Below are 115343 nucleotides of genomic sequence, written 5' to 3'. Positions count from 1 at the left end.
ACGGCGCCGCCGCGGCGGCGTCGCCGAGCAGCTCGGCGGCGGTGAACGCCTGGCCCTTGGCCTGGAAGATGCGCCCGTCCTGGATCGGGCCGAGCTGGCTGATGCGGCCGTCGGCCGGCATCAGCAGCGCCTGCGGGTCGGGATCGGCGACGCGCGCGCCCGGCTGCAGTGCGCGGGTGAAGAACGCATTGAAGGTCGGATAGGCGCGCGGATCGGGTTCGGCGGCCTCGGCCAGGTTCACCCCGAAGCGGCGCACCACGGTGTCGATCAGCCATTGCTTCAGCCCCGGCCGCGGCGAGTAGGCCAGGCGCCGCGCCAGCGAGGACAGCAGCCGGTGCGGCAGCACGTAGGTCAGCGTGGTCAGCAGGCTCATGGCGCGGTCGCCTTGGTCAGCGCCTGCAGGTCGGCGGCGATCGCCGCCGGCTCGAACGGCGGGCGGATCAGCCCGGCCTGGCGGCCCTGCGGATCGAGCACGGCGATCGCGGCGGAGTGGTCCATGCTGTAGTCGTTGGAATTCTCCTGGAAATGCTTGCCGGGCACCTTCTGGAACACGAAGCCCAGCGCGGTGGCGAAACGCTCCAGCTCCGGCACGTCGGCGGTGGCGGCCAGGGTGTCCTTGTGGAAGCCGTGGGCGTAGGCGCCCAGCCGCGCCGGGGTGTCGCGCTCGGGATCGACCGAGACGAACAGCACCCGCGGGCGCAGCGTCTCCGGGATCGATTCCCACTGTTTCTGCGCGCGGGCCAGGTCGGCCAGGGTGGTCGGGCACACGTCCGGGCAGGCGGTGAAGCCCAGGAACACCAGCGTCCAGTGGCCCTTCAGCTCGCCGGGGACCAGTGGCGTGCCATCGGACTGGCGCAGATGGAAGTCGGGCAGGGCGCGCGGCTGCGGGTACAGGCGCACGCTGCGGGTCTCGGGCCACGCCGAAGCGCTGCCGCCGAAGTACTTCTGGGCCAGCAGCAGGCCCAGGCCGGCGGCCAGGGCGACCACCAGGACGATGCCGAAGTTGCGGTTGAACATACTGATTTCCCTTGCAACGAACGCTCATGATAGCGGCCAGGCCTCTATAATCGGGGGCCGAATTGCCTTGCCTGTTGCCATGACTGCCGACGCGGCCGCCGAACTCCACACGATCATCGACCTGATCCGCTACGGCACCAGCCGTTTCAATGCCGCCGAACTGAGCTTCGGCCACAGCTACGACAACGCCCTGGACGAAGCCACGCAACTGGTGCTGCACGCGCTGCACCTGCCGCACGACCTGGGCCCGGCCTACGGCGGCGCGCGCGTGACCACGCCGGAGAAGGCGCAGGTGCTGGCGCTGTTCGAGCGCCGCATCGCCGAGCGCATCCCCGCCGCCTACCTGACCGGCGAGGCCTGGTTCGCCGGGCTCAGCTTCAAGAGCGACGCGCGCGCGCTGGTGCCGCGCTCGCCGATCGCCGAGCTGATCGAAGCCGGCTTCGAGCCATGGCTGGCCGGGCGCGAGGTCGAGCGCGCGCTGGACCTGTGCACCGGTTCGGGCTGCATCGCAATCGCGATGGGGCACTACAACCCGAACTGGCAGGTGGACGCGGTCGACATCAGCGACGACGCGCTGGCCCTGGCCGCGGAGAACAAGGCGCGGCTGCTGGCCGACAACGTCGAGCTGGTCAAGTCCGACCTGTTCGCCGGGCTGGATGGCCGCCGCTACGAACTGATCGTGACCAACCCGCCCTACGTCACCCACGCCGAGACCGACGCGCTGCCGCCCGAATACGCGCACGAGCCGGAACTGGGCCTGCGCGCCGGCGACGACGGCCTGGACCTGGCGCTGAAGATCCTGCGCGACGCGCCGGCGCACCTGAGCGAGGACGGCCTGCTGATCTGCGAAGTCGGCGAATCCGAGCGTGCGCTGGTGCAGCTGCTGCCGGAAGTGGATTTCGCCTGGGTCGAGTTCAAGGTCGGGCAGATGGGCATCTTCGCGGTGGAAGCCAGCGAGCTGGTCGCGCACCACGCGCGCATCGCCGAACTGGCCGCGGGCCGGTGAGCCGGCGGCCATGAGCGCGAACAGCTTCGGCACCCTGCTGACCGTCACCACCTTCGGCGAATCGCACGGGCCGGCGATCGGCTGCGTGATCGACGGTTGCCCGCCGGGGCTGGAGCTCGACGCCAGCGAGTTCGCCCACGACCTGCAGCGCCGCGCCACCGGCAAGAGCCGCCACACCTCGGCGCGGCGCGAGGCCGACGAGGTCGAGATCCTGTCAGGGGTCTACGAGGGCCGCACCACCGGCACTCCGATCGGCCTGCTGATCCGCAACACCGACCAGCGCAGCAAGGACTACACCGACATCGCCCGCCAGTTCCGCCCGGGCCATGCCGACTACAGCTACTGGCAAAAGTACGGCATCCGCGACCCGCGCGGCGGCGGCCGCTCCTCGGCGCGCGAGACCACGATGCGCGTGGCCGCCGGCGTGGTCGCCAAGAAGTGGCTGGCGCAACGCTACGGCGTGCGCGTGCGCGGCTACCTGTCGCAGCTCGGGCCGCTGCTGCCGCAGGGCTTCGCCTGGGATGCGGTGGAAGACAACGCGTTCTTCTGGCCGCACGCGGCGCAGGTGCCGGAGCTGGAAAGCTACATGGACGCGCTGCGCAAGTCCGGCGATTCGATCGGCGCGCGGGTCACCGTGGTCGCCGACGGCGTGCCGCCGGGCTGGGGCGAGCCGATCTACGGCAAGCTCGACGGCGAACTGGCCGCGGCGCTGATGAGCATCAACGCGGTCAAGGGCGTGGAGATCGGCGACGGCTTCGCCACGGTGACCCAGAAGGGCACCGAGCACCGCGACCTGATCGCGCCGGACGGCTTCCAGTCCAACCACGCCGGTGGCGTGCTCGGCGGCATCGCCACCGGCCAGCCGATCGTCGCCTCGCTGGCGTTCAAGCCCACCTCCAGCCTGCGCCTGCCCGGCGCCACGGTGGACGTGGACGGGCAGGCGGTGGACGTCATCACCACCGGCCGCCACGACCCCTGCGTCGGCATCCGCGCCACCCCGATCGCCGAGGCGATGATGGCGCTGGTGCTGATGGACCAGGCGCTGCGCCATCGCGCGCAGTGCGGCGACGTCGGCAGCATCACCCCGCGCATCCCCGGCGGTGGCGATGGCTGAGTCGCGGCCACGGGTGTGGGTCAGCCAGCCGCTGTTCGACGATGTCGTCGCACGGCTCGGCGAACATTGCGTGCTGACCACCACCGCGGACGTGACCCGCTATTCGCCGCAGGACCTGGCCGCCGCGCTGGCGCCGCTGGACGGCGCGCTGGTGACCCTCAACGAGCGCATCGGCGCGGCCGAGATCGCCGCCGCGCCGCGGCTGCGCGCCATCGCCAACGTCGGCGTCGGCTACAACAACCTGGACCTGGACGCGCTCAGCGCAGCCGGCATCGTCGCCAGCAACACGCCCGACGTGCTCACCGAGACCACCGCCGACCTCGGCTTCGCCCTGCTGATGGCCGCGGCGCGGCGCATCACCGAGTCCGAGCGCTGGCTGCGCGAGGGGCAGTGGCGGCAGTGGTCGTTCCAGACCATGCTCGGCGCCGACGTGCACGGCAGCACCCTGGGCATCCTCGGCATGGGCCGCATCGGCCAGGCCATCGCGCGCCGCGCCGCCGGCTTCTCGATGCGCGTGCTGTACCACAACCGCAGCCGCCTGCCGGCCGAGGTGGAGCGTGCGCACGCGGCCGGCTATGTCGGTTTCGACGAACTGCTGGCGCGCGCCGATCACCTGCTGCTGGTGCTGCCGTATTCTGCGCAGTCGCACCACATCCTCGATGCCGCGGCGCTGGCGCGGATGAAGCCGACCGCGACCGTGGTGAACATCGCCCGCGGCGGCCTGATCGACGAACTGGCGCTGGCCGACGCGCTCGCGCACGGGCGCCTGGCCGCGGCCGGGCTGGACGTGTACGAAGGCGAGCCGGCGGTGCGCCCGGAACTGCTGGCGCTGCGCAACGTGGTGCTGACCCCGCACATCGGCAGCGCCAGCGCCGCGACCCGCCGCGCGATGGTGGCGCTGGCGGTGGACAACCTGCTGGCCGCGCTGGGCATCGGCGCCGACGCCGGGCGTCCGCCGAATGCATTGAACCTGGACGCGATCGCGGCTGCCGGCAACGGCGGCGGCATTGGCGCGGGCAAAAAACGATAGGGAACCTCCGGCGACCCGAGTGGCGCGCTCGGGAGGTTCCCCGAATCCAGCTGGCAGTGCGGCTGTTCCCCCTTTCTCCTACCCGATCGAACCATCTCCCATGAGCAACGAATCCCGTCGTTTCAACGTCGCCGTCGTCGGCGCCACCGGCGCTGTCGGCGAAACCATGCTGGCCATCCTCGCCGAACGCGATTTCCCCATCGCCACCCTGTACCCGCTGGCCTCCGAGCGCTCCGCCGGCGGCCAGGTCGAGTTCAAGGGCCAGAAGGTCACCGTGCTCGACCTGGCCACCTTCGACCCCACCGGCGTGGACATCGCGCTGTTCTCCGCCGGCGGCGGCATCTCCAAGGAATACGCGCCGAAGTTCGCCGCCGCCGGCGCGGTGGTGATCGACAACTCCTCGGCGTTCCGCTACGACGACGACGTGCCGCTGGTGGTGTCGGAAGTGAACCCGGACGCGCTCAAGCAGCGTCCGCGCGGCATCGTCGCCAATCCCAACTGCTCGACCATGCAGATGCTGGTGGCGCTGGCGCCGCTGCACCGCGAGTTCAACATCGAGCGGATCAACGTGGCCACCTACCAGTCGGTGTCCGGCGGCGGGCGGTCGGCATTGGAGGAACTGGGCAAGCAGACCGGCCAGCTGCTCAACTTCCAGGAGATCGACCCGCAGCGCTTCCCGGTGCAGATCGCCTTCAACCTGATCCCGCACATCGACGATTTCCTCGAGAACGGCTTCACCAAGGAAGAAATGAAGCTGGTCTGGGAGACGCGCAAGATCCTCGGCGACGACAACATCCAGGTGAATCCGACCGCGGTGCGCGTGCCGGTGTTCTATGGCCATTCCGAGGCGGTGGCGATCGAGACCACCCGCAAGGTGACGGTGGAGCAGGCGCGCGCGCTGCTGGCCGCCGCGCCGGGCGTGGAAGTGGTGGACGAGCGCAAGGCCGGCGGCTATCCGACCCCGGTCACCCATGCCTCCGGCAACGACGCGGTCTACGTCGGCCGCATCCGCGAGGACATCTCGCATCCGCGCGGCCTCAACCTGTGGATCGTCTCCGACAACATCCGCAAGGGCGCCGCCCTCAACGCGGTGCAGCTGGCCGAACTGGTGGCGCAGGAAGGCTGAGCACGCGTTCCCCTCTCCCCCGGGAGAGGGGCAGGGTGAGGGTACGGAGCGCAGCCCTCGCGATGCTCGACAGAACGCGTGATACCCGTTCCCTCATCCGCTACTTCGGGTCACCTTCCCCGAAAAGGGGCCATGGTCCCAGTGGCAGCAGGGGAGTGCCCGAGCGCGCTGCACAACGAGCGAAACCAAGACTCCCCCCTCTCCCCTCGGGAGAGGGGCAGGGGTGAGGGTACGGAGCGCAGCCCTCGCGATGCTCGACAGAACGCGTGATACCCGTTCCCTCATCCGCTACTTCGGGTCACCTTCCCCGAAAAGGGGGCCATGGTCCCAGTGGCAGCAGGGGAGTGCCCGAGCGCGCTGCACAACGAGCGAAACCAAGACTCCCCTCTCCCCTCGGGAGAGGGGCAGGGGTGAGGGTACGGAGCGCAGCCCTCGCGATGCTCGACAAGTGGTCGAACGCCACATTCCCAAAGGCAACGGCTATATTGCACGCCATGACACCAAGGGCAGGGGCGTAATGCGCCTACAACCACGTATTTTCCATCGTCTGCGCCGCCATGCTGCGTCTGCATCCGGCCTGGGCCGCGCCTGGCGTGCGGCATGCGCGCTGCTGCTGCTGGCCTGCAGCCAGGCCGCACTGGCGCTGGGGCTGGGCGACATCCGCGTGCTGTCCAAACCCGGCCAGCCGTTCCTGGCCGAGATCCCGGTGATCTCCAACGAGCCCGGCGAACTGGAGAACGCGCGCGTGGCGCTGGCCTCGCCGGCGACCTTCGCCCGGGTCGGGCTGGAGCGCCCGGACGGCCTGGTCGGCGACCTGCAGTTCCGTTTCGGCCAGACCAACCAGGGCCGCGCGGTGATCCGGGTCAGCAGCCGGATGCCGGTCGAGGTGCCGTCGCTGAGCTTCCTGATCGAGGTCGATTGGGGCAAGGGCCGGCTGATCCGCGAATATTCGGCCTTGATGGACGCGCCCAACACCGCTGCCGCGATCGACGCGCCGGCGATCGATGCGCCGGCCGCCGCGGTGCCGTCCGACCGCATCGCCCGCAGCGAGCCGTTGCCGCCGCAGTCGCCGGCGCCGGTCGTCGGTACGCCGGCCGCGCCTCCCGCGCGGCCGACCGCACCCGCCGCGCCGGCGCGCAGCGCGCCAGCGCCGGCGGCGGCGCCCGGCGATGCGCTGGCGCCGGTGCAACGCGGGCAGACCCTGTCGCAGATCGCCGGACAGCTGGCGCGCGGCAGCGGCAGTTCGCTGGACCAGACCATGCTCGCGCTGCTGCGCGCCAATCCGGATGCCTTCATCCGCGGCAACGTCAACCTGCTCAAGCAGGGCGCGGTGTTGCGCACGCCGCGGCAGGAAGAGCTGGCCAGCATCGATGCCGCCGCCGCCACCGCCATCGTCCGCGAACAGGCCGCGCAATGGCGCCAGGCGCGTGCCCCGGTGCCGCAACCGGCGCAGGCGCAGCAAGCCGAGACGACGGCGCCGGCGGCCGCCAAGCCGGCCGCGGCGGCGAGCGCCGCCGCGGCGCCGGGCGCACGCCTGGAAATCGCGCCGGCGGTGCCGGCGCAGCGCGACAAGGCAGGAACCAAGTCCGGCACCGGTGCCGGCGACGAGGGAGACATGGTGGCGACTCAACAATTGCAGCAGGCGCGCGAAGACCTCGCGGCACGCGATGCCGAGGTCCAGGAATTGCGCTCGCGGGTCGAGCAGCTGGAAAAGCTCAAGGCCCAGCAGCAGCAACTGATCGCGCTGAAGGACAGCGACCTGGCCGCGGCGCAGAAGCGCCTGGCGCAGGCCGGGCAGACCCAGGCTCCGGCGCAGCCCGCGCCGGCGGCGTCCAACGGCTGGCCGCTGTGGCTGTGGGGCGGACTGGCGTTGCTGGTGCTGGGCGTCGGCGCGTTGCTGCTGTCGCGCCGCCGCAAGCCCTCGCCGTTGCCGCCGTTGCCGCGGCACGACTACGACACGGCGGCGCTGGCCGCGGCGGTGCCGGTGGTGGCGCATCGCGACGTGGATGCCCCGGACCTGCCGCCGCTGGACGAGCGCGCGCACGACGTGGCCGAAGACGAGACGTACGCAGAGCAGGCTTACCAGGAGCAGGCGTTCGAGCGCGAACTGGCCGGGCATGCGCCGCATCGCGACGACGCGGACGACGTGCCGGCAGCGGAGCATCCGCACTTCGCATCGCGCCCCGAGGCCGAGGCCGAGGTTGCGTCCGCGGCGCAGACGCCGATCGACGCCGACGCGCCATGGCGGCAGCCGCCGCCGGTGCTGGCGCCGACCCCGGTCGCGCCAGCGGTTGCGGCACGCCACGAGCCGACCTGGCACCAGGACGATGCGCCGGCCGCCGCCGAACCGGTCGCCGAACCGGAGCCGACCCATCCGCCGATCGGCCGCGAGCGCCTGGAGCTGGCGGTGGCCTACATGGACCTGGGCGACAACGAAACCGCGCGGACCCTGCTGACCGAAGTGGCGGCCGGTGGCGATCCGGCCTCGCGTGCCGAGGCCGTGCAGTTGCTGGGACGCCTGGGCTGAGACGCGCGGGCGGCGTGCGGCGGCTTCGCTGTCGCCGCCCTGCCTCGACAGGGAATGCGACGATGCGCGAACACACCTTCGACCCTGCCGCCGCGCCGATGCGCCGCCAGGCCGCGGCTGGCCTGATGCGTGCCGCCGGGGTTGCCGGCCGCCAGGCCTGCTTGGCGTTGCCGCGGCCGCCCGCGGCCGCCGGCCGTCGCGCGGCGCGGCGGGTCCGCGCAAGCCGTCGCGCACGGCGCTGGCCGCTCGCGCCCGCGTTGCGCGTCGTGTCGGAGTAGGGCGCGATGCGTTACGCGTTGGGGGTGGAATACGACGGCAGCGAATTCCAGGGCTGGCAGCAGCTCGGCGAATCCGGCGGGCCGAGCGTGCAGGCCACGCTGCAGGCGGCGCTGTCGTCGGTGGCCGATACGCCGGTGAGCGTGGTCTGCGCCGGCCGCACCGACGCCGGCGTGCACGGCGAGTGCCAGGTGGTGCATTTCGATTGCGACGCCCCGCGCGCGCCGCGCGGCTGGATGCTCGGCGCCACCGCACGGCTGCCGGCCTCGGTGTGCGTGCGCTGGTGCGTGCCGGCCGCGGACGATTTCCATGCGCGCTTCTCCGCGCGCGCGCGGCGCTACCGCTACCGCCTGCTCAACCGCCAGGTGCGCCCGGCGCTGTACCGGCAGACGCTGAGCTGGGAACGGCGGCCGCTGCAGGCCGAGGCGATGCATGCCGCGGCGCAGGCGCTGCTGGGCGAGCAGGATTTCAGCGCGTTCCGCAGCATCCAGTGCCAGGCGCTGCATGCGCGGCGCGAGCTGCAGTCGATCGCGGTGACCCGGATCGGCGAGGTCGTCGAGGTCCAGGTCCAGGCCAATGCATTCCTTCATCACATGGTGCGCAATATCGTAGGCTCCTTAATCATGGTAGGAACAGGCGACAAGCCGGTTTCCTGGATCGGCGAACTGCTCGCTGGGCGCGACCGCAGTGTCGCAGGCCCGACCGCGCCGCCGCAGGGACTGGTCTTCGTCGGTCCCCTCTACCCCGACATCTGGAAGCTACCGGCCGAGGTCACCCTATGAATCGCACCCTGTATCGCACCCGCATCAAGTTCTGCGGCATGACCCGCGCCGGCGACATCCGCCTGGCGGGCGAACTTGGGGTGGATTCGGTGGGGTTCGTGTTCGCCCACGGCAGCCCGCGGCGGGTGGCCCCGGCCGAAGCCCGCGCGATGCGCCAGGCCGCCTCGCCGATGGTGGACGTGGTCGCGCTGTTCCGCGACAACCCCAAGGACGAGGTGCGCGAAGTGCTGCGCACGGTGCGGCCGACCCTGCTGCAGTTCCATGGCGACGAGGACGACGGCTTCTGCCGCGGCTTCAACCTGCCGTACCTGAAGGCGGTGCCGATGGGCGGCAGCGACGTCAACGCGCGCACCCTGCAGCTGCAGTACCCGAACGCGGCCGGCTTCCTGTTCGACAGCCACGCCCCGGGCGAGAGCGGCGGCTCGGGCAAGACCTTCGACTGGACGCGCCTGCCCACCGGCCTGCACCGGCCGTTCCTGCTCGCCGGCGGCATCACCTCCGACAACGTGTTCGACGCGATCATCGCCACCTTGCCGTGGGGCGTGGACGTGTCCAGCGGCATCGAGAGCCAGCCCGGCATCAAGGACGGGCACAAGATGCGCAAGTTCGTCGAGGAAGTGCGCCGCGCCGACTGCCACGAGCTGAACACCAACTGCTGAGCGGAGCCGCTTGGACTCCTGGATCAGCGAAGTGCGTTGGGCGCTGGAACTTTTTTCTCGGTTGCCTGCAAGCGGCGGGTGTTTGCAGGCTGCAGGAGCCGTTCCAGCTGCGACGCTTTGCCAGCTGCAGCCCGGTGGCGGCTGACGCTGTTCCTACTGTTCGCGTAGAGCTTGGGCGCTGCGAAGTGCGGCGCGAGTTGGAATGGTTTCCCCGTTGTTTGCACGTTCGTGCACGCGACGCCATGTCAATCAACAGCGCTGCAGTCCATCACTCGATGCCGCTTGCCGCACTACGACGACTCGGTCGCATCGGCATGTGCCGTCACGTCAGCGGCTTCGGCTCCTTGCGAAGCCGCACTGTCTGCGTGGCGCGCGCGGTGCGGCGTGGCGACATGCGCAGGTTTTGACTTGATTTTCCGTGGCGTGCACCGTTCTCGACGTTCAAGCGGTTCAAGGGCGCCGGGCCGCGTCGTTGGTAAAGCGCGGAGAGGCAGGAGTGCGCGGATCATCGCAACTGCGTGCGCAGCCACGCCGCCAGCGCGACGATGCGCGGATCCTCACGTCCGCTTGGTTCGCACAGCGCCCATTGCCCGCCGGTGTCGGCGAAGCCCCACGGCGCCAGCAGGCGTCCGCTGGCCAGGTCGTCGGCGACCAGCGGCTGCGGCGCGATCGCCACGCCGATGCCGGCCAGCGCGGCTTCGAGCAGGTAGTACAGGTGTTCGAAGCCGGTGCCGTAGCGCAGCGCGGCCGGGTCCACGCCATGCGCCTGCGCCCAGGTCGGCCATGCCTGCGGGCGCGAGGCGGTATGCAGCAGGGGCTGCTGCAGCAGCGCCGACGGCGCGCCCGCCGCCAATGCCTGCGCCTGCGGCAGGGCCGGGCTGAGCACCGGGCCGATCCGCTCCGGCGCCAGCACGTGCACCTGCCAGCCGTCCGGCCACGGCGCCCGGCCGAGCAGCAGCGCGGCGTCCAGGCCGTCCAGGTCGGCGCCGAACTCGCCTTCGTGCGCGGACAGGTGCAGGGTCAGCGCAGGCAGGTCGCGCTGCAGCGCCTGCAGCCGCGGAATCATCCAGCGCGCCAGGATGCTGCCCGGGCAGCCCAGCACCAGCGCGCTCGGCCGCGCCGGGCGGCGCAGCTCCGCCACCGCGTCCTGCAGTTGGGCGAAGGCGCCGCCGGCCGCCTCGCGCAGCCGCTCGCCGGCCGCGGTCGGGCGGATGCCGCGGCCCTCGCGCTGCAGCAGCGCCAGCCCCAGCTCCTCCTCCAGCAGCCGGATCTGGCGGCTGACCGCGCCATGGGTGACGTGCAGTTCGGCCGCCGCACGGCCGACGCTGCGCAGCCGCGCGGCGGCCTCGAATGCGCGCAAGGCGTTCAGCGAGGGCAGGCGGCGCAGGCTGGACATGTGAGATTTCCTGACGGGTCTGTGCAGACTTTATCGGTTTTTGCCGGGCGACGCGTGCGCTAAAGTGCGCACCTGTCCTGCTGCCTGCGATCGCCATGTCCTCCGTCCCCATCAGCGACTTCCACGCCTATCCCGACGCCAGCGGCCACTTCGGCCGCTACGGCGGCCGCTTCGTCGCCGAGACCCTGATCGGGCCGCTGCAGGAGCTGGCCGCGGCCTACGACGCCGCGCGCCAGGACCCGGCCTTCATCGCCGAATACGACAAGGACCTGAAGCACTACGTCGGCCGGCCCAGCCCGATCTACCACGCCGAGCGGCTCAGCCGCGAGGTCGGCGGCGCGCAGATCCTGCTCAAGCGCGAGGACCTGAACCACACCGGCGCGCACAAGATCAACAACACCATCGGCCAGGCGCTGCTGGCCAGCCGCATGGGCAAGACCCGCATCATCGCCGAGACCGGCGCCGGCCAGCACGGCGTGGCCAGCGCCACGGTGGCCGCGCGGCTGGGCCTGGAATGCGTGGTGTACATGGGCGCCACCGACATCGAGCGGCAGAAGATCAACGTCTACCGGATGCAGCTGCTCGGCGCCAGGGTGGTGCCGGTGACCTCCGGCTCGGCCACGCTCAAGGACGCGCTGAACGAGGCGATGCGCGACTGGGTGACCAACGTGCGCGACACCTTCTACATCATCGGCACCGTCGCCGGCCCGGATCCGTATCCGCGCATGGTGCGCGACTTCAACGCCATCGTCGGCCGCGAGGCGCGCGCGCAGATGCTCGAGGACTACGGCCGCCTGCCGGACGCGATCAGCGCCTGCGTCGGCGGCGGCAGCAACGCGATCGGCCTGTTCCATGCCTTCCTCAACGATCCCGCGGTGAAGATCTACGGCGCCGAAGCCGCCGGCGACGGCATCGCCACCGGCCGCCACGCCGCCTCGATCGCCGCCGGCCGCCCGGGCGTGCTGCACGGCAACCGCACCTACGTGATCTGCGACGACGACGGCCAGATCATCGAGACCCATTCGGTCTCCGCCGGCCTGGACTACCCGGGCGTCGGCCCCGAGCACGCGTTCCTGTCCGACAGCGGCCGCGCGGTCTACCAGGGCATCACCGACGACGAGGCGCTGGCCGCGTTCCACCTGCTGGCGCATACCGAGGGCATCCTCGCCGCGCTGGAATCCAGCCATGCGGTGGCGCAGTCGATCAAGCTGGCGCGCGAGTTGCCCAAGGACGCGCTGGTGCTGTGCAACCTGTCCGGCCGCGGCGACAAGGACGTGCACACCATCGCCGCGCGCGAAGGCATGGTGCTGTGACAGCGCGCGGCATGCGCAGGCTCGGCGGCGGCATCGCGCTGCTGTGCGCGTCTGCGCTGGCGTCTGCGGCGGGGGCGGCGGCGCCGGCACCGGCGCTGGATCGCAGCGGCGCGGTGCGGATCGGCCAGCGCTTCGCCGAACTGGCGCCGCGCGCGGCCTGGCAGCGCGACAACGGCGGCCCGATCGAGAGCTGCGACTACGTGCACGCCGGCTTGCTGCCTGCGGACGTGGCGATGATGGTGCTGGACGGCCGCGTCGCCCGCTTCGACGTCACCGACGCCGGACCGGCCGGACCGTTCGGCATCCGCATCGGCGACAGCGAGGCCACCGCGCGTGCGCGCCTGCCCGCCGGCTACCGCGTCGAGCCGCACCACTACGGCGGTCCCGACGACCACTATCTGACTTGGCGCGACCCGCAAGGCGGGCTCGCGGTTCGCTACGAAACCGGAGAAGGCACCGTGACATCGATGTACTGGGGAAGCTGGGACGCCGTGCAACTGGTCGAGGGCTGCGCATGAGCCGCGCCTCGGACCGCATCGCCGCGCGCTTCGACGCGCTGCGCCAGGCCGGGCGCAAGGCGCTGATCCCGTTCGTCACCGCCGGCGATCCGTCGCTGGAGGCCACCGTGCCGGCGATGCATGCGCTGGTCGAGGCCGGCGCCGACGTGATCGAGCTCGGCGTGCCGTTCTCCGACCCGATGGCCGACGGCCCCACCATCCAGCGCAGCTCCGAGCGCGCGCTGGCGCGCGGCGCCGGCCTGGCCTACGTGCTGGAGACGGTCAGCGCGTTCCGCCGCGACGATGCGGCCACGCCGGTGGTGCTGATGGGCTACCTCAACCCGGTCGAGATCCACGGCACCGCGCGCTTCGCCGAGGAGGCGGTGGCCGCCGGCGTGGACGGCGTGCTGCTGGTCGACCTGCCGCCGGAAGAGTCGGCCGAGACCCTGGCGATCTTCGGCGCGGCCGGCCTGGACCTGATCGTGCTGGCCTCGCCGACCACCAGCGACGCCCGCATCGGCCTGTTGTGCGATGCGGCACGCGGCTACCTGTACTACGTCAGCTTCGCCGGCGTGACCGGCGCCGATCATCTGGACACCCGCGCCGCCGGTGACCGCCTGCGCCAGCTGCGCGCGCGCTGCGCGGTGCCGGTGGTGGCCGGGTTCGGGATCAAGGACGCGGCCAGCGCCAAGGCCATGGCGGTGGACGCCGACGGCGTGGTGGTCGGCAGCGCGCTGGTCGCGGCGCTGGCCGAGGCGGCGACCCTGGAGGCGGTGCGCGAACGCGCGCTGGCCTTCCTGGCGCCGCTGCGCCAGGCGCTGGACCAGGCCTGAGGGGCCGTATTCCGTCGGCGCTTGGCGCTATCCGGCGGCAGGGGTGGCAAGCGCCTGCGGCAGGGGCTCGGTTGCGGGATTTCTTGGGCCGAGCGCGCAGGCCGCGAGGCCTCGGCCGCTGCCCCGGTTCCGCGCCCCGGCCCGTGCCACGACCTGCGCCAATGGTGCGGGCTTCAGGGCATGCGTACCCTCTCGCCCCGACCGGAGCCGGGAAGCGTCGCGCCGCTTGCCGCGCGATGCGGTTGCGCGCTGGCAGGCCGGGATGTTGCGGTGCGGCAACGGGCGTGCGCCGCGGCCCGCATGACCTCGTTGCGGCGCGATATCTAGCGGCGCGCTAGACTGTCGCCCCTTGGCGGCCCGGTGGGCCGCGCGACTGGATCGTCATTCCGCATGAGTTGGCTCAGCAAATTGATGCCCTCCGGCATCCGCACCGATAGCACGCCCAGCAAGAAGCGCAGCGTTCCCGAAGGCCTGTGGGAGAAGTGCCCCAACTGCAGCGCCGTGCTGTACCGGCCGGAGCTGGAGGAGAACCTGGAGGTGTGCCCGAAGTGCGGCCACCACATGGCGATCCGCGCGCGCGCGCGGCTGGCGGCGCTGTTTGATCCGGACACCACGCCGACCGAGATCGGTGCGCGCCTGGGTCCGACCGACGCGCTGAAGTTCAAGGACCAGAAGAAGTACAGCGAGCGCATCAAGATCTCGCAGAAGAGCACCGGCGAGTACGACGCGCTGATCGCGATGCAGGGCCTGCTCAAGGCGCAGCCGCTGGTCGCCGCCTCGTTCGACTTCGCCTTCATGGGCGGCTCGATGGGTTCGGTGGTCGGCGAGCGTTTCGCGCTGGCCGCGGAGACCGCGCTGCAGATCGGCGCGCCGTTCGTGTGCTTCTCCGCCAGCGGCGGCGCGCGCATGCAGGAAGGCCTGTTCTCGCTGATGCAGATGGCCAAGACCTCGGCCGCGCTCGGGCGCCTGCGCGAGGCCGGCCTGCCGTACGTGTCGGTGCTGACCCATCCGACCACCGGCGGCGTCTCGGCCAGCTTCGCCATGCTCGGCGACATCAACATCGCCGAGCCGCACGCGCTGATCGGCTTCGCCGGCCCGCGGGTGATCGAGCAGACCGTGCGCGAGACCCTGCCGGAAGGCTTCCAGCGCTCGGAGTTCCTGCTCGAGCACGGCGCCATCGACCAGATCTGCGACCGCCGCGAACTGCGCGACCGCCTGTCCGAACTGCTGGCGATGATGATGCGGCAGCCGGCGCCGGCGAAGACCGAGGTAGTGGCGTGAAGGCCGGGAGTCGGGAATCGGGATTCGGGAATCGCGGTCCCGCGCGCGTGATGCATTGCGCGGCAAGCGCGCATATCCCGCGATCCCTGCACGCCTCCGGCTTCGACCGATTCCCGATTCCCGAATCCCGATTCCCCGCCGCATGAGCACGCGCAAGTACTTCGGCACCGACGGCATCCGCGGCCGGGTCGGGCAGGGCGCCATTTCCGCCGATTTCGTGATGCGCCTGGGCAATGCGCTGGGCCGCGTGCTCGGTGCCGGCGCCGCCGGCAATGCGCGGCCGACGGTGGTGATCGGCAAGGACACGCGCATCTCCGGCTACATGTTCGAATCGGCGCTGGAGGCCGGGCTGGTCGCCGCCGGGGTCGACGTGCAGCTGCTCGGGCCGATGCCGACCCCGGCGGTGGCGTTCCTGACCCGCACGCTCGGCGCCGACGCCGGCATCGTGATCAGCGCCTCGCACAATCCGCATTACGACAACGGCATCAAGTTCTTCTCTGCCGAAGGCGAGAAGCTCGACGACGCCACCGAAAGCGCGATCGAGGCCGCGCTCGACGCGCCGTTCGCCACGGTGGACTCCGAGCGCCTGGGCAAGGCGATGCGCGCGCGCGACGCGATCGGCCGCTACATCGAGTTCTGCAAGGCCAGCGTGCCGCGCGGCTTCGACCTGCGCGGGCTGAAGGTGGTGCTGGACTGCGCGCACGGCGCGACCTACCACATCGCGCCGCTGCTGTTCCGCGAGCTGGGCGCCGAGGTGATCGCGATCGGCGCCGCGCCGGACGGGCTCAACATCAATGCCGGGGTCGGCTCGATGCACATCGACAACCTGGCCAGCAACGTGCGCAGCCATGGCGCGCAGTTGGGCATCGCCTTCGACGGCGACGGCGACCGCGTGCTGATGGCCGACGACCAGGGCAACCCGGTCGACGGCGACGACCTGCTGTACGTGCTGGCCCGCGGCTGGCAGGCCAGCGGGCGCCTGCGCGGGCCGGTGGTCGGCACGCTGATGACCAACTACGGGCTGGAACAGGCCCTGGCCGCGCTGCAGTTGCCGTTCCTGCGGGTCAAGGTCGGCGACCGCTACGTGCACCAGGCGCTGGTCGAGCACGGCGGCGTGCTCGGCGGCGAGACCTCCGGGCACATGCTGTGCCTGGACCGCGCCACCACCGGCGACGCCATCGTCAGCGCGCTGCAGGTGCTGGAGGTGCTCAAGCGTTCCCGGCAAAGCCTGCGCCAGGCGTTGCAGGGCCTGCGCAAGGTGCCGCAGCAGACCGTCAACGTGCGCCTGCAGCAAGGCGCGCGCCCGGCCGAGGCGGCCAGCGTGCAGGCCGCGCTGGCCGCGGCGCAGGCGGCGGTGCAGGGCCGCGGGCGCGCGTTCCTGCGCCCGTCCGGCACCGAGCCGGTGCTGCGGGTCACGGTCGAGGCCGACGACGCCGCGCTGATGCGCGACACGCTGGAAAAACTCGCCGAGGCGGTCCGTGACGCGGCGTGAGTCGCTCGCCATCGGCATCGTGGTGGTCATCGCCAAGGCGGTCACCTTCTACCTGCTGTACCGCCTGCTGATCTGATCGCGGCGTCTTTCCCTTTCACGACTACGGTTCCCGCCATGACTGCGCGCATCCCGACCCTGGACATCAACCGCTTCATCCATCCCTCCAGTGCCAGCGACCGCGACGCCTTCGTCGCCGAACTGGGCGCGGCCTATCGCGAATGGGGCTTCGCCGGCATCCGCAACCACGGCATCGCGCAGGCGCAGATCGATGCGGCCTACGGCGTGTTCAAGGCGTTCTTCGCGCTGCCCGAGGAGGTCAAGCGCAAGTACCACGTGCCCGGCAGCGGCGGCGCGCGCGGCTACACCGCGTTCGGCGTGGAAACCGCCAAGGACTCCAGGCACTTCGACCTGAAGGAGTTCTGGCACATCGGCCGCGAGATCGCCGACGACTCCAAGTACCGCGAGGTGATGCCGCCGAACCTGTGGCCCAGCGAAGTGCCGGGCTTTCGCGAGCACGGCTACGGCCTGTACCAGGCGCTGGACCAGCTCGGCGCGCGCGTGCTGGCGGCGCTGGCGCTGCACATCGGCCTGCCCGAGCACTATTTCGCCGACAAGACCGATTCGGGCAATTCGATCCTGCGCCCGATCCACTACCCGCCGATCACCGCCGACGACATCCCCAACGTGCGCGCCGGCGCGCACGAGGACATCAACCTGATCACCCTGCTGGTCGGCGCCAGCGCCGCCGGCCTGGAAGTGAAGTCCAAGCAGGGCGAGTGGGTGCCGTTCACCTCCGACGCCGACACCATCGTGGTCAACATCGGCGACATGCTGCAGCGGCTGACCAACCACGTGTATCCCTCGACCACCCACCGCGTGGTCAACCCGCCCGGTGAGCAGGCGCGGCAGCCGCGCTACTCGGTGCCGTTCTTCCTGCACCCGAACCCGGATTTCCTGATCGACGTGCTGCCTTCGTGCGTCAGCGCCGACCACCCCAGTCGCTATCCCGAGCCGATCACCGCGCAGGGCTATCTGGAAGAGCGCTTGCGCGAGATCAAGCTGAAGTAGTCGGGATTCGGGAGTCGGGAGTCGCGCCAGCGCGCGCCGCGCCAGCTGAAGCCGGTTAAGCCCGGGACGGGGCGCTGGCCTCAAGCGCGTGCCTGCCCCGGCCGATACCGTGTGCGGGTCGCCTGCGGTGCGCCGCCGGGAGCGTCCGGGCGGCGCGGCCGCGGGCCTGCAGCGAGGATGCGATGACAAGGCAGACGGGATTGGCCAGGCGCCGCGCCGGCGGCCGTTGGCGCGCGCTGGCGCTGGCATTGGCTGCGCTGCTGCCGGCCGTGGTCGCGGCCGCGCCGGTCACCGTGGTCGTGGCCGATGCGGCCGGTCCGCTGTCCGATGCCGTGGTCAGCCTGCACCCGGCCGCCGCTGCCGCGCCGCGCCAGGTCGCGGCGACGGTGGCGAACGCGGCGACGATGGACCAGGTCGATTCGCAGTTCGTGCCCGCGGTGCTGGCGGTGCAGGCAGGAACCTGGGTGCGCTTCCCCAACAGCGACCAGATCCGCCACCAGGTCTATTCGTTTTCCCCGGCCAAGCGCTTCGAGTTGCCGCTGTACCAGGGCAGCGCCGCCAAGCCGGTGCGGTTCGAGCAGCCGGGCCTGGTGACCGTGGGCTGCAACATCCACGATTGGATGCTCGGCTACGTGATGGTGCTGGACACGCCGTACTTCGCCGTCACCGGTGCCGATGCGCAGGTGCGGCTGGAGGTGCCGCCCGGCGCCTACGAACTGCGCGTCTGGCATCCGCGTCTGCTCGGCGCCGGCTACGCGCAGCCGCTGACCGTGGCGCGCGAACCGCTGCGGCAGCGGGTGCTGCTGGCCACGCATGGCCCGGCGCCGGCCGCGCCGGTGGATCCGCGCATCCGCGCGCTGCAGGACAAGTTCCGCCGCGCCTCGCCGGCGCCGGCGCGATGAAGCCGCTGCGGCTGCAGACGCGGATCGCCGCGCTGCTGGTGCTGCTGGTACTGGCGGCGCAGGCCTTGACCTTCCTCGCCGTGCACGTGGCGACCCAGCGCAGCGTCGCCGCGCAACTGGACGACGAACTGCGCACCGGCGAGCGGGTCTGGCAGGGCATCGACCAGCGCCACGACGAGCAGCTGCTGCAGTCCGCGTCGGTGCTCGCCGACGACTTCGGCTTCCGCGCCGCGGTGACCAGCGGCGACATCCCGACCATGGCCTCGGCGCTGCGCAACCACGCCGCGCGCGTGCGCGCGCCGAGCGCCTTGCTGCTGTCGGCCGACGGCCAGTTCCTGGCCGGGCTGTCGGAACTGCCGCAGGCGCAGCAACTGCGCCAGGTGCAGCCGCTGCTGCGGCAGGCGCAGCGCAACGGCAGCGCGGTCGGCATCGTGGTGCTGGACGATCGCATCGTGCGCCTGGCGCTGGTCCAGGTGCTGGCGCCGCAACGGGTGGGCTGGGTGGCGATCGGCGGCGAATCCGGTGGCGACCTGGGCCAGGATTTCCACAACGCCACCGGCCTGGACGCGACGTTCTTCACCGCGCAGGGCACGCCCAGGGTGCTGGCCTCGACGCTGGATCCGCAGCGCGCCGGCCAGTTCCAGCAGCAGCTGCGGCGCGCGCCGCTGGCGCCGGCCGCCGCGCAGGCGGTGTCGCTGGGGCAGGCGCGCTACCTGGTGCGGGTGCGGCCGGCGTCCGACGACGGCCGCGTCGCGGTCGCCCTGCAGGCCTCGCTGGACCGCGCCGATGCGCCCTACCGCCTGTTGAAGCTGCGCATCCTGATCCTGGCCGGCGTGGCCACGCTGGCCGCGCTGGTGGTGGCGATCCTGCTGGCGCGCGGGGTCAGCCGCCCGGTCGCGCAACTGGTCGCGGCGACGCGGCGCATCCAGCAGGGCGACTACCACGCGCTGTTGCCGGTGCACGCGGCGGCGGAACTGGCCGAGCTGGCCGACAGCTTCGACACCATGCAGCGCCGCATCGCCCGCCGCGAGCAGGACATCCTGCACCAGGCGCGCCACGACGCGTTGACCGGATTGCCCAACCGCACCGCGCTGCTGGAGCACCTGCAGACGGTGGTCGACGCCAGCCTCGCCCAGGACGGTGTGGCGGCGGTGCTGGTGCTGGACCTGGAGCGCTTCAAGGAGCTCAACGACAGCCTGGGCCACGACTTCGCCGACCAGGTGCTGGTGGAGACCGGGCATCGGCTGGCCGCGGCGGTGCAGGCGCCGGACCGGGTCGGCCGGCTCGGCAGCGACGAATTCATGGTGGTGCTCGCGCACAGCGACGCGGCCACGGTGGTGGCCTACGCCGCCGGCCTGCTGGCGCAGCTGCGGCGGCCGCTGAGCCTGCCGCAGGCGCGGATCCTGGCCGATGCCAGCATCGGCATCGCGCTGATTCCCGAGCACGGCGCCGACCCCGACACTTTGCTGCGCCGCGCCGACATCGCCCGCCAGCAGGCGCGGCAACTGGGCAGCGGCGCCTGCGTCTATCGCGCCGGGCAGGACGAGCAGCACCTGCGCCGCTTGCGCCTGACCGGCGATCTGCGCCAGGCGGTCGCGCGGCAGGAGATGTCGCTGCGTTTCCAGCCCAAGATCTGCCTGAGCCGCGACCGGGTCGAACAGGTCGAAGCCTTGCTGCGCTGGCAGCATCCGCTGCTCGGGCCGATCGGCCCGGACGAATTCATCCCGCTGGCCGAGCATTCGGGGATGATCCACCAGCTCACCCAGTTCGTGCTCGACGAGGCGATGCGCAGCCAGGCGCACTGGCGCTCGCAGGGCCTGGAGCTGGGCCTTGCGGTCAACCTGTCGGCGCTGGACCTCACCGATGCGGGCCTGCCCGGATTCGTCAGCGGCTGCCTGGCACGGCATGGCCTGCCGGCGCAGGGCTTGACCCTGGAACTGACCGAAAGCGCGCTGATGCGCGATGTCGAGCATGCGCTGCACATGCTGCAGCAGCTGTGCCGCTGCGGCGTACGCCTGTCGATCGACGACTTCGGCACCGGCTATTCGTCGCTGGCGCAGCTCAAGCGCATGCCGGTGCAGGAACTGAAGATCGACAAGAGTTTCGTGATGCAACTGGCCGAAGACAGCGACGACGCGGTGATCGTGCGCAGCACCATCGACCTGGGCCACCACATGGGGCTGCGGGTGGTCGCCGAAGGCGTGGAGCATGCGGCCGCGGCCGCCTTGCTGCGCGGCTACGGCTGCGACATGGCGCAAGGCTATCTGTACTCGCCGCCGCTCGATGCGCAGGCGCTGCTGGCCTGGTGCGCGCGGCAGCCGCAGGCGTCTCCGGGGCGCGACGTCGCCAGCGCCGCGGAGCCGCTGCGATGACACGGGGAGCGCGCGGCGCGCGCGCGGCGCTGGCCGCGGCGCTGTTGCTGCCGGGGCTGGCCTGGGCCGGGCAGGGGCGGCTGCTGGCCACCGGCGGTGCGTCCAGCGTCGAGGGCAGCGGTGGCGGCGGCATCGTGCCGTGGGCGGCCTTGTCCGGCTACGGCACCCGCGACCAGAACGGCGCGGTGTTGTTCGCCACCCACCTGGACAGCGGCGGCTACCGCCTGGACGTGCAGGGCGCGGCCGCGACCGTGGGCAACCGCCTGGAACTGTCGCTGGCGCGCCAGCGCCTGGACCTGGGCACGCTGCAGCAGCGCCTGGCGCTGCCGTGGAATGCGTTGGGCCAGGACGTGTTCGGCGCCAAGCTGCGCGTGGGCGGCGACCTGGTCTACGGCAGGGCGCCGCAGGTCGCGCTCGGCGTGCAGTACAAGCGGCTGCGCGACGGCACCTTGCCGCTGGCGATCGGCGCGCGCGACGACCACGGCACCGACGCCTACCTCAGCGCCGCCAAGCTGTGGCTGGACGCGGCCGGCGGCTACCAGTTGCTGGTCAACGGCACCGTGCGCGCGACCCGCGCCAACCAGGCCGGCCTGCTCGGCTTCGGCGGCGATCGCCGCAACGCCTACCGGCTGGTCGCCGAGGCCAGCGTGGCGGTGGTGCTGGATCCGTCGTGGGCGCTGGGCCTGGAATACCGGCAGAAGCCGGACAACCTCGGCTTCGCCCGCGAGCAGGCCTGGGCCGATGCGTTCGTGGCATGGTTCCCGAACAAGCATGTCTCCCTGGTCGGCGCGTGGGCCGAACTCGGCGACGTGGCGACGCTGCGCGATCAGCGCGGCCCCTATCTCTCCTTGCAGGTGGCGTTCTGATCATGACTTGGCCGATGCGCATGGCGCTCTCGATCCTGCTGGCGGCGACCGTCGTGGCGGGGGCGCTCGGCGGTTGCGCCAGCGCGCCGCCGGCGCAGCGCACGCTGTATGCCGAGTTGGGCGGGCAGCCCGGCATCGAGGCCTTGATCGAGACGCTGCTGTCGCGCATCGCCGACGACCCGCGCATCGTGCAGCACTTCGCCCGGGTCAACATCGTGATGCTGGACCAGCGCCTGGTGCAGAAGTTCTGCCACCTCAGCGACGGTCCCTGCGCGGATACGGCCAAGCCGATGAAGCAGGCGCACCAGCATCTGCCGATCCACGAAGCCGACTTCAATGCGCTGGTGGAGGATCTGATCTGGGCGATGGACCGGCGCGGCATCCCGCGCCGCACCCAGAACCGGCTGCTGGCACGGCTAGCGCCGCTGCAGGGCGAGATCGTCAACCAGTAGCCCGGGCGCAGGGCGCTGCGGCTGGCCGCACGCGCCAGCGGCGCGCGAGCGGTGAAAACGTGCTGGCCGCGCGCTCAGTCCAGCGGCCGGATCCGCTGCGAGCCGCGCCGCATCAGCCGCAACAGCAGCGCGTTCGGCAGCAGCGCGACCAGGCCCAGCAGCGCGCGGTAGAACGCGCCGGGCACCACCCGCACGCGGCCGTGCTCGGCGCCGTCGATGCCGGCGCGGGCGACCGCATCGGCCTGCAGCCAGGCCCAGCGCGGCAGCTTGTCCATCTGTTCGCGGGTGCCGGTCACGTCGTGGAATTCGGACCAGGTGAAGCCCGGGCACAGCGCGCAGACCTTCACCCCGCGGTCGGCGTTCTCCAGCGCCAGCGATTCGCTGAAGCGCAGCATGAAGCTCTTCGCCGCCGCGTACAGGGTCTGCCCGTCGGCGCCGGGCACCAGCGCGGCGAACGAGGCCACGTTGAGGATGCGGCCGTGGCCGCTGGCGCGCAGCGCCGGCAGCAGGCGCCAGGTCAGTTCGCAGACCGCGCCGACCATCACCTGCAGGAACGCGGCATGCGTGGCCCAGTCGCTGTCGGGAAAGCGCCCGGGCACGCCGTAGCCGGCGTTGTTGACCAGGATCCGCACCGCCAGGCCGCGCCGTTCCAGTTCGGCTACCAGCGCGGCCGGCGCCGCCGGGTCGGCCAGGTCGGCGACCACGATCTGCACCGGCACCTGCGCGCGCAGTTCCTCGGCCAGCGCCTGCAGCAGCGCCTCGCGCCGCGCGCTGAGGATCAGCGGCACGCCGCGGCGCGCGTATTCGCGGGCGATCTCGCGGCCGATGCCGCTGGAGGCGCCGGTGATCAGGGCATGGCCGGAGGGGTGGGGCATGGCGGTCTCGCAGGCGATCGGTCACGGCGGGGGAGGGCGGCGGACCCGGCGGCGGTGCCGGCGCTCACCGTGCATGGGCTATCCTTTCGGCACTTTTCGCCGGAGAACGCGCCGATGCGACGCAAGATCGTAGCCGGAAACTGGAAGCTGCATGGCAACCGCGATTTCGCCAGCGCCTTGATGCGCGACGTGGCCGCCGGCCTGCCGGCGCAGGGCGTGGAGGTGGTGATCCTGCCGCCGCTGCCGTACCTGGGCGACCTGATCGAGGACTTCGACTGCCCGGCGCTGCGTTTCGGCGCGCAGGACGTGAGCAGCAACGAGAAGGGCGCCTACACCGGCGAGGTGTCGGCGGCGATGCTGGTCGATGTCGGCGCCCACTACGGCCTGGTCGGGCATTCGGAGCGGCGCCAGTACCACCACGAGAGCAGCGAGCTGGTCGCGCGCAAGTTCGCCGCGGCGCTGCATGCCGGGCTGGTTCCGATCCTGTGCGTGGGCGAGACCCTGGAGCAGCGCGAGGCCGGCCAGACTGAATCGGTCATCGCCGCGCAGCTGGCGCCGGTGCTGGCGCTGGCCGGCGCGCCGGGCTTCGCCAAGGCCGTGGTCGCCTACGAGCCGGTCTGGGCGATCGGCACCGGGCGTACCGCCAGCCCGGCCCAGGCGCAGGCGGTGCACGCCTTCATCCGTGGCGAAGTGGCGGCCCACGATGCTAGAATCGCTGATTCGCTGCCGCTCCTGTATGGGGGCAGCGTCAAGCCCGACAACGCCGCCGAGCTGTTCGCGCAGCCGGATGTGGATGGCGGGCTGGTCGGCGGCGCTTCGCTGGTCGCCGAGGAATTCCTGGCCATCGCGCGAGCGGCGGCCGCCCGTTAACCGAACGGTCGCCGCGCTGGCGGCCGCTCGCACCTCAAGTCGTACTGTCCGGACGGATTTCGAAATGCTGATGGTCATCCTCAATGTGGTCTACGTGCTGGTGGCGATCGCGATGATCGCGCTGATCCTGATGCAGCGCGGTTCCGGCGCGGCGGCGGGTTCGGGCTTCGGCGCGGGCGCGTCCGGCACCGTGTTCGGATCGCGCGGCGCGTCCAACTTCCTGTCCAAGTCGACCAAGTGGCTGGCGGTGGTGTTCTTCGGCATCAGCCTGTTCATGGCCTGGTATGCCGGCCATAGCGCGCGCCCGGCGGCGGAAGCCAATCTCGGCGTGATGTCGCAGGCCGCCAACCCGGCGCCGGCCGCCCCGGCCGGTGAGCTGCAGATCCCGCAGGCGCCGTCGTCGGCCGCCCCGGCCGCTGCCGTGCCTGCCGCCGCGACGCCCGCGCAGCAGGCGCCGGAAAATGCACAACAAAAGTCGCCTGCCCCATCGCAGAAAGACTGAAGACGGTTACAATATGTTGCGCGGCGGGATGCCGCGCGCGATACGCAAGCCCAGGTGGCGGAATTGGTAGACGCACTACCTTGAGGTGGTAGCGACTTAGGTCGTAGGGGTTCGAGTCCCCTCTTGGGCACCATTGTTTGGCTACGGTTTCTGCGCAGGAACGTCATGTCCCTGCTGGAAAATCGTCTATCCCATGCCTGCGCGGCACGCGCGCGGGCACAGGCAAGAGAGAATTGCGAGTGCTGGCCGAATATTTGCCGACCCTACTGTTTCTGATCGTGGCCACCGGAATCGGCGTCGCGCTGATGCTGGTGGGACGGTTCCTCGGTCCCCGGCGTCCCGACCTGAAGAAGCTCTCGCCCTACGAGTGCGGCTTCGAGGCCTTCGAGGACGCGCGCATGAAGTTCGACGTGCGCTACTACCTGATCGCGATCCAGTTCATCGTCTTCGATCTGGAAATCATCTTCATCGTGCCGTGGACGCAGGTGTTCATGGACCTGGGCGCTCGCTCCCTGGTCACCATGGGCCTGTTCGTCGGCATGCTGTTCCTCGGTTTTATCTACGTGTGGAAGAAGGGAGCGCTGGAATGGGAGTGATTCAGACCCTGGATCGCCTGATGACCAACCCGATCCCGGAAGGGCGGGTGGACGACATCCTGCGTCCCGAAGGCGAGAACCCGTTGCTCGAGAAGGGCTACGTGACCACCAGCGTCGATGCGCTGCTGAACTGGGCGCGCACCGGCTCGATGTGGCCGATGACCTTCGGCCTGGCCTGCTGCGCGGTGGAGATGATGCACGCCGGCGCCGCGCGCCTGGACCTGGACCGCTACGGCGTGGTGTTCCGCCCGTCGCCGCGCCAGTCCGACGTGATGATCGTCGCCGGCACCCTGGTCAACAAGATGGCCCCGGCGCTGCGCAAGGTCTACGACCAGATGCCGGACCCGAAGTGGGTGATCTCGATGGGCAGCTGCGCCAACGGCGGCGGCTACTACCATTATTCGTATTCGGTGGTGCGCGGTTGCGACCGCATCGTGCCGGTGGACATCTACGTCCCGGGCTGCCCGCCGACCGCCGAAGCGCTGGTCTACGGCATCTTGCAGCTGCAGAAGAAGATCTGGCGAACCCAGACCATCGCGCGCTGATTCCTCTTACTTCTTAAGAGCACGCCAAGCCCCCATGGCAGAGCAAGCATCTTCCTTTAGCGACCGACTCGGCGCCCGTTTTCCGGGCAGCCGGCTGTTCGTGGTCCTCCCGCGTGGCGAAGTCACCCTGGAAGTGCCGGCCGACGCCTGGCACGCCACCTGCCTGGCGCTGCGCGACGAGTTCGGTTTCGAGCAATTGTCCGACCTGTGCGGCGTGGACTACCTGGGCTACGGCAGCGACGAGTGGGATACCGCCGACGTGTCGTCGCAGGGCTTCAGCCGTGGCGTCGAAGGCAAGGGCATGGGCCGCTTCGCCTGGGGCGAGTTCCCCAGCGGCGAGGCCGCCGGCGAGATCCAGCCGTTGCCGGTGCCGCTGCAGCGCTACGCGGTGCTCGCGCAACTGATTTCCTACCGCCACAACCAGCGCCTGCGCGTGCGCTGCTACGCGCCCAACGAAGACCTGCCGGTGGTGGCCTCGGTCACCGACATCTGGCCGGGCGCGAACTGGTTCGAGCGCGAGGCGTTCGACCTGTTCGGCGTGGTCTTCGCCGGCCATCCGGACCTGCGCCGCATCCTCACCGACTACGGCTTCGTCGGCCATCCGTTCCGCAAGGACTTCCCGCTGATCGGCAACGTCGAAGTGCGCTACGACGAAGAGCGGCAGCGCGTGGTGTACGAGCCGGTGACCTCGGTCGAGCCGCGCGTCGGCGTGCCGCGCGTGATCCGCGACGACGCGCGCTACCAGACCGCCGCGGGCGAAGCACAGAAGGAGCCCGCCAAGTGAGCGAGTACCACCAGGCGCACGACGCGTTCGCCAGCAACCCCGCCGAAGCCAGGCAGGAGATCCGCAACTACACCATGAACTTCGGCCCGCAGCATCCGGCCGCGCATGGCGTGCTGCGCCTGATCCTGGAAATGGACGGCGAGACCGTGGTCCGCGCCGATCCGCACATCGGCCTGCTGCACCGCGGGACCGAGAAGCTGGCCGAATCCAAGCCGTTCAACCAGTCGATCGGCTACATGGACCGCCTCGACTACGTGTCGATGATGTGCAACGAGCACGCCTACGTGCGCGCGATCGAGACCCTGATGGGGATCGAGGCGCCGGAGCGCGCGCAGTACATCCGCACCATGTTCGACGAGATCACCCGCATCCTCAACCACCTGATGTGGGTCGGCTCCAACGGCCTGGACCTGGGCGCGATGGCGGTGATGCTGTATGCGTTCCGCGAGCGCGAGGAGCTGATGGACTGCTACGAGGCGGTCTCCGGCGCGCGCATGCACGCGACCTACTACCGGCCCGGCGGCGTCTACCGCGACCTGCCGGACCGCATGCCCAAGTACAAGGAATCGCGCTGGCACAAGGGCAATGCGCTGAAGCGGCTCAACGCCGCGCGCGAGGGCTCGCTGCTCGACTTCCTGGAAGACTTCACCACCACCTTCCCGGGCCGGGTCGACGAGTACGAGACCCTGCTCACCGACAACCGCATCTGGAAGCAGCGCACCGTCGGCATCGGCGTGGTCACGCCGGAACAGGCCTATGGCTGGAGCATGACCGGGGTGATGCTGCGCGGCTCGGGCATCGAGTGGGACCTGCGCAAGAAGCAGCCCTACGCCAAGTACGACGCGGTCGATTTCGACATCCCGGTCGGCACCAACGGCGACTGCTACGACCGCTACCTGGTGCGCGTGGCCGAGATGCGCGAATCCAACCGCATCATCCAGCAGTGCGTGAAGTGGCTGAAGGCCAACCCCGGCCCGGTGATGGTCGAGAACTTCAAGGTCGCCCCGCCCAAGCGCGCGGAGATGAAGGACGACATGGAAGCGTTGATCCATCACTTCAAGCTGTTCAGCGAAGGCTATTGCGTGCCGGCCGGCGAGACCTACTGCGCGGTCGAGGCGCCGAAGGGCGAGTTCGGCTGCTACCTGGCCTCCGACGGCGCCAACAAGCCGTTCCGCGTGCACCTGCGCGCGCCCGGCTTCGCCCATCTGTCCTCGATGGACGCGATCGTGCGCGGGCACATGCTGGCCGACGTGGTGGCGATGATTGGTACCTATGATCTGGTGTTTGGTGAGGTGGATCGATGAAGCCGGGACTCGGGACTCGGGACTCGGGACTCGCCAACAGCGGGTTCGCAGCTTCCTTTTCGGTAAACACGGTTGTTCTTTTCCATGGTCCGGGCATCGGCGGACGCGGGCTCTTGCGAGTCCCGAGTCCCGAGTCCCGAGTCCCGGAGTTTCACGCATGAAAGCCACAGGTAATTTCGAAGCGGCGCGCGACGTCGATCCGATGGTGGTGCTGAGCGAGAAGACGCGCGCGCACATCGATCACTGGCTGGCCAAGTTCCCGCCGGACCGCAAGCGTTCGGCGGTGCTGCAGGGCCTGCACGCCGCGCAGGAGCAGAACCAGGGCTGGCTGACCGACGAGTTGATCGCCGGCGTGGCCAAGTACCTGGAGCTGCCGCCGGTGTGGGCCTACGAGGTCGCCAGCTTCTACTCGATGTTCGAGACCGAGAAGGTCGGCCGCAACAACGTCGCCTTCTGCACCAACATCAGCTGCTGGCTCAACGGCGCCGAGGACCTGGTCGCGCATGCGGAGAAGAAGCTCGGCTGCAAGCTGGGCCAGTCCACCGCCGACGGCCGCGTCTACCTCAAGCGCGAAGAGGAATGCCTGGCCGGCTGCGCCGGCGCGCCGATGATGGTGATCAACGGCCACTATCACGAGCACCTGACCAAGGACAAGGTCGACGCGCTGCTGGACGGGTTGGAGTAACGGCAATGGCACAGCATCCCCACGCTCCCACCGGCCCGGTCGGCCCCGCGCCGCTGCCGCACCAGGTGGTGTACACCACGCTGCACTACGACACCCCGTGGTCGTACGAGAGCTACCTGAAGACCGGTGGCTACGCCGCGCTGCGCAAGATCCTCGAAGAGAAGATCGCGCCGGAGCAGGTCATCGAGATGGTCAAGCAGTCGAACCTGCGCGGCCGCGGCGGCGCCGGCTTCCCGACCGGTCTGAAGTGGTCGTTCATGCCCAAGGGCGCGCCGCAGAAGTACATCCTGTGCAACTCGGACGAGTCCGAGCCGGGCACCTGCAAGGACCGCGACATCCTGCGCTACAACCCGCATTCGGTGGTGGAGGGCATGGCCATCGCCTGCTACGCCACCGGCAGCACGGTGGGCTACAACTACTTGCGCGGCGAGTTCCACCACGAGCCGTTCGAGCACTTCGAGCAGGCCCTGGCCGATGCCTACAGCAACGGCTGGCTGGGCAAGAACGTGCTCGGCAGCGGCGTGGACATCGACATCTACGGCGCGCTGGGCGCCGGCGCCTACATCTGCGGCGAAGAGACCGCGCTGATGGAATCGCTGGAAGGCAAGAAGGGCCAGCCGCGCTACAAGCCGCCGTTCCCGGCCAACTTCGGCCTGTACGGCAAGCCCTCGACGATCAACAACACCGAGACCTACGCCTCGGTGCCGGCGATCATCCGCAACGGCCCGGAATGGTTCCTGGGCCTGAGCAAGACCAAGAACGGCGGGCCGAAGATCTTCTCGGTGTCCGGCTGCGTGCAGAAGGGCGGCAACTTCGAGGTGCCGCTGGGCACCACCTTCGACGAACTGCTGGAGATGGCCGGCGGCCTCAAGCCGGGCCGCACGCTGAAGGGCGCGGTCCCGGGCGGCGTGTCGATGCCGGTGCTCAAGGCCGAGCAGCTCAAGGGCCTGCAGATGGACTACGACACCCTGCGTGCGCTGGGCACCGGCCTGGGCTCGGGCGCCATCGTGGTGCTCGACGACAGCGTGTGCTGCGTCAAGTTCGCCTGCCGCATCTCGCAGTTCTTCCACAAGGAATCCTGCGGCCAGTGCACCCCGTGCCGCGAAGGCACCGGCTGGATGCACCGCGTGCTCGAGCGCATCGTCGCCGGCAAGGCCACGATGGAAGACCTGCACCAGCTGAAGACGGTGGCCGGCCAGATCGAGGGCCACACCATCTGCGCGTTCGGCGAAGCGGCGGCATGGCCCATCCAGGGCTTCCTGCGCCAGTTCTGGGACGAATTCGAGTACTACATCGTCAACGGTCATTCGATGGTTGACGGCAAGAAGGTGGAGGCAGCCGCCGCATGAGCGCGCAACCCAACAATCCTGGCGTGACCCCGGCCGTGGTGCCGGAGGGACACGTGACCGTCGAGATCGACGGCCAGTCCCTGGTCGTGCCGAAGGGCTCGATGATCATCCAGGCCGCCGACAAGGCCGGGATCCCGATCCCGCGCTTCTGCTACCACGAGAAGCTGCCGATCGCGGCCAACTGCCGCATGTGCCTGGTCGACGTGGAGAAGTCGCCGAAGCCGTCGCCCGCCTGCGCGACGCCGGTGATGGACGGCATGAAGGTCACCACGCGCAGCGAGAAGGCGCTGAAGTACCAGCGCAGCGTGATGGAGTTCCTGCTGATCAACCACCCGCTGGACTGCCCGATCTGCGACCAGGGCGGCGAGTGCGAACTGCAGGACGTCTCGCTGGGCTACGGCCGTTCGGTCAGCCGCTTCAACGAGCGCAAGCGCGTGGTGGCGGACGAGGACATCGGTCCGCTGGTGGCCACCGAGATGACCCGCTGCATCCAGTGCACGCGCTGCGTGCGCTTCACCGCGGACATCGCCGGCACCTACGAGCTGGGCGGCATGTACCGCGGCGAGAACCTGCAGATCGGCACCTACGACGGCAAGCCGCTGACCACCGAGCTGTCGGGCAACGTCATCGACGTGTGCCCGGTCGGCGCGCTGACCAACAAGGTGTTCCAGTTCCGCGCGCGTCCGTGGGAGCTGACCGCGCGCGAATCGCTCGGCTACCACGATGCGATGGGCTCCAACCTGTTCCTGCACGTGCGCCGCGGCGAAGTGCTGCGCACCGTGCCGCGCGACAACGAGGCGGTCAACGAGTGCTGGCTGTCCGACCGCGACCGCTATTCGCACCAGGGCCTGTACGCCGCCGACCGCGCCACGCGGCCGCTGCGCAAGATCGACGGCCAGTGGCAGGAAGTGTCCTGGGCCGACGGCCTGGCCGCCGCCGCGCAGATCCTGGGCGACAACCGCGGCGATGCGCTGGGCGTGCTCGCGCACCCGGCCACCTCCAACGAGGAAGGCGCCTTGCTGGCGCGCCTGGCCGACGGCCTGGGCAGCGGCAACCTGGACCACCGCATCGGCAACCGCGATTTCTCCGACGCCGCCGTGGCCGAGCCGTTCGCGGTGCCGCTGGCGCAGATCGAGCAGGCCGACGTGATCGTGGTGCTGGGCAGCAACCTGCGGCATGAGCTGCCGCTGCTGCACGCCCGCATCCGCAAGGCGCGGATGCAGCGCCAGGCGCGCGTGTACTCGATCAATCCGGTCGATTTCGATTTCGCCTTCGACCAGGCGGGCAAGCAGATCGTGGCCCCGTCCGGTTTCGCCGCCGCGCTCGCCGATGCGGCGCTGCGCGAAGCGGTGCAGGGCGCGGCCGGGCGTGCGGTGCTGATCGTCGGCGCGCTGGTCGAGAACCATCCGCAGGCCGCCGCGCTGCGCGCCGCCGCGCGCGACTTCGCCGCCGCCACCGGCGCGGCGCTGTGCCGCGTGCCGCAGGGCGCCAATGCGCTCGGCCTGACCCGGCTGGGCGTGCTGCCGAGCGCGCGCGACGTGGCCGGCATGTTCGCCGAGCCGCGCAGCGCCTACCTGCTGTACGGCATCGAGCCGGGCCTGGACTTCGCCGACGCCGGCGCCGCGCGCGCCGCGCTGGGTGCGGCCAAGGTGGTGGCGTTCAGCCACTTCGCCTGCGCCTCCACCCGCGACGTCGCCGATGTGATCCTGCCGATCGGCGCGCTGCCGGAGATCGACGCGACGTTGACCAACCTGGACGGCGTCGAGCAGCTCGCGCGTGCCGCCGGCAAGCTGCCGGACCAGGCGCGCGAAGGCTGGCGCGTGCTGCGTGCGCTCGGCGGCGAATTGCAGCTGGCCGGCTTCGACTTCACCGACCTGGCCGGCCTGCGCGCCGGCGTGCAGCCGCGCAGCGTGAGCCTGCGCGGTTCGGCGCAGGCCGCCGCGGCCGGCGAGGGCATCGAAGTGGCGGCGACGCCGGCGATCTACCGCACCGATGCGGTGGTGCGCCGCGCGACCGCGCTGCAGTCGCATCCGCTCAACGACGCGCCGGCGATCCGCCTGCATCCCGAGCATGCCGCGCAACTGGGCGTGGCCGCCGGGCAGGTGGTCAAGGTCGGCAACGCCGTCGGCAACGCGACGCTGCCGGTGGTGCTGGATCCGCGGGTCGCGGCAGGGGTGGCCTGGATCGAATCCGGCCATGGTGCGACGGCGCCGATCGGTGCCGGCCGGGTAACGGTGGTGGCTGCATGAACGAGATGCTGTTGAACGTGGTCGATCCGCTGCACCAGTGGTTCGTCGGCCTGGGCGCGATCGGCGTGGTCCTGTGGATCGTGCTGAAGATCCTGCTGATCGCCATGCCGGTGATCATCTCGGTGGCGTTCTACGTGGTCTGGGAGCGCAAGCTGATCGGCTGGATGCACGTGCGCCACGGGCCGATGTACGTGGGCATGGGCATCTTCCAGGCCTTCGCCGACGTGTTCAAGCTGCTGTTCAAGGAGATCATCCAGCCCAGCAGCTCGCACAAGGCGATGTTCGTGATCGCGCCGCTGATCACCCTGGCGCCGGCGTTCGCGGCCTGGGCGGTGGTGCCGTTCGACGCCAAGCTGGTGCTGTCCAACGCCAACGCCGGCCTGCTGTACCTGCTGGCGATGACCTCGCTGGGCGTGTACGGCATCATCCTGGCCGGCTGGGCGTCCAACTCCAAGTACGCGTTCCTGGGCGCGATGCGCTCGGCCGCGCAGGTGGTCAGCTACGAGATCGCGATGGGCTTCGCCCTGGTCGGGGTCATGATCGCCGCCGGCAGCCTCAACCTGAGCACGATCGTCGCGGCGCAGGCCGGCAACTCCGGCTTCTTCGACTGGTTCCTGGTGCCGCTGTTCCCGCTGTTCATCGTGTACTGGGTGTCCGGCGTGGCCGAGACCAACCGCGCGCCGTTCGACGTGGTCGAGGGCGAGTCGGAAATCGTCGCCGGGCACATGGTCGAGTATTCGGGCGGCGCGTTCGCGCTGTTCTTCCTGGCCGAATACGCCAACATGATCCTGGTCAGCTTCCTGGTCTCGATCTTCTTCCTGGGCGGCTGGCTGAGCCCGATCCAGGGCTGGGTCAGCGCGGACGTCTCGCCGTGGCTCAACTGGATCTGGACCGGCGGCTGGCCGTGGCTGCTGATGAAGGTGTTGTTCTTCGCCAGCGCCTACATCTGGTTCCGCGCCAGCTTCCCGCGCTACCGCTACGACCAGATCATGCGCCTGGGCTGGAAGGTGTTCATCCCGCTGACGATCGTGTGGATCGCGGTGACGGCATTGATGGTGTTCTACGGCGTGATCCACAAGGGCGTGTAAGCGATGAATAAAGTCACCCATTACTTCAAGAGCCTGCTGCTGCTGGAGCTGCTCGGCGGCCTGTGGCTGACCCTGAAGTACACGTTCCGTCCCAAGTACACCGTGCTGTACCCGATGGAGAAGTTCCCGCAGTCGGTGCGCTTCCGCGGCCTGCACGCGCTGCGCCGCTATCCCAACGGCGAGGAGCGCTGCATCGCCTGCAAGCTGTGCGAGGCGGTGTGCCCGGCGCTGGCGATCACCATCGATTCGGCCAAGCGCGAGGACGGCACCCGCCGCACCACGCGCTACGACATCGACCTGTTCAAGTGCATCTACTGCGGTTTCTGCGAGGAAAGCTGTCCGGTGGACTCGATCGTGGAGACCCACGTGCTCGAGTACCACTTCGAGAACCGCGGCGAGAACATCGTCACCAAGCCGCAGCTGCTGGCGATCGGAGACCGGCTCGAGGCCGAGATCGCCGAGCGCCGCGCCGCCGACGCCGCCTTCCGCTGAGGTCCCGAAATGGATTGGGTAAATATCGCTTTCTGGATCTTCGCCACCATCGCCGCGGTCTCCGCCGGCGCGGTGATCAGCGTGCGCAACTCCGTGTATGCGGTGCTGTGCCTGATCCTGACCTTCTTCTCCATCGCCTGCGTGTGGCTGCTGGTGGGCGCCGAGTTCCTCGGCGTGACCCTGGTGCTGGTCTATGTCGGCGCGGTGATGGTGCTGTTCCTGTTCGTGGTGATGATGCTCGACATCGATACCGCGCGGCTGCGCCAGGGCTGGGTGCGCTACCTGCCGGTCGGGCTGGTGGTGGCGGTGGCGATGCTGGTGCAGATGGTCACCCTGATCGGGGTCAAGGCGCGGACCGCCACCCCGTTCCCGGCCGACAACGCCGCCGCGCAGGCCGCCGACACCTCCAACATCACCTGGCTGGCCAAGACCCTGTTCACCCAGTTCCTGCTGCCGTTCGAGTTCGCCGCGATCATCCTGACCGTGGCGGTGGTGGCGGCGGTGATGCTGACCCTGCGCAAGCGCACCGGCATCAAGACCCAGAACCCCGGCGACCAGGCCCGGGTCAAGGCCGGCGACCGCCTGCGCATCGTCAAGATGGACGCCGAGCAGCCCACGCTCCACACCCCGGCCCCGGCACCGCAGGAGGGCCAGCCATGATCACCCTAGGTCACCTGCTGGCGCTCGGCGCGGTGCTGTTCTGCATCAGCATGGCCGGCATCTTCCTCAACCGCAAAAACGTCATCGTGCTGCTGATGTCGATCGAGCTGATGCTGCTGTCGGTCAACATCAACTTCGTGGCGTTCTCGCGCGAGCTCGGCGACGCCGCCGGTCAGCTGTTCGTGTTCTTCATCCTGACCGTGGCCGCGGCCGAGGCCGCCATCGGCCTCGCGATCCTGGTGACGCTGTTCCGTACCCGCCACACGATCAACGTGGCCGAAGTCGATTCGCTGAAGGGCTGACCCGTAGATGGAAATCACTCTCTCCAAGAGTCTGCTGATCGCGGTGGTGCTTGCGCCGCTGCTCGGCAGCATCATCGCCGGCCTGTTCGGCCGCCAGGTCGGCCGCAAGGGCGCCCAGCTCGTCACCATCCTCGGCGTGGCGGTCAGCTGCGCGCTGTCGTGCTGGACCCTGTACCAGCTGGTCGGGCAGGGCGCGGCGCCGTTCAACCAGAACGTCTACACCTTCTTCGAGGTCGGCCACTATTCGGCCCACGTCGGCTTCATGGTCGACCGGCTGACCGCGATGATGATGGTGGTGGTGACCTTCGTGTCGCTGCTGGTGCACGTCTACACCATCGGCTACATGGCCGACGATCCGGGCTACCAGCGCTTCTTCAGCTACATCTCGCTGTTCACCTTCTCGATGCTGAGCCTGGTGATGAGCAACAACTTCCTGCAGCTGTTCTTCGGCTGGGAAGCGGTGGGCCTGGTGTCGTACCTGCTGATCGGCTTCTGGTTCAAGCGCCCGAGCGCGGTGTTCGCCAACATGAAGGCGTTCCTGGTCAACCGCGTCGGCGACTTCGGCTTCATCCTCGGCATCGCCGGCGTGCTGCTGTGGTTCGGCACGCTGGACTATTCCACCGTGTTCGCCAACGCCACCGCCGTGCTCGGCAGCGAGGCGGCCGGCGGCCTGGCCCAGGTGCAGCTGTTCCAGGGCCATCCGTGGAACGTGTCGACCATCATCTGCATCTGCCTGTTCATCGGCGCGATGGGCAAGTCGGCGCAGGTGCCGCTGCACGTGTGGCTGCCCGACTCGATGGAAGGCCCGACCCCGATCTCGGCGCTGATCCATGCCGCGACCATGGTCACCGCCGGCATCTTCATGGTGGCGCGCATGTCGCCGCTGTTCGAGCTGTCGCAGACCGCGCTGGACTTCGTGCTGTTCGTCGGCGCCACCACCGCGTTCTTCACCGGCCTGATCGGCATCGTGCAGAACGACATCAAGCGCGTGGTCGCCTATTCGACGCTGTCGCAGCTGGGCTACATGACCGTGGCGCTGGGCGTGTCGGCGTACTCGGCGGCGGTGTTCCACCTGATGACCCACGCCTTCTTCAAGGCGCTGCTGTTCCTGGCCGCCGGCTCGGTGATCATCGGCATGCACCACGAGCAGGACATGCGCAAGATGGGCGGCCTGCGCAAGTACATGCCGGTCACCTACTGGACCAGCGTGATCGGCACCCTGGCGCTGGTCGGCACCCCGTTCTTCGCCGGCTTCTACTCCAAGGACACGATCATCGAGGCGGCGCAGCACCACGCGCATGGCGCCCCGTTCTGGAGCATCGCCAGCTACGGCTACTGGGCGGTGCTCGGCGGCGTGCTGGTCACCAGCTTCTACAGCTTCCGCCTGCTGTTCCTGACCTTCCACGGCAAGGAACGCTTCCGCGATGCGCATGCGCACGAGGCGCACGCGCACCACGACGGCGCGCACACCGACGCCGAGGCGCAGGCCCATGCCCACGATGCGCACGACGACCATGCGCACGACGACCACGGCCATGGCCACCACGGCGCGCACGAACCGCACGAGTCGCCGTGGGTGGTGACGGTGCCGCTGGTGCTGCTGGCGATCCCGTCGATCGCGATCGGCTTCTTCACCATCGGCCCGATGCTGTTCGGCACCGACTGGGCCGGGCACCACGCCGCGGCGGCGATCAAGGGCCAGGCGCTGGGCTTCTTCAGCGGCATCGTCGACTTCTACAACCCGGCGCGCGACACCGTCGGCGCGCTGGCCGAGGAGTTCCACGGCCCGGTCGCGTTCGCGCTGCACGGCCTGACCCAGCCGCCGTTCTTCCTGACCCTGGCCGGCTTCGCCCTGGCCTGGATCCTGTACCTGTGGAAGCCGGAACTGGCGGCGAAGGCGCGCAAGACGTTCTCGCTGCCGGTGTGGATCCTCGAGAACAAGTACGGTTTGGACAAGCTCTGGATCAACGGCTTCGCCGGCGCCGGTCTCGGCCTCGGCAAGGTGTCGCGTGCGGTGGATACGCATGTCGTGGACGGCGTCATGGTCAACGGCACCGCGCGCGTGATCGACCTGGCGGCCAATCTGCTGCGTCGCACGCAATCCGGTTTCCTCTATCACTACGCCTTCGCGATGATCATCGGTCTCATTGCCCTGTTGGGCGTGCTGATGCATTTCTGGCGTTGACCTGTACGGAATAAGAACACGTGTCGAACTGGCCCCTGCTTACTCTCCTGATCTGGCTGCCGATCCTCGGCGGCGCGCTGATCCTCGCGCTGCGCGACGCCAAGGCGGCGCGCTGGGCGTCGCTGCTGGTCGCGTTGCTGACCTTCGCGCTGAGCATCCCGCTGCTCACCGGTTTCGACTACGCCAGCGACGCGCTGCAGTTCGTCGAGACCCATGCGTGGATCCCGGCCTACGACATCGGCTACAACCTCGGCGCCGACGGCATCGCGGTGGCGCTGATCGTGCTGACCACGCTGGTCACGGTGCTGGCGCTGATCGGCGCCTGGACCTCGATCGAGAAGCGCGTCAACCAGTACGTGGCCGCGTTCCTGATCCTGGAAGGCGTCACCGTGGGCATCTTCGCCGCCACCGACGCGATGCTGTTCTACGTGTTCTTCGAGGCGATGCTGATCCCGATGTTCCTGATCATCGGCATCTGGGGCGGCCCGCGCCGCATCTACGCCGCGGTCAAGTTCTTCCTGTACACCTTCCTCGGCTCGGTGCTGATGCTGGTCGGGTTGATCTACCTGTACCTGAAGGGCGGCAGCTTCCAGCTCGCCGACCTGTACCAGCTGTCGCTCAGCTCCAAGGAGCAGACCTGGCTGTTCTTCGCGTTCCTGATCGCGTTCGCGGTCAAGGTGCCGATGTTCCCGGTGCATACCTGGCTGCCGGACGCGCACGTCGAGGCGCCGACCGCCGGTTCGGTGATCCTGGCCGCGATCGCGCTGAAGATCGGCGGCTACGGCTTCCTGCGCTTCAACCTGCCGATCCTGCCCGACGCCAGCAACGAATGGGCCTGGCTGGTGATCGCGCTGTCGCTGATCGCGGTGATCTACGTCGGCCTGGTCGCGCTGGTGCAGGACGACATGAAGAAGCTGATCGCGTATTCGTCGATCGCGCACATGGGCTTCGTCACCCTCGGCACCTTCGTCGCCTTCGCCCTGGTCGGCTTCGGCAGCACCGACGCCGCGCGCCTGGGCCTGCAGGGCGCCATGGTGCAGATGATCTCGCACGGCTTCGTGTCCGGCGCGATGTTCTCCTGCGTCGGCGTGCTCTACGACCGCATGCATACCCGCCGCATCGCCGACTACGGCGGCGTGGCCAACGTGATGCCGTGGTTCGCCGCGTTCGCGATGCTGTTCTTCATGGCCAATGCCGGCCTGCCGGGCACCAGCGGTTTCGTCGGCGAGTTCATGGTCATCATGGCCAGCTTCCAGGCGCACCCGCTGCTCGCCTTCGCCGCGGCGACCACCCTGGTGATCACCGCCGCCTATACCCTGTGGCTGTACCGGCGCGTGTTCTTCGGCGAAGTGGCCAATGCGCACGTGGCCGAGCTGAAGGACATCAACGGCCGCGAGGCGCTGGTGCTGGGCGTGTTCGCGGTGGGCGTGCTGGCCCTGGGCCTGTATCCGAAGCCGCTGACCGACCTGATGGAACCCTCGATCGCAAAGCTGGCGGCGCAGATCGCCACCAGCAAGCTGTAATCGGGCCGTCGAGCGAAATGATTCCAGAGATTTGATGATGACCACCCCTGCGCTGCTGCCCCTGACCGCCGTCGATCTGCCGCCCCTGCTCCCCGAGCTGGTGCTGACCGCCGGCGCCTTCGCCCTGCTGATGCTCGATCTGTTCGTCAGCGAGCGCAACAAGGCCTGGACCCATATCGTCTCGGTGGCGATCCTGGTCGCGGTGTTCGCGATGCTGCTCGCCGGCGTGGGCGGGCAGGGCGAGGTGTTCAACGGCATGTTCGTGCGCGACGCCGCCGCCGACGTGATGAAGACGGTGATCGTCGGGCTCAGCGCGCTGACCCTGATCTACGGCTGGAGCTACCTGCGCGAGCGCAAGCTGTACCAGGGCGAGATCCCGGTGCTGGTGCTGTTCGCCACGGTCGGCATGATGATCCTGGTCTCGGCCGGCAGCCTGCTGATGGTGTACCTGGGCCTGGAGCTGCTGGCGCTGTGCTCGTACGCGCTGGTCGCCTCGAACCGCGACAACGGCATGGCCACCGAGGCGGCGATGAAGTACATCGTGCTCGGTTCGCTGGCCTCGGGCCTGCTGCTGTACGGCATGTCGCTGATCTACGGCGCCACCGGCACGCTGAGCCTGAGCGGCATCCACGAGGCGATCGGCAGCAGCCAGGAGCGCACCCTGCTGCTGACCGGCACCATCTTCATGATCGCCGGCGTGGCCTTCAAGCTCGGCGCCGCACCGTTCCACATGTGGCTGCCCGACGTGTACCAGGGCGCGCCGGCGCCGATCGCGCTGTTCATCAGCTCGGCGTCGAAGCTGGCCGCGTTCGGCATGGCCTACCGCCTGCTGGAAGTGGGCCTGGGCCCGCTGGCCGAGCAGTGGCACTGGGTGGTCGGCGGCCTGGCCGCGCTGTCGCTGCTGGTCGGCAACCTGATGGCGCTGGCGCAGAGCAACCTCAAGCGCATGCTGGCGTATTCGACCGTCTCGCACATCGGTTTCCTGCTGCTCGGCGTGGCCGGCGGCGGCGAGCGCGGCTATGCGGCGGCGCTGTTCTACGCGATCTGCTACGCGGTGATGTCCACCGCCTCGTTCGGCGCGATCATCGCGATGTCGCGCAAGGGCTTCGAGGCCGAGCACATCGACGACTTCAAGGGCCTGAACGCGCGCAACCCGTGGATGGCGCTGCTGGTGCTGTGCATCATGGCCTCGCTGGCCGGCGTGCCGCCGTTCCTGGGCTTCTGGGCCAAGCTGGCGGTGCTCGGCGCGGTGGTCGCGGTGCCGACCGACAACCTGTGGTGGACCGGCCTGGCGATCCTGTCGGTGCTGTGCGCGGTGATCGGCGCGTTCTACTACCTGCGCGTGATCAAGGTGATGTATTTCGACGAGCCGGTCGGCGAGCCGTTGCCGGCCAACGACGACCGCGTGCTCGGCGTGGTGCTGGGGGTCAATGCGATCGGCTTGCTGGCGCTGGGCCTGGCCTGGAGCCCGCTGATGGCGTGGTGCCAGCGCGCCTTCGCGCACCTTGCCTGATCGCGCGAAAGCGCTGTTTTCAAGCTGTTTGCGACAACGCCGCCATCCTGGCGGCGTTGTCGTTTGTGCATCGAGCGACGCTATCGCTATTCCGCTTTCGGTCGCTTGCGGTTATCATGTGCCTCGAAGACCGGCGGCATCGCCACCGGGTCGGATGAAAAATCAGGGCTTGCAATAATCGCGCTGGTTCTTCATAATTCCGCTTCTGCTGCGGGGTGGAGCAGTCTGGCAGCTCGTCGGGCTCATAACCCGAAGGTCGCAGGTTCAAATCCTGCCCCCGCTACCATATTTGTCTACGGCGGCAACCAGTGCATCGGTTGCCTGCGGTAGGGAAATCTGGGCTTCGCGAAGACGCATGTTCCCGTCTTTGCAACCGGAATCCAGCTTTACCGGAGTCGTACCGGACAAGGGGCCCAACGGGCCCTTTGTCGTTTCCGGGGTCCGGGAAAGCCGCCAGGACCGATTTTCATTCATTCAGATGCAAGGCAGGCTGTGAGCGACAAGGCAAACGAAATCGCGAATCTGCTGGGCCCGACCGTGGACGCGTTGGGCCTGGAACTGCTGGGGGCGGAGTACCTGCCGGCCCCGGGCGGCGCCACGTTGCGCCTGTATATCGACGTGCCGCTGGCCGAACAGCCCGAACGCATCGTCAACATCGACGATTGCGAGCGGGTCAGCCGCGAAGTGTCGGCGCAGCTGGACGTGGAAGATCCGATCAGCGGCAACTACACGCTGGAAGTGTCCTCGCCGGGCGTGGACCGCCCGCTGTTCAGCGCCGAGCAGTTCGCGCGCCACCAGGGCGAGTCGGCCAAGGTGGTGTTGAAGCTGCCGCAACAGGGCCGTCGGCGCCTGCAGGGGCGCATCGCCCAGGTGGACGCGGACGCCGGCCGCATCGTGTTCGAGGTCGACGGCGCCGAACTGGCGGTGGACTTCGACAACATCGACAAGGCGCGGATCCTGCCCGACTGGGCGGCGCTGGGCCTGGCCCCGACCAAGCCGGGCAAGAGCCCCAGGCCGCCGGGCAAGGCGCCCAAGCCGGCCGGCAAGACCGCAAAACCCAATAAGAAACCATCCAACGAACCGGCGGCCGACAAGGCTGCGCGCGGAGCGAAAGAATGAGCAAGGAACTGTTGCTGGTAGTCGACGCGGTGGCCAACGAAAAAGGCGTGCCGCGCGAAGTGATCTTCGACGCGATCGAGGCCGCCTTGGCCTCGGCGGCGAAGAAGCGCTACCCCGATCAGGACGTGCTGACGCGCGTCACCATCGATCACAAGGACGGCAATTACGAAACCTACCGCCGCTGGGAAGTGGTGGCCGACGACGTGGTGATGGAATCGCCGGACCGGCAGATCCGCCTGATGGACGCGGTCGACGAAGCCGAAGGCGTGGATGTGGGCGACTACATCGAAGAGCAGATCGAGAACCCGGATTTCGGGCGCATCGCCGCGCAGGCCGCCAAGCAGGTGATCGTGCAGCGCGTGCGCGAGGCCGAGCGCCAGCAGGTGGTGGACGCGTGGAAGGATCGCGTCGGCGAGCTGGTCACCGGCGTGGTCAAGCGCGCCGAGCGCGGCAACATCTATGTCGACCTGGGCGGCAACGCCGAGGCCTTCATTCCCAAGGACAAGGGCATCCCGCGCGACGTGCTGCGCGCCGGCGACCGCGTGCGCGGCTACCTGGCCGAGGTGCGTTCGGAGCCGCGCGGCCCGCAGCTGTTCATCAGCCGCGCCGCGCCGGAATTCATGATCGAGCTGTTCAAGCTGGAAGTGCCGGAAGTGGGCCAGGGCCTGGTCGAGATCAAGGCCTGCGCGCGCGATCCGGGCGACCGCGCCAAGATCGCGGTGCTGGCGCACGACACCCGCACCGATCCGATCGGCGCCTGCATCGGCATGCGCGGTTCGCGCGTGCAGGCGGTGTCCAACGAGCTCAACGGCGAGCGCGTGGACATCGTGCTGTGGAACGACAACCCGGCCAACTTCGTCATCAACGCGATGGCGCCGGCCGAGGTGCAGTCGATCATCGTCGACGAAGAGAAGCACTCGATGGATCTGGCGGTGGCCGAAGACCGGCTGGCGCAGGCGATCGGCAAGGGCGGCCAGAACGTGCGCCTGGCCAGCCGCCTGACCGGTTGGCAGCTCAACGTGATGACCGCCGAGCAGGTCGCGGCCAAGTCCGAGGCCGAGCAGGCCGTCGCCCGCCAGCTGTTCATGGACAAGCTGGAAGTGGACGAGGAGATCGCCGCGATCCTGGTCGCCGAGGGTTTCAACTCGGTCGAGGAAATCGCCTACGTGCCGGTCGGCGAGTTGCTGGCGGTGGAAGGCTTCGACGAGGACATCGTCGAGGAGCTGCGGGCCCGCGCGCGCGATGCGCTGCTCAACGAGGCGCTGGCCGCCGAGGAAAGCGACGACAGCGGCGTGCCGGCGGCGGATCTGCTGTCGCTGGAAGGCATGGACGAGGCCACCGCCTACGCGCTGGCCAGCCATGGCGTGCGCACCAGCGAGGACCTGTCGGATCTGGCTGCCGACGAAATCCTCGAGTTCGGCATCGAGGACCTGGACCAGGAGCGCGCCGCTGCGCTCATCCTGGCCGCCCGTGCCGAGGAGATCGCCCGGTTGGAGCGCGGCGAATGAGTCAGCGATGAACGCCGCCCTGAACCGATCAGGGCTTAGAATCCGCGCTACCTTCGCACGCGGCGAGGGGGCGCCAACCAGATCATAGGATCCGAATGTCGCAGCAAACCACCATCCGTAAGCTGGCCGAACTGGTGAACACGCCGGTCGATAAACTGCTGGTTCAACTGGCCGAGGCCGGAATGAAGTTCAGCGGTCCCGACCAGGTCGTGACCAGTACCGAAAAGATGAAGCTGCTCGGCTTCCTGCGCCGTACCCACGGCAAGACCGACAAGCCGGTCGAGGAAGAAGCCCAGGCCGCGCCGAAGAAGATCACCCTGAACCGGCGCAAGCTGCAGGAAGTGACGGTCAGCGCCGGCCGCAGCAAGACCACGGTCAACGTCGAGGTCCGGCAAAAGCGCACCTACGTGAAGACGGCCGAGGATCTGGCCGCCGAGCGCGCCGGGACGTCGTCGGGCGGACGGGTGGATGACGAGCGTGCCGAGATCCTGCGCAAGCTGGAAGCCTCCAAGCAGCGCAATCTGGCCGAACAGCAGAAGCTCGCCGAGCAGGACCGTGCGCGCGCCGAGGAAATCGAGCGCAAGCGCCAGGCCGAGCAGGATGCGCGCGACCGCGTGGAAGCCGAGCGCAAGGCCGCGCAGGCCGCGGCGGAAGCCGAGTCGGCACCGCCGCCGGTCGCCGCCGCTGCGCCTGCCGCCGCGACAACGCCGAATGCCGGTGCCGCCACGGGCGCCGCCGCGCCGCGCGCGCCGCGCCCGGCCACCGCGCCGCACCATCCGCCGAAGCCGGCCGCGCCGCGCAGCGACGACCGCAACGCCGGCAACAAGCACAAGACCCGCGGCTCGCACGTGATGGTCGCCGGCGTCGAGGACGACGACAGCACCAGCCGCTTCGCCGGCCAGCTGCACCTGTCCGCGGCCGATCGCGCGCGCCGTTCCAACGTGCGCGGCAAGCCGCGTGGCGGCAACAGCGGCGGCCGCCGCCAGCCGGAACCGTCGCGCAGCGGCGGCGGCTCGCACGGCTTCGAGCGCCCGACCGCACCGGTGGTGCGCGAAGTGGCGATCGGCGACACGATCACCGTGGCCGACCTGGCGCAGAAGCTCGCGCTGAAGGGCGGCGACGTGGTCAAGGCGCTGTTCAAGATGGGCGTGATGGCCACCATCACCCAGTCCATCGACCACGACACCGCGGCGCTGATCACCGAAGAGCTCGGCCACAAGCCGGTGCGCGCGGGCAGCGCCGACGCCGAGGACGCGCTGCTGGCGCACACCGAGGACACGCAGGGCGAGAAGCGCCCGCGTCCGCCGGTGGTCACCATCATGGGCCACGTCGACCACGGCAAGACCTCGCTGCTGGACTACATCCGCCGCACCAAGGTCGCCTCCGGCGAAGCCGGCGGCATCACCCAGCACATCGGCGCCTACCACGTCGAAACCGACCGCGGCGTCATCAGCTTCCTGGACACCCCGGGCCATGCGGCCTTCACCTCGATGCGCGCGCGCGGCGCCAAGCTGACCGACATCGTGGTGCTGGTGGTGGCGGCCGACGACGGCGTGATGCCGCAGACGATCGAGGCGGTCAAGCACGCCAAGGCGGCCGGCGTGCCGCTGATCGTGGCGGTCAACAAGATCGACAAGTCCGGCGCCGATCCGCTGCGGGTCAAGAACGAACTGCTCTCGCAGGACGTGGTCGCCGAGGAATTCGGCGGCGACACCCAGTTCGTCGAAGTCTCGGCCAAGACCGGCGCGGGCATCGACACGCTGCTCGACGCGATCTCGCTGCAGGCCGAAGTGCTGGAACTGAAGGCGGTGTTCGACGGCCGCGCCAGCGGCGTGGTGATCGAATCCTCGCTGGACAAGGGCCGCGGCCCGGTGGCGACGGTGCTGGTGCAGCAGGGCAGCCTGAAGAAGGGCGACTACCTGGTGTGCGGCGTGCAGTACGGCCGCGTGCGTGCGCTGTTCGACGAGACCGGCGGCCAGCCGTCCGAGGCGGGCCCGTCGATCCCGGTGCAGGTGCTGGGCCTGTCCGGCGTGCCGGATGCCGGCGACGACTTCGTCGTGGTCGACGACGAGCGCCTGGCCAAGGACGTGGCGCAGCAGCGCGAGACCAAGCGCCGCGAATCGCGCCTGGTGTCCTCGGCGGGCAGCCGCATGGAAGACATCATGTCGCAGCTCGGCAAGGGCGAAGGCCAGCTGTCGCTGAACCTGGTGATCAAGGCCGACGTGCAGGGTTCGGTGGAAGCGCTGAAGCAGTCGCTGGTGGCCCTGTCCAACGAGCAGATCCGCATCAACGTGATCCACTCCGGCGTCGGCGGCATCACCGAGTCCGATGCGAACTCGGCGCTGGCCTCCAAGGCCACGGTGATCGGCTTCAACGTGCGTGCCGACGCTTCGGCGCGGCGCATCATCGAGACCAACGGCGTGGACCTGCGCTACTTCTCGATCATCTACGACGTGATCGACCAGGTGAAGCAGGTGGCGTCCGGTCTGCTCGGCGTGGAAATCCGCGAAGAGATCATCGGTACCGCCGAAGTGCGCGACGTGTTCCGCAGCTCCAAGTTCGGCGCGGTCGCCGGCTGCATGGTGGTGGAGGGCATCGTCAAGCGCAACAAGCCGATCCGCGTGCTGCGCGACAACACCGTGGTGTTCGAGGGCGAGCTGGAATCGCTGCGTCGCTTCAAGGAGAACGTCGACGAGGTGCGCAACGGCACCGAGTGCGGCATCGGCGTGAAGGCCTACAACGACGTCAAGCCGGGCGACCAGATCGAGTGCTTCGAGCGCATCGAAGTGCAGCGCACGCTGTAAGGAGCCGGGATTGGGGAGTCGGGAGTGGGGATTCGTTGGATCCCGGCCCCGAGTCCTCATCGAGCCATCGGGGCGGGAGCTCCGATGGCTTCAGTTCCGCTCTCCATTCCACCCCTTTTCCAATCGCGAATTCCTGTGCCCAAGACTTTCCACCGTACCGATCGAGTTTCCGCGCAGATCCGCCGCGACCTGGGCACGATCGTGCACTCGGCCGTGCGCGATCACGGCCTGCCGTCGGTCAGCGTTTCCGATGTCGAGGTCACCCGCGACCTGGCCCATGCCAAGGTGTTCGTCACCGCGCTGATGCAGGAGCGCTCGGCCGAGGCGGTCAAGGGCCTGAAGGAACTGGCCCCGCAACTGCGCAGCGAACTGGCGCGGGCGATGAAGCTGCGCCACGTGCCCGAACTGCATTTCCACTACGACGATTCGGTCGACCGCGGCGAGCGCATCGACAACCTGCTGCGCGACATGCCGGAACTGCAGCAGCCGGAAGACGCCGAGGGCGACAGCGACGGCGACGCGGTCCCGCCGAAAGCCTGAGTCGCGTTGCCGCCGGTGCGATCGCATCGGCGCCGTGCGTCGTGTTGGGCGCACCGCAGGCCAACCGTGTTCGCGTCGTGCTCCGCAGCCTTGCCTGTGTAGCCGACCTATCCTTCGGCATCGGCTGTTTTCCCTCCTGGCCTGCGACGATCGCAGGCCTTACCGTTCGATTCCCGATTCCCGATTCCCGATTCCCGATTCCCGATTCCCGATTCCCGAATCCCGAATCCCGAATCCCGAATCCCCCAGCTTCCAACCCCATGCCCGTCTTCGGCCCCCGACTGCCACGCATTTCCTTCCGCCGCCTCGACGGCATCGTGCTGCTCGACAAGCCGGCCGGCATGAGTTCCAACGCCGCGCTGCAAGCGGCGCGGCGGCTGTTCCGTGCGGAGAAGGGCGGCCATACCGGCAGCCTGGACCCGCTGGCCACCGGCCTGCTGCCGCTGTGCTTCGGCGAGGCGACCAAGCTGGCCGGGCTGCTGCTGGGCTCGGCCAAGGCCTACGAGGCCGAGATCGTGCTCGGGGTGAGCACCGACAGCGACGATGCCGATGGCGCGGTGCTGCGCACCCGGCCGGTACCGCCGATCGATGCGGCGACCCTGCAGGCGGCGCTGGCGCCGCTGCGCGGGCGCATCCGCCAGCGCGCGCCGATCTATTCGGCGCTCAAGCAGGGCGGCGAGCCGCTGTACGCGAAGGCGCGCCGCGGCGAGGCGATCGAGGCGCCGGAGCGCGAGGTCGAGGTGCACGCCATCGAGGTGCTGGAGCACGTGGGCGAGCGCCTGCGCCTGCACGTGGCCTGCGGCTCCGGCACCTATATCCGCAGCCTGGCCCGCGACCTGGGCGAGGCGCTGGGCTGCGGCGCGCATATCGCCGGGCTGCGGCGGCTGTGGGTGGAGCCGTTCCGGGAGCCGCGGATGGCGACCCTGGAGCAGCTGCAGCGCCTGGCCGCGCAGGATCCGGCGGCGCTGGAGGCGCTGCTGCTGCCGCTGGCCGCCGGCCTGGCCGATTTCCCGCCGCTGCGCCTGGACCATGCTGCGGCGCAGCGCTTTCGCATGGGCCAGCGCCTGCGCGAGGCCGCCTGGGCGCCGGGCGCGGTCGCGGTGTTCGGCGCCGACGGCGTGCCGCTGGGGCTGGGCCAGGTCGACGACAGCGGGCTGCTGGCGCCGCAGCGCATGTTCAATCTCTGATCCGGGCTGCGCCGCGCGCACCGGCGGCCCCGAACTGGCGGCTTGGGCGCCAGGCTGAACCGTGACGCCGTGTTAACGCCTTGTTCGCCAGGGCAGGGACCGGTACAATTCCGCGGCCTTTACGGCATCCCTGCGCTTCGGCGCAATCCTTCGCAATCGGCGAGCCAGGCGGTGCGTCATCAGCACGTTCCTGCCGGCCCCGCATCTTCAGAGAAAACACACCATGTCCGTCGACACCCAGAAAGTCATCGAAGAAAACAAGCGCGGCGCCGCCGATACCGGTTCCCCGGAAGTGCAGGTCGCCCTGCTGACCGCCCGCATCGAGCTGCTGACCGGCCACTTCAAGACCCACAAGAAGGACCACCACAGCCGCCGCGGCCTGCTGCAGATGGTCAACCGCCGTCGCAGCCTGCTCGACTACCTGAAGAAGAAGGATGGCGAGCGCTACAAGGCGCTGATCGAGAAGCTCGGCCTGCGTCGCTGAGGCAACGAACCCCACCGCGGCGCAGTGATGCGCCGCGGTTTTGTTTTGGGTAGTACCGTGGCCCGGGGAATGCTCCGCGCCGCCGGCCGGATCCTCCCGGCCACCCGCCAGCGGCATGGGCCGTCAGCGGTCCATTCGAAGACAGCATCATCCAAGGAAACCCCGTGGCAAAAATCACCAAAACCTTCCAGTACGGCAAGCACACCGTCACCCTCGAAACCGGCGAGATCGCCCGCCAGGCCGGCGGCGCCGTCATCGTCAAGATGGACGACACCGTACTGCTGGTCACCGCCGTCGCCGCCAAGAGCGCGCGCGAAGGCCAGGACTTCTTCCCGCTGACGGTCGACTATCAGGAGAAGTTCTACGCCGGCGGCCGCATCCCCGGCGGCTTCTTCAAGCGCGAGGGCCGTGCGACCGAGAAGGAGACGCTGATTTCGCGTCTGATCGACCGTCCGATCCGTCCGCTGTTCCCGGAGGACTACAAGAACGAAGTGCAGATCATCGCCACGGTGATGTCGATGAACCCGGACATCGACGGCGACATCGCCGCGCTGATCGGCGCCTCGGCCGCGCTGTCGCTGGCCGGCACCCCGTTCAACGGCCCGATCGGCGCCGCCAAGGTCGGCTACAAGAACGGCGAATACATCCTCAACCCGACCGTGTCGGAGCTGAAGGAATCGCAGCTGGAGCTGGTCGTGGCCGGTACCGCCAACGCGGTGCTGATGGTCGAGTCCGAAGCGGCGCTGCTGTCGGAAGAAGTGATGCTGGGCGCGGTCACCTTCGGCCATCGCGAGATGCAGAAGGTCATCAACATCATCAACGAGCTGACCGTCGAAGCCGGCACCAAGCCGTCGGACTGGGTCGCCCCGGCGAAGAACGAAGGCATGATCGCGGCGCTGAAGGAAGCGGTCGGCGACCAGCTGGCGTCGGCCTTCCAGGTGCGCGACAAGCTGCAGCGCCGTGATGCGATCTCGGCGATCAAGAAGGACGTGCTGGCGCAGCTGGCGCCGCGCGCCACGGTCGAAGGCTGGGTCGTTGCTGACCTGTCCAAGGAGTTCGGCGAGCTGGAATACCAGACCATGCGCGGCTCGGTGCTGAGCACCAAGGTGCGCATCGACGGCCGTGCGCTGGACACGGTGCGTCCGATCAGCGTCAAGGCCGGCGTGCTGCCGCGCACCCACGGTTCGGCGCTGTTCACCCGCGGCGAGACCCAGGCGATCGTGGTCACCACGCTGGGCACCGCCCGCGACGGCCAGGTGATCGATGCGGTCAGCGGCGAGTACAAGGAAAACTTCCTGTTCCACTACAACTTCCCCCCCTACTCGGTGGGCGAGTGCGGCCGCTTCGGCGCGCCGAAGCGTCGCGAGATCGGCCACGGCCGCCTCGCCAAGCGCGGCGTGCTGGCGGTGATGCCGAGCATGGAGGAGTTCCCGTACACGATCCGCGTGGTCTCGGAAATCACCGAGTCCAACGGTTCCTCGTCGATGGCCTCGGTGTGCGGCAGCTCGCTGGCGCTGATGGACGCCGGCGTGCCGGTGAAGGCGCCGGTCGCGGGCATCGCGATGGGCCTGGTCAAGGAAGGCGACGACTTCGTGGTGCTGTCGGACATCCTGGGTGACGAAGATCACCTGGGCGACATGGACTTCAAGGTCGCCGGTACCGCCGAAGGCGTGTCCGCGCTGCAGATGGACATCAAGATCGAAGGCATCACCGAAGAGATCATGAAGCAGGCCCTGGCCCAGGCCAAGGCCGGCCGCCTGCACATCCTCGGCGAGATGGCCAGCGCGCTGACCACCCCGCGTTCGGAACTGAGCGACTACGCGCCGCGCCTGCTGACGATCAAGATCCACCCGGACAAGATCCGCGAAGTGATCGGCAAGGGCGGCTCGACCATCCAGGCGATCACCAAGGAAACCGGCACCCAGATCGACATCCAGGACGACGGCACCATCGTCATCGCCTCGGTCAACGCGATCGCCGCGCAGGCCGCCAAGGCGCGCATCGAGCAGATCACCTCGGACGTGGAGCCGGGCCGCATCTACGAAGGCAAGGTCGCCAAGATCATGGACTTCGGCGCGTTCGTCACCATCCTGCCGGGCAAGGACGGCCTGGTGCACGTGTCGCAGATCTCCAGCGACCGCGTCGAGAAGGTCAGCGACGTGCTGAAGGAAGGCGATCTGGTCAAGGTCAAGGTGCTGGAAGTCGACAAGCAGGGCCGCATCCGCCTGTCGATGAAGGCCGTCGAGGAAGGCGAGGGCGTGACGGCCGAGTAAGCCGTCGGCGTCCAACGCTGCACCAAGGAAAAAGCGGGCTTCGGCCCGCTTTTTTCATGTGCGGCGTTGGCGCGCGAGGCCACGCTCCCTGTAGGAGCGGCTTCAGCCGCGACCGGGGCCTTTCCTGGTCATGCCAGGTCGCGGCTGAAGCCGCTCCTACAACAGCGATCCAGATGCTTTGACGAGGCGCGCCGCGCGCTCAGCCCGGCTCGTCGCCGATCACCGGATAGCGCGCCAGATGCACCGACAGCGGTCCCGGCTGCGCCAGCTGGTAGCCTTGCCCGAAGCGCGCGCCCAGCGCCTGCAGCGTGGCCAGTTCGCTCTCGGTCTCGATGCCTTCGACGATCACGCTGGCGTCGGTTTCCGCGGCGAAGGACAGGATCGCCAGCGCCAGCCGCTGGCGCCGCGGTTCGGCGTCGATGCCGCGGGTCAGGGTCAGGTCCAGCTTGATGATGTCCGGCGACAGGTGCAGCAGGTGGCGCAGGCTGGCGAAGCCGGTGCCGGCGTCGTCCAGGGCGATGCGCAGGCCCTGCCGCTGCAGCGCGCCGATATGCTCGGACAGGCGCGGATAGTCCGGCGCCTGCAACTGCTCGGTGATTTCCAGCACCACCCGCGACAGGTCGTGGCCATGCAGCAGCGCCTCCAGCCGCGGGTGCAGCAGGGTCTGCGCGGAGACGTTGATCGCCAGGTACAGCGGCGCCGGCAACTGCGCCAGCAGCTGCAGCGCCTTGCCTGCCGCGGCCAGCTCCAGTTCCAGCGCCAGCCCGACCCGGCCGGCGTCGTCGAACCAGCGCAGCGGCGGCAGCGCGGGATTGGAGGGAAAGCGCGACAAGGCCTCGACCCCGACGATGCGCTGCGAGGACAGCGCCAGCACCGGCTGGGTCGCGATCTGCAGGCGTCCGTTGGCGACCACCTCGCGGATGCGGGTGGCGATCGCCGCCTTCTCGCGGAACGCATGCTTCTCCGCGTTCTGGCGCCGCGCGATGTCGGTCTGCAGCGCGGCGCGGTCCATCGCCAGCGCCAGGGTCGCGCCGACCAGGGTCGCCAGCATCTCCAGCGTGCGCACGTCCTGCGCGGTATAGCTGCAGCGGTACGGCGACATCACCTTGAGCACGCCGATGCCGCGATCGCCGTAGCTGAGCGGCACCACCAGCATCGAGCGCAGGCCGACCTTGCGGCAGGCCTGCAGATTGACCCGCGGGTCCTCTTCCGAATCGTCGCATTGCAGCACCTGGCCGCTGCGCATGCACAGCCCGGACAGGCTGCCGTCGCTGGGCAGGCGCAGGCCAAGGTGCTGCTCGGCGATGCCGCTGGCCGACCAGTACAGCATGTCGTTGCCGTCGCGCATTTCCACCACCGCGCCGGTGGAGCGGGTCAGCTCCTGCGCGCGGCGGGTCACCACGTCGACCACCTGCAGCGGATCGCTGCCGGCGGCGGCGATCTCGCCCTGGGCGAGGATGATCCGCGACAGCAGCAAGGCATCCTCGCTCATCGCCGAGGCGACGGGACCGCGCTCGGCCGTGGCATCGGCGGGGCGCTGGACCCAGTCCGAAAGGTCGGGTTCCTTGATCATGCCGGGATCATGCGCCTATGTTTCTGCGCAGGGCAATCGGAATGCGCCGGGGTTGCGCTAGCGAAGCACGGAAGTGCCGCGCCCATCACGCTGCCCCGCCGCAGGCCGGGCCGCGGCGCTCAACCCGCGGCGCCGCCCTTGCGCGGCTTGCCGTACAGGCTGCGCAGTTCGTCCTTGGCCTGTTCCAGCACCGCGCGACGCTGCGCCGGCAGCTGCTTGCCGGCGCGGTTGATGTAGAAGGTCAGCATCGACATCGCCGAGCGGTAGGGACCGGTGCGGCGCCGCGCGCTCTGGTCGGCGGAGTGCTTGAGCGAACGCGCGATGGAGACCGGATCGTCGCGTTCGAACACGCTGGGGGTGAGGTCCAGCGCATCGCTGCTCTCGGTGACGCGCTGGACCCAGTGGGCGGTGGAAATATTCGAGCTGCTGTGTGCCATCGCTGATGCTCCTTGGCTGGTGACGAAGTGACTTGGCTGAGGTGACTTGGCTAGTGACGAAGTGAACGGTTGCAGTCGACGCAGGACCACCGCATCGCCGATGGCGTGCGGATGGAGGAAGTGAAGAGGCCGCCTGCGCCAGTGCCGACGTGGCGCACGCATATGCCGGTGCCGCGCGCGCATGCTGCGAGACGCACTCGTGCACGGCGGCCATCGCAGGCGATGCGTTCGCTTCGCAATGCCGTCGCCAGCGCATCGACATGCGCCGCGAATGCGTTCGTGCGTCGGTACCGACGCTGCTGTCCGATCATGCTGCCATGCTGCATGCAGGGCTCCCCAAGCGAGTTTCACGTCCGTTGCCGCAAACACTGGATGAGCAAGCGTGACGTCATCGACAACATAACCGCGCATCTCGGTGCTCGTGGTAGACAGTGCGATTTTCACTGAACCATTAACCGAAAACCCCTTGAAAACAGCTGCGCCGCGCATGCGCGCTTGATCCGAGTTGGTAACGTCACCATGTTGCACATGCGCCATTGACGCGATTGTCGCGGTGAAGACAATCGGGACATTTCCACCTTTCCGCCCGCATTGCATTCGATCGCAATGGCGCGCTGCAGGAGACCGCATGTCGTTCGTGCACGCACGCTTCCATCCCGCCGTCGCCCGCTGGTTCGAGCGCTGTTTCGCGGCGCCCACGCCGGCGCAGGCGGCCGCGTGGCCGGCGATCCAGGCCGGGCGGCATACGCTGGTGGCGGCGCCGACCGGCTCCGGCAAGACCCTGACCGCGTTTCTCGCCGCACTCGATGCCTTGTTGCGTGAAGGCCTGCGCGATGGCGGGCTCGCCGATCGCACCCAGGTGCTGTACGTCTCGCCGCTGAAAGCGCTTTCAAACGATATCCGGCTCAATCTCGAGGTGCCGCTGGCCGGCATTCGCGCCGAGCTGGCCGCGCTCGGCCTGCCCGATGTGGAGATCCGCACCGCGGTGCGCACCGGCGACACGCCGCAGCGCGAGCGCGCGCAGGCGCGGCGGCGGCCGCCGCACGTGCTGGTGACCACGCCTGAGTCGCTGTACGTGCTGCTCGGTTCGGTGTCCGGCCGCGCTGCGCTGCGCCACGTGCGCACGGTGATCGTCGACGAGATCCACGCGCTGGCGGCGAACAAGCGCGGCAGCCATCTGGCGCTGTCGCTGCAGCGCCTGCAGCAGCTGTGCGCGACGCCGCCGCTGCGCATCGGCCTGTCGGCGACGCAGAAACCGATCGATGCGGTCGCGCGCTTCCTGGTCGGCAGCGACGCGGTGCATGCCGGCGAGCCCGATTGCGCCATCGTCGACATCGGCTATGCGCGCGCCCGCGACCTGGCGCTGGAGCTGCCGCCGACGCCGCTCAGCGTGACCATGTCCAACGACCAGTGGCAGCAGGTGTACGCGCGCCTGGCCGAACTGGTGCGCGCGCATCGCACCACGCTGGTGTTCGTCAACACCCGGCGCATGGCCGAGCGCACCGCGCGGCACCTGGGCGAACTGCTCGGCAACGACGCGGTGGCGGCGCATCACGGCAGCCTGGCGCGCGAGGCGCGGCTGCTCGCCGAGCAGCGGCTCAAGGCCGGCGGGCTGCAGGTGCTGGTCGCCACCGCATCGCTGGAGCTTGGCCTGGACATCGGCGACGTGGACCTGGTGTGCCAGCTCGGCTCGCCGCGCTCGATCGCCAGCTTCCTGCAGCGCGCCGGGCGTTCCGGGCATGCCGTCGGCGGCACGCCGAAGGCGCGGCTGTTCCCGCAATCGCGCGACGATCTGGTCGAATGCGCGGCATTGCTCGACTGCGTGCGGCGCGGCGAACTGGATGCGCTGCGCATCCTCGACGCGCCGCTGGACGTGCTGGCGCAGCAGCTGGTCGCCGAGGTGGCGTGCCAGGAATGGGACGAGGACGCGCTGTACGCGATGGTGCGCGGCGCCTGGCCGTACGCGGCGCTGCCGCGCGAGCGCTTCGACACGGTGTTGCGGATGCTGTGCGACGGTTTCAGCACCCGGCTGGGGCCGCGCGCCGGCTACCTGCATCGCGACGCGGTGCATCGCCGCGTGCGCCAGCGCCGCGGCGCGCGCATGGCCGCGTTGACCTCCGGCGGCACCATTCCCGAGACCGGCGACTACAGCGTGCTGCTGGAACCGCAGGCCGAGAGCATCGGCACGGTCAACGAGGATTTCGCGGTCGAGAGCCTCAGCGGCGACGTGTTCCAGCTCGGCAACGCCAGCTATCGCATCCTGCGCGTGGAGCCGGGGCGGGTGCGGGTGGAGGACGCGCGCGGCGCGCCGCCGAACATCCCGTTCTGGCTCGGCGAGGCGCCGGGGCGCAGCGACGAACTGTCGGCCGGCGTGTCGCGGCTGCGCGCGCAGCTGGAGCATTGCCTGGAGCAGGGCGGGGCGGCGCAGGCATTGGCCTGGCTGCACGAGGAAGTGGCGCTGGACGCCGCCGCCGCGCAGCAACTGGTGGATTACCTGGGGCGCGCGCGCGCCGCGCTGGGCGCGCTGCCCACGCAGCAGTGCATCGTGCTGGAGCGCTTCTTCGACGCCAGCGGCGGCACCCAACTGGTGATCCACAGCGTGCATGGCAGCCGCATCAACCGTGCCTGGGGCCTGGCCCTGCGCAAGCGCTTCTGCCGCACCTTCAATTTCGAACTGCAGGCCGCCGCCACCGAGGACGCGATCGTGCTGTCGCTGTCGACCCGGCACAGCTTCGCGCTGGAGGAGGTGGCGCGCTACCTGCATGCGTCCTCGGCATTGGACGTGCTGGTGCAGGCGCTGCTGGACGCGCCGCTGTTCGGCGTGCGCTGGCGCTGGAACGCCACCAACGCGCTGGCCTTGCCGCGCTTCACCGGCGGGCGCAAGGTCGCCCCGCAGCTGCAGCGGATGAAGTCCGAGGATCTGCTGGCCACGGTGTTCCCGGACCAGGTCGCCTGCGCCGAGAACCTGGTCGGCGAGCGCGAGATCCCCGAACACCCGCTGGTCGCGCAGACGCTGCACGACTGCCTGCACGAGGCGATGGACAGCGATGGCTGGCTGCAGCTGTTGCGCGGCATCGAGAACGGCAGCGTGCGGGTGCTGGCGCGCGAACTGGCGGCGCCGTCGCCATTGGCGGCCGAGGCGCTGGATGCGCGGCCGTACGCGTTCCTCGACGATGCGCCGCTGGAGGAGCGCCGCACCCAGGCCGTGCACAGCCGCCGCTACCAGGATCCGGACAGCGCCGACGACCTCGGCCGGCTCGATCCGGAGGCGATCGCCGCGGTGCGCGAGGAGGCCTGGCCGCAGCCGCGCAACCGCGACGAGATGCACGAGGCGCTGGTCGCGCTCGGCGCGCTGGCCGACGCCGAGGCCGCCATGCACGCGGCGTGGCCGGCCTGGCTCGCCGAGCTGGCCGCCGATGCCCGCGCCACCCGCCTGGCAGGGATCGATGCCGACGGCGCCGCGCTGTGGGTCGCGGCCGAATCGCTGGCGCTGGTCGCGCCGCTGTATCCGCAGGCGGCCGCGCAGCCGCGCATCGCCGTGCCGGACGGCTACGCGATCGACGACTGGCAGCGCGACAGCGCCTTGCGCGAGCTGCTGCGCTCGCGCCTGTCCGCCCTGGGGCCGGTGACCGCGGCATCGCTGGCCGCGCCGCTGCGGCTGCCGTTGCGCGAGGTGCAGGCGGCGCTGCTGGCGCTGCAGCAGGACGGCTATGTCCTGCCCGGCCACTTCAGCGCCGAGGCCAGCGCCGACGAGTGGTGCGAGCGCCACCTGCTGGCGCGGATCCATCGCTACACGCTGGGCCGGCTGCGCCGCGAGATCGAACCGGCGGCGCCGCGCGACTACGCGCGCTTCCTGTTCCGCTGGCAGCACCTGGACGGCGAAGGCCGGGTCGCCGGCGCGGAGGCGCTGGCCAGCGTGCTGGCGCAACTGGAAGGGTTCGAGGCGCCGGCAGCGCTGTGGGAAGCCGAACTGCTGCCGGCGCGGGTGCGCGACTACGCGCCGGCGTGGCTGGACGAACTGTGCAGCGCCGGGCGCACCCTGTGGACGCGCTTGCGCCCGGCCACGGCCGCCGCGGGCGGCACGGGGACGCTGCGCAGCACCCCGATCCTGTTGCTGCCGCGGCGCAGCGTCGCGCAGTGGTCGCGGTTGTTGCCGGCGCCGGCCGACGCGGGCGCGCTCGGCTCGCGCGCGCAGAAAGTGGCCGACTACCTGGGCGCGCACGGCGCCTCGTTCTTCGACGAGATCGCCGACGCGACGCGGCTGCTGTCCACCGAACTGGAGGAAGCATTGGCCGAACTGGTGGCGGCGGGCCGCATCCACTGCGACAGCTATGCCGGTCTGCGCGCGTTGCTGGTGCCGGCATCGAAGCGGCCATCGGCGCTGTCGCGGCGCCGACGCCGGGTGCCGCTGTACGGCATCCAGGATGCGGGGCGCTGGGCGCTGCTGCGCGGCGCCGTGGACAGCGGCGACGCCACCGCGCGCGGCGAGGCGCTCGAGCACCTGGCGCGCACCTTGCTGCGTCGCTATGGCGTGGTCTGCTGGCGCCTGCTCGAACGCGAGGCGGCCTGGTTGCCGCCGTGGCGCGAGCTGTTGCGCGTCTACCACCGGCTGGAGGCGCGCGGCGAGATCCGCGGCGGGCGCTTCATCAGCGGGCTGTCCGGCGAGCAGTTCGCGCTGCCCGAGGCGATCGGCCTGCTGCGCCAGCTGCGCCGCCAGCCGCACGATGGCGCCTGGCTGTGCGTGGCCGCCGCCGATCCGGCCAACCTGCTCGGCAGCGTGCTGCCGGGCAGCCGCGTGCCGCGCGTGCCCGGGGCACGGGTGCTGTACCGCGACGGCCTGCCGGTGGCGAGCTGGGTGGCCGATCGCTTCGAGCCGTTGCAGGACCTGAGCGCGGCCGATGCCGCCACGGCGCGGCAGCGGCTGACCGAGTCGACCGCGCCGGGGACGCGCGAGGCCATCGCCGCGATGCTCGCCAGCCTGCGCTGAAGGCGCATGGCGGCAGTGGCAGCCTTCTTCACCAACACCGATGTATTCAGGAAGTGGCGCGACAGCGCGCGGATGTGCGCGATCTTCACACCTTGTCTACAAGTAATTTAGGTTCTCATCCCAGTTCGTCGCCGGGTCGATGCGACCCGAATTCGCTGCAGAGGACAAGTGCTGCATGCGCGCAAGACGCGGCCTAGCCTCTGCCGGCAGCGCCCGAACACCGCCCCGAAAGGCTCCGTGCGTATTCATCGAAGCGCCACAGGCGCGCGCGTGTATGCCGAATTCCGCAGTCGCAACGCCGATTAAAGGCGGCTTTGGCGCACGCCGATAGCCTTCAGGCAACGCGATGCAGCGACGCGCCGGTTCCTCGGCTGCTGCTGTGCGGTTGCGATCGTTCCCGATCCACGTGGTGCAGCGGGAAGGACATCCGGACGCGCCGTCGTGGCGCGGTCGTTACCAAACAATCGGGGGATACATCATGTTGGGCAATATGAAAATCGGCATCAGGCTGACCTGCGCGTTCCTGATCGTGGCCGCCATCGGCGCGTGCATCGGCGGGATCGGCATCCTCAACTCGGGAAAGATCAACGAGTACGCGACGGTGCTGTACGAGCGCGAGCTGCTCGGCCTGTCGAATCTGAAGGAAGCCAACATCAACCTGATGGCCGCCGGCCGTGCGCGCGCCAACCTGCAACTGGCCAGCACCGCGGAAGAACGCGCCAAGCATGTCGCCAGCCTCGACAGGTACACCGCGAAAGTGGTGGAGCACATGGACAAGGCCAGGGCCTCGTTCGACGATCCGGCGGCGCTGGCCAAGCTGGCGCGTTTCGACCAGGTCTGGAAGACCTACCTGGAACGGCGCAGCAAGTTCGTCGACTCGGTCATGCAGCTGCCGCTGCCGGAGGGCAATCCGGAACTGGCCGAATTGTCCAAGTCGGTGCGCAGCAGTTCCGATGAGCTGGATGCGCTGATGTCGGAGCTGGGCGAAGTGAAGGAAGCCAACGCCTCCAAGGCCAACGATGCGACCGATGAGATCTACAGCAGCGGCACCAAGACGATGATCGCCATCATCATCGGCGGCGTGCTGCTCGGGGTCGGCCTGGGCTTCTTCATCAGCCGCAGCGTGACCAAGCCGATCGGCAAGGCGGTGGACGTGGCCAACGCGCTGGCCGAGGGCGACCTGAGCATGGTCATCGAGAGCACGTCCAAGGACGAGGCCGGCCAGTTGCTGATGGCGATGCGGCGCATGGTCGAGAAGCTGCAGCAGGTGGTCGGCGAGGTCAATGCCAGCGCGCAGACCCTGGCCGGCGCTTCGGAGGAAGTCAGCGCGACCGCGCAGTCGCTGAGCCAGGCCTCCACCGAGCAGGCCGCCGGCGTGGAGGAGACCAGCGCCTCGCTGGAGCAGATGACCGCCTCGATCGGGCAGAACACCGAGAACGCGCGCATCACCGACGGCATGGCCGCGCAGGCGGCCAGGGAGACGGTGGAGGGCGGCGAAGCGGTGGTCGCCACGGTGTCGGCGATGAAGCAGATCGCGCAGAAGATCGGCATCATCGACGACATCGCCTACCAGACCAACCTGCTCGCGCTCAACGCCGCGATCGAGGCCGCGCGCGCCGGCGAACACGGCAAGGGCTTCGCCGTGGTCGCCGCGGAAGTGCGCAAGCTGGCCGAGCGCAGCCAGGTGGCCGCGCAGGAAATCGGCGAGGTCGCCGGCTCCAGCGTCGAACTGGCGGAGAAGGCCGGGCGCCTGCTGGAGACCATCGTGCCCAGCATCAAGAAGACCTCGGACCTGGTGCAGGAGATCGCCGCGGCGTCGCAGGAACAGTCCTCCGGCGTGGCGCAGATCAATTCGGCGGTGGTGCAGCTGAGCCAGACCACGCAGCAGAACGCCACCGCGTCGGAAGAGCTGGCCGCCACCGCCGAGGAAATGAGTTCGCAGGCCGAGTACCTGCAGCAGTCGATGGCGTTCTTCCGCCTGGGCCACGGCGAGGCGTCGCGCCCGCCGCGCGTGGCCGACAAGCCCAGCGCCAAGGCGGTGGGCAGCAGCCGCGTCGAGTCCAAGCGCCCGCGCCCGCGCGTGCCGCAACCGGCGTACGCGATGGCGAGCCCGGACGAATCCCAGTTCGCCAGCTTCTGAGGAGCACACCATGGGCACGCATCCGGACAACGCAGCGGCCGTGCCGCTGCAGACGCAGGAGACAGGGGCGCCGTCGCAGTTCCTGACCTTCCAACTGGAACAGGAACTGTTCGGCCTGCACATCGACGGCATCCACGAGATCATCGAATACCGCGCGCCGACCCCGGTCCCGACCATGCCCGCCTGCGTGCGCGGCGTGATCAACCTGCGCGGCGCGGTGGTGCCGGTGGTGGACCTGCAGCTGCGGCTGGGTCGCGCGCCCAGCCGCATCACCCGGCGCAGTTGCATCGTCATCGTGAGCGCCGAGGAGGGCGGCACGATCCACGCGTTCGGCCTGCTGGTCGATGCGGTCAGCGCGGTGCTGGATATCCCGGCGCAGCAGATCGAGGCGGCGCCGTCGTTCGGCAGCGGCATCCGCGACGACTTGCTGCAGGGCATGGGCAAGCTGGAAGACCGCCTGGTGATCCTGCTGGAGCGCACCCGCCTGCTGCGTGTGGACGACATCGCCGCCGCGGCGCTGCCGGCCGCGGCCTGAGGCGACGCGCCCGCTGCGCCGCCGCGGCGCTTGCACCGCTGCAGGTGCCTGGCGCCGGAGTGGCGCGCCGCAGCGAACGGCGATCGCCGTGATATGCGCATCACGGCCGCCTGGTTAGGGTTTCCGGGACAGGGCATCCGCCCGCCATCGCGAGGTCCGGACAATGGCAGACAAAGACAAGCAGCCCGGCAAGCAGCAAGGGATCCAGGAGGGGCAGCAGGACCGGGCGCAGGACGAGGTCGCCAAGCAGCGGCCCGGGTTGGAGGATCAGAAGTTGCGCGATGCGCACGAGCGTGGTCCCAAGCCCGGCAACGGCCAAAAAACCGGCTGAGCCGGCGCGCGGACACAAAAAAGCCCCGGAGTCGCCTTCGGGGCTTTTCGTCTGAACGAGTGGTGGAGCGGAAGGGGATCGAACCCTCGACCTTCGCATTGCGAACGCGACGCTCTCCCAGCTGAGCTACCGCCCCACATCAGACGCGTAGTCTAACTGGCCGGGGGCATGCGTGCCAAGAGGGGCGATGCGGATCGGTGGCGGCGCGGCGTTGGCGTTGGCGTGGGTCGTGTCGGGCGCGGCATGCGCGATCGTCCGTGGCGGCCCGGCTTGGCCGAAGGCGGGAATGCGGCCCGGTACCCGGGCAGCCGCCGGACAGAGTCGATATAATCGCGGGCCGAAATCCTCGTCAGACGATTTCGTCGTTCCGGATGAAATATTCCGTCCGTTCCAAATTTTTTATCCACGGGTCTTTGAAAAATGACGGAAGTTCGCAACTTGCAACAAATCGCCGAAGCCAAGGCCAAGCTGCAGGAAGAAATGCGCAAGCTGGAAGAGCAGGAGAAGCAGGCGCGCGAAGGCGAGACCAGCGCCGCCCATGCCAACGTCCTGTCGCTGCTGGAGCAGTTCGCCGAATTCTTCAGCGCCAAGCAGCGCAACGAGATCGCCGCCTACGTGACCAGCGCGGCGCCGAAGCCGGCCAGCGCCAAGTCCGCCGGCGGCCGCAGCGAGGTCAAGCCGAAGTACCAGCTGCCGCACACCGGCGAGACCTGGTCCGGCCGCGGCCGCACGCCGAAGGCGTTCGCCGCCTGGGAAGGCACCGCCGCCTACAACGAATGGAAGGCGCGCCACCCGGACCTGAAGTTCCCGCTGGTCAAATACTGATCGGTCGAAAAAAGGCCAGGTTTTCCTGGCCTTTTTTATGCGCGATGGGTTTTGTCGGCAGCATTGGTGCTCGTCGCGCTTCGCTGCGGATAAACCGCGGTTAAAAAAGCGGGCGATGAATGGAATGCGCATGGAACGATCGCTGGCCAGGCGCCGCCGTGGCCGCGGTGCCCGTGTTCGCAGGCGACAAACCCTGTAGGAGCGGCTTCAGCCGCGACCGGCATTACCGGTAACGCCGGTCGCGGCGGATGGCCCGAGGCCACACGGAGCCGCTCCTGCAAACGCTTCAAATCCTTTAGCCCGCGCTGCCGAGCAGCGGCTGCAGCACCGCTTCCAGTTCGTGGCGGCGCCAGCCGGCCAGCGGCTGCGGCCACTGGCCGCTTTCCAGCAGGGCTTCCAGGTGCTTGCGCGAGGCGAGCAGGCCGTCGGGCAGGCCGAGTTCGGCGCTGCGTGCGGACACCGCGTCCTGCAGGCGCTTCAAGGCCGCCTTGTTGTCGTCGCTGGACGCCAGCGCCAGCGGCGCGTCCGCCTCGTCGGGCAGCGGCGTGGTCAGCGCCTGCCACAACGCGTCGCCGAGCTTGCGCGGCGCCTTCGGATGCTTGTCGAGCAGCGTCTGCAGCTCGTGGCGCTCGGCCGGCGGGAAGCGCGCCAGGGTGGCGGCCAGTTCGTTGTCCAGGATCCAGCTGCGCGGCTTGTCGCTGTGCCGCGCCTGCGCGTCGCGCCAGCGCAGCAGGCGCAACAGGCGCTGCTGCGACGGCGGGTCCATGAACTGCGCCGAGCGCATGCCCAGGTGCGGCCAGCGCTCGCCTTCGTCGTGCTCGACGGTGCCGAGCAGGCGCTCGCCGTCCTCGTGCAGCCAGGCGCTGCGATCCAGCGCCTGCAGCCGCAACTGCAGCGCGTCGTGGATCGCGAACAGGTGGCGCACGTCGTCGGCGGCGTACTCCAGCTGCGCCGGCGACAGCGGGCGGCGCAGCCAGTCCGAGCGGGTCTCGCCCTTGGCCAGGTGCACGCCGGTGATTTCCAGCACCAGCTTCTGGTAGCCCATGCCGGCGCCGATGCCGGCCAGGCCGGCGCCGATCTGGGTGTCGAACAGCGGCCGCGGCAGCGCGCCGCAGGCGCACTTGAACGCGACCAGGTCCTCGCTGGCGCTGTGCATGACCTTGAGGATGGCCGGGTCCGACAGCCACGGCGCCAGCGCCTGCGGCATGCCGGGAATCAGCGGATCGATCAGCAGGATTTCGTCGGCCACCGCCATCTGCACCAGCGCCAGTTGCGGCCAGTAGGTGCGTTCGCGGACGAATTCGGTATCCAGGCCGATCCTGGCCGGGCGCTGCGCCAGCCGTTCGGCCAGCTCGGCGGGTTGCTTGATCCAATAGGGCACGTGGTTTCCGTCGAATGCAGGGTTTGCTCAGGCAGGCGAGAATAGCCTAACGTCGGCCCGCCGGCCGCACCGACGCGATGGCGCGGATGCCATCGGGAGGCCAATGTCGTTGGGAGGAAGCGTGCGTACGAGCGGCACCGTGATCGCCTGGACCCTGCTGGCTGCGCTCGCCTGCGGCTGCAGCGGGCCGGCATCTGCGCCGGCGGCGGTGCCCGCCAGGCAGGCCGGGCAGGCGCCAGCGCCGGCGCAGACCGCCAAGCCGGTGCAGGCGCCCAGCGTCACCATCGGCGGCGAGGATGCCGCCGAGACGGTGGCGCGCTGGCAGCCGCCGTTGCCGGTGCTCGAGCGTACGCAGCTGGCGCAGGCGCGCCGCGACGCCGCGCGCGCGCTGGCCGAGGATCGCCTGTTCGAGGACGCGCAGTCGGCGATCCCGCTGTACCTGGCGATCCGCGCGCTGGCGCCGCAGGACCCGGCCGCGCGCGACGGCCTGCGCAAGGCGCGGCGCCGGCTGCTGCAATTGGGCGACGCGCTGTTGCGCGCGCCGGAGCAGCAGGAACAGGCGCTGCAGCGCGCCGATCGCATCGCGATGGTGGCGCTGTCGCTGGATGCGGACGATCCGGCGGTGCGGCGCCTGCAGCAGCGGGTGGAGACCGCGCAGCGGGTGCTGGCCTACGACCGCGCCGGCGAGGACGATCTGCGTGCCGGCCGGCTCGGCGAGGACGGCAACGGCGCCCTCGCCAACTTCCGCGAAGCGCTGCAGCTGGATGCCGACGATGCGCGCGCGCGGCAGGGCGTGGCGGCGGTGGAGAGCGCGCTGATCCGGCGCGCCGAGGCGGCCGCGGCGGTATCCGATTTCGCCGCCGCCGGCAGCTGGCTGGCGCGTGCGGCACGCATCCGCGACGGCGCCGCCACCGTGCGCGACGCGCGCGCGCGGGTGGAAGGGGTACGCACCGCGCGCATCGCCGCGCTGCGCGACGCCGGCCTGCGCGACCTGGCCACGCCGGCCGGACTGAAGGCGGCGCGCGAGAAGCTGGGCGAGGTGCTGCGCATCGCCGATCCAGGCGATCCGGTGGCGGCCATGCTGCGCGAGCGCATCGACCTGGCCACCCACTACGGCAGCTTCCGTCCCGGCCAGGTGTTCACCGACGGCATGAGCGACGGCGAGCGCGGGCCGCAGATGATCGTGGTGCCGCACGGCGGCTTCCGCATGGGCGCCAGCGACACCGAGCCGGGCGCGATGCCGGCGGAGCAGCCGCTGCACTACGTGCGCTTCGACCGCGGCTTCGCGATGTCGATCACCGAGGTCACCGTGGCCGAGTTCCGCCGCTTCGTCGAGGTCAGCGGCGCGCGGCCGCGCGCGACCCGGCGCGGGCATTCGATCGTCTACGACGAACGCAGCGGCAATTTCGTGCGCCGCAGCGGCGTCGACTGGCAGTCCGGCTACAACGGCGCGCGCGCCGCGCCGAACAGCCCGGTGATGCACGTCAGCGTGCGCGATGCCGAGGCCTATGCGGCCTGGCTGTCGCAGCAGACCGGGCGCCACTACCGGCTGCCCAGCGAGGCCGAATTCGAATACGCCTTGCGCGCCGGCAGCCGCGGCCGCTATCCGTGGGGCAACGCCGGCACGCCGCCGCGCGGCGCCGGCAACTTCACCGGCGGCGGCGACGTCTCGCCCGGCGGCCGGCACTGGAACAACGCCTTCGTCGGCTATGCCGACGGCTTCTGGGGGCCGGCGCCGGTCGCCAGCTTCGCCGCCAATGCCTGGGGCCTGCACGACATGGGCGGCAATCTCAGCGAGTGGGTCGCCGATTGCTGGCATTCCAGCTACCGCCGCGCGCCCGCCGACGGCGCGGCCTGGTACAACCCCGGCTGCCGCTCGCGGGTGGTGCGCGGCGGCAACTGGGCCAATGCGCCGGAGCAGACCCGCGCCGCCTGGCGGCTGATGCAGGACTCCGACACCACCAGCGCCCGGGTCGGTTTCCGCCTGGTGCGCGGAATTTGACGCGGCCGCGCGTGCGCCGCGGCTACAGTGCCGCGCACGGGCAGGCGCCGTCGCCGCCCACCAGCCAGCAAGGGGATTGGATATGAGCAACGTCTTCGGCCGCCAGGGCGGGGAGCAGGGCGGGGGCCGCCGCGGGCCGCTGGGCGGCGTGCGCTGGCTGGTGCTGCTGGGCTTCGCCGTCTACGCCGGCTTCTACTGGTTCTCCAACCGCAGCGAGGATCCGTACACCGGCCAGAAGGTGCTGATCGACGGGTCGCTCGGCGTCGAGGACGAGAAGGCGCTGGGCCTGCAGGCCTACCAGGAGATCCTGGCGCAGGAGCGCCCGGTCGATCCGCAATCGCCGGTGGCGCAGCAGGTGCGCGCGATCGCGCAGCGGCTGATCGCCAAGGTCGATGTGGTCGAGGACGCGCTGGCCGCCGAGCACGGCATGCAGGCCAAGCACTACGCGCGCGGTTTCGATTGGGACGTCAACGTGATCGAGTCCGAGCAGGCCAATGCGTTCTGCCTGCCCGGCGGCAAGATGGCGGTCTACACCGGCCTGCTGCCGGTGGCCAGGAACGCCGACGCGATGGCGGTGGTGATGGGCCACGAGATCGCGCATGCATTGCTGCGCCACGGCGCGCAGCGCATGGCGCAGCAGAAGCTGACCCAGATCGGGCAGATGGCAGGCGCGGCCAGCGGCATGGATCCGCAACAGCAGCAGATGGCGATGGCGGCGATGGGCTATGGCTACCTGCTGCCGTACGCGCGCAGCCACGAGACCCAGGCCGACGAGGTCGGGCTGATGCTGGCCGCGGCGGCCTGCTTCGATCCGCAGGAGGCGGTGCCGCTGTGGGAGCGGATGAGCGCCAGCAGCGGCGGCCAGGCGCCGCCGGAGTTCTCCTCCACCCACCCGAATCCGGGCACGCGGATCCAGAACCTGCAGGCGCTGATGCCCAAGGCGCTGGAGTACCGGCAGCGTTTCTGCGAATCGGCGAAGACCGCGCAGCGCTGAGCGGGGCGGCAGCCGCGGGCGACCGGGTTGGCGTCCGCGGTTCCCCGTGCGGCTGCGCATGCCGGGGCGTGCGCAGTCCGCTCAGTGCGTGGATACCTGCACCGCAGCCGCTTCTGCCGCCATTGCCGCCGCCATCTCTGCGGTTGACGCCGCCTCCGCCACTTCCTCGGGCGCAACGAGGCGCTGCCCGAGCGCCAGCAGGTCGACGAACTCTCGCCGCTCGCCACTGCGGTCCGCGCCAGTGGCAGCACGCGCCGCCCTGGCCACCTGCGCCCAGTCCCAGCCATCGATGTGGGTGCCGCCGCGCAGCAGGTCGGCGTAGGCGGCGACCGCGGCGGCGAAGCGCAGGTCAGCGCTGGGTTGCGCCGTCGCCGACGCCGCCGCGATCGTGCTCTGCAGCAGGCGGCTGCGTTCCTGCCCCGGCAGCTTGTAGCGCAGCCGCAACTGCGCCAATTCGCCGGCGTGCAGCGGCGTCTGCGCCGGCTGCGCTGGTGCGGCGTAGCGCAAGGCCGGCAGGCGCTGCGGCGCGTTGCCCACCGGAGTGATCTCGTACAGCGCGGTGACGCTGTGGCCGGCGCCGATCTCGCCGGCATCGACCTTGTCGTTGGCGAAATCCTCGCGCGCCAGCAGCCGGTTCTCGTAGCCGATCAGGCGGTATTCGGCGACCTGCGCCGGATTGAACTCGACCTGGATCTTGACGTCGCGGGCGATGGTCAGCAGCGTGGCCTGCATCTGCTGCACCAGCACCTTGTGCGCCTCGCGCGCCGAATCGATGTAGGCATGGTTGCCGTCGCCGACGTCGGCCAGGCGTTCGGCCATCGCGTCGTTGTAGTTGCCGCGGCCGAAGCCGAGCGTGCTCAGCGCCACGCCGCTGCGGCGCTGGTCGGCGACCAGGGTCTCCAGCGCGGCCCGGTCGACCGTGCCGACATTGAAATCGCCGTCGGTGGCCAGGATCACCCGGTTGCTGCCGCCGGCGACGAAACTCCTGCGCGCGGTCGCATAGGCCAGGCGGATGCCGTCGCCGCCGTTGGTGCTGCCGCCGGCCTGCAGCCGCTGCAGCGCGGCGAGGATCTCGGCATGGCGGTCGCCGGGCGTCGGCGGCAGCACCAGTCCGGCCGCGCCGGCGTAGACCACGATCGAGACCCGGTCCTGCGCGCGCAGCTGCGGCACCAGCATGGCGAAGGCCTGCTTGAGCAAGGGCAGCTTGTCCGCGCTTTCCATCGAGCCGGAGGTGTCGATCAGGAACACCAGGTTCGCCGGCGGCAAGGCCTGGCGCGGCACGTCGTAGCCCTTGATGCCGATCATCAGCAGCTGCCGCTGCGGATTCCATGGCGCCGGCGCCAGTTCGGTGGATACCCGGAACGGCGTGTCGCGGTCGTGCGGCGCCGGGTGCGCGTAGTCGAAGTAGTTGATGAACTCCTCGGCGCGCACCGCGTCGGCGGGCGGGCGCTGGCCGTCGCGCAGCATGCGCCGCACGTTGGCATAGCTGCCGGTGTCCACGTCGATCGAAAAGGTGGACAGCGGCTGCTCGCGCGCGCTGTGCACCGGGTTGTCGGTCGGATGTTCGTAGCGCTCGCGATCCAGCGGCGGGACGGGCGTTGCGGTCGCGGTTGCGGTCGCCGCGATGCGCATGTAGGCGTCGGGGCCGGTATTGCCGGCGACCGACGGCGCGACCGGCGCCGCGGCCTGCGCCGGCGGCGCGGGTGGAGCTGGCGGGGCCAGCATCCGCGGTGGCGCGGGCGCGGCCAGGGGTTCGCTGGGTGCGTCGGCCTCGGGCAAGGCGGCGTCGGCCGCGGTCTGGGCGCGCGCGGCGCCGCGATCGTCGCTGGAGGTGGTGCTGCAGCTTGCCAGCAGGGCGGCAAGGATCAGGGACGGCAGGGCGATGCGGTGCGGGCATGGCTGCATGGTGGGCGCTCGGTGTGGGTTGCCAGGCTGCAAACGCGCGACGGCCGGCAATGGGGTTGGGCGCACGGCTGCGGCCTCGGGCGGTCATGCTGCCTTGTGGCTGAACGCGCTGCGCGCACGCACGCGGCACGGCATGGCCCGGGTGCATCATTCGCGCATCGCCACCGGAGCATTCGCCATGAAACGCCTCTTGCTGTCACTGCTCGGACTGGCCGCGCTGGCCGGCTGCGCCACCAACCGGCTCAGCGACGACGAGCGCCTGGCGCTGTACCGCGCGCACGCCGCCGCGCCGGTGCGCGACTTCCAGTACTTCAACCGGATCAGCGGCTGGACCGCGCTCGGCGACAGCGCGCTGGCGGTGTGGACGCGCCCGAACCAGGCCTATCTGCTGGAGTTGAGCGGCCGCTGCGCCGACCTGGATTACGCGCCGACGATCGCCATTACCCACTTCAGCGACCGGGTCTCGGCGCGGTTCGACGACGTGCTGGTGATCGGCGGCAGCCCGGGCGCGATCCGCCTGCCATGCCGCATCCAGAGCATCCGCCCGCTCGACGTGAAAGCGCTGCGGACCTCGGAAAAGGAGCTGCGCGAGGCCAAGGTGCAGGAGCGGGCGCAGCAGCCGGCGCCGGCGCAGTAGCGTCGGCGCCCGGCGGGTTGCGGCCGGTATCGAAGCGGGCGGTCGCAGCGTGTAGGAGCGGTTGCGGCCGCGGCGGGCTTTACGGATGGGTTCTGTCGCGGCTGAAGCCGCTCCTACAGGAGACTTGGCTTGCCTGCGCTCAGGATTCCTGTTCGGGTTCCACATAGCCCTCGGGCTTGGGCGCGCCGCCCTGGAACAGGAATTTCTCCAGCTCCGCTTCCAGGAACGCACGGTGCTTGGGGTCGCGCGGCGACAGCCGGTTCTCGTTGATCAGCATGGTCTGGTGCGCCAGCCATGCCTGCCAGCCGGCCTTGCCGATCTGCGCGAACACGCGCTGGCCGATGTCGCCGGGATACGGCACGTAGTCGAGCCCTTCGGCGTCGCGTTGCTGGTACTGGCAGAAGACGGTGCGGGACATGGCGGTTCCTGGTGGCGCGGCGGGCGACGATCAGAGGCCGTCGAGCAGTTTGCGGATGGGGGCGGGCAGGCCGAGCGCGGACAGGCCGGCAGGCGCGACCCAGCGCAGGTCGTCATTGTCGCGTACCGCGTCGCGCAACGCGACCTTGCGCAGGCGCAGCGGCTGCAGGTGCAGCCGGTAGTGGCTGAAGGTGTGGACGATGGGCGGCATCGGTTCGGCGTCGTCGAAGTCGCGGCCGCGGGTTTCGCGTTCGAACCAGGCGCGCAGCTCGCTCTCGCTCTCGGCCTGCGGCAGCGTCCACAGCGAGGCCCAGATGCCGCTCGGCGGGCGCCGCTGCAGCAGCAGTTCGCCGGCGGCGTTCTCCAGCAGCAGCGCCAGCGCCTCGCGCTCGGGCAGGGTCTTGCCCGGTTTCGGTGTGGGCAACGCCTCGACCAAGCCGTCGCGGCGCGCCACGCAGTCGTCCTGCAGCGGGCACAGCACGCAGGCCGGGTTGGCGCGGGTGCACAGGGTCGCGCCGAAATCCATCTGCGCCTGGGTGTAGTCGGCCATGCGCCCGTCGGCGACCGCGGCCACGTGCGCCTGCGCGATCGCCCACAGCGGCTTCTCCACCGCCGGCAGGCCGGGATAGCCGGCGATGCCGTGGTAGCGGGTCAGCACGCGCTTGACGTTGCCGTCCAGGATCGGGAAGCGGTCGTTCCAGGCCTGGCTCAGGATCGCGCCGGCGGTGCTGCGGCCGATCCCGGGCAGCGCGTGCAGCGCGTCGAAATCGCGCGGCAATTCGCCATCGTGCAGCGCCACGCAGCGCTTGGCCGCGGCATGCAGGTTGCGCGCACGGGCGTAGTAGCCCAGCCCGGCCCATTGCGCCATCACCGCGTCGTTGTCGGCGGCGGCCAGGTCGGGCAGGGTCGGGAAGTGCTGCAGGAAGCGCAGGAAATACGGGATCACCACCGACACCTGGGTCTGCTGCAGCATGATTTCCGACAGCCACACGCGGTACGGGCTGCGCGGGTGCTGCCAGGGCAGGTCGTGGCGGCCGGAGCGGTCGAACCAGGCGAGCAGGCGGGGGGCGAAGGTGTCTGGGGGCTGGCGCATGCTGGCATCGAGTCGTTCCTTCTCCCACCGGGAGAAGGTGCCCCGAAGGGGCGGATGAGGGTGCGGGCGAAGCCCCGTGTAGTTGGGTCAGCGAGACGCTTTCGCGCCGTACCCTCACCCCAACCCCTCTCCCGATGGGAGAGGGGCTTTAGGTCAGGTGCCGAGGGCTTCGGGCAGCAGGGCGTCGACGAAGGCTTCGGCGTCGAACACGCGCAGGTCTTCCGGGCGCTCGCCGATGCCGGCGAAGCGGATCGGGATGCCGAACTCGCGCGCCAGCGCGAACACCACGCCGCCCTTGGCGGTGCCGTCGAGCTTGGTCACCACCAGCCCGGTGACGCCGACCGCGGCGTGGAACTGGCGCAGCTGCGACAGCGCGTTCTGGCCGGTGGTGCCGTCGATCACCATCAGCACCTCGTGCGGCGCGGCCGGGTCGAGCTTGCCGAGCACGCGGCGGATCTTGCCCAGTTCGTTCATCAGCCCGGTCTGGGTGTGCAGGCGCCCGGCGGTGTCGGCGATCAGCACCTCGGTGCCGCGCGCCTTGCCGGCCTGCAGCGCATCGAACGCGACCGAGGCGGCGTCGGCGTTCTGGCCCTGCGCGATCACGGTCACGCCGTTGCGATCGCCCCAGGCCTGCAGCTGCGCCACCGCGGCGGCGCGGAAGGTGTCGCCGGCGGCCAGCATCAGGCTGTGGCCCTCGTCCTTGAAGCGCTTGGCCAGCTTGCCGATGGTGGTGGTCTTGCCGACGCCGTTGACGCCGACGGTGAGCACCACGAAGGGCCTGGCGCTGCGGTCGATCTGCAGCGGCCTGGCGACCGGCTGCAGGATCGCGATCAGGTCGGCGCGCAGCGCGCGCAGCAGCGCCTGCGCATCGACGAATTCGCGCGCCTTCATCCGCTTGCGCAGGCTCTCGATCAACGCGGTGGTGGCCGGCACGCCGACGTCGGCGGTGATCAGCGCGGTCTCGATCTCGTCGAGCAGGTCGTCGTCGAGCTTGGGATTGCGCGAGAACAGGCCGCCGAAGCTGCGCGCGATGGCGCTGTTGCGCAGGCGCTCGCGCCAGCCGGGCTTGCCGGCGGGCGCGGCGGGCGGCGCGTCGCTGCGCTGCAGTTCGTCGCCGGCGGCGAGCGTGCTCGCCGGAGCCGGCGTGGGTGCGGGCGCGCTGGGTACCGGTGCGGCAGGAGCGGCCGGGGCCGGAACGCGTGCTTCGGCTGGCGCGGTCGGCGCCTGCGGCGGCAACGGCGCGGTGCCGGGTTGCGGCGCCGCGATCGGGGCGGGCGGCAGCGGGGCGGCGTCGGCGCCCGGGCGGCCGCTGTCGCGGGCCACCGGCTCAGCGGTGGGCGCTACCCGCGGCGTGACTGGTTCAGCAACAGGCGCTTCGGCGGCGGGCTCTGCGGCAGGCGGCGCGGTCGCCGGCTTGGGGAAAGCGGCGGCCAGCTCCTCGATGCTGTAGCGCTGGGTGCTGCGGCTGTCGCCAGCGTGGTCCTGGGGCTTGTTGCGACGGAATAGGCTGACCATGGATAACGCGGTGACCTTAAACCGGGAATGCTACCACTGTGGCTGTTGGGGCCGGGATTGGGGATTCGGGATTGGGGATTCGTAAAAGCGGCATTCCTGCACCCTGCAGGCGCAGCGCCCTTACGAATCCCCAATCCCGAATCCCCAATCCCGGCCCCTCAGAGCTTGCCCTTCATCGAGCGGTAGTCGCGCGGGGTCATGCCGACGGTGGCCTTGAACTGCCGCGCGAACGCGCTCTGGTCGGCGAAGCCGCACAGCTGGCCGATGCTGGCGATGCTTTCCTCGCCATGCAGCAGGCGCATCGCCGCCTCGATCCGCATCTTGGTCAGCAACTGCTGCGGGGTCAGCTGGAACACGCGGCGGAAATGCCGCTCCAGCTGCGCCACCGACAGTTCCGCCAGGTCGGCCAGGGTCTGCACGCGCAGGTTGTCGCCGTAGTGGGTCTGCATGTGCTCCATCGCGCGGCTGATGCGTTCGTAGGCGGAATGGCGGCTGTCGGGCTGGCCCAGGTCGCGCGAGATGCCGACCACGCCGATCACCTCGTTGTGCTCGCACAGCGGGCGCTTGAAGGTCAGGCACCAGCCCGGGGTGCGGTTCGGGAACAGGTGCACTTCCAGCTGGTTCTCGATCATCTCCCCGCACAGCACGCGCCGGTCCTGCATCAGGTAGCTGCCGCCCAGCGGCAGCGGGAACACTTCCAGCGCCGACTTGCCGATCAGGTCGGCCCGGTATTTCTTGCCCAGGCGCCGCACCAGGGTCAGGTTGACGTGGGTGTAGCGGCCGTCGCGATCCTTGACGAAGAACACCACGTCCGGCAGCGCATCGAACAGCGTCTGCATTTCCAGCGCGGAAATCAAAGTATCCATCTGCACTCACCGGGCGGTTGTAGGCGGCGGCGGTGGGCACGCCATGGCGTGCCCACTCCCGATGACCGATCCTAGCCTAAGTCGGGCCTCGCGGGAGGCTCGGGTTATGCGAACTTCCGCATTTATGACAGGCAAACGCTGCTAGCCGGCGGCGGCCCGGAATGTGAGCATGGACCTATGCATACACTCGATGTGATCGACTCGCATACCGGCGGCGAACCGACCCGTGTCGTCGTCGCCGGCTTCCCCGACCTGGGCACCGGCCCGCTGGCGCAACGGCGCGATCTGTTCCGCGATCGTTTCGATCGCTGGCGCAGCGCCATCGCCTGCGAACCGCGCGGCTCGGACACGATGGTCGGCGCGCTGCTGCTGCCGCCGATCGCGGCCGACGCGTGCGCGGCGGTGATCTTCTTCAACAACGTCGGCTACCTGGGCATGTGCGGGCACGGCACCATCGGCCTGGTGCGCACGCTGGCCGAGCTGGGCCGGCTGGCGCCGGGCACGCACCGCATCGAGACCCCGGTGGGCACGGTGGGGGTGGAGCTGCACGGCGACGGCCGGGTGTCGGTGGACAACGTGGAAAGCTACCGCCATGCCAGCGGCGTCGAGGTGCAGGTGCCCGGCTACGGCCGCGTGCGCGGCGACGTGGCCTGGGGCGGCAACTGGTTCTTCATCACCGAGCAGACGCCGTGCGCGCTGGAACTGCGCAACCAGCGCGCGCTGACCGCCTACACCGAGGCGCTGCGGCTGGCGCTGGAGGCGGCCGGCATCCGCGGCGCCGACGACGGCGAGATCGACCATATCGAGATCAACGGCCCGGCCCCGGATGCCGGCGCCGATGCGCGCAACTTCGTGCTGTGCCCGGGCCTGGCCTATGACCGGTCGCCGTGCGGCACCGGCACCAGCGCCAAGCTGGCCTGCCTGGCCGCCGACGGCAAGCTGGCCGCCGGCCAGGTGTGGCGGCAGGAAGGCATCCTCGGCAGCGTGTTCGAGGGCAGCTACGTGCCCGGCAGCCGCGGCGTGCTGCCGCGGATCACCGGGCAGGCCCACATCACCGCCCGCGCGCAGCTGCTGATCGATGCGCAGGATCCGTTCGCCTGGGGCATCGGCGCCGGATGAGCGGCTTCGACCTGATCGTCGTCGGCGCCGGCATCGTCGGCGCGGCCTGCGCCGATGCGGCCGCGGCCGCCGGGCTGCGGGTGGCGATCGTCGAGTCGGGCACGATCGGCGGCGGCTCCACCGCCGCGGCGATGGGCCATCTGGTGGCGATGGACGACGATCCGGCGGAACTGGCGCTGTCGGCGTATTCGCTGCGCCTGTGGGAAGAATTCGCGCACTTGCCGGCGGCCGAGTTCAGCCGCTGCGGCACGCTGTGGGTGGCGCGGCAGGCGCGCGAGCTGGAGGCGATTCCGGCCAAGATCCAGCGCCTGGCCGCGGCCGGCGTGCGCGCCGAGGCGGTCGATGCCGAGGCGCTGTACCGGCTCGAGCCGGCGCTGGTGCCGGGCCTGGCCGGCGGCATGCGCGTGGCCACCGAGGCGGTGGTGTATCCGCCGCGCATGGCGCGGCATCTGGTCGAGCGCGCGTGCGCCGCCGGTGCGCAGCTGTATGCCGGGCGCCGCGCGCTGGCGCTGGCCGCCGGCGGGCTGCGCCTGGACGACGGCAGCCACCTGAGCGGGCCGGTGCTGGTCGCCACTGGCTGCGCGCTGCCGGAGCTGTTGCCGGAACTGCCGATGCGCGCACGCAAGGGCCAACTGGTCATCACCGACCGCTATCCCGGCTTCGTCGGCCACCAGTTGCTGGAACTGGGCTATGCCGACAGCGCGCACGGCAGCGACGGCAGCAGCGTGGCGTTCAACGTGCAGCCGCGGCCGACCGGGCAGATCCTGATCGGTTCCTCGCGCGAGTTCGACGCCAGCGACCGCAGCGTGTCGATGCCGATGCTGCAGCGCATGCTCGAGCGCGCGTTCGCGTTCCTGCCGGCGTTGCGCCAGCTGCAGGCGATCCGGGTGTGGACCGGGCTGCGTCCGGCCACGCCGGATGGCCGTCCCTACCTGGGCGCGGTGCCGGAACGCAACGACGTATGGGTCGCGGCCGGCCACGAAGGGCTGGGCGTGACCACCGCGCTGGGCAGCGCGCGGCTGCTGCTGGATCTGCTGCTGCAGCGCCCGCCGGCCCTGGATCCGGCGCCGTTCGCGCCGGCGCGGGCGCTGTCGTGAGCGCGCCGATGCTGCGCCTGCAGGTCAATGGCCAGGCGGTCGAAGTACTGCCCGGCAGCAGCGTGGCCGCAGCGGTGGCGCAGGTCGCGGTGCATTTCCGCCGCTCGCGCAGCGGCCAGCCGCGCGCGCCGCTGTGCGGCATGGGCGTGTGCAGCGAATGCCGGGTGCGCATCGACGGCGTCGGCCAGTTGCGCGCCTGCATCACCCCGGTGCGCGACGGCATGCAGGTGTGGACCGATGGCTGAGCCGCGCACGCTGCATTACGACGTGGTCGTCGCCGGTGCCGGTCCGGCCGGACTGGCGGCGGCATTGGCCGCGGCCGGGCACGGCCGGCGCGTGGCGCTGGTCGACCTGCAGGCGCGCGCCGGCGGCCAGATCTGGCGCCACGACGTGGCGCATGCGCCGCCGCGGCTGGCCGCGCGCACGCTGGCGCAGCTGGCGGCGAGCAAAATCGAATTTCTGGCGCAGACCCAGTTGCTGATGGCGCAGGACCGGCAGTTGCTGGCCGACGGCCCGCAGGGCGCGCGCTGGATCGGCTACGACGCGCTGGTGCTGGCCACCGGCGCGCGCGAACTGCTGCTGCCGTTCCCCGGCTGGACCTTGCCCGGCGTCACCGGCGCCGGCGGCGCGCAGGCGCTGGCCAAGCAGGGCTGGCCGCTGGCCGGCAAGCGCGTGCTGGTCGCCGGCAGCGGGCCGCTGTTGCTGGCCAGCGCGGCGACGCTGCGCCGCCACGGCGCGCAGGTGCTGGGCATCGTCGAACAGGCCTCGCTGCGCGCGCTGGCCGGCTTCGCCGCGCAACTGCCGTTGCGCTGGCCGGACAAGGCGCTGCAGGCGCTGGCCCTGCGCGCGCAACTGGCCGGCGTCGGTTACCACGCCGGCAGCGTGGTGCTGTCGGCGCAGGGCGACGGCCAGTTGCAGTCGGTCGAGATCGACGGCCCGCGCGGGCGCCGCCGCATCGACTGCGATCAGCTGGCGGTCGGCTACGGACTGGTGCCGAACGTGGAGCTGGCGCAACTGCTCGGCTGCCGCCTGGCGCGCAGCGGCGCGCATCCGTGCGTGGCGGTGGATGCGCAGCTGCGTACCAGCGTCGATGGCGTGTATGCGGCCGGCGAGGCGCTGGGTATCGGCGGGCGCGATTGCGCGCGCGTGGAAGGCGCCATCGCCGGGCACCTGGCGGCCGGGCACGACGCCGCGGCGCAGGCGCTGCAAGCGCCGCGGCAGCGCGCGCGCGCGTTCGCCGCGCTGCTGCAGCGGCAGTTCGCGCTGGACCCGCGCATCCACGCGCTGGCCGCACCGGATACGCTGGTATGCCGCTGCGAGGACGTGCCGCTGTCGGCGCTGCGCGGCCATGCCGACCTGCGTGACGCCAAGCTGGTCTCGCGCTGCGGCATGGGCGCCTGCCAGGGCCGCATCTGCGGCAGCGCGCTGACCGAGCTGGGGCTGGCGCCGCGGCACGACGATTTTTCCGACGACGGCCGCCGGCCGCCGCTGTTCCCGGTGCGCCTGGACGCGCTCGCCCAATCGCTTCCCGATCCACTGCTTCCCGAACCTCCACTCGCAACCCTCGACAAGGTGTAATCCCATGAGCAAGGCTTCCTTCTGGTACGGCGTGCTGCCGGCCATCACCACTCCGTTCAACGCCGACGGCAGCATCGACCACGCGTTCCTGGCCAAGCACGCGCAGGTCATGGTCGACGCCGGCTGCACCGCGATCGTGCCGCTGGGCTCGCTGGGCGAGGCCGCCACGCTCAGCTTCGACGACAAGGTCGCGATCCTGAAGACCCTGGTGCAGGCGCTGGACGGCCGCATCCCGGTGGTGCCGGGCATCGCCGCGCTGTCCACCGACGAAGCCGTGCGCCTGGCACAGGCGGCCAAGCAGGTCGGCTGCGGCGGGCTGATGGTGCTGCCGCCGTACGTGTACTCCACCGACTGGCGCGAGATGGGCGCGCATGCGCGTGCGGTCATCGCCGCCACCGACCTGCCGGTGATCCTGTACAACAACCCGGTCGCCTACAAGACCGATTTCAGCCCGGCGCAGATCGCCGAACTGGCCGCCGAATTCCCTAACCTGCAAGCGGTCAAGGAATCCTCCGGCGACGTGCGCCGCTTCGCCGCGCTGGGCGAGCTGCTCGACGACCGCCTGGTGCTGCTGGTGGGCATGGACGATGCGATCGTCGAAGGCCTCAGCATGGGCGCCAAGGGCTGGATCGCCGGCCTGGTCAATGCCTATCCGAAGGAGTCGGTGAAGCTGTTCGAGCTGGCCCGCGACGGCGGCTATCCGGCAGCCAAGGCGCTGTACGACTGGTTCCTGCCGCTGCTGCGCCTGGACACCGTGCCCAAGTTCGTGCAACTGATCAAGCTGGTGCAGGAGAAGGTCGGCCTGGGCAGCGAGCGCGTGCGCGCGCCGCGCCTGGTCGTCGACGGCGCCGAGCGCGAAGCGGCGCTGAAGGTGATCGACCACGCCATCGCCACCCACCCCGGGCTCTGAGATGAGCATGCAGCCGCTGTTGCTTGCCGGCCATTGGCAGCCGTCGCTGGAAGCGCGCGGCAGCTTCCGCGCCGAGGACCCGCGCGACGGGAACGCGATCGGGCCGGAGTTCCCGGTCAGCGGCGCCGCCGACCTGGAAGCGGCACTGAGCGCGGCGGTGCTGGTCGCCGACGCGCTGGCCGCGGCGGCGCCCGAGCGCATCGCCGGCTTCCTCGACGCCTACGCCGCGGCGATCGATGCCGACGTGGAACAGCTGGTCGCGCTGGCGCATGCCGAGACCGGCCTGCCGGTCGAACCGCGCCTGGCCAAGGTGGAGTTGCCGCGCGCCAGCGGGCAGCTGCGCCAGGCCGCGCAGGCGGTGCGCAGCCATAGCTGGACGCAGCCGGTGATCGACACCGCGGCCGGGCTGCGCGCGCAGCTGGGGCCGCTGCACAAGCCGGTGCTGGTGTTCGGGCCGAACAATTTCCCGTTCGCGTTCAACGCGGTGGCCGGCAGCGATTTCGCCTCGGCCATCGCCGCGCGCAATCCGGTCATCGCCAAGGCGCATCCCTCGCATCCGGCCACCAGCCAGCGGCTGGCGCAGCTCGCGCACCAGGCGCTGCTGGACAACGGCCTGCCGGCCGCGGTGGTGCAGCTGCTGTACCACTTCGACAACACGCTGGGCCTGGAACTGGCCGGCGACCCGCGGCTGGGCGCGATCGGCTTCACCGGCAGCCGTGCCGGCGGGCTGGCGCTGAAGGCCGCGGCCGACCGTGCCGGGGTGCCGGCCTACGTCGAGCTGTCCAGCGTCAATCCGGTGTTCCTGTTGCCGGGCGTGCTGGCCGAGCGCGGCGCGGCGCTGGCGCAGGAATTCTTCGCCTCGTGCACGATGGGCAGCGGCCAGTTCTGCACCAACCCCGGCATCGTGGTGGTGCCCGAGGGCGAGGCCGGCGATGCGTTCGTCGCCGCCGCCAGCGCGCACTTCGCCGCGGCCGCGCCGAGCCTGCTGTTCTCGCGCGGCGTGCTCGAGCACCTGCAGCGCGGCGTGGCCACGCTGCGCAACGCCGGGGCCGCGGTATTGGCCGGCGGCGAGGCGGCGCCGGCGCCGGGCTACCGGCACGCGCCGACCCTGCTGGCGGTGTCGGCGCAGGCCTTCCTGCAACAGCCCGAGGCGCTGCAGACCGAGGCGTTCGGCCCGGTCAGCCTGGTGGTGCGCGTGGCCGGCCTGGCGGAGATGACCGCGCTGGCGCACAGCCTGGAGGGCAACCTCACCGGCACCGTGTACCGCGCCGCCGACGGCAGCGACGATGTGCTGTTCGCCGCGGTGGCCGCGGCGCTGCGGCCGCGGGTGGGACGCCTGATCTGCAACAAGATGCCGACCGGCGTGGCGGTCAGCGCGGCGATGAACCACGGCGGGCCGTACCCGAGCACCGGCCATCCGGGCTTCACCGCGGTCGGCATGCCGGCCGCGATCCGCCGTTTCGCCGCGTTGCACAGCTACGACGGCCTGCCCGATGCGCTGCTGCCGGAGCTGCTGCGCGACCGCAATCCCGGCGGCGTGCAGCGGCTGATCGACGGCCAGTGGAGCGTGGCCGACGTGGAGCGTGCGGCATGAGCGCCACCGCGCAGATCGGCGGGCTGAGCCTGGCCATGGCGCGCGCGCAGTTGGCGCCGTGGCCGGCGCAGGCGCCGCCGATCCAGCCGCAGGAATACCAGCAGCGGCTGGAGCGGGCGCGCGCGCTGCTGCGCGCGCAGGGCGCCGATGCGCTGCTGATCGGCGCCGGCGCCTCGCTGCGCTATTTCACCGGCGTGCCGTGGGGCGCCAGCGAGCGCCTGGTGGGGATGCTGCTGACCGCCGAGGGCGATCCGCTGCTGATCTGCCCGGCATTCGAGGAAGGCTCGCTGGACGCGGTGCTGCGCATTCCGGTGCGCAAGCGGCTGTGGGAAGAGCACGAGGATCCGCATGCGCTGGTCGCCGAGGCGCTGAGCGAACTCGGCGCGCAGGCGCTGGCCCTGGATCCGGGCATCGCCTTCGCCGTGCACAGCGGCTTGAGCGCGGTGCTGGACCGGGTCGCGATCCGCGACGCGACGCCGATCGTGGATGGTTGCCGCATGCGCAAGTCGGCGGCGGAACTGGCGCTGATGCAGCAGGCCTGCGACATGACCCTGCAGGTGCAGCGGCTGGCCGCCGGGCTGATCCACGAGGGCATCACCACCGCCGAACTGGTGCGTTTCATCGACCAGGCGCATCGCGCGCTCGGTGCCGACAACGGGTCCACCTTCTGCATCGTGCAGTTCGGCCACGCCACCGCGTACCCGCACGGCATCCCCGGGGTGCAGGCGCTGCGTGCGGGCGAGCTGGTGCTGATCGATACCGGCTGCACCGTGCACGGCTACCACTCCGACATCACCCGCACCTACATCTTCGGCGAGCCGAGCGAGAAGCAGCGGCGCATCTGGCAGCTGGAGCACGATGCGCAGGCGGCCGCGTTCGCCGCGGTGCGTCCGGGCGTGAGCTGCGCGGCGGTGGACCAGGCCGCGCGCGAAGTGCTGCAGGCCGCCGGGCTGGGGCCCGACTACCGCCTGCCGGGGCTGCCGCACCGCACCGGCCATGGTTGCGGCATGAGCATCCACGAGGCGCCGTACCTGGTGCGCGGCAACACGCTGGCGCTGGCACCGGGCATGTGCTGCAGCAACGAGCCGATGATCGTGGTGCCGGGCGAGTTCGGCGTGCGCCTGGAGGACCATTTCTACGTCACCGAGGACGGCGCGCAGTGGTTCACGCCGCCGTCGCCGGCGATCGACCGGCCGTTCGCCTGATGCGCGCGGCGGCCGCCAGCGCCGGGCCGCCGCGCAGGTTCCACTCGCTTACCGGAGTCCATCGATGAGATTCGCCCGCCTGTTCGTTCCCGGCGCGTTGGCCGCGGCGCTGTTGGTCGCCTGCCAGCCGGCCACGCCGCCGGCATCGCCGCCGCCGGCGAACGCCGCGGCCACCCCGGCGCGCGATCCCGCGCAGGCCTTCGCCGGCTTGCTCGACGCGCAGTGGCAGTACCAGCTCGAACACCATCCGGAGTTCGCCAGCATCATCGGCGACACGCGCTACAACGACCGCTGGAGCGATTACTCGCCGGCGGCGCTGCAGGCCGAACGACAGGCCACCGCGGACTTCCTGAAGCGCTTCGAGGCGATCGACGGCAAGGCGTTGTCGGCGCAGGACCAGCTGAGCCTGCAGATGATGCTGCGCCAGTTGCGCGACCGGCTGGAGGCGATCGCGCTGAAGAACGACGAGATGCCGCTGGAACCGGTCGGCGGCATCCAGCTGGCGCTGCCGGGTTACGCGCAGGCGTTCCCGTTCGCCAGCGTCAAGGACTACGAGGACTACATCAAGCGCCTGCAGGCGATCCCGGCGCTGCTCGACCAGGTGGTGGCGCTGTCGCGCGCCGGCGCCAAGGACGGGCTGGTGCAGCCGAAATACCTGCTCGAGCGCATTCCGGCGCAGGTGCGCGAGATCGCCGCGCCGACCGGCGCCGACAGCCCGTTCGCGCTGCCGCTGAAGACCTTCCCCGACGCGGTGCCGGCGGCCGAGCGCACGCGCCTGCGTGAGGCGATGCTGGCGGCGATCGACCAGCAGGTGCGTCCGGCCTACGCCAAGCTGGCCGATTTCGTCGCCGACGAATACGCGCCGCAAGGCCGCGCGCAGGAAGGGCTGTGGTCGTTGCCCGACGGCGAGCGCCGCTACCGCTACGCGATCCATACCCAGACCACCACCGACAAATCGCCCGAGCAGATCCACCAGATCGGCCTGGCCGAAGTGGCGCGCATCGAAGGCGAGATGAGCGCCATCGCCAAGCGGCTCGGCTATGCCGACCTGGCCGCGCTGCGCAAGGCGGTGGCGCGCGACCGCAAGTTCTTCGCCAGTTCGCGCGAGCAGATCCTGCAGCGCTACCGCGACGACATCGCGCAGATGCAGCCGCAGTTGCCCAAGCTGTTCGGCAAGCTGCCCACCACGCCGCTGGAAGTGCGCGCGATGGCCGAGTTCCGCAGCACCGCGCCGGGCGCGGAGTACTGGCAGAGCGACGCGCAGGGCAGCAAGCCGGCGCTGGTGATGGTCAACACCAGCGACTACGCGCAGCGCACCCTGGTCAACATCGAGGCCACCGCCTACCACGAGGGCGTGCCCGGCCATCACCTGCAGATCTCGCTCGCGCAGAGCCTGCCGCTGCCGCCGTTCCGCCAGCAGTCCGGCTACAACGCCTACGTCGAAGGCTGGGCGCTGTATGCCGAACGCCTGGGCAAGGACGTGGGCTTCTACCAGGACCCGTACAGCGACTACGGCCGCCTGGCCGGCGAACTGCTGCGCGCCAACCGCCTGGTGCTGGACACCGGCGTGCACTACAAGCGCTGGACCCGGCAGCAGATGATCGACTTCTTCCACGCGCATCCGTCCGACGACGAACCCAGCATCCAGGCCGAGACCGACCGCTACATCGTGTGGCCGGGCCAGGCGCTGGGCTACAAGCTCGGCGAACTCGACATCCTGGCGCTGCGCGAGAAGGCCAAGCGCGAACTCGGCGCGCGCTTCGACATCCGCGCCTTCCACGACCAGATCCTCGGCGGCGGCGCGATGCCGCTGGACCTGCTCGACGCGCGCATCGATGCCTGGATCGCGCAGGCCAAGGCCGGCGCGTCCGCCACTCCGGAGAAACCGCAATGAGCCTGAATTCCCGACTCCGCGCGCCGCTGCTGCTGGCGATGTTCTGCGCGCTCGCAGGGCAGGGCGCCGCCAGCGCCGCCGAACCCGCGCAAGCGGCTGCCGCGGCGGCGAGCAGCGACGCCGGCGCAGGCTTCAAGGCGCTGTACCTGCGCGAGTGGAAATGGCGCCAGGAGCAGTCCGCCGGCGCCGACGACGAGGACAGCCAGGGCGCCGCGGCCGACCATCTGCCGAAGGTGGACCTGGCCACGCAGAACCAGCGCACCGCGTACTGGCAGCAGGTGCTGCGCGAGCTGGATGCGATCGACCAGGCGCAGCTGTCGGCGCAGGACCAGGTGAACTACCAGGTCTACCGCCAGCAGATCGCGGTGTTCCTGGACCAGCAGCACTTCCGCGCCTGGGAGATGCCGTTCAACAGCGATACCGCGTTCTGGAGCAACCTCGGCTTCAGCGCGCGCGCCACCTTGCGCACCCGCGACGACTACCAGCGCTACCTGAAGGTCCTGGGCGACATCCCACGCTACTTCGACGAGCAGATCGTCAACATGCGCGCCGGCCTGGCACGCGGGTTCAGCCAGCCGAAGGTGACCCTGGCCGGCCGCGACCAGTCGATCGCCGACGTGGCCAACGCCAGCGGCGAGGCCAACCTGTTCTACACCCCGTTCAAGCAGATGCCGGCCAGCATCCCGGCGCAGGTGCAGGCGCAGCTGCGGCAGCAGGCGCTGGATGCGATCGCGCACAGCGTGGTGCCTGCGTATACCGAACTGCTGCATTTCATGCGCGAGGAGTACCAGCCCAAGGCCCGCACCACGCTCGCCGGCGAGGCGTTGCCGGATGGCAAGGCGTACTACCGCGCGCAGATCCGCGAGTTCACCACGCTGGACCTGTCACCCGAGCAGATCCACCGGATCGGGCTGCAGGAAGTGGCCAAGCTGCGCAAGGACATGGACCAGACCATCGCCACCAGCGGCTTCGTCGCACCGAAAGGACAGGCGACCTTTCCTGCGTTCCTGAAATTCCTGCGCACCGATCCGCAGTTCTATCCGAAGACGCCGGAGGAACTGCTCAAGCAGGCGGCGTGGATCTCCAAGCGCGTGGACGCCAAGGTCGGCGACTACATCGGCCGCCTGCCGCGGCAGCGCTTCGCGATCGAACCGGTACCGGCGGACCTGGCGCCGTTCTACACCGGCGGCCGCGGCGGCCCGGGCATCTACCTGGTCAACACCTACGACCTGCCGTCGCGGCCGCTGTACAACCTGACCGCGCTGACCCTGCACGAATCCTCGCCCGGCCACGCGCTGCAGATGCCGCTGGCGGCCGAGCAGCAGGGCCTGCCCGACTTCCGCCGCTACGGCTACATCTCCGCCTACGGTGAAGGCTGGGCGCTGTACTCGGAATACCTGGGGCAGGAGATGGGCATGTACGACACCGCCTACGACCGCTTTGGCTATCTGACCTACCAGATGTGGCGCGCCTGCCGGCTGGTGATCGACACCGGCATCCACCACAAGGGCTGGACCCGCGAACAGGCGCAGGCCTACCTGCGCGACAACACCGCGCTGAGCGAGCACGAGGTCACCACCGAGGTCGACCGCTACATCGCCTGGCCGGGGCAGGCGCTGTCGTACTACCTGGGCGAACTGAAGATCATCGAGCTGCGGCACAAGGCCGAGGCCGCGCTCGGCGAGAAATTCGACATCCGCGCCTTCCACGACGCGATCCTGGAAACTGGCTCGGTGCCGCTGCCGGTGCTGGAGCAGCGCATCGACCGCTTCATCGCCGAGGGCGGCAAGTCGCCGTGGACGCAGGAGGCGCCAAAGCAGTAGGCATGCTGAAGCCCCTCTCCCCTCGGGAGAGGGGTTGGGGTGCGGGTACGGCGCGAAGCTTCATGCAGTCGAAACGGCGCGAGGCTCCGGCCGTACCCTCATCCGCCCCTTCGGGGCACCTTCTCCCAGGGGGAGAAGGGGGCAGGGCAGCTTGTCATGGGAGCAGGAAGCACCTGGACGCATCGCTTGAAGCCCCTCTCCCTCCGGGAGAGGGGTTGGGGGGAGGGTACGGCGCGAAGCCTCATGCGGTCGAAACGTCGCGAGGCTTCGCCCGTATCCTCATCCGCCCCTTCGGGGCACCTTCTCCCGAGGGGAGAAGGGAGCAGCTGCAGGTAGTTAGCAATCGGTTACAACCTTTCCAGCGGGGACACCATGGCCACACAAGGCAAGTTCCACAAGCGTCTGAGCCTGACCGACCTGACCTTCATCGGGCTCGGTTCGATCTTCGGCTCCGGTTGGCTGTTCTCGGCCAGCCATGTGTCGGCCATCGCCGGTCCGGCCGGCATCGTGTCGTGGATCGCCGGCGGCGTGGCGGTGCTGCTGCTGGGCCTGGTCTATTGCGAACTGGGCGCGGCGCTGCCGCGCGCCGGCGGCGTGGTGCGCTATCCGGAGTATTCGCACGGCGCGCTGCTCGGCTGGCTGATGGGCTTCATCACCCTGATCGCGTTCTCCAGCCTGATCGCGATCGAGGTCGAGGCGGCGCGGCAGTACGCCGCGGCCTGGTTCCCGTCGCTGAACCAGGCCGGCAGCACCCATCCCAGCGTGGCCGGCTGGCTGCTGCAGCTGGCGCTGCTGGTGGCGTTCTTCCTGCTCAACTACTTCAGCGTCAAGACCTTCGCCACCGCCAACAACATCGTCAGCGTGTTCAAGTTCATGGTGCCGGTGCTGGTGATCGTGCTGCTGATGGCGCACTTCAATCCGCAGAACCTGCACGTGCAGGGCTTCGCGCCGTCCGGCGCGGCCGGCGTGGAGGCGGCGATCTCGGCCGGCGGCATCATCTTCGCCTACCTCGGGCTGACCCCGATCGTGTCGGTGGCCAGCGAGGTGCGCGATCCGCAGCGCAACATCCCGATCGCGCTGATCCTGTCGGTGGCGCTGTCCACGGTCATCTACGTGCTGCTGCAGCTGGCGTTCCTGGGCAGCGTGCCGTCGGCGTACCTGGCGCAGGGCTGGGGCGGCATCGACAAGGCGTTCGCGCTGCCGTACCACGACATCGCGCTGGCGCTGGGCATGGGCTGGCTGGCGGCGCTGGTGATCTGCGATGCGATGATCTCGCCCAGCGGCACCGGCAACATCTACATGAACGCCACGCCGCGCGTGGTCTACGGCTGGGCGCGCAGCGGCGGCTTCCTGTCGGTGCTGACCCGGGTCGATGCCAAGTCCGGCATCCCGCGCCCGGCGCTGTGGCTGAGCCTGGCGCTGTCGGTGTTCTGGACCCTGCCGTTCCCGTCGTGGGAAACGCTGATTCAAGTAGTGTCGGCGGCGCTGGTGCTGAGCTATGCGGTGGCGCCGGTGACCGTGGCCGCGCTGCGCCGCAGCGCGCCGGAACTGCCGCGGCCGTTCCTGCTGCGCGGCATGAACGTGCTCGGCCCGCTGTCGTTCATCGTCGCCGCGTTGATCGTGTACTGGTCCACCTGGAACACGCTGTCGTGGCTGCTCGGCCTGCAGATCGCGATGTTCGCGCTGTACGTGCTGTACAAGCTGCCGAGCGCCGCCGGACGCGCGCAGCTGTGGCAACAGGTGCGCGGTGCGTTGTGGCTGATCGGGTTCTTCGTGCTGGTGCTGCTGGTGTCCTACCTGGGCACCTTCGGCGGCACCGGCCAGATCGCGCATCCCTGGGACACGCTGAGCGTGGCCGTGATCGCGTTCGGCTGCTACCACTGGGGCGCGCGCACCGGGTTGCGCAGCGACCAGTTGGCGCTGGAAGAGGACGACGGGGAATAGGTTGCTCGCTTTTTGTAGGAGCGGCCTCAGCCGCGACAGCATGCTGCAGAGCGCCTGTCGCGGCTGAAGCCGCTCCTACGGAAGGGCAGGGAATTCAGGGGATATCGGAACACAATGAACAGATTGGTTGCATCGATCCTGCTGGCCGCGGTGTCCTGCGCCGGCTACGCCCAGGCCGCGCCGAGCGCCGCCGACTACCAGCGCTCGCTCGGCCTGCGCGAGGCGTGGATGACGCTGACCGAGAACGTCGCCTGGCCGGCGCAATGGCGCGACGACGGCACGTTCTACTACCGCAAGACGGTGCCAGGCGGTTTCGCCTTCGTGCTCGAGGACGTGGCCGGCCAGCGCAAGCAGCCGGCGTTCGATGCGGTGCGGCTGGCGCGCGCGCTGAGCGCCACGGCCGGGACCGAGTACCCGGCGCTGCGGCTGCCGTTCGAGCGCTTCAGCTATGCGGCCGACGCCGGCCGCGACAACGCCGCGATCGTGTTCCAGATCGACTACGCGCCGTGGCGCTGCACGCTCGCCGACTATGTCTGCGCGCGCGCCGATGCCGGCCCGCAGCCGCGGCCGCGCGGCTTCGGCGTGGTCCGCGATCCGGCGGTGGCCGCCGACAACACGCCGCGGCGCTCGCCCGACGGGCGCTGGGACGCGTTCGCCGATGGCCACGACATCGTGCTGCGCAGCGTCGCCGACGGCCACGTGCAGCGCCTGAGCGAGGACGGCCGCGCCGACGATTTCTACGATCCGGAAACGCTGGCCTGGTCGCCGGACTCGCAGCGGCTGGCGGTGTACCGGGTGCGCCCGGGCTTCGCGCGGCGGGTGACGCGGGTGGAGGCGGCGCCGCCCGGCGGCGGCCAGCCGCGCGTGCGCACCCAGCTGTATCCCAAGCCCGGCGACGCGGTGGACATCGAGCGGCCGGTGCTGTTCGACCTCGCCGGCGCGGACGCCGGCGGCGGCGCGCGCCGCATCGCCATCGACGACGCGCTGTTCGCCAATCCGTACCAGCTGTCGCCGATCCAGTGGCGCAAGGACGGCCGCAGCTTCGTGTTCGACTACGTGCAGCGCGGTTTCCAGCGCATGCGCGCGATCGCGGTGGACGCGGCCAGCGGCCGCGCGCGCGTGGCGGTGGGCGAGGACGCCAGGACTTTCGTCTACGCCGACCGCAGCTACCGCCACGACGTGGACGGGCTCGGCAAGGAGATCCTGTGGATCTCCGAACGCGACGGCTGGCGCCATCTCTATCTGTTCGATGGCGAAACCGGCAAGGTCAAGACGCAGGTCACCAGGGGCGCGTGGATCGTGCGCGACGTGCTGCGCGTGGACGACGCGCAGCGCCGCATCTGGTTCTCCGCCAGCGGCATGGACGTGGGCAAGGATCCGTACTACCGGCAGCTGTTCGCGGTGGATTTCGACGGCGGCCACCTGACCCGGCTGACCACCGCCGATGCCGACCACGACGTGGCCATCGCCGACGACGGCCGCCACTACGTGGACACCTATTCGCGCCCGGACCTGCCGCCGGTGATGGAACTGCACGCCATCGACGGCACGCTGCTGCAGGTGGTCGAGCGCGGCGACATCGGCAAGCTGCAGGCCGCCGGCTGGCGCGCGCCGCAGACCTTCGTGGCCAAGGGCCGCGACGGCCGCACCGACATCTGGGGCATGGTGGTGCGTCCGCGCGACTACGACCCGCGCAAGAAATACCCGGTGATCGAGAACATCTATGCCGGCCCGCACGACAGCTTCGTGCCCAAGACCTTCTGGCCGTTCGGCTACCACTCCGGCGGCGACAAGCAGATCGGCATGCAGGCGCAGGCCGACCTGGGGTTCATCGTGGTGATGATCGACGGCATGGGCACCGCCAACCGTTCCAAGGCGTTCCACGACGTGGCCTGGAAGAACCTCGGCGATTCCGGGTTCCCGGACCGCATCGCCTGGCACAAGGCGCTGGCGGCCAAGGATCCGTCCTACGACATCAGCCGCGTCGGCATCTACGGCGCCTCCGCCGGCGGGCAGAGCACGCTCGGCGCGCTGGAACGGCATCCGGACTTCTACAAGGTGGGCGTGGCGTTCGCCGGCTGCTACGACAACCGCATGGACAAGATCAGCTGGAACGAGCAGTGGATGGGCTGGCCGGTGGACGCCAGCTATGCCGCCGCCTCGGGCGTGGACCACGCGGCCAGGCTGCGCGGCGAATTGCTGATGATCGTCGGCGAGCAGGACAGCAATGTCGACCCGGCCTCGACCGCGCAGGTGGTGGATGCGCTGATCAAGGCCGGCAAGGATTTCGACCTGCTCAACGTGCCCGGCGGCGAGCATTCGGTGGGCCGTTCCAGCGGCCCGATCGACTATGTGCAGCGGCGCCAGTACGACTTCTTCGTGCGGCATCTGCTGGATGCGCCGACGCCGCGCTGGAATGCGAACGACTAGAGGGGTTATGCGGATGTGGCGATTTTTGCAGCGGGACTCGGGACTCGGGACTCGGGACCCGGAACAGCAGCGGCAACGGCAACGGCCGATGGCGCGGAAACGACACGCCTTCGCCTTTTCCGGGGCCCGAGTCCCGAGTCCCGGGTCCCGCGCCGGCCGCCTGTTCCTCGCCGCACTCCTGCTGCTGGCGCCGGCGCTGGCCATCGCCGAAGAAATGCCCCGCTATGTCAGCCGCGACGGCCACCACGCGCTGTTCGTCGATGGCGCGCCGTACAGCATCATGGCCGCGCAGCTGCACAACTCCAGCGCCTGGCCGCAGGTGCTGCCGCAGGCGCTGGACGCGGTGCAGGCGCTGCATGCGAACACGGTCGAGGCGCCGGTGTACTGGGAGCAGTTCGAGCCGGAGCCGGGCCGCTACGACTACCGCAACGTCGATGCGCTGGTCGAGCAGAGCCGCGCGCGCGGGCTGCGCCTGATCGTGCTGTGGTTCGGCACCTGGAAGAACGGGCAGATGCACTACGTGCCGGAATGGATCAAGCGCGATCCGGCCACCTATCCGCGCATGCGCGATGCCAAGGGCGAACCGGTCGACGTGCTGTCGCCGCACTCGGAGGCCAACCTGCAGGCCGATGCGCGCGCCTTCGCCGCGCTGATGCAGCACCTGCGCAAGATCGATGCCGGCCGCTACACGGTGATCGCGGTGCAGGTGCAGAACGAACCCGGCGCGATCGGCACCGTGCGCGACCACGGCGCCGCCGGCGAGCGCGCGTTCGATGCCGCAGTGCCGGTGGACGTGCTGCAGCGCCTGGGCAAGCCGGCCGGCACCTGGCGCCAGGTGTTCGGCAGCGACGCCGAGGAGATGTTCAGCGCCTGGAGCAACGCCAGCTACATCCAGCAGGTCGCCGCCGCCGGCAAGGCCGCGTATCCGCTGCCGCTGTACGTGAACACCTGGCTGCGCTACAAGGGCCGCACCAAGCCGGGCGAGGAATACCCGGCCGGCGGCGCCACCTGGAACGTGTTCGAGCTGTGGCGCCTGGCCACGCCGGCGATCGACTTCATCGGCACCGACATCTACACCAGCGACTACGACGAATACACCAAGGTGGTCGGCCAGTACGCGCGTGCCGACAATCCTGCCTGGGTCTCGGAGACCGGCTTCGAGGCGGCCACCGCGCCGTACCACTTCCACGTGCTCGGCCGCGGCGGCATCGGCTTCTCGGTGTTCGGCATCGACGGCAACGAGGACACGCCGGACAACCAGGCCGCGATCGCCGCGCATGCGGCCGGCTTCGGCCTGCTGGCGCCGTTGCAGCGCGAACTGGCCGCCGGCGCCTTCGAGGGGCGGCTGCAGGCGTCGGTGGAGAAGGCCGGGGTGCCGAAACAGAGCCTGCGCTTCGGCGCGTGGCAGGCGCAGGTGTCCTACGGCGCGCCGGGCTGGGGCGAGGCGCCGGCGCTGCTGCCCGGCACGCCGCAGCACGACGGCCGCGCGCTGGTGCTGGAACTGCAGCCGAACGTGTTCCTGGTCACAGGTTTCAATGCCCGCGTTGAATTTGTGCGCGACCGTGCCGATGGCAAATACGGGCAACTGCTGCGCGTGGAGCAGGGGCGCTATGTCGATGGGCAGTGGCGGTTCGTACGCCTGTTGAACGGCGACGAGACCGACTACGGGCTCAACTTCCGGCGCGCCGATCCCTACGTGCTGCGGGTGACCGTGGGAACCTACTGACCTTGCGGCCGCGACGCGGCCGCCCGACGAGCAAACGCGCATGACTTCCATCGCCTCGGTGTCCTCGATCGCCCTGTCCGGCATGCGCGCCGCCGCCTCCGGCCTGCAGGCGCGCGCGAACAATGTCGCCAACGCCGCCACCGAGGGTTTCCAGCGCCAGGTCACGGCCAACCAGGAGGCCGCCGGCGGCGGGGTGAGCGTCCAGGTGCAGGCGGCAGGCGGCGAGGGCAGCGACCTGGTCGACGACATGGTCGGCGGGCTGTCCGCGCGCAACGACTTCCAGGCCAATGCGCGGGTGCTGCGCGCGGCCGACGACACCCTCGGCAGCCTGCTCGACGTCCTCGCCTGAGACCACCGCGCTTCCTTCTCCCACCGGGACCATGGCCCCCTTCTCGGGGGAAGGTGCCCCGAAGGGGCGGATGAGGGGACGTGCGCAGCCTCGTGCACCCAACCCCGCGAGACGCTTCGCGCCGGACCCTCACCCCAACCCCTCTCCCGGTGGGAGAGGGGCTATGGACGCTCGGCTGTTCCCTTCTCCCACCGGGACCATGGTCCTCTTCTCGGGAGAAGGTGCCCCACGGGGCGGATGAGGGGACGTGCGCAGCCTCGCGCGCCTGCTCCTGTGCAACTTCCCAGCGCACGCACGAAGCCCAGTGCAGCGCCTGCGCCCCACCCAACGCTATGCAATTTTCCGCACCGATCCTCGACACAGCGCACAAGACGTGACCGCGCCTGCGGCGCACGATGATGCGCTATTGCTCATCGGGGGACGGTACATGGATCGGAGAGATTTCCTGCGTCAGGGGCTGGCGGTCGGCGCGGTGGCCGGTGTCGAAGCGCTCGCCGGCGGCATCGCCGCACCTGCCAATGCCGCGCCCGCCGCCGCGCCGACGCCGTCCGCGCCGCGGCTGCAGCCGCTGGCCGCCGACGCGCTCGCCGGGCACACCCTGCAATGCCGCTTCGTCGACGCCGGCGCGCAGTGGCAGGTGTACGAAGACCTGCGCAGCGCCGACGGCGACCTGACCCTGCTCGGCCCCGGCGGCGCGCTGGTGCTCGGCAAGCGCACCGAACCGGTCTATCCCGCCGCACAGGCGCCGTATTTCGGCATGCAGCTGGCCGAGGTGGCGATGGCCGAGGCCGACCTGCTCGCCGACCGCCTGCTGCGCGACGGCGACCCGCGGATCGAAGAGGTGCGCGACGCGGCGCCGCCGCCGGCCTCGCAACTGGATCCCAAGGACTACAACGGGCGCCTGCCGTGGACCACGTTCGTCGGCACCCGCGAGTGCGCCGACACCATGCCGGTGTATCCGGACGGCCGCACCCGTGCCTACCGCGCGCTGCACGCCTTCCCCGAACTGGGCAAGGCCGAGCTCGTCGCACGCCGCCACGAAGGCCTGATCGGCGGCTGGATGCCGGCGGTGCGCAAGGTGGTGCCGGCCGGCGAGGGCCGCTATTACGACGTGCTGCTGTTCGCCGACGTGCTCGCCACCGATCGCTTCATCGTGCAGACCTGGCACCGCAGCGCGCTGGTCGAGCACGGTCAGGTGACCAAGGTGGTGTACGGCTACAGCTATCCCGACTACCCGCCGCGGCGCGGCCCGCGCAGCGCCGAGGACTTCTACCGCGGCCTGCTCGCCTTCGCCGGCTACTGGCAGGGGCTGCTCGCCGATACCGTGCAGGCGCAGCTGCCGGATGCCAGCTGGAGCGACATGGCGCGCTTCGCCTTCGCCCGCGAACTGGTGGTGCGCCCCGGCGGCACCTATCCGAAGTACGGCGCGGTCGATCGCGACTACTACGGCAACGAATACGACGGCTTCCAGGACACCTTCACCAGCTCGCTGTACGCGAACCTGGAGTGGGGCCGCTTCGCCCAGGCCGGCGCGGTGCTGGACGGCTACTTCAGCGACTTCGTGCAGGACGACGGCATGGTCAACATGCGCGGCGCGGAGACCGGCCAGTTCGGCCTGACCCTGTCGCTGCTGGCGCGCTACCTGCGCTACACCGGCGATGCGGCGCTGCTGCGCAAGCACCGCGGCAAGATCGAAGCCACCGCGCAGATCCTGCTGGAACTGCACGACGCCAGCCTGAAGCTGCCGGCCAAGGCGCCCGGGCACGGCCTGATCCACGGCTGGAACGAATCCGACGCCTGCCTGTTCCCGGACCCGACCCTGTGGTGGAAGCCGTACTACGCCAACAGCGCGCTGGCGATCCGCGGTTGGCAGGACATCGCCGCGGTGTGGACCACCATCGCCGGGCCGGGCGCGCAGGCCACCGCGGCGCAGTGGCGGCGGCGCGCGCAGCAACTGACCGCGCAGCTGCACAAGACCCTGCGCGGCAACATCCGCCGCGACCTGCAGCCGCCCTACATCGGCCCGCTGCCCGGGGTGAAGCTGACCTTCCGCCAGTCGCTGCAGCAGGAGAGCCCGAGCGAGCAGGGCTGGCCGCACCGCGCCTACGCCGAACTGCTGCAGGCCGACGTGCTGCCCGACGACCTGGCGCACCTGGTCATCGACTGCGTGCGCGGCCATGGCGGCACCAGCCTGGGCGTGGTCGGCAACATCGCCCCGCCGACCCCGGAAGGACGCGACCTGCTCGGCTTCATCTCCTACGGCTACGCGCAGCAGCTGTTGCGCCTGGACCGGATCGAGGAATACCTGCTGTTCCTGTACGCGCACCGCTACCACGTGCACACCCGCGGCAGCTGGACCGCCGGCGAGGTCAGCGGCATCACCGGCGGCATGCCGCTGTTCTGCATCCCGGCGCAGATGACCATCCCGCTGCTGCTGCGCTGGATGCTGGTGTTCGAGGACAGTGCCGGCGAGGAACTGTTCCTGGCGCGCGCGCTGCCGCGCGCGTGGCTGGGCAGCGGCGAGGCGATCGCGATCGCCGCCGCGCCGACGCGCTGGGGCGCGGTGTCGCTGAGCCTGCGCGGCGATCCGGCGCGCAAGCGCATCGACGGCACGCTGACCCTGCCGGCGCAGGCGCCGGCACGGACCTGGCTGACCCTGCGCGTGCCGGCCGGCACGCAGCTGCGCGAGGTGCTGATCGACGGTCGCGCGGCGGCCCTGTCCGGGCCGCGCAAGGAACGCGTGCTGGTGCCCGCCGGAGGAGCGCGGCAGATGACGATTTCGGCTGCCTACGGCTGAGTGGCGAAAAAGTCGGAAATGTCCCGTCGCGCGTCGCGCAATGCGATATTCCGCACGTTTGAGCGATAAATACGACAAGACGACGCCATCACGGTACGCGCACATTGTGTCCGTGCAATGAAGTCTCCGGGGGAGATTTCCGCACGATGCAGCGTCGGACGCAGCAGTGCCGGCGGCAGCTCCACGCTGCCGCCGCGCGCCGCGGACGGCGCCCTGTTCCGTACTCGCCAACGATCGCTGGCGATGGGGACGGCGGCCCGGGGAAGGGCGGCCGGCCCTGCCGATCGCCGTGCCATCGCCGCCCAGGAGAATCCCGATGTCGTCTTTGTCTGAACGCGCTGCGCCGCTTTTCCCGTCTTCATGGCGCCGCGCGCAGCGGCCGGGTCCGCTGGCAGCGGCGATCTGTACCGCACTGGCGCTGGCCGCGACGGCGCCGGCCGCGCTGGCGCAGGACGCCAGCGCCGACAACGCGGCCGCCACCACCCTGGAAAAGGTCACCGTGACCGGCAGCCATATCCGCCGCGTCGATGCCGAGACCGCCAGCCCGGTGATCACCATCGACCGGCAGCGGATCGAGGACAGCGGCCAGGACACGCTCGGCCAGTTGCTGCAGCAACTGCCGGCGATGGCCGGCAACATGCCCAACATCTCGCTCAATTCCGGCTTCAGCCATGGCCGCGCGCTGGTCTCGCTGCGCAACCTCGGCGCCGAGCGCACCCTGGTGCTGGTCAACGGCCACCGCATGGCAGGGCCGGCCAGCAGCGTGTCCGCCGCGCCCGGCGTGGACATCAACGCGATTCCGGCGGCGATGGTGGAACGCATCGAGGTGCTGACCGACGGCGCGTCCTCGGTGTACGGCTCCGATGCCATCGCCGGCGTGGTCAACATCATCCTCAAGGACAAGTACGACGGCGCCGCCGCGACCGTCGACTACGGCCAGAGCACCCACGGCGACGGCAACCGCCGTTCGGTCGGCGTGGAGTGGGGCAAGACCTGGGAGCGGGGCGGACTGATCCTGGGCCTGAGCCGCAGCTCGATGAACGCGCTGTACGACGAAGACCGCAGCTACGCCAAGACCGCGGTGAACTATCTCAACGGCCAGGTGGTGGAACGCCGCGGCAACGGCACCCGCGCCTTCCTCAGCGACGGCAGCGTGCTGACCCCGAACAGCGGACTGGCGCCAGGTGCGGTCGATGCCAGCGACTTCCACACCTATAGCCAGGCGGTCGAAGGCTATAACTCCTATTACGGCCAGTACCTGATCACCCCGGTGCAGCGCACCAACTTCTCCGCCCACGCCAGCTTCGACTTCACCCCGAACGTGCAGGGCTACCTGGACATGTTCTGGACCCGCAGCGAGACCACCTCGCAGCTGACCGCCTACGGCCTGGAGCTGCCCAACGCCGCACAGAACTACTACAACCCGTTCGGCAGCCAGCTCTCGCGCTACCTGCTGCGCTCGGAGGCAGCCAACACCCGCGTCTACACCTCGACCATGTACCAGACCAACATCGTGGCCGGGCTGCGCGGCAAGTTCGCCGACACCAGCTGGCAGTGGGACGCGGCCGCCGGCTATGCGCGCTACAAGGACACCCTGGTGCGCAACGGCTTCTCGATCACCTCGGCGCTGAACAACGCGGTCGGCGCCTCGTTCCTGGACAGCGACGGCGTGGTCAAGTGCGGCACGCCCGGCAACGTGATCGCCGGCTGTACCCCGATCAACGTGTTCAACCCGGACGATCCGGCCACCATCGCCGGGATCAAGGCGACCCAGAGCGCGGTCGACCTGATCGACGAGAGCACGATGAAATTCGCCGAGGCCAGCGTCAACGGCGACCTGTTCGCGATGCCGGCCGGCATGGTGCAGGCCGCGTTCGGCCTGTCGTTCCGCAAGAACGGATTCTCGCAGGGCACCAGCAACCCGGTCGCCGCCGCCGATGCCGAAGGCAACTGCGACTACAACGACGGCTGCATCATGAACCAGGGCCACGACGAGACGATCAAGGAGGCCTACGCCGAAGTGCTGATCCCGCTGCTCAAGGATGTGCCCGGCGCGCACACGCTGAACCTCAACCTGGGCACGCGCTATTCCAAGTACGACTACTGGGGCAACACCACCAACAGCAAGATCGCGCTGGAATGGCGGCCGATCGACAACCTGCTGATCCGCGCCACCGGCTCGGAGGTATTCCGCGCGCCGGCCCTGGGCGACCTGTACGGCTCGCCGTACAACTCGGTCGTGGACAGCACCGGCGACTACACCGATCCGTGCAACGGCTACACCGGCGGCGGCAACGCCGCGGCCTGCGCCAACGTGCCGACCAACGGCAGCTTCGTCAACACCTCCTCGTTCACCGTGCTGACCACCGGCTCGGCCAATGCCGGTTTCGCGATCAAGCCCGAGCAGGGCCGCTCCTACAACGTCGGCGCGGTCTACGACCCGGGCTGGGCGGACGGCCTGTCGCTGAACCTGGACAGCTGGCGGGTCACGCTCGACGACATGATCAACGGCGTCGGCCTGGACCAGGTGCTGCAGAACTGCTACGACGGCCAGAGCGCGTACTGTCCGTTGATCCAGCGCAACGCCAGCGGGCAACTGGTCAGCGTGACCGTGCCGTTCGCGATCAACAGCGGCAAGGTCGATATCCGCGGCTACGACATCGGCATCAAGTACGCGTTGCGCGACACCGCCTGGGGCAACTTCCAGGCCGGCGTGGACGCCACGTTCCTGTCCAGCTACAAGTTCAGCGGCGACGACCACAACTACGTCGGCGAGATGTCCAGCTACGGCAACATGCCGCGCTGGCGGGCCAGCTTCAACCTGGGCTGGGACAACGGTCCCTGGCACGCCAGCTGGAACACGCGCCTGCTCGGCCCGACCACGGTCGGCAGCGCCTACGAGGACTTCTGCGTGAACACCGCCGCCGACGGCAGCTGCGTCTACTTCAAGGTCGGCACGGTGACCTACCACGACGTCTCGCTGAGCCGGAAATTCGAAAGCCTGCACACTACGCTGTCGGCCGGCGCCAACAACGTCGGCAACCGCAAGCCGCCGCAGTACTACGGCTATGCGAGCGCGGCCAATACCGACGCGTTCACCTACGACACGCTGGGGCGTTACTTCTGGGCTCGGCTCAGGACCGAGTTTTGAGTTTGTCCGCTGGCGGCGCGGCCGCGGCATGGCGGCGGCCGCGCGCCGCCGCCGCGTTGTTCGCGGTGTTGCTGGGCGTGGCGTGCAGCGCGGCGGTTGCGGCTGCCGCTGGCGCGGATGGCGAGGCCTTGCAGGCCAGCAACGCCGCGCTCGGCTATCCGCGCTTCAAGGGCACGCCCACGCCGATCCCCGACAGCGGTGTGGCCTTCGCGCCGGGCGGCCATCTGCAGCGGGTGTTCGCCGCCGACCTGGCGGCCGGCGCCGGCACTGCGCCGGGCAAGGATTTCTGGATCGACCGTATGCTCGCGCGCAGCGGCACCGGCGGCGGTTTCGACGATAGCAACAACTGGCTGTTCAGCCGCGGCCGCGCCGCCTACATGTACACGCACCAGCCGCAGCAGCCGGGCTTCGTCGGCGACGTGGCCTACGCGCACAAGACCGGCCACGACGCGCTGTTCCGGCTGCAGGCCGAGCTCGACGGCAAGCCGCTGCAGCTGGTCGAGGACAGCGCGCAGCGGCGGCAGACGCCGAGCTACTTCAGCAGCGTGTACGCCGATGCCGGCGCCGGCGTGCGGCTGCGCCTGGTCAAGTTCATCAGCGAGCAGAACGTGGCGGTGGCCGAGGCCACGCTGTCCAGCAGCGACGGCGTGGCGCGCACGCTGACCCTGCGCGCGATCTCGCCGATGGCTACGCATGCCGACGGCGCCGAGCTCACCGGCGCGTTCGCCACCCACAACGCGATCACCACGGTGTTCCCGCGCCTGTCCGGCGACGGCTTCGCGGTCGAGGGTGGTTCCATCGCGCGCCGCGTGGCGCTGCCGGCGAGCGGCGAGGCGGCCACGCTGAAGGTGCAGCTCGGGCTGGTCACGCGCGAACTGCCGGCCTCGCTGCAGGAATACCGGCGCATCGCCGCGCAATCGCCGCAGCAGGCGTATACCGAGCACGTGGTCGCCTACAACCGCTGGTGGGCCGACAACCTGCCGTACCTGGACACGCCCGAGGACAACATCGACAAGACGTTGTTCTACCGCTGGTGGCTGCTGCGCTTCAATTTCCTCGACGCCGCGGTGCCCGGCAACGACTACCAGTTCCCGGTGGCGATCGAAGGCGTGCTCGGCTACGACAACGCGATCGTGCTGACCACCGGCATGTTCATCGACGACCTCAAGTACCTGCGCGACCCCAGCTACGCCTACGGCTCGTGGCTGGGCGCCGGCGAGACCGCCGGCGGCGGCAAGTACGTGGACAATCCCGGTGCGCCGGAGAACTGGTCCAATTCCTATGCCCAGTACCTCAGCGCGGCCGCCTGGCGCGCCTACCAGCTGCACGGCGGGCCGCCGGCGGTGGCGGCCAGGCTGGCGCGCTACGCCAGCGCCGACGTGGACGCGCTGCTGCGCGCCTACGACCGCAACGGCAACGGCCTGATCGAGTACGACTGGGCGGCGATGACCGGCAACGATGCCGATGCGGTGTCCTTCGACTGGGCCAGGCAGCACGGCCAGATCCGCATGGACCGCAGCGAAAGCGCCTACGTCTACGCCAACGCGCTGGCCGCGGCGCAGGCCGCGCAGCTCGCCGGCGATGCGGCCACCGCGGTGCGGATGCAGGCGCTGGCGGCGAAGATCCGCCGCGCCGTGCTCGCCGTGCTGTGGCAGGACCACAGCGCGAGCGCCGACGGCATGGGCCTGCACGGCGACCTGCTTAAGCAGCGCCAGGCCGACGGCGCGCGGCTGCCGGTGGACTGGAAGGAGACCAACAACTACTACCCGTTCAGCGTCGGCCTGATGCCCAAGCAGGGCGACGCCGACGACGACCCGAAGTACGTGCGCGCGCTGCGCCTGTTCGCCGACGCGCGTCAGTATCCGATCTTCCCGTTCTACACCGCCAACCAGGCCGACCAGCAGGCGCGCGGCGCCGGCGGCAGCAACAACTTCTCGGTGATCAACTCCACCGTCGCCTTCCGCCTGTTCGGCAGCGCGCTGCGCGACTATCCCAGCCCGTACCTGGATGCCGGCAGCTACCGCAAGCTGCTGTACTGGAACGCCTGGGCGCACTACATCGACGGCGACAACCGCTACCCGGACCAGAACGAATTCTGGGCGCAGGGCAGCGCCGCCGCCGGCGGCAGCATCGGCTACCGCTCGTGGATCCACCACACCCAGCTCGGCGCCACCAACTTCACCGTGATCGAGGACGCGATGGGCCTGCGTCCGCGCGGCGACGCCAGCATCGAGCTGTACCCGATCGACATCGGCTGGGACCATTTCGCCGCCGACGGCCTGCGCTACCGCGACCGCGACCTGGCCATCGTCTGGGACCGCGACGGCCGCCACTATGGTGGCGCGGTGCCGAAGGGCTATTCGGTGTACCTGGACGGGAAGCTGGCGTTCACCGTCGATCGCCTGGCGCATGTGCTCTACGATCCGGCCAGCGGCCGCGTGCAGGCCTTGCCGGATGCGGTCAATGCCGGTGCCGCGCAGCTGCGCGTGCTCGCCGCGCACGCACGCGCACTGCAGACACCGGCGCAGGTACGCTTCGCCGCCGATGCGCGGATCGCCGCGGTGCTGGCCGACGCCGGCGTGGACACGGCGTTGCCTGCCGGCGCACGCGACCTCGCGCAGGGCGCAAAGGTGAGCGCCAGCTATGCCGCCGACGGCTTCCCGGCCGAAGCAGCGGTGGATGGCAGCACCGCCAACGAACCGTTCTGGGGCACCGTGGGGTCGCCGTCGCACAGCGACTGGATCGAACTCGACCTGGGCCTGCCGCAGACGCTGGACGACGTGCGCCTGTACTTCTACCGCAGCTCCTCGCCGCCCGGCGAGCAGCACGGCTTTCCCTCCGGCACCCGCGCCGGCTACGCGCCGCCGTGGCTGTACGTGCTGCAGTACTTCGACGGCCACGCCTGGAAAGCCGTGCCCGGTCAGGTGCGCGACGCGCCGATCGCGCAGGGCAACCGCAACCGCGTGCGCTTCCCCGCGTTGCGCGTGCAGCGGCTGCGCGTGCTGGTGACCCATGCCGGCGCCTTGCGCACCGGGATCAAGGAGATCCAGGCCTATGCCAGCGGCGCCGCGCCGCCGGCGGCCAGGCCCAACCAGGCGCCGCAGGTCGAGGCCTGGCAGCAGGACGGCGCCGGTGGCGGCGCGTTGCGCCTGGCCGGCCTGGTCGGCGACGACGCGCTGCCGAACGGCACGCTGGCGCTGCACTGGCGCGTGCTGCAGGCGCCGCCCGGCGGCGCGGCGATCTTCGATGAGCCGCAGGCGGCCAGCACCGGCGTCCGCTTCACCGCGCCCGGCGCCTACACGCTGCAGCTGCAGGCCGACGACGGCGCGTTGCAGGGCCATGCCGACGTGGCGGTGGTCGCCGCGCCGGTGCCGGCCGGGCAGGGCCTGCAGGTGCAGGGCGAGGCCGAGGCCAGCGCGCAGTTCACCGCCGGCCACCACCGGCTGCAGGCGCTCAACGACGGCGTGCTGCCCGAGCCTGGCCAGGTGCCGTCGGCGGACCGCCGCTGGGGCAGCTGGGGCCGCGCGCAACCGGCCTCGGTGTGGGTGCAGTACCAGTGGCGGCAACCGCAGCGCGTGAACGGCGCCGCGCTGTACTTCTGGGACGACCAGCCCGAGGGCGGGGTGGCGCCGCCGCGCGCGTGGACGCTGCAATACCGCGAGGGCGACCAATGGCGCGACATCGTGGTGCGCGGCGGCTATCCGGTCGCCGGGCGCGGCCAGCCGAGCCGCGTGGCGTTCGCGCCGGTGACCACCAGCGCGTTGCGCGTGGTGCTGGACACCGCCGCGCAGGGCGAGGGCCATGCCGCGGTCGGCATCGACGAATGGCAGGTGTTCGCCGAGCGCGCCGACGCGGTCGAACCGATCGACGTGCGCGTGGCGCCGGGCGAGACGCCGGCCTTGCCGCAGCGCATCGCCGGCTATTTCGCCGACGGCAGCTGGGCCTGGCTGGGCGTGCGCTGGCCGCAGCTCGAGCCCGCGTCCCTGGCCGGCGAAGGCCGCGTGCAGATACAGGGCCTGGCCGACGGCGGCGTGCCGGTGAGCGCCAGCATCTGGGTGCGCGCCAGCGCGCCGGGCCAGATCAACACGGTGCAGGCGCCGCCGCCGTTGCACGTGCGTGCCGGGCAGGCGCCGGCGCTGCCGCAGTTCGTCGGCGTGCAATACAACGACGGTTCGCGCGAACGCGTGCCGGTGCAATGGCCGCCGTTGGCGCCGGCCGCGTATGCCGCGCCGGGCAGCACCAGCATCGTCGGGACGGCACAAGGGCGCGGCGGCAGCGGGCAGTTGCCGGTGCGCTTGCAGATCGTGGTCGACGCGGCGGTGGCGCCATGAGCCTGCGCGGCGCATCGGGTGTTGCCGCACGCATCGGCGCCGGCCTGCTGTTGGCGCTCGCCGTTGCCGGGGCGCATGCCGCGCCGCCGCTCGCGCGCGACGTGCACAGCGTCGGCAATCCGATCCTGGCCGACGGCCGCGACTACTCCGCCGATCCGGCGCCGCTGGTCGCCGACGGCAAGCTGTACATCATCGCCGGCCGCGACGAGGCGCCGCCCGACGTCAACGACTTCGTGATCAAGCGCTGGCAGATGCTGGTCACCGACGAGGTCGGCAGCGGCCGCTGGACCCACTATCCATCGCTGCTGCGCCCCGAGCAGGTGTTCGCCTGGGCCGCGGCCGGCCGCGCCTATGCCGCGCAGATCGTGCAGGGTCCGGACCGGCGCTACTACCTGTACGCGCCGGTGCAGGAGCAACACTCGCCCAACGCCGATCCGTTCGCGATCGGCGTGGCGGTCGCCGACAGCCCGCTGGGGCCGTGGCGCGACGCGCACCCGCAAGGGCCGATCCTGTCGCAGTCGCTGCCGGTCAGGAACACCATCCAGAACATCGATCCGACCGTGCTGGTCGACGACGACGGCCGCGTGTACCTGTACTGGGGCACCTTCGGCAAGCTGTTCGGGATCGAGCTGGAACGCGACATGGTCACGCCCAAGGGAGATGCGGTGGCGGTGACCACGCTGGACGGCTATTTCGAGGCGCCGTGGCTGTTCAAACGCAACGGCACCTACTACATGGCCTACGCCGGCAACCGCGCCGGACCGGATTCCGACTGCACGCCGACGCTGTACCATGCCTGCATCGCCTACGGCACTGCGCCGTCGCCGCTGGGGCCGTGGACCTACCGCGGGGTGATCCTGCCGCCGGTGTCCTCGACCACCTCGCATCCGGGCATCGTGCAGTTCAAGGGCCGGTGGTACCTGGTCTACCACACCGCCGACGCCAAGGGCGGCGGCCACTTCCGCCGCAGCGTGGCGATCGACCGGCTGGACTGGGACGACACGCAGCAGCCGGCGCGGATCCGTCCGGTGCTGGCCACGCGCGCAGCGCAGCCGCCGCAGCCGGTACAGCGCAACGTCGCCCGCTACGCCCAGGCCAGCGCCTCCAACGGGCCGGACATCCCGCACCAGTACTGGATCGCCGCGCTCAACGACGGCGTGGTCAAGCGCAATCCGCTGCCGCCGCAGATGTGGGGCAGCTGGAGCGCGCACAATCCGCCGCAGCAGTGGATCCAGTACAGCTGGGCGCAGCCGGTGACGCTGGAGCGCAGCCGCATCGTGTTCTGGGCCGACCATCCGCCCGGCGCCAACGAAGGCGTGGCGCCGCCGGCGCACTGGCAGCTGCAGTACCGCAAGGACGGGCAGTGGCTGCCGCTGGCACAGGCGGCGAGCGGCGCGGTGGCCGGTCGCGTGCAGACGCTGCGCTTCGCGCCGGTGACCACGCGCTGCGTGCGCGCGGTGTTCGACGCTTCCGGCGGCGACGGCCGCTATGCCGCGCTGGCGGTGCAGGAATGGGAAATGTGGGCCACGCGCGCGCAGCGCCTGGTCCAGGCCGGCGCCGCGGATGCGCAGCGCTGCGACGCAGGCTGACCGGCACCGGGCGACACCGCATCGGAGCGCCGCGACCGGATCGGCCTGCGGATGGCGCCAGGCCTCAAAACGGCCGTTGTCGTGTGCCGACGACCGCGCGCACGGGCGCGGGAACAGGGCGCGCCGCGCGCCGGCCGTCGCCACCGTTTGCGATGCATCTGCAAATTTCCGTATCAAAGGCGATGCTTTTGCACAAGACGCTGCGCACGATGGCGTGAAAGGATCGTGGCTGGCGATGCGCGGCGATGCGCGCCGCGTTCCGTGCCGTGCGTGGATGCACGGCCTCCGATGATCGATGCGGGTTCTCGCTGCCGCGGGCGGCGAGGGCAGCGCATCGCGTGGCCTGAATCCAGTGCAGGCCGGCAGCCCAGAGACCGCCTATCCCATGCAGCGCATTCGCTCGACCCCCCTCTCCCTGGCCCGCTTGCGCCGCGATCCGCGCAGGCACGCGCGTCGCCTGTTCTGCGCCGCGATCGCCGCAGCGGCGCTGCTGCCGGCGCTCGCGCTGGCGGCGCCGAGCACGGACGACTACCAGCACGCGCAGGCGTTGAGCAGCCGCTACGAGGCGCTGGTCGACCGCCAGCCCTCGCAGCAGGTGTGGCTGGATCCCGGGCATTTCCTGTACCGGCGCTCGGTGGCGCGCACCGGCGCCGCACCGGCGATCGAGTACCGCCGGGTCGCGGTGGATGGCGGCCGTAACGAACCCGCCTTCGACCATGCGCGGCTGGCGGCGGCGATGTCCGCGGCCAGCGGCAAGCCGGTCGATGCGGCCGCCTTGCAGCTGGACGAGGTCAAGCTGGATGCGCGCCAGCTCGCCTTCGAGCGCGATCGGGTGCGCTGGCAGTGCGCGCTGCCGCAATACCGCTGCACGCGGACCGAGATGGGCGCGTTGCCGCCCGATTCCTACGATATGAGCATTCCGCTGAAGCAGGGCGTGGCCTACGCGCAGGCGTCGCCGGACGGCAAGTGGCGGGCTTGGGTCGACGCCGGCAACGTGGTGGTCGCACCGGCCGCCGGCGGCACCCCGGTCGCGCTCAGCCATGATGGCAGCACCGCCGAGTACTACGCCGCGGACAGCTTCGCCTGGTCGCCGGATTCGACCCGGCTGGTCGCCTACCGGGTCAAACCGGCGCCGTTGCGCACGGTGTACTACATCGAGTCGGCGCCGCCGGATCAGCTGCAGCCCAAGCTGCACCAGCAGGTCTATGCCAAGCCCGGCGACCCGCTGCCGGTGCTGCAGCCGGTGCTGTTCGACCTGGCGTCGCGGCAGGCGCACGCGGTGCCGACGGCGCTGTTCCCGAACGCGTTCGGACTGTACTGGCCGCAGTGGCGCAGCGACGGCAGCGCGTTCACCTTCGAGTACAACGAACGCGGCCACCAGCGCTACCGGGTCATCGAGGCGGACGGACGCAGCGCGCAGGCGCGCACCCTGATCGAGGAAACCTCGCCGACCTTCATCGAGTATTCCGATCTCAGCGGCAGCCACGAGAACGGCGGCAAGCGCTATCGCCACGATTTCGCCGATGGCGCGCGCACCCTGTGGGCGTCCGAGCGCGACGGCTGGGAACACCTGTACCTGTACGACACGCGCGGCGGCGCCACGCCGCGCCAGGTCACCCGCGGCGAGTGGGTGGTGCGCAAGGTCGAGCGCGTCGACGAGGCCGCGCAGCAGGTCTACTTCATCGCCTCGGGCATGCAACCCGGCGAGGATCCGTACTACCGCCATGCCTACCGCATCGGCCTGGACGGCAGCGGGCTGACCGCGCTGACGCCGGCGCAGGCCGACCATGAGGTCGTGCTGTCGCCCGATGGACGCTGGTTGCTCGACCTGTATTCGCGCGTGGACCTGGGGCCGGTGCTGGAATTGCGCCGCAGCGCCGATGGCGCGCTGGTACAGCAGGTCGAACGCACCGACCTGAGCCGGCTGCGCGCCGCCGGCTGGGTACCGCCGCTGCCGTTCCATGCGCCCGGCCGCGACGGCAAGACCGAGATCTGGGGCGTGATCCATCGTCCGCAGGGGCTCGATCCGCAGCAGCGCTACCGCGTGGTCGAGAACATCTACGCCGGTCCGCACGGCTCGTTCGTGCCCAAGACCTTCAGCGCGCGCGTGCCGGCGCTGACCGCGCTTGGCTTCGCCGTGGCGCAGATCGACGGCATGGGCACCAACAACCGTTCGCGCGCGTTCCACGACGTGGCCTGGCGCAACCTCAAGGACGCCGGCTTTCCCGACCGCATCGCCTGGCACCGCGCCGTGGCGGCGCAGTATCCGTGGTACGCGATCGAGCAGGGCGTGGGCATCTACGGCACCTCCGCCGGCGGCCAGAGTGCGCTCGGCGCCTTGCTGTTCCATCCCGAGTTCTACGTCGCCGCGGTGGCCAATTCCGGCTGCCACGACAACCGCATGGACAAGATCTGGTGGAACGAGCAATGGATGGGCTGGCCGGTCGGGCCGTGGTATTCGGCCTCGTCCAATGTCGACAACGCCTGGCGCCTGCAAGGGCATCTGCTGCTGGTCACCGGCGACATGGACCACAACGTGGATCCGTCCAGCACCTTCCAGGTCGCCGATCGCCTGATCAAGGCAGGCAAGGATTTCGACCTGCTGGTGGTGCCGGGCGGCGACCACGGCGCCGGCGGCGACTACGGACGGCGGCGGCTGGCGGATTTCTTCGTGCGCTGGCTGCAGCAGGCGCCGACGCCCGACTGGAACCGCCAGGCCGCAGCGTCGGCGCCGGTCGCGCGCTGACGGTTGCGCATGCGTCTGCGCCGAGTGGAACGCGTCGATGTGGCGCGCCATGCGATCTATTGACACGTATCGACAAATTTCCACATCAAAGGTGAAGTTTTTCCACAAGACGCTGCACCTGCCGACGTGAAACCCTGCAAGTGCGATGTGCGGCAACGCGCATCGCATTCTGCGCCGTGCGGGGATGCACGGCCTTCTCCATCGATCGATGCCGGTTCTCGCCGCCACGCGCCGCGAGGGCATGGCGTCGTGCGGCCTGGATTTCGATGCAGGCCGGCCACCAGAGAGACCGCCCATGCGCCACGTTCGCTTGCCTTCCCCCCCTCTGGCGTCCGCTTGCCGCGATCGACGCGGACAAGGACGCAGCCTGTTGTGCGCCGCGATCGCCATGGCTCTGCTCGCGGCGTTGCCGGCGGCGGCGCAGGAGGCCGCTGCCGTGCGCGACAACACGGCAGCGACCGCCGACGGCAGCGACGGCGCCGCCGACGCCAAGACCCTGGACAGCGTGGTCGTCACCGGCTCGCGCATCCGCCGCAACGACGCGCTGGAAGGCCCCACGCCGCTGACCGTGATCGGCGCCGAGCAGATCCGCGCGGCCGGCTATACCGAGATCGCCGATGTGGTCAACCAGCTGCCGAGCCTGGCGCTGACCCAGACCAGCCAGACCAGCAACCTGGCCGGCAACCCCGGCATCAACGCGCTGGACCTGCGCGGCATGGGCACGCAACGCACCCTGGTGCTGGTCGACGGCCGCCGCCAGGTGCCGGCGATCCCGGGCACCTCGGCGGTGGACGTGAGCAACATTCCCTCCAGCCTGGTCGAACGCGTCGAGGTCATCACCGGCGGCGCCTCGGCGCTGTACGGCGCCGATGCGGTCACCGGCGTGGCCAACTTCATCCTGAAGAAGGATTTCCAGGGCCTGGACGCCAGCGCGCGCTACGGCATCTCCAGCCGCGGCGACATGCGCAGCAACAGCGTCGATGCGCTGTTCGGCCACAACTTCGCCGAGAACCGCGGCAACGTCACCGTGTACGGTTTCTACGAGCGCGAACCCGATTCGGTGTCCGGCCAGGACCGGCCGTGGACCGCCACCGGCTACCCGATGTACACGCGCAACAACCGCAACCAGCGCTACTGGATCTCCGACAACAACCGCAACATCAACAACGCCGAGGACGCGCAACTCATCCTCGGCGGCCGCCACTACGCGATGACCGCCGACGGCCAGCTGCGCGCGCCGGTGCTCGGCCCGGGCGGCTACGTCAACAGCGTGCCGGTGAGCCTGGCCGATCCGTCCAACGCGCTGGGCAGCCTGCTCACCGACGGCGGCGAGTACGGCGGCCGCTACGACTCGTGGTACCTGGCGGTGCCATCGGATCGCTTCGCCAGCCGCGCCACGCTCAATTTCGATTTCAGCGACAGCCTGCGCTTCTTCGCCAACCTCGGCTATTCGCGCACCACCTCGCAATCGGCGTGGCGCGCGCTGAGCGCGTTCGGCAGCGAGGCGGTGCCGGCCGACAGCCCGTTCATCACCGACGAGATGCGCGCGGCGAACGGCGGCACCATCACCGACGGGGTCTACTTCGCGCGGCACTTCGACGAGGAACTGGGGCAGGGCGGCAGCCAGTACCGGCGCCAGCTGCTGCAGGGCGTGGTCGGCCTGGAAGGCGACTTCAGCCTGGGCACACGCGCCTGGAACTACACCGCGTACTACTCCTACGGCCGCACCGAGCAGCGCAACCGCGACATCGATACGGTGTCCTACACGCGCTACTACCTGGCGGTGGATTCCACCGCCGCCGCCGACGGCAGCGCGATCTGCCGCAGCACGCTCACCGACCCGGGCAACGGCTGCGTGCCGTTGAACCCGTTCAAGCGCCTGACCGCGCAGGAGATCGCCTACCTGCGCTACACCTCGGACTGGGCCACCACCACCATGACCCAGCAGGTGCTGTCGGCCTACGCCTCCGGCGGCATGTTCGACCTGCCCGGCGGCGAGGCGCAGATCGCGTTCGGCGGCGAATACCGCAAGGAGCGCAACGACATCGGCGCGATCGCGCAGTACGATCCGGCCAATCCTGCCTACGACGCCAGCCTGGGCACCACCCAGCTGCCGCTGGTCGGCCAGTACGACGTCAAGGAGCTCTACAGCGAGCTGCACCTGCCGCTGCTGGCCGACAAACCGTTCGCGCAGCGCCTGGGCGTGGACGCGGCGGTGCGCGTGTCCGACTACAACACCGCCGGCCGCACCGTCACCAACAAGTTCGGCATCGACTGGGCGCCGATCCGCGACATCACCTTGCGCGGCACCTACGGCAAGGCGGTGCGCGCGCCCAACATCGGCGAGCTGTACACCGCCAGCAGCATCGGCGGCATGTGGATCACCGACCCGTGCAACACCTACAACCAGCGCTACCGCACCGACCGCAGCCAGTACACCGCGGCCAACTGCGCGCAGCTCAATCCCTCCGACAAGAGCACCTACTGGCTGTATCGCGACATCATCACCAAGGGCAACCTGGACCTGGCCAACGAGACCGCCAAGACCCGCACCGTCGGCATCGTGCTGCGCCCGCGTTTCCTGCCGGATTTCTCGCTGTCGGTGGACTACTACAACATCGACCTGCGCGGGGCGATCGATTCGTTCCCGGCGCAGACCATCATCAACAAGTGCGTGGATGCGCCGACCCTGGACAACCAGTTCTGTTCCTTCGTCAGCCGCGACGCCGACGGCAACCTGCTCAACGTGGTCACCCAGAAGCTCAACCTGTCGCGCTACCTGACCCGCGGCGTCGACTTCGCCGCGCAGTACCGCTACGACCTGGCCGAGCGCTGGGGCCAGAACGCCGGCGCGCTGTCGTTCGACCTGAACTACACGCACCTGATCCGCCAGGACTACACGCTGGATCCGGACCAGCCGGAGGAGGTCACCCGCTTCGCCGGCGTGTTCGGCTCGCCGTCCTGGAAGGGCGTGCTGCGCAGCACCTGGTCCAATGCGCATGCCGGCGCGACCTGGTCGCTGCGGCACTTCTCCAAGATGCGCAACAGCACCGAGATCACCGACACCGACTACCAGAAGGTGTGGACCGGCAACGTGTTCTACAGCGACGTCTCCGGCTACTACCGGCTCAAGTCGGGGCTGGAAGTGTTCGGCGGGGTCAGCAACCTGTTCGATCGCGCGCCGCCGCGGGTGCCGGGGGCGGAGGCGGGCGGCGCCAACTTCGAACTGGGCTACCACGCCGGCGTGTACGACGTGATCGGGCGCATGTACTACGGCGGGATCCGCCTGGCGCTGTGAGCGGCGGGCGCGATTCGGCACAAATCCGCATGTTCGCGCAGCCGTGGCGACAAGACGCGATGACGTATCGATGACACAGTGGCCATAGGCCGCCCGTTCTCGGCCGCGGCCGGGCCTGCGCCCGCCGCCGCCAAGTGCAAAGGAGCAAGCAATGCCGTCTCGCCTTTCCCCTCGGTTCCCCGTGGCCATCCATTCGCGCGGTGCCCGATGAGCGCGCGCTCCGGACATGTCCACACGGCGCACTGCGCGCGCACCGCGCCCGCGGACGATGCGTCGGCGCTGGATCCATCGCGGCGCCGTTTCCTGCAATGGAGCGCATTGGCCGTGGCCGCGGGATTGCTGCGTTTCCCGCTTGATGCCGCCGCGTCCAGCGCCGGCGCGGTGCAGGCGCTGCCGCTGAAGCAGGTCACGCTGAAGCCGTCGCTGTTCCTGGATTCGCTGCAGACCAACCGCCGCTACCTGCTGGAACTGGAGCCGGACCGCCTGCTGCACAACTTCCTGCAGTACGCGGGGTTGCCGCCCAAGGGCGAGGTCTATGGCGGCTGGGAAGGCGACACCATCGCCGGGCACACGCTCGGCCATTACCTCAGCGCGCTGGCCAAGATGCACGCGCAGACCCGCGATGCGGCGCTGCGCCAGCGCATCGACTACATCGTCGCCGAGCTGGCGCGCGCGCAGGCGCGCGATCCGGACGGCTACGTCGGCGGGCTCACCCGCAAGAACGACAAGGGCGCCATCGACAGCGGCAAGGTGGTGTTCGAAGAGGTGCGCCGCGGCATCATCAAGGGCAGCAAGTTCAATCTCAACGGCAGCTGGTCGCCGCTGTACACGGTGCACAAGCTGTTCGCCGGCCTGCTCGATGCAAACGAACTGGCCGGCAACGCGCAGGCGCTGCAGGTGCTGGTGCCGCTGGCCGGCTATCTGGGCGGGGTGTTCGACGCGCTCGACCACGCGCAGATGCAGACCCTGCTGGACACCGAGTTCGGCGGCCTCAACGAGTCCTACATCGAACTGGGCGCGCGCACCGGCGAACCGCGCTGGGTCGCGTTGGGCAAGCGCCTGCGCCACGAGAAGGTGATCGATCCGGCGGCCGCCGGCCGCGACGAACTGCCGCATATCCATGCCAATACCCAGGTGCCGAAATTCATCGGCGAGGCACGCCAGTTCGAGGTCGCCGGCGATGCCGACGCCGCGGCCGCGGCGCGCTTCTTCTGGGAGACGGTGACCACCCATTACAGCTACGCGATCGGCGGCAATGCCGACCGCGAGTACTTCCAGGAACCGGACACCATCGCCGCGTTCCTGACCGAGCAGACCTGCGAGCACTGCAACAGCTACAACATGCTCAAGCTGACCCGGCACCTGTACCAGTGGACGCCGCAGGCGCGCTACTTCGACTACTACGAGCGCACCCTGCACAACCACACGATGGCCGCGCAGCATCCGGCCACCGGCATGTTCACCTACATGACGCCGATGATCAGCGGCGGCGAGCGCGGCTTCTCCGACAAGTTCGATTCGTTCTGGTGCTGCGTGGGCAGCGGCATGGAGGCGCATGCGCAGTTCGGCGACTCGATCTACTGGCAGGACGCCAACGCGCTGTACGTGAACCTGTACATCCCCTCGACCCTGGACTGGCCCGAGCGCGACCTGGCGCTGGAGCTGGACAGCGGCGTGCCCGACAACGGCAAGGTGCGGCTGCAGCTGCGCCGCGCCGGCGCGCGCACGCCGCGGCGCCTGTTGCTGCGGCTGCCGGCCTGGTGCCAGGGCGGCTATACGCTGCGGCTCAACGGCAAGGCCCAGCGCGGCACCGCCGCCGACGGCTACCTGGCGCTGGAGCGGCAGTGGCGCAGCGGCGATGTGATCGAACTGGACCTGGCGATGCCGCTGCGCCTGGAGCACGCCGCCGGCGACGCCGACACGGTGGTGGTGATGCGCGGCCCGCTGGCGCTGGCCGCCGATCTGGGCCCGGTCGCCGAGCCCTACGACGCGCCGGACCCGGCACTGGTGGCCGCGGCCGATCCGCTGGCTGGCTTCGCCGAACTGCCGCAGCCCGGGCATTTCCTGGCCGCCGCCACGCAGCCGCCGGGGCTGACCTTCGTGCCGTTCTACGCGCAGTACGAACGCCGCAGCGCGCTGTACTTCAAGCGCATGGCGCCGGCGCGGTGGGCGCAGGAAGCGGCGCGGCGCGCGCGCCAGCAGGCCGAGCGCGCCGCGCTGCAGGCCAGCGCGGTGGACATGATCCAGTTCGGCGACGAGGCCTCCGAGCAGGCGCACAAGCTCAGCAGCGACACCTCCTTCGGCGGCGCCTACCGCCGCCAGCAGTGCCGCGACGTGCGCGGCAAGGGCTTCGTCGAGTTCCAGATGCGCGGCAGCGCGCAGCCGCTGGCCTTGCGCCTGCGCTTCTGGGGCAGCGACAAGGGCCGCTTCAACATCCTGGTCAACGGCAAGCTGGCGGTGGAAGTGCAGGTGGACCGCAGCCAGGTCATCGACTTCGTCGATCGCGACTACCCGCTGCCGCCGGAGCTGACCCGCGCTGCGGCGCAGCTGACCTTCCGCATCGAGCCGCAGCACGGCGATACCGCCGGGCCGCTGTTCGGCGGCTGGTTGATCCCGGCCGCGAGCGCATGAGCGCCGCCGCTGCGCCTGCGCGCAGCGGCGCTGCCGTTCCCTGACAGGAGATCCACCGATGGCGTCGCGCTCGCGTTCCTTTCACCGTGCCCGCCGCTGGCTGTGGCGCGGCCTGCTCGCGCTCGCCGTGGCCGGTTGCGGCGGCTGCGCGCACGCACCGCCGCCGGCCGCGGCCATGGCGCCGGCGAGCCCGCTGCAAGGCATCTGGGTGATCGCGCAGGGGCCGTCCTTCCCCGGCCCGCGCTACCTGCGCATCGCCGAGCGCGATGGCCAGGTGCAGGGCAGCATCACCACCGACTGGTACGGCGACGTGCCGATGCAGCAGCTGCGCATCGACGGCGACGTGGCCCATTTCCAGATCGACAACGGCAATCCACGGCTGCCGGCGCAGCCGTGGACCGCGACCCTGGAGCACGGCCAGCTGCACGTGGCCGGGCGCATCTGGGACGAGCAGGTGGACGTGCGCGCGAGCCGCGGCAGCGAGGCCGACGCGGCACGGCTGGCGTTTCCGGCCGCGCCGCTGCCGGCTTATGCCGCGCTGCCGGTCGATGGCCTGGCGCGCACCCCGCCGCTGGGCTGGAGCAGCTGGAACCGCTTCGCCGAGCATATCGACGACGCCACCGTGCGCCGCATCGCCGATGCCATGGTCGCCTCCGGGTTGCGCGATGCCGGCTACGTCTACGTCAACATCGACGACGGCTGGCAGGGCCAGCGCGACCGCGACGGCGTGCTGCAGCCGAACGCGCGCTTCCCCGACATGCGCGCGCTGGCCGACTACGTGCACGGCAAGGGGCTCAAGCTCGGCCTGTACAGTTCGCCCGGTCCCAAGACCTGCGCCGGCTACACTGGCAGCTACGGCCACGTCGAACAGGACGCGCGCACCTGGGCGGGCTGGGGCATCGACTACCTCAAGTACGACCTGTGCTCGGGCGAGGGCATCTTCCGCGAGCCGCAGCAGGTGCGTCGCGCCTATCTGCAGATGGGCCAGGCGTTGCGCGCGAGCGGGCGGCCGATCGTCTACAGCCTGTGCCAGTACGGCCGCGACCATGTCGGCCAGTGGGGCCGCGAGGTCGGCGGGCACCTGTGGCGCACCACCGGCGACATCGAGGACAACTACGCGAAGATGGCCTCGATCGGTTTCGAGCGCAACGGCGATCCCGCCGATGCGGGCCCGGGCGGCTGGAACGATCCGGACATGCTCGAGGTCGGCAACGGCGGCATGAACATGGAGGAGTACCGCACGCATCTGTCGCTGTGGGCGCTGTCGGCGGCGCCGTTGCTGCTGGGCAACGACCTGCGGCAGATGACGCCGGCGACGCTGGCGCTGCTGCGCAACCGCCAGGTGCTGGCGATCGACCAGGATGCGCTGGGCGTGCAGGGCAGGGCGGTGCGCAAGGACGGCGCGATCGAAATCTGGCGCAAGCCGCTGGCCGACGGCGGCGTCGCGCTCGGCGTGTTCAATCGCGACACGCAGCCGCATCGGGTGGCGCTGTCGGCGCAGGATGCCGGCAGCGCGCTGCAGGGGCGGCGTTGGCACGATCCGTGGCGCGGCCGCAACTGGCCCGCCAGCCAGCTGCGCAGCGTGCAGGTCGCCGCGCACGGCGTGGTGCTGCTGCGGTTGTCGCCGCCGGCTGCACGCCCGCACTGAGTCCGGCAAGGCGGGACGCGCGATCGTGCGTCCCGTCGGCGATGCCCTGCACTCGCTTGCGCGCTGCGCGCGTGGCGTTGCGTGACAGAAGGCGACAACGGTTGGCATGCGTCGACACACGATATATGCCGAGTTGCACGCCACTGCGCGCGAACGCACCGTGGCCGCATAGCTGAACCGGAAGCAACGGGCATGCATGCCGGCCGATGGCGCGATCTCACCGCGCCGCGACGACCATGCGTTATTCCGCATGCAGAACCGCTAATTGCGACAAGACGCGGGCCGTGGTTCCGGGCACATTGTGATCACATCGTTAAAACGTGATGACTTTTTGTTTTCCGGCCGACGCGCCGGTGCGCGGGACAGGAGCCGCCACCGCCGTTCGCCACCCACCGCAGGACCGGGGATCTGCGCACGCGCCGCGTGCGAAGGACAGCAAGCATCCCCGTGATTGCGTCCGGCCTTCGCCCAGGGCCGCGGCGCAGGTGCGTAGTCACTGGCGGCGCTACCGAAGCGCCGTCCTCTTTGTTCGATCCGTCCGCTGGCGCAAGCCGGTGCGGAGCCGTTCGGCCCTCGTTTCGCCCATGCCACGTGTCGCCATCGCCCAGGAGATTCCCATGTCGTTCCCGCACGCAAGCCATCCTTCCCACCATCGCGCGCCGGTGCCGCAACCGCTGGCGCTGGCCGTGGCCGCCGCGCTGTCGCTGGGCGCCGCATGTCCTGCGCTGGCGCAGGAGGCGAGCACGGACGACGGCAAGACCCAGACCCTGGACAGCATCGTGGTCACCGGCTCGCGCCTGCGCCGCGTCGATACCGAAACCGCCAATCCTGTGGTGACCATCAACCGCGCGCAGATCGAGGCGACCGGCAAGGCCACGCTCGGCGACCTGGTGCAGGAGTTGCCGTCGATCGCCGGCAACGCGACCAATCCCAATACCAACAACGGCGGCGGCACCGGCGCCTCGACCATCTCGCTGCGCGGCCTGGGCGAGAAGCGCACGCTGATCCTGGTCAACGGCACGCGCCTGGCCAGCAACGACGTCAACGCGATCCCGGCGACGATGATCGAGCGGGTGGAAGTGCTCAGCGACGGCGCCTCGGCGGTGTACGGCTCGGACGCGATCGGCGGCGTGGTCAACTTCATCCTGCGCAAGGGCTTCGACGGCATCGAGGGCAGCACCGACTTCGGCACCAGCTCGCGCAGCGACGGCAACCGCCGCAACTTCTCCCTGACCGCCGGCAAGACCGGCGAGCGCGGCAGCATCGTCGCCGGCCTGTCCTACCACAACATCGATCCGGTCTCGGCCGGCGAGCGCAGCTATTCCAAGGATGCGCTGTCGCTGATCGATGGCGTCGGGGTGAAGCAGGGCTCCTCGGCCACGCCGACCGGCAGCATCAGCTTCAACGACGGCTCCGATGCGGCCAAGGCGCTGGCGGCGAGCAACGGCTGCTCGCGGGTCACCTTCAACGGCGGCAGCAGCAGCCCGACCAATGCCAGCCAGTACCACTGCTACGTCGCCTCCACCGATTCCTACAACTACCAGCCGTACAACCTGCTGCAGACGCCACAGGAACGCACCAATGCCTTCGTGATCGGCAGCTTCCGCTTCAACGACCACCTGGAAGGCTACGTCAACACCTACTTCAGCAAGACCACCTCGTCCTCGATCATCGCGCCAATCCCGATCTTCGCCAACGGCGACAACTTCCTGGTCTCGGCCGACAGCTACTACAACCCGTTCGGGGTCAACTTCGGCACCGACCGCAGCACCGGCACCTCGTACAACAACTTCAACACCCGCGCCACGGTGCTGGGCAACCGCCGCTACGAGTACAACACCTACAACTTCCAGATCAATCCGGGCCTGCGCGGCAGCTTCGGCGACAGCTCCTGGCAGTGGGATGCCAGCGTCAACTACGGCAAGGTCAAGCAGAAGTCGATCAACTACGGCTTCCTCGACTACGCCGGGTTCAACGCCGCGGTGGGTCCATCGTTCCTGGACAGCGATGGCACGGTCAAGTGCGGCAGCGCCGGCGCGGTGATCGCCGGCTGTACCCCGATCGACGTGTTCAACCTCAACAGCGAGAGCAACAAGGCCGCGCTGGAAGCGCTGGTGGTCAACCCGATCGTGACCAGCGTCTATACCGTCAAGCAGTTCGAGGCCAACGCCAACGGCAACCTGTTCGACCTGCCGGCCGGCACGGTGAGCCTGGCGGCGGGCGTGTCCTACCGCAAGGAAAGCACCTCCACCGCCGCCGATCCGCTGTGGACCGGCGACGAGAACGGCATGTGCGGGGTGATCGAATTCTGCGCCACCGTGCTGGGCGGCAGCTTCAGCGTCAAGGAAGCCTATGCCGAGGCGCTGTTCCCGTTGCTGGCGGACCTGCCGCTGGTGCATTCGCTGAACCTGACCGTGGGCAGCCGCTTCTCCGACTACGACACCGTCGGCAGCAAGACCAACAGCAAGGTCTCGCTGGAGTACCGCCCGATCGAGAACCTGCTGCTGCGCGGCACCGTGTCGCAGGTGTTCCGCGCGCCGAACATCAACGAGCTGTATTCCGGCGTGGTCGGCGATTCGCCGTCGGTCACCGATCCGTGCAACGGCTACACCGGCGGCCATGCCGCGGCCTGCGCCAACGTGCCCACCGACGGCAGCTACCAGCAGGCCGACAACCAGGTCGGCGCCAAGGCGTCCGGCGCGGTGGTGGCCGGCTACCAGCTCAAGCCGGAGACCGGCAAGTCCTACGACTTCGGCGTGGTCTACGATCCGGGCTGGCTGGATGGCTTGTCGATGAGCGCGGACCTGTGGAAGATCAACCTGCAGGACACCATCACCCAGGTGTCGGCGCAGACCGTGCTCAACCAGTGCTACGCCAATGCGTCCAGCGCGTTCTGCGCGCTGATCCACCGCAACGACAACGGCACCATCAACTACATCGCCGAGCCGACCGTGAACCTCGGCAAGCTGTGGGCCAGCGGCGCAGACTTCAGCCTCAACTACCGCCTGCCGGACACCGCCTGGGGCAGCTTCAACGCCAGCCTCAACGGTACCTACGTGATCCGCTACGACATCAACCCGGACACCACCGACGCCAGCACCGTCACCATCCACAACGCCGGCAAGTACACCTACGCCTACGGCAACTTCCCGCGCTGGCGCGGGCTGGGCACGCTGAGCTGGAACCTGGGCGACTGGAGCGCGTCGTGGCGCATCCGCTACATCGGCAGCACCGAGATCGGCAGCGCCGATACGCGGCAGGGGCTGTCGGCCGATGCCGACCAGGCCGCCGTGGTGCGCGGCATCGGCTCCTACGTCTATCACAACGTGCAGGTCGGCTATAACTTCAAGCCCTGGCACACCCGCGTCGAACTGGGCGTGGACAACCTGGCCGACAAGCAGCCGCCGCTGTACTACGCCAACAACGTGACCAATGCCAACACCGACGTGGCCACCTACGATCTGCTCGGCCGCTACTACTGGGCGCGGGCCACGGTGAAGTTCTGAGCGCGCGCCGAACAGTCAGAACCAGGATGGCGCAGGCGCCGCTTCCGGTTGGCGTCTGCTCGAGCGCGTCGTGATGTGACGGTGCGCGATGCCGGTGGCAGCTCCGTACAGGGCTGCCGCCGGTGCCGCGCAACTCCGTACACGGGTCTTTTGGAACGATCGCCAGGGCGTGGCGATCAACGCCCATCGCGCCGCGCTCGGCGAGTGCAGGATTGCGTGGAAGGGCGGCGCTACTGCCAAGGTCGGGTATCGGTACGCCGGTCGCGCGATCTGTTGCATTGGGACAACCGCGGCATCGCGCTGCCGACGCGGGATCGGGAATCGAACATGGCTCAGGGCCAATACGGAGCACGGCGCCACCGCAGCGTCGTCGGCCCGTCCCTGGGCCGATTTCGGAGCTACGGCCCATGGCAGGCGTGGCGCTGACTTTCTTCGCATTCAAAGCGCCTACGTGCCGCCATGGCCGGGGCGTGTCATCTACATCAGCGACCGTTGGAATCTAGGCGATCCCATCGACGGGCGTCATGTCTGTTGCCGTTGACGCTGGACGGTCGGAGCTTTCGGTTCGATTGGCGCGGTGCCTGGTCGCCTGCGCAGCCGCGAGAGCGGGCGACGCTTGGCGCTAGCGCCGTAGCCGTTCTGCGCCGGCTTACTCCAGCAACGTCAGCAGGTCCCGATGCAGGTCGCGAGGAATCCGCACGCCTTCGCGTAGGCTGTGCGTGCGCGCCTGATAGCGGCGTTGCGAGGGCAGCCGCGCACCGGTGTCCTGGTAGGCGACGAAGAAGGTTTCGGCGCGTGCCATGTGCGTGGCCCACTCCGCGCCGAGGAAGCGCACTGGGTCCAGCGCCAGGATCAATTCGCCATGGTAGGGCGAGGCGCCGGCGCCGGCGTCG

At 70.1% G+C, this 115343-nt stretch carries 84 protein-coding genes and 3 tRNA genes (2 of these 87 running past the window's edge); 73 read left to right on the top strand and 14 right to left on the bottom strand.

Annotated elements, in window-relative coordinates; all coding sequences use genetic code 11:
* Both asd and AB3X10_RS14880 read right to left on the bottom strand, forming a co-directional pair.
* Positions 1 to 373, bottom strand: partial view of an archaetidylserine decarboxylase gene (gene asd, locus AB3X10_RS14885; protein WP_369975944.1) — the beginning only. 476 nt of this gene lie to the left of the window's left edge; only the first 373 of its 849 coding nucleotides appear in the window; its start codon is at positions 371 to 373; its stop codon lies beyond the left edge, outside the window.
* Complete coding sequence (locus AB3X10_RS14880; RefSeq protein WP_369975942.1) at positions 370 to 1017, bottom strand: SCO family protein; 648 nt, start codon at positions 1015 to 1017, stop codon at positions 370 to 372. The genes asd and AB3X10_RS14880 overlap by 4 nt, the downstream gene beginning before the upstream one ends.
* Before the next feature lie 79 nt (positions 1018 to 1096).
* Here AB3X10_RS14880 and prmB point away from each other — a divergent pair, with 79 nt between their 5' ends.
* The 8 genes from prmB to AB3X10_RS14840 all read left to right on the top strand — a co-directional run bounded on the left by prmB (position 1097) and on the right by AB3X10_RS14840 (position 9537).
* The gene (gene prmB / locus AB3X10_RS14875) at positions 1097 to 2023 is read left to right on the top strand and encodes a 50S ribosomal protein L3 N(5)-glutamine methyltransferase (protein WP_369975940.1); all 927 of its coding nucleotides are present in this window, start codon (positions 1097 to 1099) and stop codon (positions 2021 to 2023) included.
* Between the two features lie 10 nt (positions 2024 to 2033).
* Entirely contained in the window at positions 2034 to 3137 is a 1104-nt protein-coding gene (aroC, locus tag AB3X10_RS14870; protein WP_369975938.1) for a chorismate synthase, read from the top strand.
* Complete coding sequence (locus tag AB3X10_RS14865) at positions 3130 to 4167, top strand: 2-hydroxyacid dehydrogenase (protein ID WP_369975936.1); 1038 nt, start codon at positions 3130 to 3132, stop codon at positions 4165 to 4167. The genes aroC and AB3X10_RS14865 overlap by 8 nt, the downstream gene beginning before the upstream one ends.
* 100 nt (positions 4168 to 4267) lie before the next feature.
* Positions 4268 to 5293, top strand: a complete 1026-nt coding sequence (locus AB3X10_RS14860; protein WP_369975934.1) for an aspartate-semialdehyde dehydrogenase — start codon at positions 4268 to 4270, stop codon at positions 5291 to 5293.
* A gap of 517 nt (positions 5294 to 5810) precedes the next feature.
* The gene (locus tag AB3X10_RS14855) at positions 5811 to 7820 is read left to right on the top strand and encodes a FimV/HubP family polar landmark protein (protein ID WP_369975932.1); all 2010 of its coding nucleotides are present in this window, start codon (positions 5811 to 5813) and stop codon (positions 7818 to 7820) included.
* Positions 7821 to 7882: 62 nt separating this feature from the next.
* Positions 7883 to 8098, top strand: a complete 216-nt coding sequence (locus tag AB3X10_RS14850) for a hypothetical protein (RefSeq protein WP_369975931.1) — start codon at positions 7883 to 7885, stop codon at positions 8096 to 8098.
* 6 nt (positions 8099 to 8104) lie between these two features.
* Positions 8105 to 8878: a tRNA pseudouridine(38-40) synthase TruA gene (gene truA, locus AB3X10_RS14845; RefSeq protein ID WP_369975930.1), complete on the top strand. Its 774-nt coding sequence runs from the start codon at positions 8105 to 8107 to the stop codon at positions 8876 to 8878.
* The gene (locus tag AB3X10_RS14840) at positions 8875 to 9537 is read left to right on the top strand and encodes a phosphoribosylanthranilate isomerase (RefSeq protein ID WP_145700790.1); all 663 of its coding nucleotides are present in this window, start codon (positions 8875 to 8877) and stop codon (positions 9535 to 9537) included. The genes truA and AB3X10_RS14840 overlap by 4 nt, the downstream gene beginning before the upstream one ends.
* Before the next feature lie 505 nt (positions 9538 to 10042).
* Here AB3X10_RS14840 and AB3X10_RS14835 read toward each other — a convergent pair.
* Positions 10043 to 10933 (bottom strand): LysR family transcriptional regulator, encoded by an 891-nt coding sequence (locus AB3X10_RS14835; RefSeq protein WP_369975929.1) that lies wholly within the window; start codon positions 10931 to 10933, stop codon positions 10043 to 10045.
* Between the two features lie 95 nt (positions 10934 to 11028).
* On the opposite strand from AB3X10_RS14835, the gene trpB reads away from it, so the two are divergent.
* The 10 genes from trpB to AB3X10_RS14785 all read left to right on the top strand — a co-directional run bounded on the left by trpB (position 11029) and on the right by AB3X10_RS14785 (position 22009).
* On the top strand, positions 11029 to 12246 hold the full coding sequence (trpB, locus tag AB3X10_RS14830; protein WP_369975927.1) for a tryptophan synthase subunit beta: 1218 nt from the start codon (positions 11029 to 11031) through the stop codon (positions 12244 to 12246).
* Positions 12247 to 12257: 11 nt separating this feature from the next.
* Entirely contained in the window at positions 12258 to 12764 is a 507-nt protein-coding gene (locus AB3X10_RS14825; RefSeq protein ID WP_369975925.1) for a hypothetical protein, read from the top strand.
* A complete protein-coding gene (gene trpA / locus AB3X10_RS14820) occupies positions 12761 to 13576 on the top strand; it encodes a tryptophan synthase subunit alpha (protein ID WP_369975923.1) in 816 nt (271 codons plus the stop codon). The genes AB3X10_RS14825 and trpA overlap by 4 nt, the downstream gene beginning before the upstream one ends.
* A gap of 390 nt (positions 13577 to 13966) precedes the next feature.
* On the top strand, positions 13967 to 14857 hold the full coding sequence (accD, locus tag AB3X10_RS14815; protein ID WP_369975922.1) for an acetyl-CoA carboxylase, carboxyltransferase subunit beta: 891 nt from the start codon (positions 13967 to 13969) through the stop codon (positions 14855 to 14857).
* A 142-nt stretch (positions 14858 to 14999) separates the two neighbouring features.
* The gene (gene glmM, locus AB3X10_RS14810; RefSeq protein WP_369975920.1) at positions 15000 to 16349 is read left to right on the top strand and encodes a phosphoglucosamine mutase; all 1350 of its coding nucleotides are present in this window, start codon (positions 15000 to 15002) and stop codon (positions 16347 to 16349) included.
* 114 nt (positions 16350 to 16463) lie between these two features.
* Complete coding sequence (locus AB3X10_RS14805; protein WP_369975918.1) at positions 16464 to 17417, top strand: isopenicillin N synthase family dioxygenase; 954 nt, start codon at positions 16464 to 16466, stop codon at positions 17415 to 17417.
* Positions 17418 to 17599: 182 nt separating this feature from the next.
* On the top strand, positions 17600 to 18319 hold the full coding sequence (locus AB3X10_RS14800; RefSeq protein WP_369975916.1) for a methylamine utilization protein: 720 nt from the start codon (positions 17600 to 17602) through the stop codon (positions 18317 to 18319).
* Entirely contained in the window at positions 18316 to 20691 is a 2376-nt protein-coding gene (locus AB3X10_RS14795; RefSeq protein WP_369975915.1) for a putative bifunctional diguanylate cyclase/phosphodiesterase, read from the top strand. Before AB3X10_RS14800 ends, AB3X10_RS14795 begins: the two co-directional genes overlap by 4 nt.
* Positions 20688 to 21557, top strand: a complete 870-nt coding sequence (locus tag AB3X10_RS14790) for a DUF3034 family protein (RefSeq protein WP_369975914.1) — start codon at positions 20688 to 20690, stop codon at positions 21555 to 21557. The genes AB3X10_RS14795 and AB3X10_RS14790 overlap by 4 nt, the downstream gene beginning before the upstream one ends.
* 20 nt (positions 21558 to 21577) lie before the next feature.
* Positions 21578 to 22009 (top strand): group 1 truncated hemoglobin, encoded by a 432-nt coding sequence (locus AB3X10_RS14785; RefSeq protein WP_369981844.1) that lies wholly within the window; start codon positions 21578 to 21580, stop codon positions 22007 to 22009.
* A gap of 74 nt (positions 22010 to 22083) precedes the next feature.
* On the opposite strand, the gene AB3X10_RS14780 is transcribed toward AB3X10_RS14785, so the two are convergent.
* Positions 22084 to 22884: an SDR family NAD(P)-dependent oxidoreductase gene (locus tag AB3X10_RS14780; protein ID WP_369975912.1), complete on the bottom strand. Its 801-nt coding sequence runs from the start codon at positions 22882 to 22884 to the stop codon at positions 22084 to 22086.
* Positions 22885 to 22998: 114 nt separating this feature from the next.
* Between AB3X10_RS14780 and tpiA the strand changes: the two genes are divergently transcribed.
* The 25 genes from tpiA to pnp all read left to right on the top strand — a co-directional run bounded on the left by tpiA (position 22999) and on the right by pnp (position 49446).
* On the top strand, positions 22999 to 23754 hold the full coding sequence (gene tpiA / locus AB3X10_RS14775) for a triose-phosphate isomerase (protein ID WP_369975910.1): 756 nt from the start codon (positions 22999 to 23001) through the stop codon (positions 23752 to 23754).
* 64 nt (positions 23755 to 23818) lie between these two features.
* Complete coding sequence (secG, locus tag AB3X10_RS14770) at positions 23819 to 24256, top strand: preprotein translocase subunit SecG (protein WP_369975909.1); 438 nt, start codon at positions 23819 to 23821, stop codon at positions 24254 to 24256.
* A 48-nt stretch (positions 24257 to 24304) separates the two neighbouring features.
* Positions 24305 to 24389, top strand: a tRNA-Leu gene (locus AB3X10_RS14765).
* 106 nt (positions 24390 to 24495) lie between these two features.
* Positions 24496 to 24852 (top strand): NADH-quinone oxidoreductase subunit A, encoded by a 357-nt coding sequence (locus tag AB3X10_RS14760; protein WP_145700765.1) that lies wholly within the window; start codon positions 24496 to 24498, stop codon positions 24850 to 24852.
* Positions 24843 to 25397 (top strand): NuoB/complex I 20 kDa subunit family protein, encoded by a 555-nt coding sequence (locus AB3X10_RS14755; protein ID WP_003467428.1) that lies wholly within the window; start codon positions 24843 to 24845, stop codon positions 25395 to 25397. The genes AB3X10_RS14760 and AB3X10_RS14755 overlap by 10 nt, the downstream gene beginning before the upstream one ends.
* Before the next feature lie 34 nt (positions 25398 to 25431).
* A complete protein-coding gene (locus AB3X10_RS14750; RefSeq protein ID WP_369975906.1) occupies positions 25432 to 26181 on the top strand; it encodes an NADH-quinone oxidoreductase subunit C in 750 nt (249 codons plus the stop codon).
* Complete coding sequence (locus tag AB3X10_RS14745) at positions 26178 to 27485, top strand: NADH-quinone oxidoreductase subunit D (RefSeq protein WP_369975904.1); 1308 nt, start codon at positions 26178 to 26180, stop codon at positions 27483 to 27485. Before AB3X10_RS14750 ends, AB3X10_RS14745 begins: the two co-directional genes overlap by 4 nt.
* Positions 27486 to 27642: 157 nt before the next feature.
* A complete protein-coding gene (gene nuoE / locus AB3X10_RS14740; RefSeq protein WP_145700760.1) occupies positions 27643 to 28170 on the top strand; it encodes an NADH-quinone oxidoreductase subunit NuoE in 528 nt (175 codons plus the stop codon).
* A 5-nt stretch (positions 28171 to 28175) separates the two neighbouring features.
* Positions 28176 to 29519, top strand: a complete 1344-nt coding sequence (gene nuoF / locus AB3X10_RS14735; RefSeq protein WP_369975903.1) for an NADH-quinone oxidoreductase subunit NuoF — start codon at positions 28176 to 28178, stop codon at positions 29517 to 29519.
* Positions 29516 to 31768 carry an NADH-quinone oxidoreductase subunit NuoG gene (gene nuoG, locus AB3X10_RS14730; RefSeq protein WP_369975901.1) on the top strand — a complete coding sequence of 751 codons (2253 nt, stop codon included), beginning with the start codon at positions 29516 to 29518 and terminating at the stop codon, positions 31766 to 31768. The genes nuoF and nuoG overlap by 4 nt, the downstream gene beginning before the upstream one ends.
* A complete protein-coding gene (gene nuoH, locus AB3X10_RS14725; RefSeq protein ID WP_369975899.1) occupies positions 31765 to 32856 on the top strand; it encodes an NADH-quinone oxidoreductase subunit NuoH in 1092 nt (363 codons plus the stop codon). The genes nuoG and nuoH overlap by 4 nt, the downstream gene beginning before the upstream one ends.
* A 3-nt stretch (positions 32857 to 32859) precedes the next feature.
* Positions 32860 to 33348: an NADH-quinone oxidoreductase subunit NuoI gene (nuoI, locus tag AB3X10_RS14720; protein WP_003467418.1), complete on the top strand. Its 489-nt coding sequence runs from the start codon at positions 32860 to 32862 to the stop codon at positions 33346 to 33348.
* Between the two features lie 9 nt (positions 33349 to 33357).
* Positions 33358 to 34008, top strand: coding sequence for an NADH-quinone oxidoreductase subunit J (locus AB3X10_RS14715; RefSeq protein ID WP_369975897.1), 651 nt, complete (start codon positions 33358 to 33360; stop codon positions 34006 to 34008).
* The gene (gene nuoK, locus AB3X10_RS14710; RefSeq protein WP_145700751.1) at positions 34005 to 34310 is read left to right on the top strand and encodes an NADH-quinone oxidoreductase subunit NuoK; all 306 of its coding nucleotides are present in this window, start codon (positions 34005 to 34007) and stop codon (positions 34308 to 34310) included. The genes AB3X10_RS14715 and nuoK overlap by 4 nt, the downstream gene beginning before the upstream one ends.
* 7 nt (positions 34311 to 34317) lie before the next feature.
* Positions 34318 to 36495, top strand: coding sequence for an NADH-quinone oxidoreductase subunit L (gene nuoL, locus AB3X10_RS14705; protein WP_369975895.1), 2178 nt, complete (start codon positions 34318 to 34320; stop codon positions 36493 to 36495).
* Positions 36496 to 36515: 20 nt separating this feature from the next.
* Positions 36516 to 38018: an NADH-quinone oxidoreductase subunit M gene (locus AB3X10_RS14700; RefSeq protein ID WP_369975893.1), complete on the top strand. Its 1503-nt coding sequence runs from the start codon at positions 36516 to 36518 to the stop codon at positions 38016 to 38018.
* A 37-nt stretch (positions 38019 to 38055) separates the two neighbouring features.
* A complete protein-coding gene (gene nuoN, locus AB3X10_RS14695) occupies positions 38056 to 39531 on the top strand; it encodes an NADH-quinone oxidoreductase subunit NuoN (protein ID WP_369981842.1) in 1476 nt (491 codons plus the stop codon).
* A gap of 209 nt (positions 39532 to 39740) precedes the next feature.
* A tRNA-Met gene (locus AB3X10_RS14690) sits at positions 39741 to 39817 on the top strand.
* Positions 39818 to 40023: 206 nt separating this feature from the next.
* A complete protein-coding gene (rimP, locus tag AB3X10_RS14685; RefSeq protein WP_369975892.1) occupies positions 40024 to 40650 on the top strand; it encodes a ribosome maturation factor RimP in 627 nt (208 codons plus the stop codon).
* On the top strand, positions 40647 to 42158 hold the full coding sequence (gene nusA / locus AB3X10_RS14680) for a transcription termination factor NusA (protein ID WP_369975890.1): 1512 nt from the start codon (positions 40647 to 40649) through the stop codon (positions 42156 to 42158). Before rimP ends, nusA begins: the two co-directional genes overlap by 4 nt.
* 95 nt (positions 42159 to 42253) lie before the next feature.
* On the top strand, positions 42254 to 44962 hold the full coding sequence (infB, locus tag AB3X10_RS14675) for a translation initiation factor IF-2 (RefSeq protein ID WP_369975888.1): 2709 nt from the start codon (positions 42254 to 42256) through the stop codon (positions 44960 to 44962).
* A 135-nt stretch (positions 44963 to 45097) separates the two neighbouring features.
* Positions 45098 to 45502 (top strand): 30S ribosome-binding factor RbfA, encoded by a 405-nt coding sequence (rbfA, locus tag AB3X10_RS14670; RefSeq protein WP_369975886.1) that lies wholly within the window; start codon positions 45098 to 45100, stop codon positions 45500 to 45502.
* Positions 45503 to 45762: 260 nt separating this feature from the next.
* Complete coding sequence (truB, locus tag AB3X10_RS14665; RefSeq protein ID WP_369975885.1) at positions 45763 to 46689, top strand: tRNA pseudouridine(55) synthase TruB; 927 nt, start codon at positions 45763 to 45765, stop codon at positions 46687 to 46689.
* Positions 46690 to 46912: 223 nt separating this feature from the next.
* Positions 46913 to 47173, top strand: coding sequence for a 30S ribosomal protein S15 (gene rpsO / locus AB3X10_RS14660; RefSeq protein WP_104558665.1), 261 nt, complete (start codon positions 46913 to 46915; stop codon positions 47171 to 47173).
* A gap of 164 nt (positions 47174 to 47337) precedes the next feature.
* On the top strand, positions 47338 to 49446 hold the full coding sequence (pnp, locus tag AB3X10_RS14655; protein WP_369975883.1) for a polyribonucleotide nucleotidyltransferase: 2109 nt from the start codon (positions 47338 to 47340) through the stop codon (positions 49444 to 49446).
* Positions 49447 to 49645: 199 nt separating this feature from the next.
* On the opposite strand, the gene AB3X10_RS14650 is transcribed toward pnp, so the two are convergent.
* Together AB3X10_RS14650 and AB3X10_RS14645 are read right to left on the bottom strand one after the other, a co-directional pair.
* Complete coding sequence (locus AB3X10_RS14650; protein WP_369975881.1) at positions 49646 to 51019, bottom strand: EAL domain-containing protein; 1374 nt, start codon at positions 51017 to 51019, stop codon at positions 49646 to 49648.
* Between the two features lie 119 nt (positions 51020 to 51138).
* Positions 51139 to 51456 carry a DUF3175 domain-containing protein gene (locus tag AB3X10_RS14645; RefSeq protein WP_369975880.1) on the bottom strand — a complete coding sequence of 106 codons (318 nt, stop codon included), beginning with the start codon at positions 51454 to 51456 and terminating at the stop codon, positions 51139 to 51141.
* 628 nt (positions 51457 to 52084) lie between these two features.
* Here AB3X10_RS14645 and AB3X10_RS14640 point away from each other — a divergent pair.
* The 4 genes from AB3X10_RS14640 (at position 52085) to AB3X10_RS14625 (ending at position 59449) form a co-directional block, all read left to right on the top strand.
* Positions 52085 to 56443: a DEAD/DEAH box helicase gene (locus AB3X10_RS14640; protein ID WP_369975878.1), complete on the top strand. Its 4359-nt coding sequence runs from the start codon at positions 52085 to 52087 to the stop codon at positions 56441 to 56443.
* A gap of 478 nt (positions 56444 to 56921) precedes the next feature.
* Positions 56922 to 58583 (top strand): methyl-accepting chemotaxis protein, encoded by a 1662-nt coding sequence (locus AB3X10_RS14635; RefSeq protein WP_369975876.1) that lies wholly within the window; start codon positions 56922 to 56924, stop codon positions 58581 to 58583.
* Between the two features lie 10 nt (positions 58584 to 58593).
* A complete protein-coding gene (locus AB3X10_RS14630) occupies positions 58594 to 59118 on the top strand; it encodes a chemotaxis protein CheW (RefSeq protein WP_369975875.1) in 525 nt (174 codons plus the stop codon).
* A gap of 163 nt (positions 59119 to 59281) precedes the next feature.
* Positions 59282 to 59449 (top strand): hypothetical protein, encoded by a 168-nt coding sequence (locus AB3X10_RS14625; protein WP_369975873.1) that lies wholly within the window; start codon positions 59282 to 59284, stop codon positions 59447 to 59449.
* 60 nt (positions 59450 to 59509) lie between these two features.
* On the opposite strand, the gene AB3X10_RS14620 is transcribed toward AB3X10_RS14625, so the two are convergent.
* Positions 59510 to 59585: transfer RNA gene (locus AB3X10_RS14620), tRNA-Ala, on the bottom strand.
* A gap of 284 nt (positions 59586 to 59869) precedes the next feature.
* Between AB3X10_RS14620 and AB3X10_RS14615 the strand changes: the two genes are divergently transcribed.
* Positions 59870 to 60274, top strand: a complete 405-nt coding sequence (locus AB3X10_RS14615) for an H-NS histone family protein (protein ID WP_263109857.1) — start codon at positions 59870 to 59872, stop codon at positions 60272 to 60274.
* Positions 60275 to 60569: 295 nt separating this feature from the next.
* Here the strand turns inward: AB3X10_RS14615 and rnd are convergent, their stop codons facing one another.
* On the bottom strand, positions 60570 to 61655 hold the full coding sequence (gene rnd / locus AB3X10_RS14610; protein WP_369975871.1) for a ribonuclease D: 1086 nt from the start codon (positions 61653 to 61655) through the stop codon (positions 60570 to 60572).
* A gap of 103 nt (positions 61656 to 61758) precedes the next feature.
* Between rnd and AB3X10_RS14605 the strand changes: the two genes are divergently transcribed.
* Both AB3X10_RS14605 and AB3X10_RS14600 read left to right on the top strand, forming a co-directional pair.
* Positions 61759 to 63657: an SUMF1/EgtB/PvdO family nonheme iron enzyme gene (locus AB3X10_RS14605; RefSeq protein WP_369975870.1), complete on the top strand. Its 1899-nt coding sequence runs from the start codon at positions 61759 to 61761 to the stop codon at positions 63655 to 63657.
* Between the two features lie 82 nt (positions 63658 to 63739).
* The gene (locus tag AB3X10_RS14600) at positions 63740 to 64651 is read left to right on the top strand and encodes a M48 family metallopeptidase (RefSeq protein ID WP_369975869.1); all 912 of its coding nucleotides are present in this window, start codon (positions 63740 to 63742) and stop codon (positions 64649 to 64651) included.
* A gap of 81 nt (positions 64652 to 64732) precedes the next feature.
* Here AB3X10_RS14600 and AB3X10_RS14595 read toward each other — a convergent pair whose 3' ends face one another.
* A complete protein-coding gene (locus AB3X10_RS14595; RefSeq protein WP_369975867.1) occupies positions 64733 to 66556 on the bottom strand; it encodes a vWA domain-containing protein in 1824 nt (607 codons plus the stop codon).
* A gap of 178 nt (positions 66557 to 66734) precedes the next feature.
* Here AB3X10_RS14595 and AB3X10_RS14590 point away from each other — a divergent pair, with 178 nt between their 5' ends.
* Positions 66735 to 67193, top strand: coding sequence for a DUF6491 family protein (locus tag AB3X10_RS14590; RefSeq protein WP_369975866.1), 459 nt, complete (start codon positions 66735 to 66737; stop codon positions 67191 to 67193).
* A 139-nt stretch (positions 67194 to 67332) separates the two neighbouring features.
* Here AB3X10_RS14590 and AB3X10_RS14585 read toward each other — a convergent pair whose 3' ends face one another.
* The 4 genes from AB3X10_RS14585 to AB3X10_RS14570 form a co-directional block, all read right to left on the bottom strand.
* Positions 67333 to 67611: an oxidative damage protection protein gene (locus AB3X10_RS14585; protein WP_369975864.1), complete on the bottom strand. Its 279-nt coding sequence runs from the start codon at positions 67609 to 67611 to the stop codon at positions 67333 to 67335.
* Between the two features lie 30 nt (positions 67612 to 67641).
* Positions 67642 to 68703 carry an A/G-specific adenine glycosylase gene (gene mutY, locus AB3X10_RS14580; RefSeq protein ID WP_369975862.1) on the bottom strand — a complete coding sequence of 354 codons (1062 nt, stop codon included), beginning with the start codon at positions 68701 to 68703 and terminating at the stop codon, positions 67642 to 67644.
* Positions 68704 to 68856: 153 nt separating this feature from the next.
* Positions 68857 to 70218, bottom strand: coding sequence for a signal recognition particle-docking protein FtsY (gene ftsY, locus AB3X10_RS14575; protein WP_369975861.1), 1362 nt, complete (start codon positions 70216 to 70218; stop codon positions 68857 to 68859).
* A gap of 158 nt (positions 70219 to 70376) precedes the next feature.
* Complete coding sequence (locus AB3X10_RS14570; protein ID WP_145700705.1) at positions 70377 to 71084, bottom strand: PAS domain-containing protein; 708 nt, start codon at positions 71082 to 71084, stop codon at positions 70377 to 70379.
* 177 nt (positions 71085 to 71261) lie between these two features.
* On the opposite strand from AB3X10_RS14570, the gene AB3X10_RS14565 reads away from it, so the two are divergent.
* The 22 genes from AB3X10_RS14565 to AB3X10_RS14460 all read left to right on the top strand — a co-directional run bounded on the left by AB3X10_RS14565 (position 71262) and on the right by AB3X10_RS14460 (position 114450).
* Complete coding sequence (locus AB3X10_RS14565) at positions 71262 to 72203, top strand: 4-hydroxyproline epimerase (protein ID WP_369975860.1); 942 nt, start codon at positions 71262 to 71264, stop codon at positions 72201 to 72203.
* Complete coding sequence (locus AB3X10_RS14560) at positions 72200 to 73300, top strand: NAD(P)/FAD-dependent oxidoreductase (protein ID WP_369975859.1); 1101 nt, start codon at positions 72200 to 72202, stop codon at positions 73298 to 73300. The genes AB3X10_RS14565 and AB3X10_RS14560 overlap by 4 nt, the downstream gene beginning before the upstream one ends.
* A gap of 8 nt (positions 73301 to 73308) precedes the next feature.
* Complete coding sequence (locus tag AB3X10_RS14555; RefSeq protein WP_145701753.1) at positions 73309 to 73545, top strand: (2Fe-2S)-binding protein; 237 nt, start codon at positions 73309 to 73311, stop codon at positions 73543 to 73545.
* A complete protein-coding gene (locus tag AB3X10_RS14550; protein ID WP_369975857.1) occupies positions 73538 to 74878 on the top strand; it encodes an FAD-dependent oxidoreductase in 1341 nt (446 codons plus the stop codon). The genes AB3X10_RS14555 and AB3X10_RS14550 overlap by 8 nt, the downstream gene beginning before the upstream one ends.
* A 4-nt stretch (positions 74879 to 74882) precedes the next feature.
* Positions 74883 to 75788 (top strand): dihydrodipicolinate synthase family protein, encoded by a 906-nt coding sequence (locus AB3X10_RS14545; protein WP_369975855.1) that lies wholly within the window; start codon positions 74883 to 74885, stop codon positions 75786 to 75788.
* A 1-nt stretch (position 75789) separates the two neighbouring features.
* Entirely contained in the window at positions 75790 to 77382 is a 1593-nt protein-coding gene (locus AB3X10_RS14540) for an aldehyde dehydrogenase family protein (RefSeq protein WP_369975853.1), read from the top strand.
* A complete protein-coding gene (locus tag AB3X10_RS14535) occupies positions 77379 to 78587 on the top strand; it encodes a M24 family metallopeptidase (protein WP_369975852.1) in 1209 nt (402 codons plus the stop codon). Before AB3X10_RS14540 ends, AB3X10_RS14535 begins: the two co-directional genes overlap by 4 nt.
* A gap of 64 nt (positions 78588 to 78651) precedes the next feature.
* Positions 78652 to 80481: a DUF885 domain-containing protein gene (locus AB3X10_RS14530; RefSeq protein WP_369975850.1), complete on the top strand. Its 1830-nt coding sequence runs from the start codon at positions 78652 to 78654 to the stop codon at positions 80479 to 80481.
* On the top strand, positions 80478 to 82304 hold the full coding sequence (locus tag AB3X10_RS14525; protein ID WP_369975849.1) for a DUF885 family protein: 1827 nt from the start codon (positions 80478 to 80480) through the stop codon (positions 82302 to 82304). Before AB3X10_RS14530 ends, AB3X10_RS14525 begins: the two co-directional genes overlap by 4 nt.
* A 372-nt stretch (positions 82305 to 82676) precedes the next feature.
* Complete coding sequence (locus AB3X10_RS14520) at positions 82677 to 84248, top strand: APC family permease (RefSeq protein WP_369975847.1); 1572 nt, start codon at positions 82677 to 82679, stop codon at positions 84246 to 84248.
* A 114-nt stretch (positions 84249 to 84362) separates the two neighbouring features.
* The gene (locus AB3X10_RS14515; RefSeq protein WP_369975846.1) at positions 84363 to 86678 is read left to right on the top strand and encodes a S9 family peptidase; all 2316 of its coding nucleotides are present in this window, start codon (positions 84363 to 84365) and stop codon (positions 86676 to 86678) included.
* 88 nt (positions 86679 to 86766) lie between these two features.
* Positions 86767 to 88404, top strand: a complete 1638-nt coding sequence (locus AB3X10_RS14510; RefSeq protein ID WP_369975844.1) for a DUF5597 domain-containing protein — start codon at positions 86767 to 86769, stop codon at positions 88402 to 88404.
* 40 nt (positions 88405 to 88444) lie between these two features.
* Positions 88445 to 88753, top strand: coding sequence for a flagellar basal body rod C-terminal domain-containing protein (locus AB3X10_RS14505; RefSeq protein ID WP_369975842.1), 309 nt, complete (start codon positions 88445 to 88447; stop codon positions 88751 to 88753).
* A gap of 427 nt (positions 88754 to 89180) precedes the next feature.
* Positions 89181 to 91550 carry a Tat pathway signal protein gene (locus tag AB3X10_RS14500; RefSeq protein WP_369975841.1) on the top strand — a complete coding sequence of 790 codons (2370 nt, stop codon included), beginning with the start codon at positions 89181 to 89183 and terminating at the stop codon, positions 91548 to 91550.
* A gap of 316 nt (positions 91551 to 91866) precedes the next feature.
* Positions 91867 to 94701: a TonB-dependent receptor domain-containing protein gene (locus tag AB3X10_RS14495; protein WP_369975839.1), complete on the top strand. Its 2835-nt coding sequence runs from the start codon at positions 91867 to 91869 to the stop codon at positions 94699 to 94701.
* Entirely contained in the window at positions 94698 to 99032 is a 4335-nt protein-coding gene (locus tag AB3X10_RS14490) for an Ig-like domain-containing protein (protein ID WP_369975838.1), read from the top strand. Before AB3X10_RS14495 ends, AB3X10_RS14490 begins: the two co-directional genes overlap by 4 nt.
* Positions 99029 to 100621 (top strand): family 43 glycosylhydrolase, encoded by a 1593-nt coding sequence (locus tag AB3X10_RS14485; RefSeq protein ID WP_369975836.1) that lies wholly within the window; start codon positions 99029 to 99031, stop codon positions 100619 to 100621. Before AB3X10_RS14490 ends, AB3X10_RS14485 begins: the two co-directional genes overlap by 4 nt.
* Positions 100622 to 101006: 385 nt before the next feature.
* Complete coding sequence (locus AB3X10_RS14480) at positions 101007 to 103367, top strand: S9 family peptidase (RefSeq protein ID WP_369975835.1); 2361 nt, start codon at positions 101007 to 101009, stop codon at positions 103365 to 103367.
* Positions 103368 to 103755: 388 nt separating this feature from the next.
* Positions 103756 to 106665, top strand: a complete 2910-nt coding sequence (locus tag AB3X10_RS14475) for a TonB-dependent receptor plug domain-containing protein (protein ID WP_369975834.1) — start codon at positions 103756 to 103758, stop codon at positions 106663 to 106665.
* A 207-nt stretch (positions 106666 to 106872) separates the two neighbouring features.
* Positions 106873 to 109296: a beta-L-arabinofuranosidase domain-containing protein gene (locus tag AB3X10_RS14470; RefSeq protein WP_369975832.1), complete on the top strand. Its 2424-nt coding sequence runs from the start codon at positions 106873 to 106875 to the stop codon at positions 109294 to 109296.
* A 58-nt stretch (positions 109297 to 109354) separates the two neighbouring features.
* Positions 109355 to 110944 carry a glycoside hydrolase family 27 protein gene (locus AB3X10_RS14465; RefSeq protein ID WP_369975830.1) on the top strand — a complete coding sequence of 530 codons (1590 nt, stop codon included), beginning with the start codon at positions 109355 to 109357 and terminating at the stop codon, positions 110942 to 110944.
* A 611-nt stretch (positions 110945 to 111555) separates the two neighbouring features.
* Positions 111556 to 114450: a TonB-dependent receptor gene (locus AB3X10_RS14460; protein WP_369981839.1), complete on the top strand. Its 2895-nt coding sequence runs from the start codon at positions 111556 to 111558 to the stop codon at positions 114448 to 114450.
* A gap of 649 nt (positions 114451 to 115099) precedes the next feature.
* Here the strand turns inward: AB3X10_RS14460 and AB3X10_RS14455 are convergent.
* Positions 115100 to 115343, bottom strand: partial view of an Ldh family oxidoreductase gene (locus AB3X10_RS14455; RefSeq protein ID WP_369981837.1) — the final stretch only. Its footprint extends 782 nt past the window's final position; the window shows 244 of its 1026 coding nt (coding positions 783–1026); its start codon lies off the right edge, out of view; the stop codon is at positions 115100 to 115102.

It is taken from the genome of Xanthomonas sp. DAR 80977, from assembly GCF_041240605.1.
In the GTDB taxonomy this organism is placed as follows: Bacteria; Pseudomonadota; Gammaproteobacteria; order Xanthomonadales; family Xanthomonadaceae; genus Xanthomonas_A; species Xanthomonas_A bundabergensis.
Note: the sequence above shows the minus strand (reverse complement) of the source record. Positions and strands in the feature narration are given on the sequence as shown.

Bases quoted from the DNA above. Each gene is read 5' to 3' on its own strand.
- AB3X10_RS14880 (WP_369975942.1), bottom strand. From the start codon at position 1,017: ATGTTCAACCGCAACTTCGGCATCGTCCTGGTGGTCGCCCTGGCCGCC.
- prmB (WP_369975940.1), top strand. From the start codon at position 1,097: ATGACTGCCGACGCGGCCGCCGAACTCCACACGATCATCGACCTGATC.
- aroC (WP_369975938.1), top strand. From the start codon at position 2,034: ATGAGCGCGAACAGCTTCGGCACCCTGCTGACCGTCACCACCTTCGGC.
- AB3X10_RS14865 (WP_369975936.1), top strand. From the start codon at position 3,130: ATGGCTGAGTCGCGGCCACGGGTGTGGGTCAGCCAGCCGCTGTTCGAC.
- AB3X10_RS14860 (WP_369975934.1), top strand. From the start codon at position 4,268: ATGAGCAACGAATCCCGTCGTTTCAACGTCGCCGTCGTCGGCGCCACC.
- AB3X10_RS14855 (WP_369975932.1), top strand. From the start codon at position 5,811: ATGCGCCTACAACCACGTATTTTCCATCGTCTGCGCCGCCATGCTGCG.
- AB3X10_RS14850 (WP_369975931.1), top strand. From the start codon at position 7,883: ATGCGCGAACACACCTTCGACCCTGCCGCCGCGCCGATGCGCCGCCAG.
- truA (WP_369975930.1), top strand. From the start codon at position 8,105: ATGCGTTACGCGTTGGGGGTGGAATACGACGGCAGCGAATTCCAGGGC.
- AB3X10_RS14840 (WP_145700790.1), top strand. From the start codon at position 8,875: ATGAATCGCACCCTGTATCGCACCCGCATCAAGTTCTGCGGCATGACC.
- AB3X10_RS14835 (WP_369975929.1), bottom strand. From the start codon at position 10,933: ATGTCCAGCCTGCGCCGCCTGCCCTCGCTGAACGCCTTGCGCGCATTC.
- trpB (WP_369975927.1), top strand. From the start codon at position 11,029: ATGTCCTCCGTCCCCATCAGCGACTTCCACGCCTATCCCGACGCCAGC.
- AB3X10_RS14825 (WP_369975925.1), top strand. From the start codon at position 12,258: ATGCGCAGGCTCGGCGGCGGCATCGCGCTGCTGTGCGCGTCTGCGCTG.
- trpA (WP_369975923.1), top strand. From the start codon at position 12,761: ATGAGCCGCGCCTCGGACCGCATCGCCGCGCGCTTCGACGCGCTGCGC.
- accD (WP_369975922.1), top strand. From the start codon at position 13,967: ATGAGTTGGCTCAGCAAATTGATGCCCTCCGGCATCCGCACCGATAGC.
- glmM (WP_369975920.1), top strand. From the start codon at position 15,000: ATGAGCACGCGCAAGTACTTCGGCACCGACGGCATCCGCGGCCGGGTC.
- AB3X10_RS14805 (WP_369975918.1), top strand. From the start codon at position 16,464: ATGACTGCGCGCATCCCGACCCTGGACATCAACCGCTTCATCCATCCC.
- AB3X10_RS14800 (WP_369975916.1), top strand. From the start codon at position 17,600: ATGACAAGGCAGACGGGATTGGCCAGGCGCCGCGCCGGCGGCCGTTGG.
- AB3X10_RS14795 (WP_369975915.1), top strand. From the start codon at position 18,316: ATGAAGCCGCTGCGGCTGCAGACGCGGATCGCCGCGCTGCTGGTGCTG.
- AB3X10_RS14790 (WP_369975914.1), top strand. From the start codon at position 20,688: ATGACACGGGGAGCGCGCGGCGCGCGCGCGGCGCTGGCCGCGGCGCTG.
- AB3X10_RS14785 (WP_369981844.1), top strand. From the start codon at position 21,578: ATGGCGCTCTCGATCCTGCTGGCGGCGACCGTCGTGGCGGGGGCGCTC.
- AB3X10_RS14780 (WP_369975912.1), bottom strand. From the start codon at position 22,884: ATGCCCCACCCCTCCGGCCATGCCCTGATCACCGGCGCCTCCAGCGGC.
- tpiA (WP_369975910.1), top strand. From the start codon at position 22,999: ATGCGACGCAAGATCGTAGCCGGAAACTGGAAGCTGCATGGCAACCGC.
- secG (WP_369975909.1), top strand. From the start codon at position 23,819: ATGCTGATGGTCATCCTCAATGTGGTCTACGTGCTGGTGGCGATCGCG.
- AB3X10_RS14755 (WP_003467428.1), top strand. From the start codon at position 24,843: ATGGGAGTGATTCAGACCCTGGATCGCCTGATGACCAACCCGATCCCG.
- AB3X10_RS14750 (WP_369975906.1), top strand. From the start codon at position 25,432: ATGGCAGAGCAAGCATCTTCCTTTAGCGACCGACTCGGCGCCCGTTTT.
- nuoE (WP_145700760.1), top strand. From the start codon at position 27,643: ATGAAAGCCACAGGTAATTTCGAAGCGGCGCGCGACGTCGATCCGATG.
- nuoF (WP_369975903.1), top strand. From the start codon at position 28,176: ATGGCACAGCATCCCCACGCTCCCACCGGCCCGGTCGGCCCCGCGCCG.
- nuoG (WP_369975901.1), top strand. From the start codon at position 29,516: ATGAGCGCGCAACCCAACAATCCTGGCGTGACCCCGGCCGTGGTGCCG.
- nuoH (WP_369975899.1), top strand. From the start codon at position 31,765: ATGAACGAGATGCTGTTGAACGTGGTCGATCCGCTGCACCAGTGGTTC.
- nuoI (WP_003467418.1), top strand. From the start codon at position 32,860: ATGAATAAAGTCACCCATTACTTCAAGAGCCTGCTGCTGCTGGAGCTG.
- AB3X10_RS14715 (WP_369975897.1), top strand. From the start codon at position 33,358: ATGGATTGGGTAAATATCGCTTTCTGGATCTTCGCCACCATCGCCGCG.
- nuoK (WP_145700751.1), top strand. From the start codon at position 34,005: ATGATCACCCTAGGTCACCTGCTGGCGCTCGGCGCGGTGCTGTTCTGC.
- nuoL (WP_369975895.1), top strand. From the start codon at position 34,318: ATGGAAATCACTCTCTCCAAGAGTCTGCTGATCGCGGTGGTGCTTGCG.
- nuoN (WP_369981842.1), top strand. From the start codon at position 38,056: ATGACCACCCCTGCGCTGCTGCCCCTGACCGCCGTCGATCTGCCGCCC.
- nusA (WP_369975890.1), top strand. From the start codon at position 40,647: ATGAGCAAGGAACTGTTGCTGGTAGTCGACGCGGTGGCCAACGAAAAA.
- infB (WP_369975888.1), top strand. From the start codon at position 42,254: ATGTCGCAGCAAACCACCATCCGTAAGCTGGCCGAACTGGTGAACACG.
- truB (WP_369975885.1), top strand. From the start codon at position 45,763: ATGCCCGTCTTCGGCCCCCGACTGCCACGCATTTCCTTCCGCCGCCTC.
- rpsO (WP_104558665.1), top strand. From the start codon at position 46,913: ATGTCCGTCGACACCCAGAAAGTCATCGAAGAAAACAAGCGCGGCGCC.
- AB3X10_RS14650 (WP_369975881.1), bottom strand. From the start codon at position 51,019: ATGATCAAGGAACCCGACCTTTCGGACTGGGTCCAGCGCCCCGCCGAT.
- AB3X10_RS14645 (WP_369975880.1), bottom strand. From the start codon at position 51,456: ATGGCACACAGCAGCTCGAATATTTCCACCGCCCACTGGGTCCAGCGC.
- AB3X10_RS14640 (WP_369975878.1), top strand. From the start codon at position 52,085: ATGTCGTTCGTGCACGCACGCTTCCATCCCGCCGTCGCCCGCTGGTTC.
- AB3X10_RS14635 (WP_369975876.1), top strand. From the start codon at position 56,922: ATGTTGGGCAATATGAAAATCGGCATCAGGCTGACCTGCGCGTTCCTG.
- AB3X10_RS14630 (WP_369975875.1), top strand. From the start codon at position 58,594: ATGGGCACGCATCCGGACAACGCAGCGGCCGTGCCGCTGCAGACGCAG.
- AB3X10_RS14625 (WP_369975873.1), top strand. From the start codon at position 59,282: ATGGCAGACAAAGACAAGCAGCCCGGCAAGCAGCAAGGGATCCAGGAG.
- AB3X10_RS14615 (WP_263109857.1), top strand. From the start codon at position 59,870: ATGACGGAAGTTCGCAACTTGCAACAAATCGCCGAAGCCAAGGCCAAG.
- AB3X10_RS14605 (WP_369975870.1), top strand. From the start codon at position 61,759: ATGTCGTTGGGAGGAAGCGTGCGTACGAGCGGCACCGTGATCGCCTGG.
- AB3X10_RS14600 (WP_369975869.1), top strand. From the start codon at position 63,740: ATGAGCAACGTCTTCGGCCGCCAGGGCGGGGAGCAGGGCGGGGGCCGC.
- AB3X10_RS14595 (WP_369975867.1), bottom strand. From the start codon at position 66,556: ATGCAGCCATGCCCGCACCGCATCGCCCTGCCGTCCCTGATCCTTGCC.
- AB3X10_RS14590 (WP_369975866.1), top strand. From the start codon at position 66,735: ATGAAACGCCTCTTGCTGTCACTGCTCGGACTGGCCGCGCTGGCCGGC.
- AB3X10_RS14585 (WP_369975864.1), bottom strand. From the start codon at position 67,611: ATGTCCCGCACCGTCTTCTGCCAGTACCAGCAACGCGACGCCGAAGGG.
- mutY (WP_369975862.1), bottom strand. From the start codon at position 68,703: ATGCGCCAGCCCCCAGACACCTTCGCCCCCCGCCTGCTCGCCTGGTTC.
- ftsY (WP_369975861.1), bottom strand. From the start codon at position 70,218: ATGGTCAGCCTATTCCGTCGCAACAAGCCCCAGGACCACGCTGGCGAC.
- AB3X10_RS14570 (WP_145700705.1), bottom strand. From the start codon at position 71,084: ATGGATACTTTGATTTCCGCGCTGGAAATGCAGACGCTGTTCGATGCG.
- AB3X10_RS14565 (WP_369975860.1), top strand. From the start codon at position 71,262: ATGCATACACTCGATGTGATCGACTCGCATACCGGCGGCGAACCGACC.
- AB3X10_RS14560 (WP_369975859.1), top strand. From the start codon at position 72,200: ATGAGCGGCTTCGACCTGATCGTCGTCGGCGCCGGCATCGTCGGCGCG.
- AB3X10_RS14555 (WP_145701753.1), top strand. From the start codon at position 73,309: ATGCTGCGCCTGCAGGTCAATGGCCAGGCGGTCGAAGTACTGCCCGGC.
- AB3X10_RS14550 (WP_369975857.1), top strand. From the start codon at position 73,538: ATGGCTGAGCCGCGCACGCTGCATTACGACGTGGTCGTCGCCGGTGCC.
- AB3X10_RS14545 (WP_369975855.1), top strand. From the start codon at position 74,883: ATGAGCAAGGCTTCCTTCTGGTACGGCGTGCTGCCGGCCATCACCACT.
- AB3X10_RS14540 (WP_369975853.1), top strand. From the start codon at position 75,790: ATGAGCATGCAGCCGCTGTTGCTTGCCGGCCATTGGCAGCCGTCGCTG.
- AB3X10_RS14535 (WP_369975852.1), top strand. From the start codon at position 77,379: ATGAGCGCCACCGCGCAGATCGGCGGGCTGAGCCTGGCCATGGCGCGC.
- AB3X10_RS14530 (WP_369975850.1), top strand. From the start codon at position 78,652: ATGAGATTCGCCCGCCTGTTCGTTCCCGGCGCGTTGGCCGCGGCGCTG.
- AB3X10_RS14525 (WP_369975849.1), top strand. From the start codon at position 80,478: ATGAGCCTGAATTCCCGACTCCGCGCGCCGCTGCTGCTGGCGATGTTC.
- AB3X10_RS14520 (WP_369975847.1), top strand. From the start codon at position 82,677: ATGGCCACACAAGGCAAGTTCCACAAGCGTCTGAGCCTGACCGACCTG.
- AB3X10_RS14515 (WP_369975846.1), top strand. From the start codon at position 84,363: ATGAACAGATTGGTTGCATCGATCCTGCTGGCCGCGGTGTCCTGCGCC.
- AB3X10_RS14510 (WP_369975844.1), top strand. From the start codon at position 86,767: ATGGCGCGGAAACGACACGCCTTCGCCTTTTCCGGGGCCCGAGTCCCG.
- AB3X10_RS14505 (WP_369975842.1), top strand. From the start codon at position 88,445: ATGACTTCCATCGCCTCGGTGTCCTCGATCGCCCTGTCCGGCATGCGC.
- AB3X10_RS14500 (WP_369975841.1), top strand. From the start codon at position 89,181: ATGGATCGGAGAGATTTCCTGCGTCAGGGGCTGGCGGTCGGCGCGGTG.
- AB3X10_RS14495 (WP_369975839.1), top strand. From the start codon at position 91,867: ATGTCGTCTTTGTCTGAACGCGCTGCGCCGCTTTTCCCGTCTTCATGG.
- AB3X10_RS14485 (WP_369975836.1), top strand. From the start codon at position 99,029: ATGAGCCTGCGCGGCGCATCGGGTGTTGCCGCACGCATCGGCGCCGGC.
- AB3X10_RS14480 (WP_369975835.1), top strand. From the start codon at position 101,007: ATGCAGCGCATTCGCTCGACCCCCCTCTCCCTGGCCCGCTTGCGCCGC.
- AB3X10_RS14475 (WP_369975834.1), top strand. From the start codon at position 103,756: ATGGCTCTGCTCGCGGCGTTGCCGGCGGCGGCGCAGGAGGCCGCTGCC.
- AB3X10_RS14470 (WP_369975832.1), top strand. From the start codon at position 106,873: ATGAGCGCGCGCTCCGGACATGTCCACACGGCGCACTGCGCGCGCACC.
- AB3X10_RS14465 (WP_369975830.1), top strand. From the start codon at position 109,355: ATGGCGTCGCGCTCGCGTTCCTTTCACCGTGCCCGCCGCTGGCTGTGG.